The organism is Pseudomonas soli (assembly GCF_021283165.2).
Taxonomy (GTDB): Bacteria; Pseudomonadota; Gammaproteobacteria; order Pseudomonadales; family Pseudomonadaceae; genus Aquipseudomonas; species Aquipseudomonas soli.
The window spans coordinates 3,559,835-3,675,177 of record NZ_CP128543.1 but is presented as its reverse complement, the minus strand read 5'-3'; the positions used below and the strand labels follow the sequence as shown (position 1 = coordinate 3,675,177).

Below are 115,343 nucleotides of genomic sequence, written 5' to 3'. Positions count from 1 at the left end.
CTTGCTTGCGGTGCTCAAGGCCGGCGCGGCCTATGTGCCGGTGGACCCGGCGCACCCGAGCGAGCGCCTGCAGTACCTGATCGATGACTGCGCACCGACGGTGGTGCTGACCCTCTCAAACCTGCGTGACCGCCTGCCGGTCACCAACGTGCCGGTTATCGAGCTGGACCGCCTGCCATCGGCCACGGCTGGGCTGGCCAACCCCCAGGTAGAGCGGCTGTCCGGCGCCAACCTGGTCTACGTGATCTACACCTCCGGTTCCACCGGCCAACCCAAGGGCGTGATGGTCGAGCACCGCATGCTGGCCAACCTGGTCGACTGGCACTGCGCCGCCTTCGATCTGCGCCCTAACAGCCATACCTCCAGCCTGGCCGGTTTCGGCTTCGATGCCATGGCCTGGGAAGTCTGGCCAGCCCTGTGCGCCGGCGCGACGCTGCACCTGGCGCCGGTGGGCGAGGGGGGCGAGGATATCGATGCGCTGCTGCGCTGGTGGCGCGCCCAGCCGCTGCAGGTCAGCTTCCTGCCCACGCCCGTGGCCGAACACGCCTTCGCCCAGGGCGAGCCACACCCGACCTTGCAGACCTTGCTGGTCGGCGGCGACCGCCTGCGGCGCCTGGCGCGGGAGCGAGGTTGCCGGATCATCAACAACTACGGCCCGACCGAGGCCACGGTGGTCGCCAGCGCTGGCGAGGTATGCCCGGGGCAGGTGCTGCATATCGGCGCGCCGGTGGCCAATGCGCGGCTATACGTGCTGGACGCCCAGGGGCGGCAACTGCCGGTGGGCGCCGTCGGCGAATTGTACATTGGTGGCGCGGGGGTCGCCCGTGGCTACCTGAACCGCCCGGATCTTACCGCCGAACGCTTCCTCGACGACCCCTTCACCCAGCAGCCCGGGGCGCGGATGTACCGCACAGGAGACCTGGTGCGCTGGTTGCCCGAGGGCACTCTGGAATACCTGGGCCGTAGTGACGACCAGGTGAAGATTCGTGGGGTGCGAGTGGAGTTGGGCGAGATCGAGAGCGCGCTGGGCTGCCATGAGAATGTGCGCGAGGCCGTGGTGCTGCTGCGTGACGGGCAACTGGTGGCCTGGTATGTAGCAGGGCAGGTGCTTGACCCGCTGGACCTGCACGAGCACCTGCGCAAGCGCTTGCCTGCGGCCTTGCTGCCGACGGCCTATGTGGCGATGGCGGCCTGGCCGCTCACCACCAATGGCAAGCTCGACCGGCGCGCCTTGCCGGCACCGAACCGTGAAGCCTTGGTACGGCGCAGCCACGAACCGCCGCAGGGCGACCTCGAACAGCGCTTGGCTGCGCTGTGGGCCGAATTGCTGGAGGTGGAGCAGATCGGGCGGCATGATCACTTCTTCGAACTGGGGGGCCATTCGCTGCTGGCGGTACGCCTGATCGAGCGCATGCGCCAGGCAGGGCTGCACGCCGATGCCCAGGTGCTGTTCGGCCAGCCGACCCTGGCCAGCCTCGCCGCGTCGCTGGGCAGCGCCCCCGCACAAGCGGTACCGGCCAATCGTGTTCCGCCGGGTTGCCAGCGCATCACCCCCGAGATGCTGGCCTTGACCCACCTCGACCAGGCCAGCATCGACCAGATCGTCGGCACGGTTCCGGGCGGCGCGGCCAATGTGCAGGAGATCTACCCCCTGGCACCATTGCAGGAAGGATTGCTGTACCACCATCTCACCGACGAGCGCGATCCCTACCTGCAACAGGCGCTGTTCGCCTTCGACAGCAGGGCGGCGCTGGAGGCGTTCAACCAGGCCCTGGCCGGGGTCATCGAACGTCACGATATCCTGCGCACCAGCCTGGCCTGGGAAGGCCTGGCGCAGCCCCAGCAGGTGGTGTGGCGCCAGGCCGGGCTGCAAGTGAACGTCCTCGGGCCCGGACCTGGCGAAGCGGCCGTGCGGCTGCGCGAACAGGGGCTGCGATTGGACTTGCGCCAGGCGCCGATGATGGCCTTGAGCTGTGTGGAGGACAGTACCCAGGCGCGATGGTTGGGCCTGCTGTATTTCCACCACCTGGTTAACGACGCGGTCTCGGTACAGGTGCTGTTTGCTGAATTGGCGACGCTGATGGCAGGCGAAGGTCATGCACTGCCTGTCCCGGTGGCTTACCGCAACTATGTGGCGTTGAGCCGCGATGAGAGCCGGCAGGCGAGCCATGAACGCTACCTGCGCGAGTCCTTGGCCGGGGCAGAGGCGCCGCCGCGGTTGGCCGGCATGGCTGAGGGGCCGGCTGTGATGGCGCATGTCGAAACCTGCGTCGTCGACTTGCCTGAGGCCCTGGCCGCCACCCTGCGCCAGAGCACGCGCCAGCATGACGTTGGCCTCGGCAGCTTGATGCATCTGGCCTGGGCGCAGGTGCTGGGGGCGTTGGGCGGCCGTGACGAAGTGGTATTCGGCACCGTGTTGCTGGGCCGGATGATGGCCGGCGAGGGCGCCGACCGAGCGCTGGGCATGTTCATCAACAGCCTGCCGCTGCGGGTGTCACTGGTGGAACGCAACGTGGCCCAGGCCTTGGCTGGAATCCACGGCCAGCTGGCGGAGTTGCTTGCGCATGAGGACGCGCCATTGGTCCTGGCCCAACGCTGCAGCGGCCTGCCGGCCGGCGTGGCGCTGTTCGACAGCCTGCTCAATTATCGGCATGGCGCGGCGCAGACTGCATCGTTGCCGGGCGTGACGCTGCTTGAGGCCAGCGAGGTGCACAGCCATGCCCTGGTGCTGACTGTGGACGAGCAGGGCGATACCTTGCGCCTGGGCGTGCGCGCACCCCGTGAGCTGGGCGCCGAGCGCGTGCTCGGGCATGTGTCGTGCGCGCTGCGGGTCTTGGCCGAGGCACTGGCCAGCGAAGCCCCGGTGGCGCTGGAATCGCTGTCGACCTTGCCGGAGGACGAGCGCCGCTACCTGCTGGAAATCGTCAACGCCACCGAGCTGGCGCTGGACCCTGGGTACCCGCATCTGCCTGCCCTGTTCGCCGCCCAGGTGAGGCGCGCGCCGGATGCCGTGGCGCTGCAGACCGAACAGACGCAACTGACCTACCGCGAGCTCGACGCCCAGGCCAATCGCCTGGCGCACCACTTGATCGGCCTTGGCGTGCGGCCCGACACCCGGGTCGGCGTATGCCTCGAGCGCGGCGTGGCGCTGATCGTCGGCCTGCTGGGCGTGCTCAAGGCCGGTGGCGCCTATGTGCCGCTGGACCCCGACCACCCCGACGAGCGCCTGCACTACCTGCTCGCCGACAGCGCCCCGCTGGCACTGCTGGTACAGGGCGCCACCCGCGGCCTGTTCGATGGCCAGCCAACACCGCTGGTGGACCTGGACCAGGGCGCCTGGCAGGCGCACAGCGACCAGGCGCCCGCGCTGGCGGAGCTTGGTGGCGGGCACCTGGCCTATGTCATGTATACCTCGGGCACCACCGGCACGCCGAAGGGCGTGATGGTCGAGCACCGCGGGCTGTGCAACCTGATGCGCTGGGGCAGCGACCTGTGCCCGCCGCAGGCCGATGATGCGTTGCTGCAACGGGCGCCGTTCAGTTTCGACGGTTCGGTGTGGGAGCTGTTCTGGCCGTTGTGCGCGGGGCTGCGTCTGGTGCTGGCGCGTCCCGACGGTCACCGTGATCCGGCCTACCTGGCGCAACTGATCGAGGCCCGCAGGGTGACCACCGTGAAGTTCGTGCCGGCCTTGTTGCATGCATTCCTCGACACCCCGGGCGTGGAGCGCTGCACCAGCCTGCGCGATCTGTTCTGCGGTGGCGGCGAACTGACCCTGGCACTGGCGCAGCGGGTGCGCGAGCGACTGCCCCAGGTGCGCCTGCACAATGTCTATGGCCCCACCGAGGCCACCGTCGACAGTACCGTCTGGACGCTGGAGCCGGGGCAACCACTGCCCATCAACGCTCCCCCGATCGGGCGGGCGATCGCCAACACGCGCCTGTATGTGCTCGATGAGCATGACCGGCCTGTACCCGTGGGCTGCCCTGGCGAATTACACATCGGCGGCATAGGCGTGGCGCGTGGCTACCTGGGCTTGCCGGTCCTGCAGGCCGAACGCTTCATTCCCAGCCCGTTCGTGGCCGGTGACCGGCTGTATCGCACCGGCGACCTGGTGCGTTACCGCGCCGATGGCGAGCTGGAGTTCCTGGGCCGCAACGATTTCCAGGTCAAGCTCAATGGTTTGCGTATCGAACCGGGCGAAATCGAGGCGCTACTTGCTAGCCACCCGGCCCTGGGCCAGGCCGTTGTGCTGGTGCGCGATGATCGGCTGGTGGCATATGCCAGCTGCCGCGATGGCCACGCCGCGCCCGCGCTGGAAGCGTTGCGGGCCTACCTGCTGGCGCGCCTGCCGGCCTACATGGTGCCGTCGGCCTACGTGCTGCTGGCCGAGCTGCCGCTGAGCGCCAATGGCAAGGTCGATCGCAACGCCTTGCCGGTGCCGGGCGCTGCGGCGGTAATCAGCCGGGCCTACCAGGCACCGCGCGATGAGCTAGAGCAGACGCTGGCGCAGATCTGGACCGAAGTGCTGAAGATCGAGCAGGTCGGTCGCGACGACAATTTCTTCGAGTTGGGCGGGCATTCGCTGCTGGCGGTCAGCCTGGTGGCGCGCATGCGCCAGGCCGGCTTGCACGCCGATGCGAGGTTGCTGTTCAGCCAGCCGACGCTGGCGGAACTGGCGGCCAATACGCGGCGCGATCAGGTACAGGTGGAGATCGCCCAGACCACCGTCCCGGTGCTGAAGGGCAGGCGGCGGATCTGATGGAGTAGCGTGACGAGCACTGCGTGGGGGACTACTTCGGCGAAATGCGATAGACGCAGCGCCGGTCCCCCGAGATCAGGTGCTCGCAGCGTTCCACCAGCCCTTGCTCGCCGATCGCCGCCTGGAACACCTGCAGCTCGCTGCGGCAGAAACCTTGGCAACGGGTGGCTGCGATGCAGATGGGGCAGTGATTCTCGACGATCAGCCAGTTGTCGCCGTCGGCCTGGATCTCGGCCATGTAGCCTGCGCGCTCACGCAATTGCACAAGGATGCGCACCTTGTCTTCCAGGCTTTCGGCACCTGCGCAGGCTTGCTGGTACTCGCGGCTGTTGCTGTCTTCCATGCGGCTGATCAGGCGGTCGACGCCGTCGCTGCCGAACACTTGCTCGACGCTCTCGATCAGTTGCAGGGTCAACACGCTGTGGGAATCAGGGAAGCGGCGCTGGGCGGCGGCGGTCAACGCCCATTTCTGCGAAGGCCGCCCGGCGCCCTTGGCCGGCACGCTGATGCCGCTGATCAGTTCGGCCGCTTGCAGTTTCTGCACCTGCTGGCGGGTGGCTTCGAAGGTGATGGCGAGCAATTGGGCAAGGTCGGCGGTCTTGAGCGGCCCGCGGGTCTTGAGCAGGAACAGGATGCGGTCGGCGGTGCAGTTCGAATCTACGGTGGTCGAGGTCATGGAGCGCTGGAAACCGGGCGTGAATGAGCGGATCGGGCACTCTCCTGGGCCATCCTTTGCGCAGGCAAGTGGACGAAGGATAGCCCGGATTCGCGGTGATTTGTGCAAGGGGGAACAATTATCGATAAGAAAATTTATATGCGATAAAAATATAAAAGGTATTAGTTGTATTTATTTGATCCGCGTCTAGGCTGATCTGCGGAGCCTGTGCTTGCCGGTCCCAGGGAGGGGTGCGTGCAAGTGCGTCAACACCTTGCTGGCAAATGCCGGGCATGGGCCCATCAACAACAACTCGACAGGGATGTGAGTGCATGAATGCCCAGAAACCCGTGACCATCTATGAACACGCCGATGAAGTGAGCAGCCTGCAGAGCGTGGTCGACCTGGTGAAGCTCTCCGACCAGTACCGCCAGTCCGCCATCCTGCATTCGGCGCTGGCCCAGCGCGTGTTCGACCACACCCGCCAGCCAGTCGGTGCCGAGGCTTTGAGCGATGCGCTGGGTTGGGTGCCGAACAAGGGCCGGATCTTCCTCAACGCGCTGGTGGCCATGGGCCTGCTCAAGCGCACCGCACAAGGCTTCGAGAACCTGCCGCTGAGCCAGCGTTTCCTGGTCAGCGACAGCGTCGAGTTCATCGGCCCTATCATCGACCACCAGCGCCTGCAGTGGCACAACTGGCCACGCCTGGACGAAGTCCTGCGCAGCCGTGCCTCGCTGGACTTCCAGCAGGAGAACCGCTTCAAGCACGACCTGGCGGCCCGCGATGCCTTCAACGACGCCATGGTCCGTTTCAGCCAGCCCATGGTGGATGTGCTGCGTGACCTGCCGCTGTTCGACAAGGCCCGTCGGGTGATCGACCTCGCCGGCGGCCACGGCACCTACCTCGCCGAGATCGCCAGCCGACATCCGCAGGTCAAAGGCGAGGTCTGGGACCTGGAGCCCACCCGCGAGGCGGCCGCGGCCACCTTCGCCAAGTACCGGCTCGACGACCGTCTTGGCTTCCATGCCCGCAACCTGCTGGACCTGGCCCAGTACCAGGGCGAGCGCGCCGATGTGGTGATGCTCAACGACTGCCTGCACTATTTCACCCGTGAGCAGGTGCGCACCCTGATCGCCGGCGCCGCCGGCATGGTCGAGGGCGACGGCGCGCTGCTGGTGCTGAGCATGGCCCTGGAAGACGATGAGATTCATCCGGCCCTGTCGGCCGACTTCTCCCTGCACATGATGCTCAACACGGTCAACGGTGAACTGCACCCCAGCCGTTACCTGATCGACAGCATGGCAGCGGCGGGGCTCACGGTGGAGCAGGAGCCGATCGGCCGCTATACCCTGCTGATCGGGCGGAGGGCTGCCTGATGTTGCGTCTATTGGCATTGCACGCCGCGCCGCTCGGTGACGCGGCTGCCCAGGCCCTTGACAGCCTGGGCAGCGCTGCGGCGGCAGCGGGTTTCAGCCTGCAGGTCAGCCAGAAGCCGGCCGGCCAGGGGCCGGTGGACGCGGTCTGCCTGCTGCTCGACAGCGCCACGCCCCCGGGGGCGCTGAACACCTTGCTCAGCGAGGCCGCCGGGCTGTGCCGCAATACCGCGCTGGTGCTGGTGCGGGTGCAAGGTACGCTGGCGCAGTTGCCGTCCGCCACGGGGGTGATCGCCCAGTGGCAGCAGGCCAGCCATGGCTTCCTCTATCCGTACCCGCTGGATATCGCCAGCGGGCAGGTGCCCGGGGTGGTGATCAAGGACTGGCTGGCGGGCTTCGCCAAGTTCGCCGCGGCAACCAAGCTGTGGCGCTCCCTCGACGGCCTGGGGCTGGACGAGGCGGCGCGGGCCAGGCAGCGCCCGGAAATGAACCACGTGAACATCCTGACCCGCGACCTGGAGGCGTCCAAGGCCTTCTACAGCGACATACTCGGCGCGAACTACTGCTACAACCTCGGCCCGCGCAAGGCAGTCATGGAGCTCAACGGCTTCGACTTCTTCATCGAGCAGAGCGAGTCGTTCAGCTACCCGGCCGGCTACCACATCGGCATCCGGGCACTGCCCGAGGATGTAAGGCGCATTGCCGACCAGGTCACCGCCGCCGGCACCATCAAGCTGGTCAAGGGCAACGGCCCGGCTCCGGGTTATCACCATGGGCCGGACAACGTGCGCAGCGCCGTGTACTTCGAAGACCCCGATGGCCTGGTGATCGAGGTGTACAGCGCCGAAGTGGAGATGATCGAAAGCAACCCGCGGTTGCTCCTCGACCGTCTCTGATCCCACGTCGTCACACGTCTGCCGCGCCTTTGCGCGTGCAGGCCTGTGCCCAGGCAGGTATTCGCATGAACAGCTACAAACAGTGGCATTGGCCACGGCTGCCCAGCCCGCTGCCCAAGGATGTCAGCGACCGGGCATTGATGGGCTATCCCGAGCAGTACCAGGAGCATCCCCTGCAGGCCAAGGTCAGCGAGGCGTTCGCCGATCTGCTCCAGGCTCCGCTGGATGTCCTGCTCGCCATCCTGGAACAGCCGCGCCAGCCTTTGGCGCGTCGCATCGGCGCCGGCGAGGTGTTGGCGCTGCGCGGTGATCCACGCATCGACACCTTCGCCCCGGACATGATCGACATTCCCGCGGCGCGGGTGCACATCGGCCTGGATCCAGGCGCGGTGACGCAGGTGATGGAGCAGTTCGACGGGCTGGGCCTGGACCGCAGCTGGATCGACAAGGAGACCCCGCGCCACGCGGTCGAGCTGGCGGCGTTCCGCATCGCCCGCTTCCCGGTCACGCACCAGGAGTATCGCCAGTTCCTGCTCGACAGCGGTCATACCGGCATCCCCGACGGCTGGGCCTTCGGCCGCTACCCACGGCACCATGCCAACCACCCGGTGTACAGCGTCTCGGCCAGTGATGCCGATGCCTATGCCCGCTGGCTCAGCGAGCGTACCGGCCGGCGCTTTGCCCTGCCCACCGAGGCGCAGTGGGAGTATGCCGCCGCCGGCCCCGAAGGGCGGCAGTTCCCCTGGGGTGACGCCTACCAGGTCGAGCATGCCAACACCGCCGAGCTGGGTTATCTGGATAGCACGCCGGTGGGCGTGTTCATCGACGCCGCCTCGCCGTTCGGGGTGCTGGACATGGCCGGCAACGTCGAGGAGTACGTTGCCGAGGACTACCAGCCTTACCCCGGTGGCCCGCGCATCGAGGACGACCTGGTGCTCGATGTCGGCACCCACCGCGTTGCCCGCGGTGGCAGCTTCACCCGTTTCCGCGACCTGGCGCGCACCGCGCGCCGCCACGGGCGTTACCCGCGACCGATCTACGTCATGGGTTTGCGCCTGGTTGAAAACCATAACTGAGTTTTTCCGTCTTCCGTGCAAGAGGTCTGATTCCATGAACAAGGATGTTTCGCTTCACACCATCGTGCCGATTTCCATCCTCGGCGGCGATGTCGATGCCCATTTCTTCGGCTTCAACGGCTTCGCGCGCGACCAGGAGCATTTCGCCGTGGGCATCGGGCGCGATCAGTGCGACGTGCCCCTGGTGCGGGTGCATTCCGAGTGCATCACCGGCGATGTGTTCGGCTCGCAGCGCTGCGATTGCGGCCCGCAGCTGCAGGAGGCCCTGCGTACCCTCAAGGAGGTCGGCGGCTACCTGATCTACCTGCGCCAGGAAGGGCGCGGCATCGGCCTGTATTCCAAGTTCGAGGCCTACCTGCTGCAGGACTCGGGCCTGGACACCTACGAAGCCAACCTGCGCCTCAACCACCTGGCCGACTCGCGTTCCTTCGACCCTGCCGTGCAGATCCTGCGCGCCCTGGGCGTGGACCAGTGCCGCCTGCTGACCAACAACCCGGAGAAGGTCGCCCAGTTGCGCGCCGGCGGCATCGATGTGATCGAGCAGGTACCCACCGGGGTGTTCCTGACCAACCACAACCGCAACTACCTGCAGGCGAAGGCCGTCAAGTCCGCCCATTCGATCAAGCTCTGACCTCCAGCGAAAAAGGATCTTTCGATGAAACACATTGGCCCTATCAGCGGTATAGCCGCCCATGCCGCGCATTTCGTCGCCACCGCCGGCTACGACAACCAGGTGATCCTGTGGAACGCCACCACCGGCGAGCCTATCCACCGCGTGCACCATGACCACCTGGCCAACCAGTGCGCCTTCAGCAGCGACGGCAAGCACCTGGTCAGCGCCAGCAGCGACTACACCGCGCGTATCTGGGAAGTGCCGAGCATGCGTCTGAAGGCCGTGCTGCAGGGGCACAACGACGACGTCGAGATGGCGGTGTTCTCGCCCGACAGCCAGCGCGTGGCGACCTGCTCGCGTGACCACGTGCTGCGCATCTTCGACCTCGATGGCGTGCAACTGCAGGCATTCCATGGCCACCAGGCCGACGTGATCTCGGTGGTCTGGTCGCCGGATGGCCAGCGCCTGATCTCCAGCAGCGATGACGGCACCGTGCGCCAGTGGGACACCCGCAGCGGCCAGCAATGCGATGAGGTGGACATCGGTGGCGTGGAAACCGACACCATCGCCATCACCCGCGAAGGTGTGGTGTTCGCCGGCGATGACGAGGGGCGCATCTCGATCATCGCCGATGGCCAAGTGCAGACCGTGCCGGCCCATGCCGCAGGGATCAAGCGCATCGTCTGGAACGACGACAAACGCCTGCTGGTTAGCCTGAGCTATGACCGCTCGGCGATCCTCTGGACGTTTGATGCCGGGCGCAACCTGGTCAAACGCCGCAGCACCGCGCTGCCGAGCATCGTCTGGCCACGCAGCTGCGCCTTCGTTGGCGACGAGCAGCTGGTGTTCGCCACCTTCGGCTCGCGCTACGCCACCTGGAACTACGAGCAGGACCAGTGGCAGGTGTCGGGCATCGAGCCGGCGGTGAGCATCAATGCCGTGGTGCGCAGCGAAGAGCGCCAGTACAGCATCGGCGACGCTGGCATCCTGCACCGTGACGACCAGCCGGTGACTTGTGTCGGCAGCCTGTGCAACTTCCTCCTGCCGTTCGGCCCGTTGCTGCTGACTGGTGGCCAGATGGGCCAGGTGTTCGATGGCCTGTCCGGGCGCATGCTCTACCAGCACCGTTCACCGCTCAACTGTGGCGCCACCTTCGTCAAGCAGGGCGAGGACCTGGCGCTGATCGGCACCTACACCGGCGAAGGCCTGGTGTTCGGCCATGACGGCAAGGGCGGCTTGCGCCTGGTGGCATCGATCCCGATGCACGACAACGCGATCAAGGGCGTGGCCGCCGACGAGCGCCACCTGTTCAGCGTCTGCGCTTCGGCCGACGCCGCGTTGCACAGCATCGCCGACTTCAGCTGCGTGCGGCATATCGAGGCGGCGCATACGCGCATTTCCAACGGCTGCTGCCCGATCACCGGCGGTTTCGCCAGTATCGGCCGCGACCTCAAGTTGCGCCTGTGGCTGGAGACCGGCGACGAGGTGTTCGACTCGCCGCACCAGCACTCGATCAAGTGCATCGCCGCCTCCAGCGATGGCCGGGTGATCGCCACCGCCGCCTACAACGGCACCGTGGCGTTGTTCGACCTGGCCTCGCGGCGCTGGCTGCCGGTGCAGCGGCCCACCGCCAGCGGCATTTCCTGCCTGACCCATGACGCGGCCAGCGATGCGTTCCTGGCCAGTTCCTATGATGGGCGCATCTACGGCATCGACGCCCGCCTGGCATCCTGAAGGAGCAGCACGATGAGCAAGCAAGCAAGCGACTTCATGCCCCAGGGCGACTACCGCAAGGCCCTCGACACCTCGTTCGTGCACCGCTACAGCCACGGCGAGGACGAGTGGTCGTGGGATGTCGGCATGATCCAGGCGGCCCAGGCCTTCCTGGAACGGCTCGACCCGCACGGTGACCAGCATGTGCTGGATATCGGCGTGGGCCGTGGCCGCGATGCCTCCACCTTTATCCTCGCCGGGCACCGCGTCACCGGGCTGGATATCGTCGAGAACTCCAGCTGGCCGTTGTTGCGCAAGCGCTGGGGTGATCGTCTCGACCTGGTGAACAAGGCCATGCAGGACTGGCAGCCGGCGCCGGGGACGGTGTTCGACGCGGCCCTGGACAACGGCTGCTTCCACCATCAGCACCCGGACGAGTGGGGCCCTTACCTGGCCCACGTGCGCCGCCTGCTGCGCCCTGGCGCGCTGGTCGGGCTGAACGTGTTCGGGGTCGATGATGCCCACCCCGAGGCGGGGTGGCGGGAAATGGACAACCAGCGCCAGGGCTATTTCTTCACCGACGCTGGCATCCGCCAGACACTGGAGGCCCATGGCTTCACCTGGCAGGGCCTGGAGGTGATCGAGCGTCAGCATGGCGAGGCCCGCTATCTGCTGGCGCTGGTCCGCACGTGAGTGCGCTCGACCGCCATTACCTGGACATGGCCCTGGCGCTCGCCAGCCAGGGCCTGTACAGCACCATGCCCAACCCGCGGGTCGGCTGCGTGATCGTCAACGACGGCCAGGTGGTGGGGCGCGGCTGGCACCAGCGCGCCGGCCACGCCCATGCCGAGGTGCACGCCTTGCAGGAGGCAGGCCCGGCGGCGCGCGGGGCCACCGCCTATGTGACGCTCGAGCCTTGTGGTCACCATGGGCGGACCCCGCCGTGCGCCGATGCCCTGGTGGCCGCCGGGGTGCGCCGGGTGGTCACGGCCAGTGCCGATGCGTCGCAGAGCATCGGTGCGCTTCGGCTGCGCGAAGCGGGCATCGCGGTCGAGGCCATGCCCTGTCCCACGGCGCGAGCCCTCAATCGCGGGTTTTTCTCGCGTATCGAGCGCCAGCGCCCCTGGGTGCGGGTATTGCGGCCGGCGGCGCTGGCCATTGGCGCGATGGGTGAGGGCGCAATGCTCAGCCATTGCGACGAGCAAGCGCCGCTGGAGCACTGGCGGGGCAGGGCCTCGGCGTTATTGACCACCAGCGACTGGGTCAAGGCCTGCGACCCGTCGCTGCTGGCGCAGGTTCCGGCACAGCGAGTCGAGCCGGTGACTCCGTTGCGGGTGGTGGTTGATCAGCGGCTCGATTGCCCGGCCTCGGCCAAGGTGCTGGATGGCCTTGCTCCGACGCTGGTGCTGCATACGGCGCAGGCGATGCGTGACGGGCGCTATGCCCGGGCGCGCTGCCAGGTGATCGAGGAGGTTGATGCTCAGCGGGTGTTGCAGGCGTTGTACGCGCTCGACTGCAATGAAGTCCAGGTCGAGGCGCAGCCTGCGTGGTGCGAGGTTCTGGCGCGCCAAGGGCTGGTGGATGAGTGGCTGGTACAGGTCTGAGCGGGGACGCCTTGTGCATCCCATCGCTGGCAAGCCGGTTCCTACGGGATGGCGCATGGCTTGAGGTTGGACGCGATCGGTGTGGGAGCCGGCTTGCCGGCGATGCGCCGCGTTGGCGGCGCCAGCGATCTCAGCGGCTGCAGATCAACCCGACTTGCAGGCTGTTCTGTTCGAACAGGTCCCAATACCCCGGCGGATGTGCCTTCTTGCGGATGCCGCTGATCAGCGGGGCGATCCAGCGCACATTGCGCAGGCCCACGTCATGGGCGGCCTGCTCGTAGACCGCCTTGTGCCAGCGGTAGTAGGTGAAGTCCGCCGGCGGCGTGCTCATGAACTGTCCCTGGCAGCGGAAGCCGCCCTCGACCGGCTGTTCGTCCAGTACGCGGATGCCGTACTCGGTGAAGTTGCCACGGGCCAGGTCGAAGGTCGGGTTGGCGGTGTAGGCAATCAATCGACCGGACGGCTTGAGATTGAGGGCGACGCTTTCGAACATGCGCCGCAGCTCCTCGACGCTGCCGGCGTAGTTGAACAACCATGCCGCAGTGACCTTGTCGAACTGGCCGATCTGGCCCATCTGCGCCACGTCGCGCACCTCGTAGGCGATGCCGTCGTTGGCCTGGCGCGCCTGGTAGATCATGCTCGGCGAGATGTCCACGCCATGCACCTTCGCCGCGCCCCAGTCCTTCAGGCGGCGGCTGAAGAAACCGTGGCCGCAGGCCAGGTCGAGGATCTCTTCGCCGATCACTTCGCCGGCCATGTAGCGAAAGGTGTCGACCTCGACCCCGCGCTGGCTGGCGTGGCTGGTGAAGTCCTCGAACTGCTCGCTGATGCGCTCGTAGACTTCCTTGGATTCCTTCATGGGCACTCCTTGCGTTCAGAGGTGAGGCGCAACGCCAATGGCAGGGCCAACAGCGGTGCGCAGGCGAATACGGCGAACAGCCACAGCGCCGCACTGCGTGCGCCTTCCACGCCACCGGGCTCGACCAGCCCGGCGCTGTTGGCCACCAGGCCGGCCAGGGCCGCGGCCAGCGCGGTGGCATACAGCTGCACGGTGGTGATCGAGGCTGAAGCGAGGTTTTCCTCGCCGGGGCGCGCCGCCTGCAGCACGCGGGTAAGCAAGTGTGGCCAGCCCAGGCCGATGCCCAGGCCGACGCCGGCCAGGGCCAGGGCAAACAGGGCCAGGCCCGGCGTGCTGGCGACCCACGCCAAGGCGGGTGTCAGCAGTGCCAGGGCCAGCAGCGCCAGGGCCACCAGCAGCGGGCCGCAGCGGATCTGCCAGGCTCCGCCATTGCGGTCACGCCCGGCGCTGGCCAGGGCGCCGACCGTCCAGCCGGCGGCCATCACGGCCGTCAGGTAGCCCGCGGCCAGGGGGCCGAAGCCATGGATGCGCTGCAGGAAGTAGGGCACATAGATCTCGGTGGTGATGGCCGCGACCAGCAGGCACATCATGGCGAACAGTGCGCCCATCGGTTGCCTGAGGCTGTAGGCGCCGGTGGGCAGCAGGTGGTGGCGGGCGCGGGGATCGAGGCGGGCGATCAGCGCGGCGATGGCCAGGCCGGCGACGATCCCGCCCAGGTTGACCCACAGTGAGTCGGCCAGGCTGGCCGCGCAGATCGCCAGCACCGAGGCCACCAGGCAGGCGATCAGGCCATAGGCCGGGCGGGCGCCATTGTCGTCCAGCGCCTGGCGCGCCGGCAGGCGCAGGCAGACGATCAGCGCCAGGGCGGCGGCCACCGGCAGTAGCGACCAGAATGCCCAGCGCCAGTGCCCACCCTCGGCGAATACGCCGCCCACGGCCGGGCCGCACAGCGTGGCCACCCCCCACATCGCCGAGACCAGGGCCATGGCGCGGGGCCACAGGCGGCTCTCGAACACCAGGTGGATCAGCGCATAGCTCAGGGCGAACAGGATGCCGCCGCCCAGGCCCTGCACGCTGCGCCCGACCAGCAGCAGCGGCATGCTGGTGGCCATTGCGCACACTGCCGAACCGAGGGTGAACACCAGCAGTGCCAGCAGGTAGGCGACCCGTGGCCCACCGCGGGCCAGCAGGCGGGTGGAAAGGGTGGAGCCGATGATCGAGGCCACCACGAACAAGGTGGTGTTCCAGGCATAGAAGGCCAACCCGCCGATTTCGTCGATCACCGTGGGCAGCAGCGTGGTGACGATATAGACATTGACGGCGTGCAGGGCGACACCGCCGGCCAGGGCGATCGAGCGCAGCGCATTGCCACCGCTGAGCAATTCGCTCCAGCGTGCGGGGGGCTGTTCGGGGATGGCGGTCATGAAGGCTCCTTGCGTGATCCTGCGCTGGGAGTCTAGGAGCCGGAAAATCATTATTCAAGAAGTTGCTTGTGTAATTTGGCCGCAGAGGATTTGTTAGGATCGTGCTCTTTGTTCCAGGAGCTTCACCCATGATCATCAGCACCACCAGCCAGCTCGAAGGCCGCCCCGTTGCCGAATACCTCGGAGTGGTCAGCGCCGAATCGGTGCAGGGGATCAACTTCGTGCGCGATTTCTTCGCACGCTTTCGCGACTTCTTCGGTGGCCGTTCGCAGACCCTGGAGAGTGCGCTGAAGCTGGCCCGTGAGCAGGCCACCGAGGAGCTTGTGGCGCGGGCACGGCAGTTGCAAGCCGATGCAGTGGTGGGCGTGGACTTCGAGATCAGCATGCCGTCGGTGCAGGGCGGCATGGTCGTGGTGTTCGCCACCGGTACGGCGGTGCGCTTGAAGTAAGGCCAGTTGCCACTGGTCGGGCAAGGAGTTTTTGTCCGACTGGTCTGCAAATGACCGGCTAGTCTCACTTCAACGGGCCGCTGCTTCACTAGGCAGGTGCATTGCCTGCCGGCACGGTCGCCATTGGAGGGAGTCAGGGCATGAGCGAATCTTTTTTTGAAGACCTGAACGATGCGTTTCCGATCAACAGCCAGGTGCGCTGCGGGCAAGCGGCCTTGCGCCTGGGCTTTGCCAACATGACCTTGGACGAGTCGGAGCAACTGCAGCCGGCACACCTGCAACGGGCCAAGAAGGGGCGGTTCACGCCGCGTGTCCCGTCGAAAAAGTGAAACAGCACATTAGCGGGGCAAGCCCGCCCCACAGGCAAACAAGGTCTGTGGGGCGGGCTTGCCCCGCGATCATGTTTGTCCGATCTGTGCAAAACCGCCCAATGGCACGCATTTCCCGTCATTTCTTGATCCCGCTCATGGTATCGGCGGGTCCCCCTCGCCGTCGGCTCGAAGCTGTGCTTTTCTTGCGCGGCATTTCAGACACGGAGTATCGACTTCAATGCGAATCAGGGAAGAGACCTACTGGCAATGGGCCGATGCACAGTTGCACAGCCGTTGTCATGACGAGGAGTTGAGCGACGGCACCAGCATCGATGTGCAGGTGCGCCTGTCCAGGGTTGGCGCCACGCAGCTGTTTCTTGGGCTGTACGCCCGCGACGGCAAGGCATTGCTGGAGGAGTATTACCCCTCGCGCCCGGGCGAGACCATGACCCGCGCCCTGGTGTGGGGCGTTGACCGCGCCCGTGCCCTGGCCACGGGCGCCTTGCCGCTGCCCGAAGCCATGCCGCGCAGGCGCCAGGCATGAAAAAGCCCGGCCTTTGTCGGGCCGGGCTCAAGAAACGGTGTTAAGCCGCGGGATCAATTCAACGCGTCGATCACCTTGATTGCCTGCCGCTCACGGGCGGTCGGCCATTCTTGTTGCAGGGTCTCGAGCACACGACCGACGAAAGAGGTGTCGGCGGCGGCCTTCTTGCCGACGTAGCCCTGGCCACGGCGGTAGACCTTGAAACGGGCGCGCATGCTGGGCATGTGCGATTCGAACTCGTCTTCGACCGTGTTCGGCGGCAGGCGATCCAGGCGGACCTCGCCGGACTGGCTGACCCACAGCAGGTGGTCGTCGAGGCTGTCCTTGCGCGCGGCAAACAGTTGGGCCAGTTGGTCGATGGTTGGATTGTTGTTCAAGTTCATCATAAAGCCCCCATTACTCACATTCGTTGGTGAAGTTCGTCCGAAGTTCACATTTGGCGCCACAACATGTAGCGCGCTAACCAAGGCTGCTACAGCAGCTTCGCAACAGGGGCTTTCTCACGCTGCCTTCTGGGCAGATTCCCTCTCCACGGACGGCCTGCGTTACCGCGCAGGCCGTCTGGAACACCCTTGCCACCGCTCCCGATCAGGGAGACGGCCTCATCATGCACAAGGCGCGGGAAGGGCGTCAACCGTTTTGTAGTGATTATTTTTTGTCACTACATCTTGTCGGACAATCCTGGTCGTTCTGTCTGCCGAGTCCGTTAGCCGGCGCCAGGAATCGGCCGTTTCATGGCTCCAGGCTCGAGAGGATACGTTGTGCGGCGCGTACCCGCTCCTCGTTAGGATAGTTGCGGTTGGCCAGCAGCACGATGCCCATCTGTTTCGACGGCACGAATGCCACGTAGGCGCCAAAACCGCTGGTTGCGCCGGTCTTGTTGTACCAGGCGGCGGGTTCGGCGGGCAGTGCCGGGGACAGTGCGCGGGTGGGGTTGGGCTCGCGGACCAGCCTGGCGCCGTTGTAGTCCAGCAAGGTGTCGAGGGCGACGGGATAGGGGTAGCGCTCCCAGCCCAGGCCCTGGGTCATGGCGCCAACCTGGAAGTAACCGGACTGGGTAATGGCGATGGCCTGGCGCAGGGCGGGGTCGAGTACGGTCGGTTGCAGTTGCAGCTGGACATAGCGCAACAGATCGCTGGCGCTGGTCTTGATACCGTAGGCCTGCTCGGCGTAGGGGCCCGGGCTGACCCGTACCGGCTGGTCCTTGGCGTCGTAGCCCTGGGCATAGAGGCCACGGGCGTTGGCCGGTACTTCCAGGTAGGTGTGCTTGAGGCCCAACCGGGGCAGCAGCCCCTGGGTCATCAGCTCGGCAAATGGCCGCTTTTGCGCGCGGGCTGCCAGGTCACCGAACAGGCCCAGGCTGGGGTTCGAGTAGCAGCGCTGGGTGCCGGGTTGGGCGCGGCGTTGCCAGTGCTGGAACCAGGCCAGGGTTTGCTCCTTCGTCTGCACCTCGTCAGGGAACTGCAGCGGCAGGCAGTCGCCGCTGTAGGCGCCCAGCTCAAGCACCGTGGCGCTACCGATCGGCGCCTTGGCCAGGGCGGGCTGGTAGCGGCTGGCGGGCGCCGCGAGGTCGAGCTTGCCTTCGGCGCTGGCCAGGGCGGCGAGGGTGGCGGTGTAGGTCTTGCTCACCGAGCCGACCTCGAACAGGGTGTCGCGAGTCACTGCCTGGCCGCTGGCCTTGTCGGCCAGGCCATAGTTGAAATAGTGCGCCTGGCCATTGGCATACACTGCCACGGCCATGCCGGCGATGCCGTGCTCGCGCATCAGAGGCTGGATGACGCCATCGACGCTGTGCTGCAGGTCATCGGCCAACAGCGGTGGCGCCGCCAGCGTCAGGGCAGTGGCCAGCAGCAGGTGTGGGGGACGTTTCATGGTGCAAGGTTCCTTTTCGTGTTTCAGCCGCCAGGTTGTCCGTTGGGCGACACCGGCGGGGGTTCCGGCGTTAGCGGCATGAGGGCCGAGACCTTATCGTCCAGGCTTGCACAAAGACAAGACGGAACCTGTGATGAGATATTTGCGCATGCTGTTCGACAATTTCACCCTGGCCCTGCTCGGGGTGGTGTTCATCGCCACCGTGCTGCCGTGTTCAGGCGATGGCGCGGTGCTGTTCGGCTGGCTGACCAACCTGGCCATCGGCCTGCTGTTCTTCCTGCACGGCGCCAAGCTGTCGCGCGAGGCGATCATCGCCGGTGCCGGCCACTGGCGCCTGCACCTGCTGGTGTTCTCCTGCACCTTCGTGCTGTTCCCGCTGCTGGGGCTGGCGTTCAAGCCGCTGTTCGTGCCGCTGGTGGGCAACGAGTTGTACCTGGGCGTGCTCTACCTGTGCGCCTTGCCGGCCACGGTGCAGTCGGCCATCGCCTTTACCTCGCTGGCCCGTGGCAACGTGCCGGCGGCGATCTGCAGCGCGGCGGCCTCGAGCCTGCTGGGGATCTTCCTCACGCCGCTGCTGGTGGTGATGCTGCTGGGCGCCTCGGGCGACACCGGCTCCGGGCTGGACGCGGTGCTGAAGATCACCCTGCAGTTGCTGGTGCCCTTCGTCGCCGGGCAGATCGCCCGCCGCTGGATCGGTGCCTGGGTCAAGCGCAATGCGCGCTGGCTGAAACTGGTGGACCAGGGCTCGATCCTGCTGGTGGTGTACACCGCCTTCAGCGAGGCAGTGGTGACCGGGTTGTGGCACACGGTGTCGCCGCAGCACCTGGCAGGCCTGTTTGCCGTGTGCGGAATCCTGCTGGCAATGGTGCTGCTCGGCACGCGGCTGCTCGGGCGGCTGCTGGGCTTCAATGTCGAGGACCGCATCACCATCCTTTTCGCGGGGTCCAAGAAGAGCCTGGCGACAGGCGTGCCCATGGCCCAGGTGCTGTTCGTCGGCGGTGGCATCGGCGCGATGATCCTGCCGTTGATGCTGTTCCACCAGATCCAGCTGATGGTCTGCGCGGTGCTGGCACAACGTTATGCGGCGCGGGCCGAGGAGGGCGAGCAGGCGACGACGGCTTCCTGAGACGGATGCCTTGCCGCAGGCCCGCGCCAGCGACCTACCAGGCCAGCGGCCGGTCGAAGCCTTTCCAGCACAACCAGCGCCGCACCTCGCCATGCGCCCCCGTTCCGATCTGCCACTGCGGTCGGCCACGGTCCAGGGCGATCTGCGAAATGAACCCGGCATGGCTGGCCGCCACCAGCGTGCGGCCGTCGGCGCTGATGTCCATGGCGCTGATGGTCGAACCAAGATAGTGCTGCCAGTGCTCGTGGCCGTCCTCGCCGAAGGCGCGCAGGTAGCCATGGGCGTCACCGACGATGTACTCGCCGTCACGGGCCACCCCGGCGTAGACCCTTGCGCCGCACTGCAGTTGTGGCGTGCGTGGGTCTTGACTGTAGAAACCGGTATCCAGTCCCGGCAGGTCGGCCACCCGCACGCCGAGTGTGCCGCCCTGATAGAAGTGGCAGGCATTGAGAATCAACTGGTCGCCCCGGCGGTTGAACAGCGCGAAGTGCGGGTATTCGCTGGCCGGGCCGACCTCTGCGATGCGCCTGAACTGCTCGTCGAGCACCAGGTGACGGCCGCATTGTTCGCCCAGGGCAACCAGCCTGCCGTCCGGTGACAGCGCGGCATGTGCCATGGTCAGGCCCAAGGCGATGTCGTCCGGGTCGGTGCCCTGGCGCAGTTCCTCGAGAATGTCGTCCTCGCGTGGCAGCAGACGTGTGGCGCCGGCGGCGGCAAGCACGAAGATGCCGTCGCTGCTGACCAGCAGCACCCGCTGGCCGTCGGGGAAGGGCAGCAGCGCGGTGGGCGTCGGCGGCAGGTCGAAGGGATCGAACGGGTAGCCCGCCGGCAAACCTTCCAGGCCATGGGGCCAGGCCAGTCGGGCCACCTGCGGGCCGCCCCAGCCATCGGTCACACGGACCCCCTCGGCGTTGGCCAGGGCATAGTAGCGCCGTCCTGGGCAGCGCCCGAAGTGCTCGACACCGATCACCGGGGTGACGCCCTGGCCATCAAGGCGCAGTACCTGGCCGCATTCGAACGGCATGCCGATGCGAACCAGCACGCTGCCGTCATCGAGCAGCAGCAGGTTGCCGATGCCTCGGGCCTGTTCGTCGAGCAATGGCAGCAGCGGCAGGTGAGCCGGGGGCCAGGCTTCGCGGAACAGCTGGCGTTGCTGCTCGTCGGTGCCCGGGCGGTTGATGGCCAGCAGGGCTGCCTGCCAGGCCTCGAGCAGGTGCTCGGTGGCCGGTGCCTGTGGTTCCTCCAGATTGTCCCAGCCTTGCGCGCGGCCATGCGCGACATAGCGGTTGATGGCCTCGGCATAGGCGATGACCGCCTCGCGCCATTGCTGCTGGGGGTGCTGCTTGTCCATGGGCGGATCGAACTCCTTGTTCCGCAGGGTAGGTGATGTGCGACAAAAAGGTGCACGCAGGCGCGCATGGTACTCGGTCCGCACCTGCGGTTGTGAGGCCCCGCCTTGATGCGTACCATGCCGGACATCCTTCCAATAAAAAACGTGCGTCACCGGCCTGGCATCCGGGCAGGCGATGCGCGTCCTGTTGCCTTGTCCGCGGAGAAAAACGTCTACACATGAATGGTCCCGTCCCCACCTCCATGCCTCCGACCGCCGGCAGCGGCAGTTGGCTGAGCGTCATCGCCCTGGCGCTGGCGGCGTTCATCTTCAATACCACCGAGTTTGTCCCTGTGGCGCTGCTCAGCGATATCGGCCGCAGCTTCGAGATGAGCACCGCGCAGGTCGGCCTGATGCTGACCATCTACGCCTGGGTGGTGGCGCTGGCCTCGCTGCCGATGATGCTGGTGACCCGCAACATCGAGCGCCGCCGCCTGCTGCTGCTGGTGTTCCTGGTGTTCATCCTCAGCCACCTGATGTCGTGGCTGTCGCAGAGTTTCGCCATGCTGCTGGTCAGCCGCATCGGCATCGCCCTGGCCCATGCCGTGTTCTGGGCCATCACCGCGTCGCTGGCGGTGCGCGTGGCGCCGCCCGGCCAGCAGGCCAAGGCGCTGGGCCTGCTGGCCACCGGCACTACCCTGGCGATGGTCATGGGCATCCCGTTGGGGCGGGTGGTGGGTGAGGCGCTGGGCTGGCGCATCACCTTCCTGTGTATCGCCGGGGTGGCACTGGCGACCATGCTCTGCCTGATGAAGTCGCTGCCGCTGCTGCCGAGCCAGAACTCCGGCTCGCTGCGCAGCCTGCCGGTGCTGTTCAAGCGTCCGGCGCTGGTGATCACCTACATGCTGGTGACCCTGGTGATCACCGCGCAGTTCACCGCCTACAGCTACATCGAACCCTTCGCCCTGCACGTGGCACGGATCAGTGGCGAACACACCACGTTGCTGCTGTTGCTGTATGGCGGTGCCGGGGTGTTTGGCTCGGTGCTGTTCAGCCGCTACAGCGAGCGTTTCCCCCATGGTTTCCTGGTGGGTGCCATCGGCGCCCTGGCCGCGTGCCTGCTGCTGCTGTTGCCGCTGTCGGGCAATTTCCAGGTGTTCGCCGCCCTGAGCATGGTCTGGGGCGTGGCGATCCTGAGCTTCAGCCTGGCCTTGCAGTCCAAGACCCTCAAGCTTGCCTCGGATGCCACCGACGTGGCCATGGCGTTGTTCTCCGGTATCTACAACATCGGTATTGGTGGCGGTGCGTTGCTTGGCAGCATTGTCAGCAGCCAGGTGGGCGTGGCGCATATCGGCCTGGTGGGGGGCGGCGTGGCGGTTGTCGGCCTGGTGCTGGCGCTGGCCAGTACCCAGCGCTTTCGCGAAGCCCTGACTCGGGTGCCTGGGCAGGCGTGAACCACGCCTTCTGCAGGAGCGGTCAAAGCCGCTCCTGCAGGAATTCCATTGACCAAGAATCCCGGTTCCTGGCACCTCCTGCCCGGCAAATGTCTCCCGACTGATCCGCATCAACTTCCCTGGCAACACGCGCCCCTGTAATAGGGGCGCTTGTGTATCGGCTAGGCTGCCTCTAATATCCAAGCGTTTTCTTGTGTAATTGCCTGGCCTCCCGCCCAGGCCATCAATACGGACGTTGATATGGATTTGCACACCTCCCTGTGGCTGTTCCAGGCCATCCAGGCCGTGGGCCTGGCGTTGTGGCTGAGCATCGCGGTATTGAACAACCTGCAGGCTTTCGCCAGCTCCGTCGGCGCCATTGGCGCCACCTTGGCCATGGCCCCCCTGCGCCAGCCGCCGGCCATCGAATTCCCCTTGCTGCGCAGGGCCTGTCATTCGGCGGGTCTGGCCCGTGCCGCGCTGGTGGTGATCCTGCTGCTGCAGATCGTCGCCAGCCTGGCGGCCTGGGTAGGCAGCTATGGGCTGATCGTCGTGCAGGACCCGCTCATGGCCCGCACCTGGTTGAACCTGGCGCTTGGCGCCTTCCTTGCCTTCACCTTCGCCATGCTGCTCGGGGGCCTGTGGTTCGGCTACTGGATACGCCAGGAAGGCCTGCAGCTCACCCACCTGGTGCTGGTGCTGTGGGCGACCCTGGCGTTCTTCCTGTTCAACCTGGATTGGGCCTGAGGCGAGGACGCGCAATGAATAGCAAGGCAATACTTGGCAGTGCCCTGGTGCTGGCCCTGATTACCGCCGGTGGCCTGGCCTGGCGCCACGCCGGGGAGGCCCAGGCCACGGCATCCGCGCCGCGGCACTTGGTCAAGGTGGCCCTGGCCACGGTACAGAAAGCACCGCAGAAGCGCGCCTTCGCAGGCGTCGGCGAGCTGGAGGCGGTGCACCAGGTGCTGGTGTCGGCCGAGATCGGCGGGCGGGTGACGGCGATCAACTTCAGCTCCGGCCAGCAGGTGCGCAAGGGTGATGTGCTGGTCACCCTCAACGATGCCCCGGAGCAGGCCGAGCGCCTGCGCCTGAAGGCCCAGCTGGACAATGCACGGACCAACTACCGGCGGGTCAAGGACCTGCTGCGCGAGAACGCCGCCACCCAGGAACAGCTGGACAACGCCCTGGCGGCCCGCGACATGGCCCAGGGCGAGCTGGCCCGTACCGAGGCGGTGATCGCCCAGAAGGCGGTGCGCGCACCCTTCGACGGGCGCCTGGGTATCCGCCGGGTGAACCAGGGCCAGTATCTCAATGTCGGCGACCCGGTGGTCAGCCTGATCGACACCCGCAGCCTTTATGTCAACTTCTCCCTCGAGGAGCAGCTCAGCGCCCAGCTGCGCACCGGCCAGCCGGTCGAGGTGCGCCTGGATGCGTTCCCCGATACGGCCTTCACCGCGCATATCACCGCCATCGATCCCCTGATTGGCCGTTCGCGCACGGTGCAGGTGCAGGCCACCCTGGCAAAGCCCGATGCGCGCCTGTCGGCCGGCATGTATGCCAGCGTGCAGGTAGCCAGCCCCGATGACGGCCAGGTGCTGACCGTGCCGGAAACCGCCGTGGCCTACACCGCCTACGGCGACACGGTGTTCGTCGCCCGCCACGATGCCGCCGCCAATGCCTTGGTGGTACAGCGTGTGTCGGTGCGTACCGGTGAACGCCAGGCCGGCCGGGTAGTGATCGAGCAGGGCCTGCGCGAAGACGACCAGGTGGTGGTGTCCGGGCAGTTGCGCCTGAGCGACGGCACCGCCGTGCAAGCCACCGTAGACACCCTGCAGGCTCCGGCCAGCGGCGCCTGACCCCAGCGAGAACACGCCATGACATTTACCGACCTGTTCGTGCGCCGGCCTGTGCTGGCGCTGGTGGTCAGCACCTTGATCCTGCTGCTGGGGCTGCTGTCGCTGCTGCAGTTGCCGATCCGCCAGTACCCCTTGCTGGAAAGCTCGACCATTACCGTGACCACCGAATACCCCGGCGCCCCCGCCGAGCTGATGCAGGGCTTCGTCACCCAGCCGATCGCCCAGGCAGTGTCGTCGGTGGAGGGCATCGACTACCTGTCGTCCTCGTCGGTGCAGGGCCGTAGCCTGGTGACCGTGCGCATGGAGCTGAACCGCGACTCGACCCAGGCCCTCACCGAGGTGATGGCCAAGGTCAACCAGGTACGCTTCCGCCTGCCGGAACGGGCCTACGATCCGGTGATCGAGCGCTCTGCGGGCGAGTCCACGGCGGTGGCCTACATCGGTTTCTCCAGTGCGAGCCTGCCTATCCCGGCCATGACCGACTACCTCACCCGAGTGGTCGAGCCGCTGCTCAGCACCATCGAGGGCGTGGCCAAGGTCCAGGTGTTCGGCGGCCAGACCTTGTCCATGCGCCTGTGGATCGACCCGTCGCGCCTGGCCGCCCGTGGCCTGACCGCGGCCGACGTGGCAGAGGCGGTGCGCCGCAACAACTACCAGGCGGCGCCGGGCAAGGTGAAAGGGCAGTATGTGATCGCCAACATCCGCGTCGACACCGACCTGACCTCGGTCGGCGACTTCCGCGAGCTGGTGATTCGCAACGACGGCAACGGCCTGGTGCGTATCCGCGACATCGGCACCGTCGAGTTGGGCGCGGCCTCGGCGGAGACCAGCGCCAGCATGGACGGCGTGCCGGCTGTGCACCTGGGGCTGTTCGCCACCCCGGGCGGCAACCCGCTGGTGATCGTCGATGGCATCCGCCAATTGCTGCCGCAGATTCGCCAGACCCTGCCGCCGGACGTCAAGGCGGAGCTGGCCTTCGAGACGGCGCGCTTCATCCAGGCCTCCATCGACGAGGTCACCAAGACCTTGCTCGAGGCCCTGGCAATCGTCGTGGTGGTGATCTACCTGTGCCTGGGCTCGCTGCGCACGGTGCTGATCCCGGTGGTGACCATCCCGCTGTCGATGCTCGGCGCCGCGGCGCTGATGCTGGCGTTCGGCTTCAGCGTCAACCTGCTCACCCTGTTGGCCATGGTGTTGGCGGTGGGGCTGGTGGTGGACGACGCCATCGTCGTGGTGGAGAACGTCCACCGCCATATCGAGGAAGGGCGCACCCCAGTGGCGGCGGCGTTGATCGGCGCCCGCGAGGTGGCCGGGCCGGTGATCGCCATGACCATCACCCTGGCGGCGGTGTACGCGCCGATCGGCATGATGGGCGGGCTGACCGGCGCGCTGTTCCGCGAGTTCGCCCTGACCCTGGCCGGGGCGGTGGTGGTCTCCGGCGTGGTGGCCCTGACCCTGTCGCCGGTGATGAGCTCGTTCCTGCTCGACGCGCGCCAGTCCGAGGGGCGCATGGCCCATGCGGCCAACCGTTTCTTCGACTGGCTGGCCGAGCGCTACGCCCATGTGCTGGGCTTCTCGCTGAAACACCGCTGGATCAGCGTCGGTTTCGCCTTGCTGGTGCTGGTCAGCCTGCCGCTGCTGTATGCCTTGCCGCAGCGTGAGCTGGCGCCAACCGAGGACCAAGCCGGGCTGCTCACGGCGATCAAGGCGCCACAGCATGCCAACCTGGCCTATGTGGAGCGCTTCGCCGACAAGCTCGACTCGGTCTACCGGACCCTGCCAGAGACCGTCAGCACCTGGATCATCAACGGTAGCGACGGCATCGCCTCAGGTATTGGCGGCATCAACCTGCAACCGTGGAACGAGCGCGAACGCAATGCCTCGCAGATCCAGCTCGACCTGCAGGCAGCGGTGAATGATGTCGAGGGCACCAGCATCTTCGCCTTCCAGCTGCCCGCGCTGCCGGGCTCCACTGGCGGCCTGCCGGTGCAGATGGTGCTGCGTAGCTCCCAGGACTACCGGGTGCTGTTCGACACCATGGAGCAGGTCAAGGCCAAGGCGCGGCAGAGCGGCTTGTTCGCCGTGGTCGACAGCGACCTGGACTACAACAACCCGGTGGTGCAGGTGCGGGTCGACCGGGCCAAGGCCAACAGCATGGGTATCCGCATGCAGGACATCGGCGAGTCGCTGGCGGTGCTGGTGGGCGAGAACTACCTCAACCGTTTCGGCCTGGATGGCCGCTCCTATGATGTGATCGCGCAGAGCCCGCGTGACCAGCGCCTGACGCCGCAGGCCCTGACCCGGCAGTACGTGCGCAGTGAGGAGGGCAGGCTGGTGCCGCTGTCCACCGTGGTGCAGGTCAGCGAGCAGGTCGAGCCCAACCGCCTTACCCAGTTCAACCAGCAGAACGCCGCGACCTTCCAGGGTATTCCGGCGGCCGGCGTCACCCTGGGCGACACCGTGGCCTTCCTCGAGCAGGTCGCCGCCGAATTGCCGGCGGGCTTCAGCATCGACTGGCAGTCCGACGCACGCCAGTACCAGCAGGAAGGCAATGCCCTGATGCTGGCCTTCCTCGCCGCCGTAGTGGTGATCTACCTGGTGCTGGCGGCGCAGTACGAGAGCCTGGTCGATCCGCTGATCATCCTGATCACCGTACCGCTGTCGATCAGTGGGGCGCTGCTGCCGCTGGCACTGGGGGTGGCCACGGTGAACATCTACACACAGATCGGCCTGGTGACGCTGATCGGTCTGATCAGCAAGCACGGCATCCTCATGGTCGAGTTCGCCAACACCTTGCAGGCCGAGCAGCACCTGGACCGGCGCACGGCCATCGGCAAGGCGGCGCAGATCCGCCTGCGACCGATCCTGATGACCACGGCGGCCATGGTGGTGGGCCTGATCCCGCTGTTGTTCGCCTCCGGAGCCGGCGCCGCCAGCCGCTTCGGGCTCGGCGTGGTGATCGTCACCGGGATGCTGGTCGGCACCTTGTTCACCTTGTTCGTGCTGCCGACCATCTACAGCCTGCTGGCCCGTGACCATGCCAGCACGGCGCGTTCGGCGCGGGCCCGCTCGTTGGCCGAAACCCTGGAGAGCCAGCCATGAAGCCGGTATTCGTCGTATCCCTGGTGGCCCTGGCCTTGTCGGCCTGCAGCGTCGGCCCCGACTACCGCAAGCCCGAGGCACCTGCCAGTGGCCTGCACAGCCCGCAGCGCGCCGCCTTCGCCGCCCGTGGCGAGATGCCGGAGCAGTGGTGGCGGTTCTTCGACGATCCGCAACTGGTGCGCCTGGTCGACCAGGCCCTGGCCAATAACCACGATATCCGCCAGGCCCATGCCAACCTGCTGGCGGCGCGGGCGCTGTTCGACGACCGCAGCCTAGACCGCTACCCCTGGGTCACCGCCCGCGCCGGCTACAACCAGAGCCTGGAGCAGCAGCAACCGGCCGATGGCAGCGACCCGCGACGCATGCGCACCGAGCAGTACCGCGCCGGGTTCGACGTGCAGTGGGAGATCGACCTGTTTGGGCGCCTGCAACGCCTGACCGACGCCGCCGAGGCGCGTGCCGACGCGGCGGCGGCGGACCTGCGCCAGGTGCGGCTGAGCATCGCCGCCGAGGTGGCGCGCAACTACTATCTCAAGCTCGGCCTCAAGCGCAGCCTCGTCGTGGCCGAGGACCAGGTCGAGGCCTGGCGCGAGACCCTGCAACTGACCAGCGCCCAGGTGCGTGCCGGCAGTGGCCAGTACGAGGATCAGCAGAACGCCCATGCCAACCTGCTGCTCAGCGAGGCGGCGGTGCCGCCGCTGCAGGCGGCCATCGAGCAGGCCAGCTATCGCCTCGATGTGCTGACTGGGCAGGTGCCGGGCAGCCAGGAGCAGGGCGCCGCGCCATTCCTGCCGCCGTTGGCGCGCCAGTTGCCGCTGGGTGACGTCGATGCGCTGATTGGCCAGCGACCCGACGTGGTCAGTGCCGAGCGTGAGCTGGCGGCCAGCACCGAGGACGTCGGTGCGGCCACTGCCGAGCTGTATCCGCGCCTGGACCTGGGCGGGTTCATTGGTTTCTTCGCCTTGCGCAGCGGCGACCTGGGCAGCGCGGCCCGTGCTTATGAACTGGCGCCGATGGTCACCTGGCCGGCCTTGCGCCTGGGCAATGCCCGTGCGCGCCTGCGGGTGCGCGAGGCGCTGGCCGAGGGTAGCCAGGCGCGCTACCAGCAGGCGGTGCTGCTGGCCCGCGAGGAAGTGGAGAACGCCGTCACGCAGCTGGTGCGCAACCAGGCACGGTTGCAAAGCCTGGTGGCTTCTGCCGGGCACGGCAGCGAGGCCATCGACATCGCCAACAAGCGCTATCGGCGCGGGGCCGGCACCTACCTGGCGGTGCTCGAGAACCAGCGTGCGCTGTTCTCGATCAAGCGCGAGGTGGCGGAGGCAGAGACGGCCTCGTACCTGGATGCGATTGCGCTGTACAAGGCCTTGGGCTGGGGGAGTGAAGCCCAGTAGCACCAGACCTGTCGTGCAACCAAGGCTGGCAAACGTAGGAGCGGATTCATCCGCCATGCGCCGCGCGGGCGGCGCTCGATCTTGAGCGCGCCGCAAGGCTATCGTCGAGCGCCCCTAATTTTCCGCGCGCTCTTTTCGTTTTCATGGAAGCCGCCCTGCGCCCGGCGCGTTCGGCCCTCATCATTCAAGGAGACAGGCAATGACTTCCGTTTTCGACCGCGACGATATCCAGTTCCAGGTAGTGGTCAACCACGAAGAGCAGTATTCCATCTGGCCCGACTACAAGGCGATCCCCAATGGCTGGCGCGCGGTGGGCAAGAGCGGCCTGAAGAAGGACTGCCTGGCCTACATCGACGAAGTCTGGACCGACATGCGCCCGCTGAGCCTGCGCCAGAAGATGGCCGAAGTCGCGGCGCAATAAGGCGGTGTCGACCCTGAATCTGCTGTGCCTGCCGTATTCCGGTGCCAGTGCGATGGTCTACAGCCGCTGGCGGCGCAAGCTGCCGGCCTGGCTGCAGGTGCGCCCGGTGGAGCTGCCCGGGCGCGGTGCGCGCATGGCTGACCCGCTGCATACCGACTTGCGGGCATTGGCCCGGCAGTTGGCCCATGAGCAGCGCGCCGTCACCCATGCGCCTTACGCCGTGCTCGGGCACAGCCTGGGGGCGCTGGTTGCCTTCGAGCTGGCCCATGAACTGCGTGCACTCGGCTGCCCGCCGCCGGTGGCCTTGTTCGCCTGCGGCACTGCGGCGCCGACCCGGCGCGAGGATTACGCCGGTGGCAAATGGACCGAGCCGCGTGGCGATGCCGAATTGATCGCCGAATTGCGCAAGCTCGGTGGTACCTCCGAGGAAGTGCTGGCCAACGACGAGCTCATGAGCCTGACCTTGCCGATCGTGCAGGCGGATTTCCTGCTTTGTGGCCGTTATGCGTACGAGCAGCGCCTGCCGCTGCAATGTCCCTTGCATGTATTCGCTGGCGAGAACGATCGCGCCAATGACGAGCAGTTGCAGGCCTGGGGGCGGGAGACGGTTGGTGAGTATTCGCTGGCTAAGTTTCCGGGAGGGCATTTCTTTATTCATGAGCATGAAGATCGTGTGCTTGATGCGCTTTGTAGGACATTGGAGCCATTGCGGCTTTGTGCGTGATAGACAGGGCGGATTATAGAATTCGTCTAACAGTTTTATGATTCTGCAGAGGCCTCATGCCTGGTTGTCGGTGAGAGGCCTGACTGCAATAAGAACTTCCAACTCCAAATCTCAAACTTATTTTATTGCTCTTGCTCTTGCTCTTGCTCTTGCTCTTGCTCTTGCTCTTGCTCTTGCTCTTGCTCTTGCTTTTGCTTCTAAGTGCGCGATAGTTCAGGCGCCACAAATTGCGACTTCAGGAGGCCGAACGTAGGTCTTGCGGAGGGAGGTGACGGGCATGGATGCCCGTCAAGCGCTGCGCCCCAGGATGGGGCGTTCAGCGCGGTCCTCCCGGGAGCAAGGCCGGAGTGAGGGGACCCCGGAGCGAAGCGTAGGGGCCGGATGATGGAGCGATGTACGGATCACCCACATGGGTTACACAAAAGTTCACTCACATAGGTGACAACACCTTGAGTGTTACATAACCATCAGTGGCATCCCGCACATCGACTCTGCCAAGGATGATGGGACCGAAAATAACATCCCAGACGCCATCCCCAACCTGCTCCAGTCCAATGGTCTGGTGCTTGAGCACATAACCTACGTAGATCCTCAAGCCCCGGCGATTGATGATGCCGGAGCTATCAGCCGGCAAGCTCTCGATATGACTGGGATAGGTCATTTCGGGGAGCTTTTCAGGGAATGGGCGTGGAGATGGCTGGTAGCAAGACGCCGGTGTTTTCTGCTTCAGCGCTTCATGCAAGCGCTCGTGATTGTAGTGCTGCCGAAAGCGATCAAAGTGCCGTTGTTGAGCCTCCCAGGCCACTGCCGGCGGCGATGGGAGCGTGCTTTTGAGCGTTCGATGCATGCGCTCGTGGCGGCCATTTTGTTCAGGCCGACCAGGCGCAATGCGCTCGGGAATGATGCCTAGACGCAGCCACCAGATCGACAGCTGAGAAAGTCCCGCACGCCCCTTACTGGCAAACGGCACACCGTTATCGGTACGAATCCGCTCAGGCAAACCATTCTCTCGGAACACTTGGGTGAAAACGGCCTGGGTTTCCAGCAGGTTGGTATTGGGCATGCTGTGGCAGGCGAGCAGGAAACGACTGGCGTGATCCATGATCGTCAGCGGATAGCACCAGACGCCTGCACCTGTCAGAAATTGACCTTTGTAGTCCGCACTGAACAGCTGGTTAGGCGACTCGGCCTTCTCCAGGGGCTTGGGATAGACCGCTACACGCTGACGTAAGCGGCGTGGTTTGACCAATTGGGCTTTCTTGAGGATGTTGTAGATCGCTGTCTTCGAGGGCGGCGCCTGATCAGGGAAACGCTCCTGCAGCGCAGCCTGGATCTTTTTCGGCCCCGGTTCCGTTTCGCCTCGACTGCGCAATTCGATGATGGCTTCGCGAACTGCGGCGGGTACGACCCAATCCTGGTTCAACCGGCGGCGGCTGCGTTCTTCCAGCCCCGAAGGCCCCTCTTTCTCATATCGCTCGACCCATTTGTAGCCGGTCTTTCGGCTGATCTCGTAGGCCTGGCACAGGGCGCTGAAGCTGGGCGGCCCCTGCAGGTAATCCGCAATGAAAAGCATTTTAAGGTCCATAGGTTTCAGCTCTCGCCAAGGCATGGTCAGATCCTCGAAAACCGACCCTGCCAGTTAAAGACTGTTACCTATGTGCGTGAACTGATTTGTAACCCATGTGGGTGAGTCATACCCTTACTTTGGTCGTGGCCAAAGTAAGCAAAGCCGTGGCGCTCCATTCATCCGGCCCTCCGCTTCGCTCCGGGTCCCCTCACTCCGGCCTTGCTCCCGGGAGGACCGCGCTGAACGCCCCATCCTGGGGCGCAGCGCTTGACGGGCATCCATGCCCGTCACCTCCCTCCGCAAGACCTCCGTTCGGCCTCCTGAAGTCGCGAAGTTACGGGCGGCGCCTGGGCTGACGCAGCTGTCGCTAGCTGGGTAGGGCGCTAGACTCCTGATCGGCAACGGCAACGGCAACGGCAACGGCAACGGCAACGGCAACGGCAACGGCAACGGCAACGGCAACGGCAACGGCAACGGCAACTTGCCCAGGTGCTGCTTTGATTGACGTAATCCCGCGCCTGGGTAAGGCTAGCCCTTTTCCAGGCATGAGGCTGACAATGCTGATCGATCCTCGCAAGGCCACGCTGTTGGTCGTCGATATCCAGGAAAAGCTCATCGGTGCCATGAGCGACCCCGAGGGCACTGCGGCCCGCGCCCGCTGGCTGCTGGCGGCAACCGCCGAACTCGAACTGCCCACCGTGATCTCCGAGCAGTATCCCAAGGGCCTGGGCCACACCCTGTCCGCCCTCAAGGCCGCGGCGCCAGCCGCTGAGGTCGTCGAGAAAATGCACTTCTCCTGTGTCGCCGCCGAGTGCCTGCCGCCCAGCCTGCTGGCGCGCGAGCAGGTGATCGTCTGTGGCATGGAGACCCATGTCTGCGTGCTGCAGACCGTGCTCGGCCTGCTGGCCCTGGGCAAGCAGGTGTTCGTGGTCGAGGATGCCTGCGACAGCCGCACTCCGGCCAGCAAGGCGGCGGGCCTGGCGCGCATGCGCGATGCCGGGGCGCAGGTGGTCACCCGCGAGATGGTGCTGTTCGAATTGCTGGGCAGCTCCAGCCATCCGCTGTTCCGCCAGATCAGCAAGACCTACCTGGTGGGGGAGCAACCCTGAACGGGCGTCTGTGGGCCTTCGGGCTGCTGGCGCTCGGTCTGCTGCAGGGCTGCGCCGGGCGCCGCGAAGAGGCACCGGAGGCCGATCCGGCCAAGGTCCGCGCCCAGCTCATGCGCCTGCTGCCGGCCCAGGTCAAGGACCGTCAGGGTTGGGCCGAGGATATCCAGGTGGCGTTCCAGGCTCAGGGCATCAGCCCGAGCAAGAGCAACCTGTGCGCCGTGCTGGCGGTGGCCGAGCAGGAGTCCACCTTCAACGCCGACCCTCAAGTGCCAAACCTGGGGCGCATCGCCCGGGAGGAGATCGACCGCCGGGCGGCTCGGCTGCATGTGCCTCGGCTGCTGGTCGATGGCGCCCTGAGCACGCCTTCGGCCAACGGCAAGACCTACCAGCAACGCCTGCTCGCCGTACGCAGTGAAAAGCAACTGAGCGCCCTCTACGACGAGGTGATCGGTGGCCTGCCGCTGGGGCGTTCGCTGCTGGGCGGGCTTAATCCGGTGCGCACCGGCGGGCCGATGCAGGTCAGCGTGGATTTTGCCGAACAGCACGCCAAGGGCTATCCCTACGACCACCCTGGCAGCATTCGCCAGGAGGTGTTCAGCCGCCGTGGCGGGATGTACTTCGGCATCACTCACCTGTTGGGTTATCCCACCCATTACCAACGCCAGCTTTACCGCTTCGCTGACTTCAACGCCGGTTGGTACGCCAGCCGCAACGCGGCGTTCCAGGCGGCGCTGAGCCGGGCCAGCGGGGTGCCGCTGGCGCTCGACGGCGACCTGATTGCCCCTGGTGCGATCATGCCCGGCACCACCGAGCAGGCGGCGCGCAAGCTGGGAGCGAAGCTGGGGTTGCGTAATCCGCAGATCAGGGCGCAGTTGGAGAAAGAGAATGACCTGGCGCTGGAGGAGACCGAGCTCTACCGCAAGGTCTTCGCCCTGGCCGAAGCCAAGGCCGGCAAGCCCTTGCCAAGGGCGGTGCTGCCTGGGATCGAGCTGAAAAGTCCGAAGATCACTCGCAAGCTGACCACGGCGTGGTTTGCCGGCAGGGTGGATGAGCGTTATCAGCGTTGCATGAAGCGCTGAAGCGGTCGCGGCGTGGGAGAGGGCTTGCCCCGCGACAGGGCCGGCATTGCAATCGCGGGTGCAATCCCGCCCCCATGTCGATCAGCCCTGACCGAGCGCCTTGACCACCTGCTCGACACTGGCCTTGAGCCCGGCTACGGTATCGTCCGCATCGCTCTCTACCACCAGCAGCTTGGCCCCGGTGGCGGCGATCACTTCGGCTACCTTGGCATCCGGCTGGCGATGGTGCAGCACCAGCGCCACGTCCTGCGCCTTGAGGTTGTCTCCAAGCGCCTTGAGCGCCGCTTCATCCCACTTGTCGTCGGCTGGCAGCGCCTGCTCGACCACGTCCAGGTTCAGCCCGCTGGCCAGGTAGCCCAGGCGTTCGGACAGGCTGACCACGGTCAGGTTGTCGACCTCGGCCAGGCGCGTCTGGCTGTTGGCGGTCAGCTCCAGCATCTGCCGCTTGATGTTGGCCAGGTTGGCCTGGATCTTCGCTTTGTCCGCTGGCGAGAGGCGTTCCAGGTCATTGGCCACGACATCGGCCATGCGCCCCAGGTTGGTCGGGTTGAGCCAGGGGTAGGCGGCGAAGGCTTCGTCGCCCTTGACCGCGATACCGGGCAGGGCGCCGTCCACCGGGCGCGCGGCGTCGATCTCGACGATGCGGATGTTGCTGCGCCGGGCCATGGGGTAGAGCGGGTCGTCGCGCCAGATCGAGCGCACGCCGATCACCGCGTCGGCCTGTTGCGCCAGCTTGTGCAGGCTGGCGCCGCCACGGCCGCTGAAATACGAAGGTTGGCGGCTGGCCGGCAGGTTGGCCGGGGCGGCGCGCTTGAGCTGCACCGAGGTGCCGTCGAGCAAGGCGCTGGCCAGGCTGTGGGTCACCGGCAGGGTGGTCAGTACTTCGGTGGCGCCCGCCAGCAGCGGCATGCCGCTCAGGGCCAGGGCCAGGGTGAGTTTCTTCAGGGTCATGCCGGGTTTCCTTGCAGGCGTGGGACGAGGGCGCGGGCCAGGGCGCAGAGGGCGAAGCAGATCCCGGCGACCAGGATGATCGCCGCGCCCGAGGGCACCGGCAGGTCGAAGACGATCGGCAGCAGGATGCCGAGCAACGTGCTGAGGGTGGCGATGATCACCGAGACGAAGAAGAAGCCCTTGAGCGACTGGCTGACCAGCCGCGCCGCCGCCGCCGGGATCACCAGCAGGGCGCCGACCAGGATCGCGCCGATCACCTTGACCGAGGCCACGGTGACCAGGGTCACCAGCACCACGAACAGGTAGTCGAGGGTCTTCACCGCCACCCCGCGCACCGCCGCCAGCTGCGGGTTGAAACTGGCCAGCATGATGCGGTTGTACAGCGGCAGGGCCAGGGCCAGCACCAGCACCGCGACGATGCCCAGCACCAGCAGGTCGTGGGCGCTGACGGTGAGCACCGAGCCGAACAGCACGTTTTCGAGGATGTGCACGTTGATCTTGCCGGCCAGCATCAGCAACAGGCTCGCGCCCAGGGCCAGCGACACCGAGAGGAACACGCCGATCAGGGTGTCCGGCGACAGGCCGGTGCGGTTGCGCAGGAAGTTGAGCAGGATGCCGAACAGCAGGCAGTAGCCGAACAGGCTGCCGTACGGGCCGGTGTAGGGCTCGCCAAGCAGGATGCCGATGGCCACCCCGGTGAGCGCCGCGTGGCCGACCGCCTCGGAGAAGAAGGCAAAGCGCTTGACCACCACCAGGGTGCCCAGGCCGCCGAGTACCGGGCCGATCATCAAGCCCGCCAGCAGGGCGTTGACCACGAAGCCGTAGGCCAGGGCCTCCGGCAGATAGCCAGCCGTGGCCCAGTCCTGGACCAGCTGGCGCAAGGTTTCGAAACTCATCAGGCAAGGCTCTCGCTGCGCGGGTGAACGGAGAACAGCCCGAGCAGGCGCTCGGGAGTCAAGGCCTGGGCTGGCGGGGCGTCGAACAGCACCTGGCGGCTCAGCCCGGTGACGCGGTCGGCCAGGCGCAGCACCGCTTCGAGGTCGTGCTCGATCCACAGCACGGTGGTGCCGGCCCGGCGCCAGCCGTGCAGCAGTTGCTCGAACACCTGGATACCGGCCTCGTCGAGGGCCGACATCGGCTCGTCCAGCACCAGCAGCTGCGGCTCGGGGATCAGCCCCTGGGCCAGCAGCACGCGCTGGCGCTCGCCGCCGGAGAGGGCGCCCATGCGCCGCTTGCGCTTGTCGAGCATGCCCACCCGTTGCAGCGCCGCGTCGATTTGCGGGCGCACGCGCCGCGACAGGCCGAGGAACGCCGGGCGGCGCTGGCACATGGCGGCCATGAAGTCGTCCACGGTCATCGGCAGGCCGCGGTCGAACTCCAGGGCCTGGGGCACGTAGCCGATCACCTCGCGCTCGCCGGGCCAGTGCAGGGTCAACTGGCCCTGGTGCGGCATCTGCCCGAGCAAGGTCTTGATCAGCGAGCTCTTGCCGCCGCCGTTGGGGCCGACAATGGCGTGCACGCTGCCTGGGGCGACACTGAAACGCACATTTTCGAGGATGCGCGTGCGGCCGAGGGTGAGGTCGATGCCGTCGAACTCGATGCGCGGCCCGCAGGCGCTGGTGAGGTTGGCGGCGGCGGTCATGTGCGGTTTTCCTGGATGGCCTGGACCACGGTGTCGAGGTTGCGCTTCATCTCGACCTCGTATTTTTCCTTGGTGTAGTCGCCGTAGGAAATGTGGGTGAGCGGGTAGATGCGCACGCCGGACTCGCGGTGGATGGTGTCGACATAGGCCGAGGGGAAGTCCATCTCCGAGAAGATCACCTTCACGTCCAGCGCCTTGAGCTGGTCGATGGTCTTCTTCAACTGCGCCGGGCTCGGCTCGATGCCGTGGGCAGGCTCCACCACGGCGGTGACCTCCAGGCCGAAGTCACGCACCAGGTAGTCGTAGGCGGCGTGGATGGTGGCCACGCGGAAGGTCGCGTCCGGCGCCTGGGTGACCTTGGCCAGGGCCTCGGCACGCAAGCCACGCAGGCGCTTGGCGTAGGCACGGGCATTCTGCGTATAGAACTTGGCGTTGTCGGGGTCGAGCTTGCCCAGTTCGCGGGCGATGTTGTTGACCTGGGCGATGGTCGCGCTGATCGACAGGAAGGTGTGCGGGTTGACCACCTTGCCGGCGCCGCGGGCGGCGATGCCGGTGGCTGCCAGCAGCGGCACGTTGGCGTTGGACTCGATGGTCCTGATGTCGGGCTTTTCGCTTGCGGCGATCATGCGGTCGGCGAAGTCGTCGTGGCCGACGCCGTTGAGCACGATCACGTCGAGACTGCCGATGCGCTTGATGTCCTCGGCGCGCGGCTCGTAGGCATGCGGGTTGAAACCGGCCGGGATCAGCGGCACCACTTCGGCCTTGTCGCCGACAATATTGCTCACGTAGCTGTAGTAGGGGTGCAGGGTGATGCCGATGCGCAGGGGCTTGCCGTTGTCGGCGAGGGCCAGGGCGGGCAGGGCGCAGGCCAGGAGCAGCGCCAGGGTGCGGCGGGCGAAGCGGAGCATGGGCAGGTCCTTAGTGACGGTGTTGGCGGGTGACCCCGGCGTCGTAGTGGGTGACGATCTGCTGCCAGCCGGCGGCGATCAGTGCATCGCTGTCCAGCGCGTCCGGGGGCAGGGCGGTGCTGTCGCGGCGCAGCCAGACATCAGGCTGGGCATCGCTGGCGGCTGGCAGGATCACCAGGAAGCTGCCGGCCACCTGGGCGTCCTGGCTGCGTCCCAGGTAGGCACCGTTGGCCAGCAACGACCACTGGTGGCTGCCGCGGCTCTGGCTGCTTGCGTCGCTGACGAAAGGTGGCAGACCCTCGGCGGCCAGGGCCTGGGCGTCCGGGGCGACGCCATTGTCCTCGCGCAGTGCGCGGATCTCCTCGACGGCCACCCACAGGTCGGTGTGGATGCCCTGTTCGGCGGCATTGAGGTCGCGGCGGGCGTCGAGCTGGTGGGCGGCGATGGCCTGTTCATCCTCGCGCTCGCCGCGCACGGCCACCACGCTTGCGGCCAGCACCACGATCAGCACGGCGGCCAGCAGCACGTAGAGGGTCTCGTGCCCGGCGCCGGCCGGGCGCACCACCTGGGCGCGGCTCATGGCGCACCGATGTCGGCGTGGTCGACTTCCACCACGTGGCCGGGGCCGGCGTCGAACAGCACGTAGAACTCGCCGTCGGGGCGCTTGAAGGTCAGGGTCGAGTCGTCGCCGAGCTTGCTCGCCACCAGCACCTGTTCGTCGTAGCCGATCACGTCCAGGGTCACCCCCGGAGCGCCGCTGCCGTCGGAGAAACCGCCCTTGCAGGTGATCTGCTCGCCGTGCTCGGTGCACTCGCACATGGGATTGTGCGCCAGCGCCGGGGTGGCGGCCAGGGCCAAGAGGGGCAGGGCCAGCCTGCGCATCAGCTGTTTCATTTGTTGCCTCCTTGTTTTTCAAGCCAGGCCGCGGTGGCGGGGGATGCCTTGGCCAGCGGCACCGAGGCCTGGTACATCTTGCCGTCCCAGCCTTCGATGGTGATCCAGATGTCGGCGTCGGGACGGGTGCGTGGCGGGATCGGCAGCGAGGTGCCCATGCGCGCCGGCGCGCCGAAGAAGATCGTGCCGGCGGCGCGCAGGCTGCGCGGCTTGCCGACCCGCAGGTAAATGGCCTTGGCGCCGTCGTTGCAGTTGCCGCAGGCGGCATTGAAGGCCTTGAAGTAGCCGGCCGGGCCTTCGGCACGCGGGGCTTCGTCGCGCAGCTCGGCCAGGTCCAGGGTCCAGCGCCCGACCTGGACGTCCTGGATGATGTTGGCGCCCAGGCCGCTGTCGCCGCGGAACAGGCTGGCGTCGGCGAAGTACTTGGGCATGAAGCCCAGCGGCACGAGAATCAGCAGGATGTTCAGGTGGAAGCGCCATTTCAGCCACAGCTGCTTCAGGCCGCTCGGCGGCAGGGTGTCGGTCTGGCTCAAAAGTGGGCCTCCAGGGTGATTGGGCGCGCCGGGCGTTCGCCGCGCTTGAGGGCGGCGCGGGTGGCCTGGGTGGTGCGTTTGGTCCAGATCAGCAGGCCGCTGAACACCATCAGGGTCAGCACCAGGCCGAAGAAGAACCAGATCAGCTTGATCGCCAGGCCACCGAAGTCACCTGTGTGCAGCGGGCGCATGGATTCGGTGACGAACTCCAGGGCCGAGCGGTCGCCGAGCAGGAACTGGGCGTCGACGTTGCGCGTGTAGGGGTTGACCTCGGCGGTCTGGAACATCAGCGGGTACCAGCCACGGCCGCCCATGCTGTAGTGGCTGTAGGCGGTGGCGGGCAGCGAGATGAAACTGACGTCCAGGCCCGGGACCGCCTGGGTGGCGATGCGCGCCGCTTCGTCCAGGTCGATGCGTGGCGCCGGGCTGCCATCGGGGGTTTGTGGGACCTGCTGGCGGGCGATCACCGGAGTGACGGGCTCGCTGGAAATGGTCACGTGGTTGTCGCCGAGGATCGCCTGGATCAGGAACCAGGTGCCGGTGATGGAGATCACCGCGATGAACCAGATCGACCACACGCCGGCCAGGCGGTGCAGGTCGCCCCAGAAGATCCGCCGGCCATGGCCGGTGCGCACGGGCTTGAAGAAGCCGCGCCAGAATTTCTTGTACACCACCAGCCCGGTGACCAGCGAGGCGAGCATCGGCAGCCCGAGCAGCGACACCAGGTACCAGCCCCAGCTGTAGCCGTTGGTGAAGGGCACCAGCCACCAGCCGTGCAGGGCGCGGGTGAAGGCCTCGAAGTCGAAGTCCGGGCGCTGGCCCTGGATGGCCCCGCTGTACGGGTTGACGTAGAGCAGCGCGTTGGTGCCGTCGGCGCGGGTAACCGAGGCCTGCAGGGCGAAGTGCGAACCGTCCGGCTGGCTGAAGAAACGCACCGCCAGGTCCGGTTCGGCCTTGTGCATGGCGTCGAGCACCTGCTGGTAGCTAAGGCGCTGGCTGTCGTCGTCGGGCTTGCTGGCGCGCACGTCGGCATTGGCCAGCCAGACGATTTCCTGGCTGACCACCGCGAACATGCCGGTGAAGCAGACGATCAGGACGAAGAACCAGATCGGCAGGGCAAGCCAGCTGTGCACCAGAAACCACAGCTTGGAATTGGATTTCTTTCTCGATTGTCGGGCCATCGGTCGGTCTTCTGCATAAAAAAATACGGTCGAGTCTGTGCTCAACCTGGAGGGCTGCATAAGTAAGGACGAATGAGAATCAGAAAGCTGCCAAAGCAAATGAAAGAAAATGTTTCAAGAACTGGACGTAACCTCCGTTGCAACCGGCTGCTTGGCCGTGCGCGCCTGCTTTTGGCTGCGCTTGAGCGCGTTGGCGGTGGCCAGGGCGGTACGTTTGCTCCAGATCAGCAGGCCGCTGAGCACCATCATGCTCAGCAGCAGGCCGAAGAAGAACCAGATCAGCTTGGTGGTCAGGCCGGCGAACTCGCCGGTGTGCAACGGGCGCATGGACTCGGTGACGATTTCAACCGCCTTGCGATCGCCCAGCAGGCGGCTGGCTTCCATCTTGCCGGTATAGGGGTTGATCTCGGCTTTCTGGTACACCAGTGGATACCAGCTCATGCCGCCGATGCTCAGATGGGCATAGGCGTTGCTGGGGAAGCCGACGTAGTCGACGGTGAAACCCGGAATTTCGCGCTGGGTGATCCTGACGGCCTCGTCCGGGCTGATCATCGGCGTCGGGCTGCCGTCGGCGGTTAGCGGCACCGTCTCCCTTGCCACCACCGGCACGATGGGTTGGCTGGAGATGGCGATATGGTTGTCGGCGAGCAGGGCCTTGACCAGGAACCAGGTGCCGGTGATGGAAATCACCGCGATGAACCAGATCGACCAGATGCCGCTCAGGCGGTGGAAATCGCCCCAGAAGATTCGCGCGCCCTGGTTGAAGCGCAGGGTCGGCTTGAAGAAACCTTTCCAGAAGCGTTTATAGATCACCAGGCCGGTGACCAGCGAAGCGAGCATCGGTAGTCCGAGCAGTGACACCAGGTACCAGCCCCAGCTGTAGCCATTGGTGTGCGGCACCAGCCACCAGCCGTGCAGGGCGCGGGTGAATTCCTCGAAGTTGAACTGCGGGGGAACGCCCTGGATGTGCCCGGTGTAGGGGTTGACGTAGACCCTCAGCGTGCGGCCGTCAGGGTAGGTGACATCCGACAGCATGGCGAAGTGCGACTCGCTCAGGGTCATCAGGCTGGCCACGGCGATGCCGGGCTCGTCGCGCTGCATGGCCACCAGCAACTCGTCATAGGATAACCGCCGGGCGTCATCCGAAGGCGGATTGGCGCGGGTTTCCGGATTGGCCAGCCAGACGATCTCCTTGCTGATCACCGCCAGGGTGCCGGTGACGCAGACGATGAGCACGAAGAACCAGATGGGCAGCGCCAGCCAGCTGTGCACGAGGAACCAGATTTTCGAGCGTGACTTTTTCGACATGGGGTACGCAGTGTCAATGGCGAATTCAGGGGCGGATTGCCCGGCCGTATCAGAAAGAGACGCATGAGCAGGGCAAAACCTGATGGGTCAATTGCAAGCAAGTGTTTCCAGGTTGCCCTGCCTGTTGCTGAAGGTTCCTGCGCCGGGACTAATTTGCCTGCGTCCCGAAACGTCCCCCTATCACCGGATGCGAGCGTGCCCCTGGGCCGTCGCTCCCTTTTTCTTAGGTGTGTACAGGAGGCCCGTCATGGGTGTTGCTGTGGGATTTACAGTGCGTCCGCTATTGCCGGAGCAGGGACGTTTGCCATTGCTGGTGGAGGCCGGTGACCACGACACCAGCCTGCTGGACGTGTTCGATGAGCTCAAGGCGCTGGTGGACGAGCACCTGTTACGCGATGGCGGCATCCTGTTCCGCGGTTTCCGCCTGGAGGGCGCTGAACAGTTCCGTCAGTTCGCCGCCAGTTTCGGCCATCCGCTGCTCAACTACGAATTCGGCTCCACGCCGCGCACCAACGTCACCCAGGGTGTCTACACCTCCACCGAGTATCCGGCGCACCAGCACATTCCGTTGCACAACGAGCAGGCCTACTCCCGCGACTGGCCGATGAAGATCTGGTTCTACAGCATGATCGCGGCGAAGTCCGGTGGCCAGACGCCGATTGCCGACAGTCGCGAGGTTTACCGCAAGGTGCCGGCGCACATTCGCGAGCGCTTTGTCAGCAAGGGCCTGATGTACGTGCGTAACTTCGGCAATGGCCTGGATGTGTCCTGGGAAGATGTATTCAATACCGAGGATCCGCAGGAGGTCGAAGCCTATTGCAAGGCCCACGGCATCACCTGTGAATGGAAGGACGACGGTGAACTGCGCACCCGCCAGGTATGCCAGGCGGTGGCTGAGCACCCGGTCACCGGCGACAAGGTCTGGTTCAACCAGGCGCACCTGTTCCATATTTCCAACCTGCCGCCCGAGGTGCGGGAAAGCCTGCTGGATATCGTCGACGAGGAAGACCTGCCGCGTAACGTCTACTACGGTGACGGTTCGCCCATCGAGGATGACGTGCTCGACGAGATCCGTGCGGTGCTCGAGGACTGCAAGATCAGCTTCCTCTGGCAGGAAGGCGACGTGATGATGCTCGACAACATGCTCGCCGCCCATGCCCGCGCGCCGTTCGAGGGCCCGCGCAAGGTGATCGTGGCGATGGCCGAGGGGCACTCGCTGGACCAGGCCTGACCTGTCGACGCCGGGGCTGCCGCGCAGCCCCAGGCTTTTCAGGCTCGATACCCGCTAAATCATCCCCCCTTCCATTCGTTCTTGTTGATGCGCCCGGACCTTCCGGTCGCGCCGCCGATCAGCAAGGACCCCACACATGAATGCCGCAGACGCCCAGAAACTTTCCCGCCGTTTCATCGAGTTGCCCCTGGACAAGCGTCGCTTGTTCCTCGAAGGGATGCGACGCGAGGGTATCGATTTCGCGCAGTTGCCCATGTCGTCCTGTGTCGGCCTGAGCGAGCGCGACGGCCTGTCCTACGCCCAGCTGCGCATGTGGTTCCTCTGGCAGCTGGAACCCTACAGTGCCGCCTACAACCTGCCGATGGCCGTGCGCCTGGAAGGCGAGCTGCAGGTCCAGGCGCTGGAGCGGGCCTTCACCTTGCTGGTCGGCCGCCACGAATGCCTGCGCACCACCTTCGCCCAGGACGGCGAGTGCGCCGTGCAGCGGGTGGCCGAGCCAACGCCGGTAGGCATCCAGCTGTTCGACCTAGCTGATCTGCCCGAAGCCACGCGCTGGGAGCGCGCCCACCAGCAGATGGCGGCCCAGGCCACCCAGGCCTTCGACCTCGAGCGCGGCCCGCTGTTCGGCATCGCCCTGCTGCGCCTGGCGCCCCAGGAGCATGTGCTGCTGCTGACCCTGCATCACATCATCGCCGACGGCTGGTCGATGAACGTCCTGATCGACGAATTCATGCGCAGCTACGACGCCCTGGTGGCGGGGCGCGAGCCTGCGCTGGCGGAAATCAAGGTGCACTACCGCGACTACGCGCTGTGGCAGCGCAGCTGGCTGGAGGCCGGTGAGCGCGAGCGCCAGCTGGACTACTGGCGCGAGCAACTGGGCGACGAGCACCCGTTGCTGGAGCTGCCGACCGACCGGCCTTATCCGGCCCAGCCCAGCCACCTGGGCGAGCGCCTGGAACTGGTGCTCGACGCTGGCCTGCGCGAAGATCTCAAGCAACTGGCCCAGCAGTACGGCGTGACCCTTTCCACCGTGCTGCTGGCGGTGTTCAAGACCCTGCTGCACCGCTACAGCGGGCAGGCCGACATCCGCGTCGGCGGCCTGATCGCCAACCGTAACCGCAGCGAAACCGAGGGGCTGGTCGGCTTCTTCGTCAACACCCAGGTGCTGCGCAGCCAGTTCAGCGCGCAGACGCCATTCAGCGACCTGCTGCGCAGCCTGCACCAGGCTTCGGTCGGCGCCCAGGCGCATCAGGACCTGCCGTTCGACGCGCTGATCGAGGCCTTGCAACCCCAGCGCAGCCAGAGCCACACGCCGCTGTTCCAGGTGATGTTCAACCACCAACCGCTGGTCACCGACCTCAAGGACGTGCGCCTGGACTGCGGCCTGCGCGTGGGCTACCTGAGCGCCGAGCAACTGGCCGGCAGCCGCCGCCAGCATGCGGCCACCAGTGACCTGATGCTCGATACCCGGGAGGAGGGCGAGCAGGTGTTTGCCGCCTTCACCTATGCCACCGATATCTTCGATGAAACCACCATCAGTGCCCTGGCCGGGCACTGGCGCAACCTGCTGCGCGCGGTGTGCAACGATCCGCGCCAGCGCCTGGGCGAGCTGCCGATGCTGGCCGAGGCCGAACGCCAGGCGTTGCTGTGCCCGGTGGCCGATGTGGCGCCGTGGGAGCCGGTGCAGCGCCTGTTCGAAACCCAGGCCGCGCGCAGCGGCGAGGCGCTGGCGCTGATCCTGGCCAATGGCGCCGAGGCGCCGTCGATGCGCTATGCCGAGCTCAACGCCCGGAGTAATCGCCTGGCCCATTACCTGCGCCGCCAGGGCGTTGGCCCCGACAGCCTGGTTGGCGTGGCCCTGGATCGTTCGCTGGACCTGGCCGTGGCCCTGCTGGCCGTGCTCAAGGCCGGTGGCGCCTATGTGCCGCTGGACCTACAGGCACCGACCGAGCGCCTCGGCCATGTGCTCGAGGACAGCGGCCTGCAGTGGCTGTTAACCACTTCCGTGCAGCTGCCTGGCCTGCCGGCGCGGGAGGCAGTGCGCTGCCTGTGCCTGGACCAGCTGAAACTGGAAGACGAGCCTGCCTCTGACCTGCCGCTGACCGTCGTGCCCGACAACCTGGCCTATGTGATCTACACCTCAGGCTCCACCGGCCGGCCCAAGGGCGTGGCGATTAGCCACGGCGCCCTGAGCGAGTTCATTGCCCGCGCCATCGACTACAGCGACCTGCGCGAAGGCGACCGGGTGCTGCAGTTTGCTACCAGCAGCTTCGATGGTTTCGTCGAGCAGTTCTTCCCGCCGCTGTGCCATGGCGCTTGCGTGGTGCTGCGCGATACCCGCCTGTGGGACAGCGCCGCCCTGCACGAAGTGCTGATCGAGCACGGTGTGACCCTCGCCGACCTGCCGGCCGCCTACTGGTACTGGCTGGTGCAGGACTTCGCCGCGCGTCCGCCGGCCAGCTACGGCGCGCTGCGCCAGATCCACGTCGGTGGCGAGGCGATGGCGGTGGACGGGCTGCGCCTGTGGCAACTGGCCGGGCTCGGCCATGTGCGCCTGCTCAACACCTATGGCCCGACCGAGGCCACGGTGGTCTCGACCATTCACGACTGCACCGGGCTTGGCCATGAGGCAGTGTCCTGGCGTGGCATCCCCATTGGCCAGGGCCTGGCGCAGCGTCGCCTGTATATCCTCGACGATGACCTCGAACTGCTGCCCCAGGGCGCGGTGGGCGAGCTCTACATCGGCGGCCCGGGCCTGGCCCGCGGCTACCACGGCCAGCCATCACTGACTGCCCAGCGCTTCGTCGCCGATCCGTTCGCCAGGGGCGAACGCCTGTACCGCACCGGCGACCGCGCGCGCCTGGGCGCCGATGGCGCCATCGAATACATCGGCCGCGTCGATCACCAGGTCAAGGTGCGCGGTTTCCGCATCGAGCTCGGCGAGATCGAGGCGCGCCTGCAGCAGTGCCCGGGGGTTCGCGAAGCGGTGGTGCTGGCCCTGCCGATGACTGGCGGCCTGCAACTGGTGGCCTACGTGGTGCCTGACGCCCCCGAACAGGACGCTGCCGAGCAGACGCGCTTGCGCCAGCAGGTGCGCAGCCTGCTCAAGGCCCGCCTGCCCGAGTACATGGTGCCCGGCCACCTGCTGCTGTTGCCGCGCCTGCCCCTCACGCCCAGCGGCAAGCTCGACCGCAAGGCCCTGCCAGCACCGGACCCGAGTGCGTTGCAGGCCGAGTACCGGGCGCCGCAGAGCGCGGTCGAGCAACAACTGGCGCAGATCTGGATGGACGTGCTGAACGTGCCGAAGGTCGGCCTGGACGATCACTTCTTCGAACTCGGCGGGCACTCGTTGCTGGCTGCCCAGGTGCTGGCGCGGATCAAGGACCAGCTGGGCCTGGTGCTGCCATTGCGCAGCCTGTTCGAACAACCGGCGCTGGGTGACCTGGCCGCCGAGCTGGCCCGGCTGCAGGGCGGCGATACGGATGACGACTGGTCGGATATGGACGCGTTCCTGGGTTCCTTGGAAGGGGTTGAGGCATGAGTGGCAACATGGCGGTACGCATTGCGAAACGGTTCGTCAGCCTGCCCCTGGAGCAGCGCCGGCAGTTCCTCGCCAAGCTGCGTGAGGACGGCAAGGACTTCAGCCTGTTGCCGGTGGTCGAGTCGCGGCACGACTTCGCCAGCATCCCCTTGTCCTTCGCCCAGCAGCGCCTGCTGTTCCTCTGGCAGCTGGAGCCGCACAGCGCGGCCTACAACATGGCTGCTGGCCTGCGCCTGAACGGTCGGCTCGACGTGTCGGCGCTGCAGCGCTCATTCGACTACCTGGCGATGCGCCACGAGGCGCTGCGCACGGTGTTCCAGGTCGAGGGCGAACAGCCGCGCCAGGTGATCCTCGATCATCTGGCCGTGCCCCTGGAACAGGTCGACCTCACCGCCATCGCCACTGACCAGCGTGAGGCCGAGCTGGCCACGCGAGTGCGCGAGGCCAGTCACCAGCCGTTCGACCTGCTGCACGGCCCGCTGCTGCGCGCCACCCTGTACCGGCTGGCGGCCGAGGACTATGTGCTGCTGGTGTGCATGCACCACATCGTCTCCGACGGCTGGTCGATGGACGTGATGGTCAAGGAGTTCGTGCACAGCTACCAGGCGTTCACCCAGGGCCAGGCGCCGCGGTTGCCGGCGCTGGCGGTGCAGTACGCCGACTACGCCATCTGGCAGCGCAGCTGGCTGGAGGCCGGCGAGGGCGCGCGCCAGCTCGACTACTGGCGTCAGCAGTTGGGCGATGAGCAACCGCTGCTGGAGGTCGCCGCGGACTACCCGCGTCCACTGACCCAGAGCTTCGACGGCCAGACCCTGGGCTTCGACTTCGGCGTCGAGCTGTCCCGACGCCTGGGCGGCTACGCCCGCGCCCAGGGCATGACCCTGTTCATGCTGGTGCTGACCGGTTTCTCGCTGTTTCTGTCACGCCAGGCCGGGCAGCGCGATATCCGCATCGGCGTGCCCAACGCTAACCGCGGCCGTGCCGAGGTCGAGGGGCTGATCGGCTTCTTCGTCAACACCCAGGTGCTGCGCTGCCAGGTGGACGAACGCCTGAGCTTCGATGACCTGCTGGCCCAGGTGCGCGAAGCGGTGCTCGGCGCCCAGGCGCACCAGGAGCTGCCGTTCGAGCAACTGGTGGACGCGCTGGTGCCGGAGCGCAACCTCGGCCACAACCCGCTGTTCCAGGTCAAGTTCAACCAGAACGTCGGCATGCAGCGCCAGCGCTCGCTGGCCTTGCCGGGCCTGAGTGTCGCCGAGTACTCGCTGGACAAGGTCGGCACCCACTTCGACCTGGCGTTGGACATCACCGACGACGGTCAGCTGATCCATGGCGAAATGACCTTCGCCAGCGACCTTTACCAGCGTTCGACCGTCGAAGCCTTCATTCCGGCCTTCATCGAGCTGCTGGGCCAGCTGCTCGACGCTCCGCAACTGCCGCTGCACCGCCTGGCCGCGCCGCTGCGCAGCGAGCAGGCGCCGCAGCGTGAAGTGCCGGCGCTGGTGCTGGAACAGTGGCAGCAGCAGGTGTACCGGCAGCCCGAGGCGCTTGCCGCTTGCAGCCTGGAGCACAGCCTGAGTTTCGCCGCTCTGGACCAGGCCGCCAACCGCCTGGCCCATCACCTGCAACAGCAGGGTGTGGTCAGCGGCCAACCGGTTGCGGTGCTAATGGAGCGTTCGCTGGACTGGCTGACCTGCATGCTCGGTATCCTCAAGGCTGGCGCCGTGTACATGCCGCTGGACACCAAGGCGCCTGAAACGCGCCTGCGGCAGATGCTCGACGCCGCGCAAGCCAAGGTGCTGCTGTGCGCCGCCGACGATGCACGACTGACCAGCCTGGCCGCCGCCGATCGCCTGACCTTGGCGTATGTCCCCGAACAATGGCAGGACCTGCCGGCCAAGGCGCCGGCGCTCACGTTGTGGGCCGAATCGCCGGCCTACGTGATCCACACCTCCGGCTCCACCGGCCAGCCCAAGGGCGTGCTGGTCAGCCATGGCGCCCTGGCCAGCTACGTCGCCGGCCTGCTCGAACGCCTGGCGCTTGCGCCGGGGGCGAGCATGGCGCTGGTCTCGACCATCGCCGCCGACCTCGGCCACACCGTGCTGTTCGGTGCCCTGTGTGCCGGGCGCCTGCTGCATGTACTGCCCGAGGCGCTGGGCTTCGACCCGGACGCCTTCGCCCGCTACATGGCCGAACACCAGGTCGGCGTGCTGAAGATCGTCCCCGGCCACCTGGCGGCGTTGCTGCAAGCCGGCAACCCCGTCGATGTGCTGCCCCGGCATGCGCTGATCGTCGGTGGCGAGGCCTGCACGCCAGCCCTGGTGGAGCAGGTACGCCGGCTCAAGCCGGGCTGCCGCCTGATCAACCACTATGGCCCGAGCGAGACCACGGTCGGCGTGCTGACCCATGAAGTGGCCGCGCTCGCCGAGGGCGCCCGCGCCGTGCCGGTGGGCGAGCCCTTGCGGGGCGCCCATGTGCTGTTGCTCGACGATGTGCTCAATCCGGTGGCCGACCAGGTCGCCGGTGAGCTGTACATCGGTGGCGCCAGCGTGGCCCAGGGTTACCTGGGCCAGCCGGGCCTGACCGCCGAACGCTTCCTGCCGGACCCGACGCGGTTGGGCCAGCGCCTGTACCGCAGCGGCGATCGGGTGCGGCGCAATCGTTCGGGCCAAGTGGAATTCATCGGCCGCGCCGACGACCAGGTCAAGGTGCGCGGTTATCGCGTCGAGCCGGCCGAGGTGGCGCGGGTGCTGCGGGGGCTGGACGGGGTCGCCGAAGCGGTGGTCCTGGCGCAGCCGGTGGAAGGCGACGAAAGCCGTCTGCAACTGGTCGGTTGGTGCGTGGGGCAGGGGCTGCAGGGTGAAGCCTTGCGCCAGCAACTGCAGTATCGGCTGCCGGACTACATGGTGCCGGCGCAGGTTCTGGTCCTTGACCGCCTGCCGCTGACCGCCAACGGCAAGCTGGACAAGCGCGCCTTGCCGGCGCCGGGTGTTGCCCGGCGTCAGTACACGGCGCCGGTCGGCGAGATCGAAGAGACCCTGGCCGCGATCTGGGCCGAGGTGCTCAAGCTCGACCAGGTCGGCAGCACCGACAACTTCTTCGAGCTGGGCGGCGACTCGATTCTCAGCCTGCAGATCATCGCCCGGGCCAAGCGCCAGGGCATCAAGCTCAGCCCCAAGCAACTGTTCGAGAAGCAGACCATCGGCCAGCTGGCGGCGGTGGCCAAGCGCATCGAGAAAAAGGCGGTGGCGGCCGAGCAGGTCAGTGGTTCCATGCCATTGCTGCCGATCCAGGCACGTTTCTTCGAAACCGCTATCCCCGAGCGTCAACACTGGAACCAGGCCCTGCTGCTCAAGCCGACCCAGGCCCTTGGCGCTGACCACCTGCAAGGCGCATTGCAGGCGCTGGTCGCTCAGCACGACGCCTTGCGCCTGCGCTTCGCCCAGGGCGAGGCCTGGCAGGCCGAATTCCAGCCTGCCAAGGCCGACGATATTCTGTGGGTTCGTCAACTGAGTGACCTGGCCGAGCTGCCGGTGTTGGCCGAGCAGGCCCAGCGCAGCCTCGACCTGGCCCAGGGGCCGCTGCTGCGGGCGTTGCTGGTAGAACTGCCTGAAGGCCAGCAGCGCTTGCTGCTGGTGATCCACCACCTGGTGGTCGACGGCGTGTCCTGGCGGGTACTGCTGGAAGACCTGCAACTGGCCTACACGGCCCTGGCCGCCGGCAAGGCGGTGACACTGGCAGCCAAGAGCAGCTCGCTCAAGGCCTGGGCCGAGCGCCTTGGCGCCTATGCCCGCAGCCCGGAGCTGCTGGCCGAGGCCGACCACTGGCTGCGCGATTTTGAAGCCGCTGGCGGCGAGTTGCCCCGCGATAACCCGACGGGCGCCCAGACCAATCGTTATGTCGCCCATGCCTCGTCACGCCTGGACGCCACGCTGACCCGCAAACTACTGCAAGTGGCGCCCGCCGCCTACCGCACCCAGGTCAACGACCTGCTGCTGGCGGCCCTGGCGCGGGTGCTGTGCGACTGGACCCGAGAGGATTCGGTACTGGTCCAGCTCGAAGGCCACGGCCGTGAAGACCTGTTCCCGGAACTGGACCTCAGCCGCACCCTCGGCTGGTTCAGCAGCCTGTTCCCGGTACACCTGACGCCGGCCCAAGGGCTTGGCGCGGGGCTGTGCGCAATCAAGGAACAACTGCGAGCGGTGCCGAACAAAGGCATCGGCTATGGCGTGCTGCGCTATCTCGGCGAGCCTGACCTGCGCGAGCGCCTGCAGGCGCTGCCACGGCCACGGGTGACCTTCAACTACCTCGGCCAGTTCGACGGCAGCTTCGCCCAGGCCGAGGGCGCCTTGTTCACTCCGGCCAGCGAGGCCAGCGGCGCCACCCAGGACCTGGACAGCCCGCTGGGCAACTGGCTCGGCATCAACGGCCAGGTCTACCAGGGCGAGCTGGAGCTGGACTGGAGCTTCAGCCGCGAGGTCTTCCATCCAGGGACCATCGAGGCCCTGGCGCGCCGCTACGAGCAGGTGCTGGCCGAGCTGGTTGAGCATTGCGCCCAGGCGCCGCACCAGGGCGTCACGCCATCGGACTTCCCACTGGCCGAGCTGACCCAGGCGCAACTGGACAGCTTGCCGCTGGCTGCGGGGGACATCGAAGACCTCTATCCGCTGTCGCCGATGCAGCAGGGCATGCTGTTCCATAGCCTCTACGAGCAGGACGCGGGCAACTACATCAACCAACTGCGCGTGAACGTGCAGGGGCTGGATGTGGCACGCTTCCGCGCGGCCTGGCAGGCGGTGGTGGACAATCACGAAGTGCTGCGCAGCTGCTTCCCGCAGGACCTGCCGTTGCCTGTGCAGGTGGTGCGGCGCCAGGTGCAGGTGCCGTTCGTCGAACTCGGCCAGGCCCAGGACCTGGACGCCGTGGCCCAGGCCGAGCGCCAGGCCGGCTTCGACCTGGCCAGCGGCCCGCTGCTGCGCCTGACACTGATCCGCACGGCTGACGGCGGCCATCACCTGATCTACACCAGCCACCATATCCTGATGGACGGCTGGAGCAACTCGCGCCTGCTCGGCGAGGTGCTGCAGCGTTACAGCGGCGTCGCCCCGAGCGCCAGGACCAGCCGCTACCGCGACTATATCCAGTGGCTGCAAGGCCAGGACCAGCAGGCCAGCGAAACCTTCTGGCGCGCCCAGGTGGCCGAGCTGGACGAGCCAACGCGACTGGTACAGGCGTTCAAGTCCTCGGCCCAGGGGCGAGGCCATGGCAGCCTGGCGCTGCGCTTCGAACCGCAACAGACCCAGCAATTGGCGGACTTCGCCCGGGAACAGCGGGTCACCCTCAACACCCTGGTCCAGGCCGCGTGGCTGTTGCTGTTGCAACGCTACACCGGCCAGGCCAGCGTGGCCTTCGGCGCCACCGTGGCCGGCCGTCCGGCGGAGCTCGCGGGCGTCGAGGAGCAGCTGGGGCTGTTCATCAACACCTTGCCGGTGGTCGCCAGCCCACGCCCGGAACAGACCGTGGGCGACTGGGTGCAGCAGGTGCAGGCGCTGAACCTGGCCTTGCGCGAGCACGAGCACACGCCGTTGTACGAGATCCAGCGCTGGGCCGGCTGGAGTGGCGAGGCGCTGTTCGACAACATTCTGGTATTCGAGAACTACCCGGTCGCCGAGGCGCTGCAACAGGGCGCGCCGCAAGGCCTGCAGTTCGGCGAGGTGCAGAACCAGGAACAGACGAACTACCCGCTGACCCTGGTGGTGCAGGTGGGCGAGCGCCTGGAGGCGAGCTTCAGTTTCGATCGCCAGTGCTTCAGCGAGCTGGCCATCGACCAGCTGGCGGGGCACTTCCGGCACCTGCTCGCGCAGTTGGCGGCTGATGGTCAGCGTGCCCTGGGTGCGCTCAGCCTGCCGGTGGAAGACCAGCAGGTGGTTGCCAGCTATCCAAGTACGGCTTGCACCCAGGAACTGATCGAAGCGCAGGCGGCGCGCACGCCTGAAGCGATCGCCGTGACTTTCGCCGGGCAGGCGTTGAGCTATGACCAGCTCAACCGCCGTGCCAACCGCCTGGCGCACAAGCTGCGCGCACAGGGCGTGGGGCCGGATGTGCTGGTGGGCATCGCGGTGGAGCGTGGTTTCGAGATGATTGTCGGCCTGCTGGCGATCCTCAAGGCCGGGGGCGCCTATGTGCCGCTGGATCCGGAGTACCCGCAGGATCGCCTGAGCTACATGATGGAAGACAGCGGCATTCAGTTGCTGCTGACTCAAGGCCATCTGCTGGCCGGGCTGCCGGTGCCGGCGCACGTGCGCAGCCTGTCTCTCGAAGATGATCTGACCGACTATAGCGACGAAAACCCCGAGCACCTGACCCAGCCGGACAACCTGGCCTATGTGATCTACACCTCGGGCTCGACCGGCAAGCCAAAAGGCACCTTGCTGCCACACCACAACCTGCTGCGCCTGTTCAAGGCCACCGATGCCTGGTTCGGCTTCGGCCCGCAGGATGTGTGGACACTGTTCCACTCGTACGCCTTCGACTTCTCGGTGTGGGAGATCTTCGGTGCGCTGCTGCACGGCGGCCGTCTTGTCATCGTCCCGCGGGAAGTAACCCGTTCGCCGGAAGACTTCCACCAGTTGCTGGTGGAGCAGGGTGTGACCGTGCTGAACCAGACCCCGTCGGCGTTCAAGCCGCTGATGCGCGTGGCTTGTGACAGCACTGCCGACCTTGCGTTGCGCTACGTGATCTTCGGTGGCGAAGCCCTGGATGTGGCCGCTTTGCAGCCGTGGTTCGAGCGCTTCGGCGAAGAGTGCGACAACCTGATCAATATGTACGGCATCACCGAGACCACGGTGCACGTGACCTACCGGCCGATCCGCTTTGCCGACACGCAACAGGCGGGCAGCCCGATCGGCGCGGCAATTCCGGACCTGTCGATGTATGTGCTGGACGCTGACTTCAATCCGGTGGCCAAGGGCTGCACGGGCGAGCTGCATGTCGGCCACGCCGGCTTGGCACGGGGTTATCACAACCGCGCCTCGCTGACCGCCGAACGCTTCGTGCCGGACCCGTTCTCCAGCGAGGGCGGACGCCTGTACCGCACCGGCGACCTGGCGCGTTACCGCGAGCAGGGCGTGATCGAGTACGTGGGGCGGATCGACCACCAGGTGAAGATCCGCGGTTTCCGTATCGAACTGGGCGAGATCGAAGCGCGCCTGCAAGAGCATGCGGCGGTGCGCGAAGTGCTGGTGCTGGATATCGACGGGGCAGGGGGCAAGCAACTGGCGGCCTACCTGATCGCTCAAGATCCAGCTGCCGATCACGCAACCCTGCGCGACACGCTGAAACAGCACCTCAAAGCCAACCTGCCGGACTACATGGTGCCGACGCACTTCCTGGTCTTGGACCAGTGGCCACTGACCGCCAACGGCAAGCTGGACCGCAAGGCGTTGCCGAAGCCGGACGCCAGCCAGCTGCAACAGGGCTACGTGGCCCCGCGCACGGCGCTGGAGCAGCAACTGGCGGCGATCTGGGCGGAGGTGCTCAAGGTCGAGCAAGTGGGCCTGCACGACAACTTCTTCGAACTCGGCGGCCACTCGTTGCTGGCCACCCAGGTGACCTCGCGGATCCGCCAGCGCCTGAATGTGGAAGTCCCGCTGCGCAGCCTGTTCGAATCCGCCGACCTGCAAGCCTTCGCCCAGACCACCGGCCAAGGTGCGGCCAGCCAGGCACCGGCGTTCAGCGTCGTGGATCGCAACCAGCCGTTGGCCTTGTCCTACGCCCAGCAACGCCAGTGGTTCCTCTGGCAGCTGGAACCGGCCAGCGCTGCCTACAACATCCCTTCGGCCCTGCGCCTGCAAGGCGAGCTGGATATCGAGGCGCTGCGCAGCAGCTTCGCCGCGCTGATCGCCCGTCACGAAACCCTGCGTACTACCTTCCGCCAGCAGGGCGACAGTGCCGAGCAGGTGGTACATGCGCGGCTGGAAACGCCGCTGGACATCACCACGGCGGCCCTGGACCAAGCCGGCGTGCAGGCCTGGGTCGAGAAGCAGGTACGCCAGCCGTTCGACCTGGAACACGGCCCGCTGCTGCGCGCCGGCCTGCTGCGCCTGGCCGCCGACGAGCATGTGCTGGTACTGGTCCTGCACCATATCGTTGCCGACGGCTGGTCGATGCCGATCCTGGTCGACGAACTGGTGCGCGGCTATGAAAGCCATCTGCACGGTCAGGCCCCGCAACTGCCGGCGCTGGCCTTCCAGTACGCCGACTACGCGGCCTGGCAGCGCCAGTGGATGGAAGCCGGTGAGCAACAGCGTCAGCTCGACTACTGGCAGGCGCGCCTGGGCAGCACACAGCCGATCCTCGAGCTGGCCACCGATCGCCCGCGCCCTGTGGTGCAGCAGTATGAGGGCGCGCGCCTGCCGGTGGACCTCGAGCCAAGCCTGGTTGCCCAGCTCAAGACGCTCGCCGGGCAGCATGACGTGACCCTGTTCATGCTCCTGCTGGCCTCGTTCCAGGCCTTGCTGCATCGCCACAGCGGCCAGTCGGACATCCGTGTCGGCGTGCCGGTGGCCAACCGCACCCGGGCCGAGACCGAAGGCCTGATCGGCTTCTTCGTCAACACCCAGGTGCTGGATGCGCGCTTCGAACCGCAGATTCGTTTCGACGAGCTGCTGCAACAGGTCAAGCACACCGCCCTGGGCGCCCAGGCGCACCAGGAGCTGCCCTTCGAGCAACTGGTCGAAGCCCTGCAGCCCGAGCGCAGCCTGAGCCACAGCCCGCTGTTCCAGGTGATGTTCAACCACCAGACCCAGGTGCTGGGTGAATCCCGCGTACTTGCGGGCCTCAGCCTGCAGGGGCTGGTTTCGGACAAGCAGACCGCACAGTTCGACCTGACCCTGGACACCGCCGAACACGAAGGCGGCCTGAGCGCGACCCTGACCTACGCCACCAGCCTGTTCGAGCCGGCGACCGTGGCGCGCATGGCCGAGCACTGGCGCAACCTGTTGCAGGGCATCTGCCAGGACGCCGGGCTGCGCGTCGCCGAACTGCCGCTGCTGAGCCGCGAGGAGCGCGAGCGCACCCTGTACGCCTGGAACGACAGCGCCGCCGACTACCCGCGCGGGCAGACCGTCCAGCAGCTGATCGAGGCACAGGCTGCCCGCGCGCCGCAGGCCGTCGCCGCGGTGCTGGGCGAGGAGTCGCTGAGCTACGCGCAACTGAACCAGCGCGCCAACGCCTTGGCCCACCACCTGCGCAGCCTGGGCGTCGGCCCCGATGTGCTGGTGGGGATCGCGGTGGAGCGCAGCCTGGACATGCTCGTCGGCCTGCTGGCGGTGCTCAAGGCCGGCGGCGCCTACGTGCCGCTGGATCCGCAGTTCCCCGAGGATCGCCTGGCCTACATGATGGAAGACAGCGGCATCGCGCTGCTGCTGACCCAGTCCAGCCTGGTGCAACGCCTGCCGATCCCGCCGCAGGTGCGCAGCCTGTGCCTCGACCAGGCGCTGCCGGGCGAATACGGCGAGGACAATCCGCGCCCGCTGGCACAGCCGGAAAACCTTGCCTATGTGATCTACACCTCCGGTTCCACCGGCAAGCCCAAGGGCGTGACCATCCGCCACGATGCGCTGGTCAACTTCCTCTGCAGCATGGCGCGCCAGCCGGGTATCGATGCTCATGACAAGGTGCTGTCGCTGACCTCGCTGTCGTTCGATATCGCCGGCCTCGAGCTGTACCTGCCGTTGCTGCGCGGTGCCTGCGTGGTGCTGCTGGGCGAGCAGGTGAACAAGGACCCGCAGGCGTTGCTGGCGGTGATCCAGGCCCAGGCGGTCAGCGTCGTCCAGGCCACCCCGTCGACCTGGCGCATGCTGCTGGACGCCGCGGCGCCCGGAGCCTTCGCCGGCAAGAAGGTACTGTGCGGCGGCGAGGCGCTGAGCGCCGAGCTGGCCCAACGCCTGATCGCCCAGGCCGGGCATGTGTGGAACGTCTACGGCCCGACCGAGACCACCATCTGGTCGGCCTGCCATTACCTGACCGACAGCGACGACGTGTGGCTGGGGCGGCCATTGGCCAACACCCGCCTGCACGTGGTCAGCGACGAGCTCGACGTGCTGCCGCAAGGCGCGCGTGGCGAGTTGCTGATCGGCGGCGACGGCCTGGCGCGGGGCTACCACAACCGCCCGAGCCTGACCGCCGAGCGTTTCGTGCCGGACCCGTTCGCCAGCGAGCCGGGCGCGCGCCTGTATCGCACCGGCGACCTGACCCGCTACCGTGAGGACGGGGCGGTCGAGTACGTCGGGCGCCTGGACCACCAGGTGAAGATCCGTGGCTTCCGTATCGAGCTGGGCGAGATCGAGGAGCGCCTGCTGTTGCATCCGGCGATCCGCGAGGCCGCGGTGATCGATATCGATGGCCCGGTCGGCAAGCAATTGGCGGCCTACCTGGTGCTGCACGATGCGCAGCAAAGCGTGGAAGCGCTGCGCGGCGAGCTGCGTGCACACCTTAAGGCCGGCCTGCCGGACTACATGGTGCCGAGCCATCTGGTCGGCCTGGCGCGCATGCCGCAGACCCCCAACGGCAAGCTCGACCGCAAGGCCCTGCCGCTGCCGGATGCCAGCCAGCTGCAGGCAACCCACGTGGCACCGGTCACGGAGCTGGAGCGCAAGCTGGCGGCGATCTGGGCCGAGGTGCTGCAGGTCGAGCGGGTGGGCCTGCAGGACAACTTCTTCGACCTCGGCGGGCACTCGCTGCTGATCGTCCAGGTGATCGGCCGGGTGCGCGAGCAACTGGGCGTCGACCTGAGTCTCAACGAGCTGTTCGAGCAGGCCACGCTGGCCGACTTCAGCCAGGTGGTGGAGCGCAAGTCGGGGCAGGTCGCCAACGCCCATGACGAGCTGACTAAATCCTTGGAGGCCTTGAAACGTCTTACTGCACAGGAAATAGATAATCTGATCGCTTAGCGGGAGACATTCAAAGTGCAAGAGCTGCTCGACTCCGTAAAGTCGCTGTCCACCAGGGAGCGCAAGGCATTGGCAGCCTTGCTCAAGCGCCAGGGTGTCAACCTCTACGGGGTCACCCCGATCTTCAGAAGGGACTCGGCGGACGGGGCAGCGCTTTCCTATGCACAGCAGCGCCAGTGGTTCCTCTGGCAGCTCGACCCGCACAGCGCCGCCTACAACATCCCGGCGGCGCTGCGGCTCAAGGGCGCGCTGGATGTCGAGGCGTTGCAGCGCAGCTTCGACAGCCTGGTGGCGCGCCACGAAACCCTGCGCACCACCTTCCGCCAGGAAGGTGACGGGGCGGTGCAGATCGTCCATCCGCCAATGCCCGTGGCGCTGGCGGTGGAGCCCTTCGTGCCTGCGGATTCGACGGATCTGCAGGCAGCCATCCGCGCGCGGGTAGAGGCCGAGGTGCAGCAGCCGTTCGACCTGGAGCATGGTCCGTTGCTGCGGGTCAGGCTGCTGGTGCTGGGGCCTGAAGAGCATGTGCTGATCCTGACCGTGCACCATATCGTTTCCGATGGCTGGTCCACGCCGATCCTGGTGGACGAGCTGATCCGCCTGTACGAGGGCTTGCGCCTGGGCTCGCCGGTGACCCTGGTCGAGCTGCCGATCCAGTACGCCGACTACGCCCTGTGGCAGCGCGACTGGATGGAGGCGGGCGAGCAGGAGCGCCAGCTCGGTTACTGGCGCGAGCAACTGGCGGGCGAGCAGCCGTTGCTGGAGCTGCCTGTCGACCGCCCGCGGCCGTCGGTGCAGAGCTTCCAGGGCGCACGTCTGGGCATCGATATCGATGCCTCCCTGGCGCAGGGACTCAAGGCCCTGGCGCGCCAGCAGGGGGTGACCCTGTTCATGCTGTTGCTGGCCTCCTTCCAGACCCTGCTGCATCGCTACAGCGGGCAGGCCGACATCCGTGTCGGCGTGCCGGTGGCCAACCGTACCCGTGCCGAAACCCAGGGGCTGATCGGCTTCTTCGTCAACACCCAGGTGCTCAAGGCCGAGTTCGCGCCGCAGACCACCTTTGCCGCGTTGCTGCAGCAGGTGCGTGAAACCTCGCTGCAGGCCCAGGCGCACCAGGACCTGCCGTTCGAGCAACTGGTCGAGGCGCTGCAGCCCGAACGCAGCATGAGCCACAACCCGCTGTTCCAGGTGCTGTTCAACCACCAGGCCGAGAGCCCGGGCATGGTCCGTGAGCTGGGCGGGTTGCAGGTCGAGGGCTTGAGCTGGGAAGCGCAGACCACCCAGTTCGACCTGATCCTCAACACGGCCGAGCACGAGGGTGGGCTGATTGCGGCGTTCACCTATGCCACCTCGCTGTTCGATGCGGCCACGGTCGAGCGCATCGGCCGGCATTGGCGCAACTTGTTGCAGGGCATCTGTGCGGATCACGCCCAGCGTGTGGCGCAGTTGCCGTTGCTCGATGCGGCAGAGCTGGGGGCGTGGACGGCTGATGTGCAGCGTTACCCGAGTACCGAATGCACCCATGCGCTGATCGAGCAGCAGGCGGCGCGCACGCCTGAAGCGATCGCCGTGACCTTCGCCGGGCAGGCGCTGAGCTATGACCAGCTCAACCGCCGCGCCAACCGCCTGGCACACAAGCTGCGCGCACAGGGCGTGGGGCCGGATGTGCTGGTGGGCATCGCCGTGGAGCGCGGGTTCGAGATGATCGTCGGCCTGCTGGCGATCCTCAAGGGCGGGGGCGCCTATGTGCCGCTGGATCCGGAGTACCCGCAGGATCGCCTGAGCTACATGATGGAGGACAGCGGCATTCAGTTGCTGCTGACTCAAGGCCATCTGCTGGCCGGGCTGCCGGTGCCGGCGCACGTGCGCAGCCTGTCTCTCGAAGATGATCTGACCGGCTATAGCGACGAAAACCCCGAGCACCTGACCCAGCCAGACAACCTGGCCTATGTGATCTACACCTCGGGCTCGACCGGCAAGCCAAAAGGCACGCTGCTGCCGCACCACAACCTGCTGCGCCTGTTCAAGGCGACGGACGCCTGGTTTGGCTTTGATGCGCAGGATGTGTGGACGCTGTTCCACTCGTACGCCTTCGACTTCTCGGTGTGGGAGATCTTCGGTGCGCTGCTGCATGGCGGTCGTCTGGTGATCGTGCCGCGTGAGGTGACCCGCTCGCCGGAGGACTTCCACCAGTTGCTGGTGGAGCAGGGCGTGACCGTGCTGAACCAGACCCCGTCGGCGTTCAAGCCGCTGATGCGCGTGGCCTGTGACAGTACTGCTGATCTGGCGCTGCGCTACGTGATCTTCGGCGGCGAAGCCCTGGATGTGGCCGCTTTGCAGCCATGGTTCGAGCGCTTCGGCGAAGAGTGCGACAACCTGATCAACATGTACGGCATCACCGAGACCACGGTGCACGTGACCTACCGGCCGATCCGCTTTGCCGACACGCAACAGGCGGGCAGCCCGATCGGCGCGGCAATTCCGGACCTGTCGATGTATGTGCTGGACGCTGACTTCAATCCGGTGGCCAAGGGCTGCACGGGCGAGCTGCATGTCGGCCACGCCGGCTTGGCACGGGGTTATCACAGCCGCGCCTCGCTGACCGCCGAACGCTTCGTGCCGGACCCGTTCTCCAGCGAAGGCGGACGCCTGTACCGCACCGGCGACCTGGCGCGTTACCGCGAGCAGGGCGTGATCGAGTACGTGGGCCGGATCGACCACCAGGTGAAGATCCGTGGCTTCCGTATCGAACTGGGCGAGATCGAAGCGCGCCTGCAAGAGCATGCGGCGGTGCGCGAAGTGCTGGTGCTGGATATCGACGGGGCAGGGGGCAAGCAACTGGCGGCCTACCTGATCGCTCAAGATCCAGCTGCCGATCACGCAACCCTGCGCGACACGCTGAAACAGCACCTCAAAGCCAACCTGCCGGACTACATGGTGCCGACGCACTTCCTGGTCTTGGACCAGTGGCCATTGACCGCCAACGGCAAGCTGGACCGCAAGGCCCTGCCCAAGCCGGACGCCAGCCAACTGCAACAGGGCTACGTGGCCCCGCGCACGGCGCTGGAGCAGCAACTGGCGGCGATCTGGAGCGAGGTGCTCAAGGTCGAGCAAGTGGGCCTGCACGATAACTTCTTCGAACTCGGCGGCCATTCATTGCTGGCCACCCAGGTCACCTCGCGCATCCGCCAGCGCCTGGACCTGGAAGTCCCGCTGCGCAGCCTGTTCGAGTCCGCCGACCTGCAAGCCTTCGCCCAGGCCGGCGGCCAAGGCGCGGCCAGCCAGGCGCCGGTGTTCAGCGTCGTGGATCGCAACCAGCCGCTGGCCTTGTCCTACGCCCAGCAACGCCAGTGGTTCCTCTGGCAGCTGGAGCCGGCCAGCGCCGCCTACAACATCCCATCGGCCCTGCGCCTGAAGGGCGAGCTGGATATCGAGGCGCTGCGCAGCAGCTTCGCCGCGCTGATCGCCCGCCACGAAACCCTGCGTACTACGTTCCATCAGGAAGGTGAACAGGCCTGGCAACGCATCCATGCCGCAGGTGACTTCGACTTGCCGGTCGAGACGGTGGCGAGCGAGGCGCTGCAGGCGCGAATCGCGCAGGAGACCGCGCAGCCGTTCGACCTGGAACACGGCCCGTTGCTGCGCGCCCGCCTGCTGCGCCTGGCCGCCGACGAGCATGTGCTGGTACTGACCCTGCACCATATCGTCGCCGATGGTTGGTCGATGCCGATCATGGTCGATGAAGTGGTGCGTCTGTATGCCGGGTACCGTCAGGGCGCCGAGGCGCAACTGCCGGCCCTGGCGTTCCAGTACGCCGATTATGCCGCCTGGCAGCGCCAGTGGATGGCGGCGGGCGAGCAGGCGCGCCAGCTCGACTACTGGCGCCAGCAACTGGGCGACGAGCAACCGGTGCTGGAGTTGCCTGCCGACCGCCCACGCCCATTGCAGCTGAGTCATGCCGGGGCACGCCTGGATATCCACCTGGAGCCGGAACTCGCCGAGGCGCTGAAAGCCACCGCACGGCAACAGGGCGTGACCCTGTTCATGCTGTTGCTGGCCTCGTTCCAGGTGCTGCTGCACCGCCTCAGTGGTCAATCGCAGGTGCGCGTCGGCGTCCCGGTCGCCAACCGCAACCGGGCCGAGACCGAGGGCCTGATCGGCTTCTTCGTCAACACCCAGGTGCTCAAGGCTGAGTTCGCGCCGCAAACCACCTTCGCCGGGTTGCTGCAACAGGTCCGGCACACCGCCGTGCAGGCCCAGGCGCACCAGGACCTGCCGTTCGAGCAACTGGTCGAGGCGCTGCAGCCCGAGCGCAGCCTGAGCCACAGCCCACTGTTCCAGGTGCTGTTCAACCACAAGGCGGAAAACCCCGGCATGGCCCAGGAACTGGCCGGGCTGCGGATCGAGGGGCTGGGTTGGGAAGACCGCAGCACCCAGTTCGACCTGGTCCTGAACACGGTCGAGCACGACGCGGGGTTGAGCGCCATCCTGACCTACGCCACTGCATTGTTCGATCCGGCCACTGCCGAGCGTCTGGGTGGGTACTGGCGCAATCTGTTGCAGGGCATCTGCCAGGACAGCGCCCAACGCGTGGCGCAGTTGCCGTTGCTCGATGCGCTCGAGTTGGATGAGCGGCAAGCGCATGTACAACGTTACCCAAGCTCCGAGTGCGCTCACGCGCTGATCGAGCAGCAGGCGGTGCGTACACCGGAAGCGATCGCCGTGACCTTCGCCGGGCAGATATTGAGCTATGACCAGCTCAACCGCCGCGCCAACCGCCTGGCGCACAAGCTGCGCGCGCAGGGCGTGGGGCCGGATGTGCTGGTGGGCATCGCGGTGGAGCGCGGGTTCGAGATGATCGTCGGCCTGCTGGCGATCCTCAAGGCCGGGGGCGCCTATGTGCCGCTGGACCCGGAATACCCGCAGGATCGCCTGAGCTACATGATGGAAGACAGCGGCATTCAGTTGCTGCTGACTCAAGGCCATCTGCTGGCCGGGCTGCCGGTGCCGGCGCACGTGCGCAGCCTGTCTCTCGAAGATGATCTGACCGACTATAGCGACGAAAACCCCGAGCACCTGACCCAGCCAGACAACCTGGCCTATGTGATCTACACCTCGGGCTCGACCGGCAAGCCAAAAGGCACGCTGCTGCCGCACCACAACCTGCTGCGCCTGTTCAAGGCGACGGACGCCTGGTTTGGCTTTGATGCGCAGGATGTGTGGACGCTGTTCCACTCGTACGCCTTCGACTTCTCGGTGTGGGAGATCTTCGGTGCGCTGCTGCATGGCGGTCGTCTGGTGATCGTGCCGCGTGAGGTGACCCGCTCGCCGGAGGACTTCCACCAGTTGCTGGTGGAGCAGGGCGTGACCGTGCTGAACCAGACCCCGTCGGCGTTCAAGCCGCTGATGCGCGTGGCCTGTGACAGCACTGCCGATCTGGCGCTGCGCTACGTGATCTTCGGCGGCGAAGCCCTGGATCTGGCCGCTTTGCAGCCATGGTTCGAGCGCTTCGGCGAAGAGTGCGACAACCTGATCAACATGTACGGCATCACCGAGACCACGGTGCACGTGACCTACCGGCCGATCCGTTTTGCCGACACGCAACAGGCGGGCAGCCCGATCGGTGCGGCGATTCCGGACCTGTCGATGTACGTGCTGGACGCAGATTTCAATCCGGTGGCCAAGGGCTGCACGGGCGAGCTGCATGTCGGCCACGCTGGCCTGGCACGGGGTTACCACAACCGCGCCTCGCTGACTGCCGAACGCTTCGTGCCGGACCCGTTCTCCAGCGAAGGCGGACGCCTGTACCGCACCGGCGACCTGGCGCGTTACCGCGAACAGGGCGTGATCGAGTACGTGGGCCGGATCGACCACCAGGTGAAGATCCGTGGCTTCCGTATCGAACTGGGCGAGATCGAAGCGCGCCTGCAAGAGCATGCGGCGGTGCGTGAAGTGCTGGTGCTGGATATCGACGGGGCAGGGGGCAAGCAACTGGCGGCCTACCTGATCGCTCAAGATCCAGCTGCCGATCACGCAACCCTGCGCGACACGCTGAAACAGCACCTCAAAGCCAACCTGCCGGACTACATGGTGCCGACGCACTTCCTGGTCTTGAACCAGTGGCCGCTGACCGCCAACGGCAAGCTGGACCGCAAGGCCCTGCCGAAGCCGGATGCCAGCCAGCTGCAACAGGGCTACGTGGCCCCGAGCACGGCGCTGGAGCAGCAACTGGCGGCGATCTGGAGCGAGGTGCTGAAGGTCGAGCAGGTCGGCCTGCACGACAACTTCTTCGAACTCGGCGGCCACTCGTTGCTGGCCACCCAGGTCACCTCGCGCATCCGCCAGCGCCTGAATGTGGAAGTGTCGCTGCGTAGCCTGTTCGAATCCGCCGACCTGCAGGCCTTCGCCCAGGCCGCAGGCGAGGGTGCGGCCAGCCAGGCCCCCGCCATTACCGTGGCGGACCGCAACCAGCCGCTGGTGCTGTCGTACGCCCAGCAACGCCAGTGGTTCCTCTGGCAACTGGAGCCGGATAGCGCCGCCTACCACATCCCTGCAGCCCTGCAACTGAAGGGGCGACTGAACCCCGAGGCGTTGCGTCAGGCCTTCGAGACCCTGATCGCTCGCCATGAGAGCCTGCGCACCACCTTCGATCAGCAAGGTGGCGAAGCGCAGCAGTGTATCCACGCGCCCACGACGTTCACCCTGGTCATGGAATCGCTGCAGGACACCTCCACCGAGGCGGTCCGCGAGCGCGTGGCTCGGGAGATCCAGCGCCCGTTCGACCTGACCCAGGGGCCGCTGTTGCGAGTACGCCTGCTGCGCCTGGCCGAGGACGATCACGTGCTGGTGCTGACCCTGCATCATATCGTCGCCGATGGCTGGTCGATGCCGATCATGGTCGATGAAGTGGTCGACGCCTACCTGGCCTTGAGCCAGGGCCGGCAACCCGAACAGCCGGCCTTGCCGGTGCAGTACGCCGACTATGCCGTCTGGCAGCGCCAGTGGATGGAGGCCGGCGAGCAGGCCCGCCAGCTGGACTACTGGCTGGCGCAGCTGGGCGGCGAGCACTATGTGCTGCAACTGCCCACCGATCATCCACGGCCCACTGTGCAAAGCCACGCCGGTCGCAGCCTCGCCATCGAGGTACCGGCGCCGCTGGTCCAGGCTTTGAAGGCGCAGGCGCGCCAGCAAGGGGTGACGCTGTTCATGCTGCTGCTGGCTTCGTTCCAGAGCTTGCTGCACCGGCAGACCGGGCAGGCCGACATCCGTGTCGGCGTGCCGATCGCCAACCGCACCCGGGCCGAGACCGAAGGCTTGATCGGCTTCTTCGTCAACACCCAGGTGCTCAAGGCGCAGTTCGAGCTGCACACGACCTTCAGCGCGTTGCTGCAACAGGTCAAGCACGCCGCCTTGCAGGCCCAGGCGCACCAGGACCTGCCCTTCGAGCAACTGGTCGAAGCGCTGCAGCCGGAGCGCAGCCTGAGCCACAACCCGCTGTTCCAGGTGATGTTCAACCACCAGGCCCAACGCTCGGACCAGGGGCGCGAACTGCCTGGGCTGAGCATCGAAGGCCTGAGCTGGGGCAATCCCACGGCGCACCTCGACCTGGCCCTGGATACTTTCGAAAGCGAGGACGGCCTCGGCGCGACCCTGACCTATGTCAGCGACCTGTTCGAGCACGCCACCATCGAGCGCATGGCCGCGCACTGGCTCAACCTGTTGCAGGCAGTCAGCACCCAGCCTGCCCAGCGGATCGTCGAGCTGCCGCTGCTCGATGAGGCACAGCGCCAGGTCATCCTCGGGCAGTGGAGCCGCCACGAGGCGATCTACCCTGACCAGCGCACCGTGCAGCAGCTGATCGCCGACCAGGCCGCGCGTACCCCGCACGCCACGGCGCTGATCTGCGAAGGGCAGCAGCTCACCTACCAGGCCCTGGACCTGCGCGCCAACCAGCTGGCCCATCGCCTGCGCGAGGCGGGCATCGGCCCGGACGTGCGCGTGGGCATCGCCCTGCCGCGCAGCCTGGACATGGTGGTCGGCCTGCTGGGCGTGCTCAAGGCCGGCGGCGCCTATGTGCCGCTGGATCCCGACTACCCGCACGAGCGCCTGGCCTACATGATGGAGGACAGCGGCATCGCCCTGTTGCTCGGCCACAGCGCCCAACTGCAAGACCTGGCCATGGCACCGCAGGTGCGCAGCCTGTGCCTGGACAGCGAGTCGCTCGATGCCTGGCCGAGCCATGCGCTGCCGGCGCTGGGCGACCCCGACAACCTGGCGTACATCATGTACACCTCCGGTTCCACCGGGCGCCCCAAGGGCGTCGGCATCAGCGCTGCGGCCCTGAGCCGCCATGCCCATGTCGCCCAGGGTTTCTGCGGCCTGTCGGCGGCCGACCGGGTGCTGCAGTTCTCCACCTTCAACTTCGACGCCTTCGTCGAGCAGCTCTACCCGGCGCTGATCTGCGGCGCCAGCGTGGTGCTGCGCGGCCCGACGCTGTGGGACAGCGAGACCTTCTACCGTGAAGTGGTGACCCAGGGCATCACCTTCGCCGACCTGCCAACCGCCTACTGGTACCTGTTGGCCAAGGACTTCGCGGCCAAAGGCCCGCGCGACTATGGTTCGCTGCGGCGCATCCACATGGGCGGCGAGGCCATGGCCGCCGATGGCGTGCTGGCCTGGCAACAGGCCGGGCTCGGCCATGTGCGCCTGCTCAATACCTACGGGCCGACCGAGGCCACCGTCAGCGTCATGAGCCACGACTGCAGCGCCTATGTCACCGGCGAGCAACCCCTGCCGGTGCAGATCCCGATCGGCAAGGCCCTGGGCGGTCGCTCGATCCACCTGGTGGACGCCGATGCCGACCTGGCCCTGCCGGGCGCCATCGGTGAACTGCTGGTCGGTGGCGAGCTGCTCGCCCGCGGCTATCACAATCGTCCGGGGCTGACCGCCGAACGCTTCATCCCCGACCCGTTCGCGACGACGCCGGGCGGGCGCCTGTACCGCACCGGCGACCTGGCGCGCTATCGCGAGCACGGCGTGGTCGAGTACGCCGGGCGTATCGACCATCAGGTGAAGATCCGCGGCTTCCGTATCGAGCTGGGCGAGATCGAGGCGCGCCTGCGCGAGCACCCGGCGGTGCGCGAAGTGCTGGTGGTCGATATCGATGGCCCGGGCGGCAAGCAACTGGCGGCCTACCTGGTGCCCAACGCCATGCCCGAGGCCGAGGACGGCCTGCGCGCCGAGCTGAAGGCGCACCTGGGCGCCAGCCTGCCGGACTACATGGTGCCGATGTACCTGGTGCTGCTCGAACGCATGCCGCTGCTGCCCAACGGCAAGCTCGACCGCAAGGCGCTGCCGGCCCCCGATACCCGCCAGTCGCAGCCGGCCTACGTGGCCCCGGTCAGTGAACTGGAGCAACAGCTGGCGGCGCTCTGGGCCGAGGTGCTGCAGGTCGAGCGTGTGGGCCTGGGCGATGACTTCTTCGAGCTGGGCGGGCACTCGCTGCTGGCGGCCCAGCTGATTTCCAAGATCAACTCGGGCCTGGGCATCGACATCCCCCTGCGCCTGCTATTCGAGAAACCGCAATTGAATGATTTTGCCCAGGCTTGTGCCAGCACCGGCTTGTCGTTGAGCGAGGACGGCTTGTCCGATATCGAAAGAATGATGAATGAAATGGCGGGCGTCTGAGATGGACAAGAGCACAGCAGAACGTATCGCCAAGCGCTTTGTCGGCCTTGCCCTGGAGCAGCGTCGGCAGATCCTCGACAAGATGCGCGAGACCGGGCAGAGCTTCCGCTTGCTGCCCATCGCCGTGACCCGTCACGACAGCCCGCGCATCCCGCTGTCCTATGCCCAGCAGCGCATGCTGTTCCTCTGGCAGCTGGAGCCGCACAGCAGCTTCTACAACGTGCCGATGGCGGTGCGCCTGAGCGGTTCGCTGAACCAGCAGGCCTTGGCCCAGGCCCTGGATGCGCTGGTGCGGCGCCATGAGAGCCTGCGCACGCGCTTTGTCTCCGAGCAGGGCGAGTTCCACCAGCAGGTCCTCGAGCAGCCGGGCGTTGGCCTGGAGGTGCGCGAGGTGCAGGCCGGGCCGGGCGAGGATATCGAGCAGTGCCTGCGTACTGCGGTGCGCGAGGCGCTGGATGCGCCGTTCGACCTGCTCGAAGGCCCGCTGCTGCGGGTCCGGCTGTTGCGCCTGGCACCGACCGAGCACGTGCTGACGGTGTGCATGCACCATATCGTCTCCGACGGCTGGTCGGGCGAGCTGATGGTGCAGGAGTTCGTGCACCTGTACGAGGCGCTGTCGCAAGGCCGTGACGCCAACCTGCCGCCGCTGGAGGTGCAATACGCCGACTACGCGATCTGGCAACGCGCCTGGCTGGAGGCCGGCGAGGGCGAGCGCCAGTTGCAGTATTGGAAGCAGCAGCTGGGCGATGAACACCCGGTACTGGACCTGCCACTGGACCACGAGCGTCCGGCGCACCCCAGCTACCGTGGCGCGACGCTGCGCAGCGATGTGCCGGCGGCGCTGTCGGCGCAGCTCAAGGCCCAGGCGCGCAGCCAGGGCCAGACCGTGTTCATGCTGACCCTGGCGGCGCTGGCCGTGACCCTGTCGCGCTACAGCGGCCAGGCCGACATCCGCATCGGCGCGCCCAACGCCGGGCGCAACCGCAAGGAAGTCGAAGGCCTGATCGGCTTCTTCATCAACACCCAGGTGCTGCGGGTGCAGGTGGACGAGCGCCAGAGTGGCGCGGCGCTGCTGGAACAGGTGAAGCAGGTGGTCAGTGGCGCGCAATCGCACCAGGAACTGCCGTTCGAGCACCTGGTCGACGCCCTGGCGCCGGAGCGCAACCTGGGCCACAACCCGCTGTTCCAGGTGAAGATCAACCAGAACATGGCCGATACCGAGGCCGGCGCCCAGGCCCGGCAGACGCTGGGTGAGCTGAGTGTCAGCGGTTTTTCGGTCGAGGGCAGCGATGCGCGCTTCGACCTGGCCTACGACTTCACCGAAACCCCCGACGGCCTGCAAGGCTACTTCACCTACAGCACCGATCTGTTCGAAGCCGCGACCATCGAGCGCATGGCCGCTTCGTTCCAGGCCGTGTTGCGTACGCTTGTCGAGCACCCCGACGCGGCATTGCTCGATCACCCGGACGCCCAGGCTGAGCAGGTCGAAACCGCTGCCCAAGGCTGGCCGCAGCAGGACTTCCTCGCCCTGTGGCGTCAGGGCCTGCAAGCCGGGGGTGGGCAGCCGGCATTGCGAGCTGGGGATCGCACGCTCACCTACGCCGAGCTGGAGCAGCAGGCCAACCGTTTCGCGCATTACCTCAAGGCGCAGGGTATCGCCCCGGGCATGACCGTGGCGCTGTGCCAGGAGCGCTCCATCGAGTGGGTGACCAGCCTGCTGGCGGTGCTAAAGCTGGGCGCGGTGTACCTGCCGCTGGACAGCCGCCAGCCGGCCGAGCGTCTGCAGCAGTTGCTGCAGGCCAGCGCCGCGCAGCTTCTGGTGCATGCCCAGGGCGACGCCCAGGCGGCGGGGCTGGGCGTGTGCCGCGCCGTGGCCTATGACGCTTCGTTGTATGGCGACTGCGACGACCAGCCTCCGGCGGTGCGTGTCTTGCCGCAGCAGGCGGCCTACATCATCTATACCTCGGGTTCCACCGGGCAACCCAAGGGCGTGGTGGTCAGCCACGGGGCGCTGGCCAACTACCTGCAGGGCGTGCTGCAACGCCTGGACTTGCAGCCCGGCGCCAGCCTGGCGATGGTCTCCACCGTGGCCGCCGACCTCGGCCACACCGTGCTCTTTGGCGCGCTGGCCTCGGGCCGGCTGCTGCACCTGCTGGGCCACGACCAGGGTTTCGATCCGGATGCCTTCGCCAGCTACATGGCCGAGCACCGCGTCGATGTGCTGAAGATCGTGCCGAGCCACCTGCAGGGCCTGTTGCAGGCCGCGCAGCCGGAGCGGGTGTTGCCCGAGCAACTGCTGATCCTTGGTGGCGAGGCCAGTTCCTGGGCGCTGATCGAGCAGATCCGCCGCCTGAAGCCCGGCTGCCGGATCATCAACCACTACGGCCCGACCGAGACCACCGTGGGCATCCTCACCCACGAAGTCGGCAAGCGCCTGCCCGGCTGGCGCAGCGTGCCGGTCGGCCGACCGCTGGACAACGGCCAGGCGCGGGTGCTGGACGCCTACCTCAATCCGCTGTCCGAGCGCGTGGCCGGCGAGCTGTACCTGGGCGGCCAGGGCCTGGCCCAGGGTTATGTCGGCCAGCCGGGGTTGACCGCCGAGCGTTTCGTCCCCGATCCGTTCGGTGACAACGGCCAGCGGCTGTACCGTGCCGGTGACCGCGCACGCCTGGACCAGGGTGTGCTGGAGTACCTGGGCCGTGGCGACGACCAGGTGAAGATCCGTGGTTACCGGGTCGAGCCGGGCGAGGTCGGCCAGGTACTGCAAGGCCTTCCCGGCGTGGCCGAGGCCGTGGTGCTGGCACTGCCCCTGGACAGCGACCCTACGCGCCTGCAACTGGTGGCCTGGGCCGTACCGGCGGCGGGTGTCGAGCTGCAGGCCGAGGCCCTGCGTCAGGCCTTGCTGGAGCGCCTGCCAGAGTACCTGGTGCCGGCGCAGGTGCTGCTGCTCGAACGCCTGCCGCTGACCGCCAATGGCAAGCTGGACAAGCGTGCCCTGCCCAGACCCGGGGTGGTGGCCAAGCAGCGCTTTGTCGCGCCGGTGGGTGAAATCGAAGAGAAACTCGCGGCGATCTGGTGCGAGGTGCTCAAGCGTGAGCAAGTGGGCAGCACCGACAACTTCTTCGAGATGGGCGGCGACTCGATCCTCAGCCTGCAGATCATTGCCCGCGCCAAGCGCCAGGGCATCAAGCTGAGCCCCAAGCAGTTGTTCGAGAAACAGACCATCGGCCAACTGGCGGCGGTGGCCAAGCTGATCGAGAAGAAGCCGGCGGCCGAGGTGGTCGAGCAGGTCAGCGGCAACCTGCCGCTGCTACCGATCCAGGCGCGGTTCTTCGACAGCGCGATTCCCCAGCGCCACCACTGGAACCAGGCGGTGCTGCTGACCCCGCGCCAGCCGTTGACGGTGGCCTTGCTGCAACCTGCGCTCAAGCTGCTGGTGGAACAGCACGACGCCCTGCGCCTGCGGTTCAGCGAGGACCAGGGCCAGTGGCAAGGCCAGTTCGCGCCGGTCGACGCGCAGCAGTTGCTGTGGGTACATCAGCTGGACGATGCCGCGCGCCTGCCGGAACTGGCCGACGAGGCCCAGCGTAGCCTGGACCTGAAGAATGGCCCGCTGCTGCGCGTGGTGCTGATCGACCTGCCCGAGGGGCAACAGCGCCTGCTGGTGGTGATCCACCACCTGGTGGTCGATGGCGTGTCCTGGCGCGTCCTGCTCGAAGACCTGCAGCTGGCCTGCCAGGCACTGCTGGCCGGCAAGGCGCCGGTGCTGCCGGCCAAGAGCAGTTCGCTCAAGGCCTGGGCCGAGCACCTGCGCGAGCACGCCCGCAGCCCCGCGATGGTGGCCGAGCTGGCCTACTGGCAAGCGCAGTTACAGGGTGTCAGCGACGTCCTGCCTGGGGCGAACCCGCAGGGTGGCCAGCAGCGCAAGCATGAAATCTCGGTGCGCACCCACCTGAACGCCGAACTGACCCGGCAACTGCTGCAGGAGGCGCCGGCCGCCTACCGCACCCAGGTCAACGACCTGCTGCTGACGGCGCTGGCGCGGGTCATCCGCCGCTGGACCGGCGAGGCGCACGCGCTGATCCGCCTGGAAGGCCATGGCCGCGAAGACCTGTTCGATGACCTCGACATCACCCGCACGGTCGGCTGGTTCAGCAGCCTCTACCCGTTGAAGCTGACCCCCGCCGATGACCTGGGCGCGTCGCTGATGGCGGTCAAGGAGCAACTGCGCGCCGTGCCGGCCAAGGGCATCGGTTACGATGTGCTGCGTTACCTGGGTGACGCGCAGGCCCGCGAAACCCTCGGCGCCCTGGCCCAGGGCAGCATCGTGTTCAACTACCTGGGGCAATTCGACGGCAGCTTCGATAGCGAACAAGGGTTGTTCACCCCGGCGCCGGAAGGCGCGGGGCAGGGGCAAAGCCCGGAGGCGCCGCTGGGCAGCCTGCTCAGCATCGATGGCCAGGTCTACTCCGGTGAACTGGCGCTGGACTGGAGCTTCAGCAGCGCCGTGTTCGAACGTGGGCAGATCCAGCGCCTGGCCGACGAGTACGCTGAGGAGTTGCGCCTGTTGATCGGCCACTGCACCACTCCGGGCGTGGCGGGTGTGACGCCTTCGGACTTCCCGCTGGCCAACCTCGACCAGCGTCAGCTGGCGGCGCTGCCGGTGGCGGCGGACAACATCGAAGACATCTACCCGCTGTCGCCGATGCAGCAGGGCATGCTGTTCCACAGCCTGTACCAGCAGGAGGCGGGCAACTACATCAACCAGACTCGCGTCGAGGTGCAGGGTCTGGACGTACCGCGCTTCATCGCGGCCTTGCAGGCCACCGTGGACAACCACGAAGTGCTGCGCAGCAGTTTCTTCAGTGGCTACGACCAGTCACTGCAAGTGGTGCAGCGCCAGGCGCGGCTGCCGCTGGTCGAGCTCGACTGGCGTGACCAGGCCGACCTGCCGCGGGCGTTGCAGGAATGGACCGAGGCCGACCTGCGTGCCGGTTTCGACCTGGCCAGCGGTCCGCTGCTGCGCCTGGCGGTGATCCGCAGCGCCGAACAGCAGTACCAGCTGGTGCTGACCAACCACCATATCCTGCTCGATGGCTGGAGCAGCTCGCGCCTGTTCGGCGAGGTGCTGCAGCGTTACGCCGGTGTCACCCCGGCAGGCAAGAACAGCCGTTACCGCGACTATATCCAATGGCTGCAGCGCCAGGACCAGGCCGCCAGCGAGCGCTTCTGGCGCGAGCGTACGGCGGAACTGGACGAGCCTACGCGGCTGGCCCAGGCCTTCAGGGCCGAAGCCCAGGGCCACGGGCAGGCCGAGCATCAGATCAGCCTGGATGCACAGCGTACCCAGCGCCTGGGCGAGTTTGCCCGGGACCAGCGGATCACCCTCAACACCCTGGTCCAGGCCGCGTGGCTGTTGCTGTTGCAGCGCTACACCGGGCAGGCCTGCGTGACCTTCGGCGCCACCGTGGCCGGCCGCCCGGCGGAGCTCGCGGGCGTCGAGGAGCAGCTGGGGCTGTTCATCAATACCTTGCCGGTGGTTGCCAGCCCACGTCCGGAGCAGACCGTGGGCGACTGGGTACAGCACGTGCAAGGGTTGAACCTGGCCCTGCGCGAGCACGAGCACACGCCCCTGTACGAGATCCAGCGCTGGGCCGGCTGGAGCGGTGAGGCACTGTTCGACAATATCCTGGTGTTCGAGAACTACCCGGTGTCGGAGGCGCTGCAGCAAGGCGCTCCCCAGGGGCTGGTGTTCGGCGAGGTGGCCAGCCTGGAGCAGACCAACTATCCGCTGACGCTGGTGGCCCAGGTGGGCGAAAAACTGTCGGCCAGCTTCAAGTTCGACCGCGCCAGCTATGCCGAATCGGCTGTCGGGCAGATCGCGGCACATTTCGTCGAGCTCCTGGAAGGGTTGGCGGACTCGTCGCAGCGGGCGTTGGGTGAGCTGGTGCTGAGCACCGCGCCGCTACAAGTGATCGATAGCTATCCAAGCTCGGCCTGCGCCCATGCGCTGATCGAGCAGCAGGCGGCGCGCACGCCTGAAGCGATCGCCGTGACCTTCGCCGGGCAGGCGTTGAGCTACGACCAGCTCAACCGCCGCGCCAACCGCCTGGCGCACAAGCTGCGCGCGCAGGGCGTGGGGCCGGATGTGCTGGTGGGCATCGCCGTGGAGCGTGGTTTCGAGATGATCGTCGGCCTGCTGGCGATCCTCAAGGCCGGGGGCGCCTATGTGCCGCTGGATCCGGAATACCCGCAGGATCGCCTGAGCTACATGATGGAAGACAGCGGTATTCAGTTGCTGCTTACTCAAGACCATCTGCTGGCCGGGCTGCCGGTGCCGGCGCACGTTCGCAGCCTGCAGCTGGAGGATGATCTGGCCGGTTACAGCGACGAAAACCCCGAGCACCTGACCCAGCCAGACAACCTGGCCTATGTGATCTACACGTCCGGTTCCACCGGCAAACCGAAAGGCACGCTGCTGCCGCACCACAACCTGCTGCGCCTGTTCAAGGCCACCGATGCCTGGTTCGGCTTCGGCCCGCAGGATGTGTGGACGCTGTTCCACTCCTATGCGTTCGACTTCTCCGTGTGGGAGATCTTCGGCGCGCTGCTGCACGGCGGTCGCCTGGTGATCGTGCCGCGTGAAGTGACCCGTTCGCCGGAAGACTTCCACCAGTTGCTGGTGGAGCAGGGCGTGACCGTGCTGAACCAGACCCCATCGGCGTTCAAGCCGCTGATGCGGGTGGCCTGTGACAGTGCATCCGACCTTTCGCTGCGTTACGTGATTTTCGGCGGCGAAGCCCTGGACGTGGCTGCGTTGCAACCGTGGTTCGAGCGCTTCGGCGAGGACTGCGACAACCTGATCAACATGTACGGCATCACCGAGACCACGGTCCACGTGACCTACCGGCCGATCCGTTTTGTCGACACGCAACAAGCGGGCAGCCCGATCGGTGCGGCGATCCCCGATTTGTCGATGTACGTGCTGGACGCAGACTTCAACCCGGTGGCCAAGGGCTGCACCGGCGAGCTGCATGTCGGCCATGCCGGCCTGGCGCGGGGTTACCACAACCGTGCCTCGCTGACTGCCGAACGCTTTGTGCCGGACCCGTTCTCCAGCGAAGGCGGACGCCTGTACCGCACCGGCGACCTGGCGCGTTACCGCGAGCAGGGTGTGATCGAGTACGTGGGCCGGATCGACCACCAGGTGAAGATCCGCGGCTTCCGTATCGAACTGGGCGAGATCGAAGCGCGCCTGCAAGAACATGCGGCGGTGCGCGAAGTGCTGGTGCTGGATATCGACGGGGCAGGGGGCAAGCAACTGGCGGCCTACCTGATCGCTCAAGATTCATCAGCCGACCATGCAACCCTGCGTGACGCGCTGAAACAGCACCTCAAAGCCAACCTGCCGGACTACATGGTGCCGACGCACTTCCTGGTCTTGGCGCAGTGGCCATTGACCGCCAACGGCAAGCTGGACCGCAAGGCCCTGCCCAAGCCGGACGCCAGCCAGCTGCAACAGGGCTACGTGGCCCCGCGCACGGCACTGGAGCAGCAACTGGCGGCGATCTGGGCCGAGGTGCTGAAGGTCGAGCAGGTCGGCCTGCACGACAACTTCTTCGAACTCGGCGGCCACTCGCTGCTGGTGATCACCCTGGTGAACAAGGTGCGCGAAGCCTTCGCCATCAATATCAGCCTGCATGAGTTCATGCTGATGGCCAGCTTCGAGGAACTGGCCAACTTCATCGGTGGCGGCAAGGATCGCCTGAAATCGCCGGTAATCAACCTCAACGGCTGCCAGCGCCAGCGCCCGGCGCTGTTCTGCCTGCCGCCGGGTGGCGGCGGTGCCTACGCCTACTACCCGCTGGCCAGCCGCCTGGCCGATGAGCGCCCGGTGTATGGCCTGGTCAACCGCTGCTATGCCGAGCCGGGCTGGGTGGACGAATCCTGGGCGGCGATGGTCGGCTATTACGTCGAGCAGATTCGCCGTACCCAGGCCAGCGGCCCGTACCATCTGCTGGGTTGGTCCATGGGTGGCGCCCTGGCGCTGGAGGTGGCTTACTCCCTGGAGCAGGCCGGCCAGCAGGTCGGTTTCGTCGGCCTGGTCGACACCCAGCTGCCGCAGGAAGTATCCGGTCTCGACGCCGAGTCTGTCGAGGTGGTGCAGGTGGCGCGGGCGGACGAGAGCCTGCTGCGTGGCCTGCTGGCCTTTGCGCCGGGCGTCGGCGAGGCGCGGATCGCTGGCTTCATCGACGAGGCCGAGCGTCTGCCGGCCGAGGTCGACAGGACCGAGTGGGTCATCGCGCAGGTGGCCGCCGCGGGGAATGTCAGCGCCGAACGTCTGCGCAGCATTCACGAGGATGTGCACTTGCAGCGGGAGATCGTCGACGGCTTCGCCGTGCTCGACCGCAACGCCGAACTGAGCCAGGCATTCCGCCTGCGCCCGCTGGTGGTTCAGGTGGACTGCTGGTGGGCCAGTGAAAGCCGCAGCGCCGAGCGGGTACGCCTGGGCGAGGCGGGGCTGCTGGCCCAGGCTTCGGTCAACGGGCTGGCCAGTTCGACGGTGATCGCCGATGGGCATGAGGGTGTGATCAACGCCGTCGCGTTCATCGACGGGCTGGTGCAGCGGCTTGCCGACAAGGCGTAAGGGTTGCTGTCGCAGCGAGCCGGGGACCGCAATGTGGTCCCGGCATTGCTGCCCATCAAACCGTGCGCAAGCGCGCCTTCTCCACCTGTTGCATCTCCACTCCATCGAGCAATGCCTCGACCACTGCCTTGGCCGCATCCAGCCCATGATCATTGCCCAGCAACAGGTCATGGCAGGTGCCGGTCGCCAGTTCCATTGCCTTGAGGTTGGTGGCGAACGCGCCCTTGAGCAGAGTGGACAGGTGCACCAATGCATCTTCGAAGTCCACGCCTTCGCGCACGGCGAACAGGGAAGGGTGGCTGCATTCGCAGTTGCCGAAGCTGGAGTGCGCCGTGGTGGCGCGGGAAGGGGGATCGGGTAAGCCTTTTGTCATTGTGTCGCTCCTTGATTCAATGGAGCCGCCACAGATCGCTACCAAACGAAGTGGTGACGGCTGTACGCAGGTTGGTAGACCGGGAATCAAGGAAACCGGCGCGCACGAGTGCGCCCTACGCACAGCCGCCATAAAACGAAATAGCGGGCACAGAAAAAGCGCCGACTCTATCGCAATGGGGGCGCTTGTGCGCCTTGATTGATCGCGGGCTACCAAACCCGGCTGCTGGACTTACAGCAGCGCGCAAAGGTTACCGGGCTCAGGCAACCGTTTCAAGGCGCGTTCATATGCGGATACACTCGCCGATTCACCACCACAAGGATGTGCCTGATGCCCGAACCCTCCAACCTGTTGGCCTTCGCCCTGATCAGCCTGGGCATGGTGCTGACCCCCGGCCCCAACATGATCTACCTGATCTCCCGCTCCATCTGCCAGGGGCGCGGCGCTGGGCTGATCTCCCTGGCCGGAGTGGCCATGGGCTTTGTCTTCTACATGCTCTGCGCAGCGCTCGGGATCACCGCGTTGGTCATGGCCGTGCCGTTCGCCTACGACGCCCTGCGCATCGGCGGTGCGCTGTACCTGCTGTACCTGGCCTGGCAGGCGCTGCGCCCGGGCGGGCGCTCGCCGTTCCAGGTGCGCGAGCTGCCGGCGGACAGCCCCAGGCGGTTGTTCATGATGGGCTTTGTGACCAACCTGCTGAACCCCAAGATCGCGGTCATGTACCTGTCGCTGATGCCGCAGTTCATCGAGCCGGGCCATGGCAGCGTCTTGCTGCAGTCGCTGGTACTGGGCGGCACGCAGATCGCCATCAGCGTCACGGTCAACGCGTTGATCGCGGTCATGGCGGGGTCGATCGCCGTGTTCCTGGCCGGTCGGCCGGTGTGGCAGCAGGTGCAGCGCTGGCTGATGGGCACGGTGCTGGCCGCCCTGGCCGTGCGCATGCTAGCTGAAGGGCGCCGTTGATCGCCAACAGCGATCAGATGGAACGTTTTGCCACCGGCCGACTTCTTACCCTCAGAGGAAAGACAACGTGCCCGGGATTACCGCGACATGAAAGCCCGCCAGGAGAGCAAATCAGTCAACTTGCAACCATTACCGGGTTTCATGCGCGGTGGTGGCGAAGTCAGCTGCCTGTTGCAGGCCATGGATTGGGGACGTTCGCCACTGGGCCCGCCGGACGCTTGGTCGCCAGCATTGAAGGGCGTGGTCGCCACGCTCCTCAGCGCCGAGGCACAAATCGTGCTGTTCTGGGGGCCGCAGTACGCCGCGCTGTACAACGATGCTTACTGGCCGACCATTGGTGACAAGCACCCCGCGGCGCTAGGGCAACCCGCCCAGGTTCACTGGCGCGAACTGTGGGACGACCTGGAACCTTTGTTGCGCGGAGTGCGTGAAACCGGCGTGAGCTTTTCCGCCAAGGACCGGCCGTTCTACATCGAACGCCATGGCCCCGGTGAAACGGCATACTTCGACGTCTCCTACTCCGCCGTTCGCGAGGCCGATGGCGCCGTAGGCGGCGTGCTTTGCATCGTCACCGAGACATCCGAACGCGTGTATTTCCAGCACCGTCAGGCATTTCTCCAGGAACTGCGCCAGGCCTTGCCCGGCCTCGGCCAGGCCGAACGCATCGAAGCCCATGCGGTAAGGCGCCTGGCCAAGGAGCTGGGGGCCGCAAGAGTCTGCTTCGGCGAAGACCTGGGCGATGGACGCTACCGGGTAGGACAGGAATGGGCCGCACACGTGCCGCCAATCACCGGCATCAACCAGTACGCGGCCTTGGACCCGGCATTGCGCGAGGCGCTGCTGGCCGGTCAGGTCGTGCAGCGTAACTATGAAGCGAACAGTGCTACGCCCGGTTTCCAAGGGCTGTGTGCCACGTTGCACGCCCCTGTGCTGCGCGCCGAGCGGCTGGAGGCTATGCTCGCGGTGCACTTCCACACCCCCCATGCATGGACACCCAACGAGTGCGTGCTGGTCCAGGAGACCGCCAGCCAGGTGTGGGCGGCCATCACCCATGCCCGCGCCGAGCGCGCGCTGCATGCCTTGAACGAAGACCTCGAGGAAAGAGTGGTAAACATGCTCGCCCAGCGCGAGGCCTCACTGGTGCACCTGCACGAGGCGCGCAAGGCGGAGATCATCGGCCAGCTGTCCGGCGGTATCGCCCACGACCTGAACAACATGCTCACGCCGATCATTGCTTCGTTCGAGTTGCTGCGCCGCCATCCGCAACAGGAGCGTGCCGAACGCCTGATCGACGGCGGCCTGCAGGCGGCGGAGCGGGCGCGCAATCTTGTCGGGCGCCTGCTCAGTTTCGCCCGGCGCCAGACCCTCAAGCCCGTCACGGTGTCGCTGGCCGCGCTGGTGGCGGACATGCACGAACTGATGGCGCGCTCCCTGGGGCCGGCCATTGTGTTGCAGGTCGACATCGACACGGCGCTGCCAGGTGTATTGGTGGATCCGCACCAGTTGGAACTCGCACTGCTGAACCTTGTGGTAAACGCCCGGGACGCCATGAGTGAGGGTGGCCAACTGATCATACGCGCGGGAGCCAATGAGGGCAGCGTGCCTAGGCCGCAAGGGCTGGAGGGCGGTCGCCAGTTGTGGCTGCAGGTCAGTGACAACGGCTGTGGCATGAGTGACGAAGTGCTGGAGCATTGCATCGAGCCGTTCTACTCGACCAAGGGGGTGGGTCGGGGCACCGGCCTTGGTCTGCCGATGGTGCAGGGCCTGGCGTTGCAGTCTGGCGGCGGCTTCAGCATTCGCTCATGGGTCGGTCGAGGCACGGAAGCGACCTTGTGGCTGCCAGCCAGCGAGGCTGAGGTGGTCGAGCGCTTCGTCGAAACGGACGCGCCGCAGCAGGCGCAACGGCCGACTCGGGTGCTGCTGGTCGATGACGAGCCGCTGGTGCGCCAGGCCACGTTGATGCAGTTGCGCGCTCTCGGTTACGAGGTGACCGAAGCGCAAGGGCCCGCCGAGGCCCTGGGGTTGCTGGACCAGGGGCTGGTGCCCGATGCGCTGCTGACCGACCATGTCATGGCCGAGATGACCGGGGCGCGACTGGCCCAGCAGGTACGTGAACGCCTGGGCCAACTGCCGGTGTTGATCATTACCGGTTACACCAACCTCACGCCACGCGAGTTGCATGGCTTCGACGTGCTGCGCAAGCCGTTTCGCCAGGATGAGCTAGGACGCAGCCTGGCGCGTTTGCTGACGGCACGAGGGTAGGTCACGAACCGTTCCTGTGCCACACAGCGCTCACTGCCGCCGCAGCACCTCCTCCAGCATTCGGCACACCTGCTCGGCCGAATAGGGCTTGGCGAGAAAGGCGAAACCCTGGTGGCCACCTTCGGCAATCGCCTCGCTGTAGCCGGAGGTGAGGATCACCGGCAACTGCGGCTGGCTGCGCTGTAACTCCAAGGCCAGGGCCAGTCCCCCCATGCCCGGCATCATCACGTCGGAGAACACCACGTCGAACCCGCCTTGTGTCGAGGCGATCTGTATCAGCGCATCCTCGGCCGAGACCGCCCAACTGACCCGATAGCCATGATCGCGCAGGATCTGCGCGATGAAACTGCCGACATCCGGGTTGTCCTCCACCACCATGATATGTCGGGACTCGCCAGAGGGCTCTAGCGCTGGCATCGTGGCGATGTCCTCGACCGCTGCCTGAGGTACCTGGGGCAGATACAGGGTAAAGGTAGTGCCTTTGCCTTGGCCGCTGCTGACCTGGACATCGCCGCCCGACTGCTTGACGAAGCCGAACACCTGGGACAAGCCGAGCCCGGTACCCTGGCCCGCGCCCTTGGTGGTGAAGAATGGATCGAAGATCCGCTCCTGCAGGTGCGGGGCGATACCCACGCCACTGTCGATCACCGAGATCGCGGCGAATGGCCCGGCCTGGGCGGCCTGGCCGCGCAGCGCCGGCATGGGCTGGTCGGCTTCCAGGCGCAAGCGCAGGGTGCCCGCGCCCGCCATGGCATCGCGGCCGTTGATCATCAGGTTGATCACCGCGGTTTCCAGCTGGCCGAGGTCGGCGTGCACGTGGCAGGGCGTGTCGGGCAGTTCCAGGCTCACCTGGATGCGCGCGCCGGTGGCGGTATCGAGCATCTCGGCCATTGCTTCGAGCCTCGGGCCTGCGTCGAACACCTGGGGGCTGAGCGCCTGGCGCCGAGCGAAGGCGAGCAGTTGCCCGGTCAGCTTGGCGCCGCGGTCGACGGTGTCGGAGACGGTCTTGAAGTAGCGGCTGCGCCGGTTGTCGTCGAGGTCCGGCCGCTGCAGGAAATGGATGGAGGAGCGGATGATGGTCAGCAGGTTGTTGAAGTCGTGGGCCACGCCACCGGTCAGCTGACCGATGGCCTCGAGCTTTTGGGTCTGGCGCAGGACCGCTTCGGTGTGCAGCAACTGGCAGGTACGTTCTTCGACACGCTGCTCGAGGGTCGCGTTGAGCGCCTCCAATGCCGTCATCGCCTCGCGCACCTCGGCGTTGGCCTGGACCCGCTGGATATGCGCCCAGCAGCGTTCGGTCACTTCGCCAAGCAGGGTCTGTTCGTAGCGGGTCCAGGCCCTGGGCCGCTTGTCGTGGATGGCCATCAGCGCCGTCAGGCGGCCCTCCTTGATCAGCGGCATACAGATGGTCGCGGTGATGCCGATGGCCTGAAAGGTCGCCGACTCGGCGGCCGGCAACTGGCTGAGGTTGTCATCGATCACCAGCGCCTGGCCTGCGCGCAGGCGGCTGACGGCCAGTTCGCCGAAGGGGGCCAGGCGATACTGGCCGACCAGCCGTGGCGAGCCCGGTGCAACCCAGTCGCCACAGATGGTGAAACCGTCCTCGTCGGACGCCATCACGGCATAGGCGCAGCTGGACAATTTCAGGTGCTCGCCCAGCAGGCGGGTGGTGGTTGCCATGATCCGTTCGGGATCGGTGGCGTGCGCGGTGGCCCGGCCGAGGCTGTCGAGGAAGTTCAGGCGGCGGTTGGCCACCACGCTCGCGGTGGTTTCGGTGACCGTGTCGAGCATGCCCACAACGTTGCCGTCGTGGTCGCGTACGGGGCTGTAGCAGAAGGTGAAATAGGCGCGCTCCGGGCTGCCGTGGCGCTCGATCGTCAGCGGGAAGTCTTCGATGTACACCGCTTCGCCGTCGAGGGCGCGCCGGGCCATGCGGCCGATATCGCTCCAGGCTTCCTGCCACACTTGGCTGAAGGGGCGCCCGAGGGCCGTGGGCTTGTTGCCGAGGATTTCGCTGAAGGCGTCGTTGTGCAGGGTCAGCAGCGCATCGCCCCAGAGCACGGCCTGGGGGAAGCGCGAGGCCAGACACAGGGCGACGCTGGTCTTGAGCACGTCGGGCCAGCCGTCCAGAGGCCCAAGGGGCGTAGCCGCCCAGTCGTGGTTGCGGATGCGCGCGGCCATCAGCCCGCCGCCGTCTAGCCATTTCGCCATGAACGCTTGCCGGTCCTTTTGTGTGGGATCATCAGGTTGCACCGAGACGCGACGCTTGGCGAGGGATTTGTATGCGCTGTCGCCTCAGCGGATGAAATGCACCTTGCCGGTATCGTCGTTGCCCATGTAGATGCCGTACACCCCGGCCTGGCGCTCGAGGATGTAGCGTTCGAGGATCTGCCGGATCGCCGGGTAGTAGATCTCGTCCCAGGGGATCTGGTCCGGCTCGAAGAAGCGGTAGTCCAAGGTCTCGGGCCCGTACTGGCCGGTCTCCTCGGTGACCACGGCGCGGAAGATGATGTACACCTCGCTGATCTGCGGCACGCTGAAGATCGAGTAGGGCGAGACGATGTCGGCGCGCACGCCGCTCTCTTCCCACACCTCGCGCAGCGCCGCCTGCTCGGTGGTCTCGCCGGCCTCCATGAAACCGGCTGGCAGGGTCCAGGTCCCGGGGCGCGGCGGGATGGCGCGCTGGCACAGCAGGTACTTGCCGTCGCGCTCGATGATGCAGCCGGCGATGATCTTCGGATTGATGTAGTGGATGTAGCCGCAACCGGCGCAGTGAAGACGTTCGTGGGTGTCGCCGTTGGGGACGCCCCGGGCCAGTTCCGTGGTGCAGTGCGGGCAGTAGCGCGGGGCGGTGGGCATGGTCAGTGGCCTATGCGAGGGTCCTTGAGGGGCAGGGGGGCGACGATATCGCGGACCTTGGCGTTGTCGTCCTGCTTCTGGCGCAGGTAGTCGAGGGCGACCTTGGCGGCGGCGCGCACATGGTCGACCGAGGCCTGGTGGGCGGCCAGGGGGTCGCCGCCCTTGATCGCCTCGACGATCTTTTCCATCTCGCGGTTGCTCGCGCCCCGGCGGTTCTCCTGGGACACCGAGGTGGCGCGCAGGTAACTGATGCGCGCCTGCAGCTGGCGCAACTGCTGGGCGGCGACCTGGTTGCCCGAGCCTTCGAGCAGCACGTCGTAGAAGCCTTGCACCGAGTCGAGCACCTGCTGCAGCTCGCCGTCTTCCAGCGCCTCGCGGTTGACCTCCAGGGCGCGCTCCAGGGCGCGGATGTCCTTGGCCTTGGCGTTGAGGGTGAACAGTTGCACGATCAGGCCTTCGAGCACGCAACGCAGCTCGTAGATATCACGGGCGTCTTCCAGGGTGATGATCGCCACCCGAGGACCCTTGGCGTCGGCGAACTCCACCAGGCCTTCGGACTCCAGGTGCCGCAGGGCCTCGCGCACGGAGGTGCGGCTGACGCCCAGGCGCTCGCAGAGGTCGCGCTCGACCAGGCGATCGCCTGGTAGCAGGTGGAAGTTCATGATCGCGCCGCGCAGCTTGTCGAGCACGATTTCACGCAGGGTGACGGGGTTGCGGTTGACCTTGAAGCTGTCGTCGAGGGGCTGGCGTTTCATCAGGGGCGCTCTTCTATGCGGCTGTTGCGCCAACATCGCGGAATGCCTTGAACCGGGGCATTCCTTGCAGTGGTTCACACAGCCCGCTGTTAACGGGTGGATTGCGCATCGGCTTCGGCGAACGCTTCGCGGGCCAGGCGGAAACTGTCCACCGCCGCGGGCACGCCGCAGTAAATGCCGACTTGAAGCAGGATCTCGCGAATCTGTTCGCGGCTCAGTCCATTACGCAGCGCGCCGCGGATGTGCAGCTTGAGCTCGTGGGGCCGGTTGAGCGCGGAAATCATCGCCAAGTTTATCATGCTGCGCTCTTTGAGCGACAAGCCATCGCGGCCCCAGACATGGCCCCAGCAGTACTCGGTGACCAGCTCCTGGAGTGGCTGGGTGAACTCGTCGGCGTTTTCGATCGAGCGGTTGACGTAGTCTTCGCCGAGCACTTGTGTGCGGATCTGCAGGCCTTTCTCGTACTTTTCGTTACTCATCTGCCGAGGTCCTTGAACGTTGAATAAAAATGGGGGCCGCAACCGAGGGTGAAGGGGTATGCGCGGCCCCCGGAAACTGTGGGGCGCACAGCGCCCCCGCGAGTGTCAGCCCAGCGGCGGCAGCGCGCCGAGCTTGCCCTTGTGGTAGACCATCGGGGTGACCGGCTGCTCGGGCAGCACCAGGTTCTTCACCTGGCCGACGATGATCGCGTGGTCGCCGCCGTCGTACTCGCGCCAAAACTCGCACTCGATGATCGCCGTGGCCTTGGTCAGCAGCGGGTTGCCCAGCTCGCTCAACTGCCAGTCGATGCCCTTGGCCTTGTCCTTGCCCTTGCCGGCGAAGGCATAGGCCTCGGCGGTCTGGTCGGCGGACAGCAGGTGGATGGCGAACTGCTTGCTGTCACGCAGGATCGGGTAAGTGTCGGAGGCGTAGTTGGGGCAGAACAGCACCAGCGCCGGCTTGATCGACAGCGCGCTGAACGCGCTGGCGGTGATGCCGACGATGCCGCCGTCGGCGTCCAGGGTGGTAACCACGGTGACGCCGGACGGGAACGAGCCCATCACGTCTTTGTAGATGCCAGGTTCGATCATGGTGGCGTTCTCCTAGCGCATCACGAAGGGGTCGGGCATGGGCGCGGTGGACAGGTTGATCCACACCGTCTTCAACTCGGTGTAGGCCAGCACCGAGTCGATGCCGCTCTCGCGGCCGTAACCGCTGTTCTTGAAGCCGCCGATGGGGGCCATGGCCGATACGGCGCGGTAGGTATTGACCCAGATGATCCCCGAGCGCACGTCACGGGCCAGGCGGTGGGCGCGGCCCAGGTCGCGGGTCCATATGCCGGCGGCCAGGCCGAACTGCGAGTCGTTGGCCATTGCCAGGGCCTGTTCCTCGGTCTTGAAGCGGATCACCGCGGCGACCGGGCCGAACACTTCTTCCTGCATGATGGTCATCGAGTTGCTGTCGCACTCGAACAGGGTCGGCTCGTAGAACCAGCCATCGCCTTCGACCTCGGCGCGCTTGCCACCCATGCGCAAGGTGGCGCCCTCGGCCTTGGCCGCGGCCACCAGGCCTTCGATCACCGCCAGTTGCTGGGCGGTGGCGATCGGGCCCATCTCGCTGCTGTCGTCCTGCGGGTTGCCGATGCGGATGCTTTTGGCGCGGGCGATCAGGCGTTCGACGAACTCGTCGAAGATATCGTCCTGCACCAGCAGGCGCGAACCTGCCACGCAGCTTTGCCCGGAGGCGGCATAGATGCCGGCCACGGCGCCGTTGATGGCGCTGTCCAGGTCGGCGTCGGCGAAGATGATGTTCGGCGACTTGCCGCCCAGTTCCAGCGACAGCTTGGCGAAGTTCTCGGCGCTGCTGCGCACCACGTGGCGGGCGGTGGCAGCGCCGCCGGTGAAGGCGATCTTGCGCACCAGCGGGTGGCGGGTCAGCGCCGCGCCGGTGCTTGGGCCGTAACCTGTGACCACGTTGACCACGCCAGCCGGGAAGCCGGCTTCCAGGGCCAGGCGGGCCAGCTCGAGGAGGGTGGCGGAGGCGTGCTCCGAGGGTTTGAGCACGATGGTGTTGCCGGCGGCCAGGGCCGGGGCCAGCTTGATCGCGGTGAGGTACAGCGGGCTGTTCCACGGGATGATCCCGGCCACCACGCCGATCGGCTCGTGCACCGTGTAGGCGAACAGGTCGGGCTTGTCCAGCGGCAGGGTGCCGCCTTCGAGCTTGTCGGCCAGGCCCGCGGTGTAGTGGAAGAACTCCGGCAGGTAGCCGACCTGGCCGCGGGTCTCGCGGATCAACTTGCCGTTGTCGCGGCTTTCCAACTGGGCCAGGTGTTCCTTGTTCTCGGCAATCAGGTCGCCGAGGCGGCGCAGCAGCTTGCCCCGGGCGGTGGCAGTGAGGCCGCGCCAGGCCTTGCCTTCGAAGGCGCGCTGGGCGGCCTGTACGGCGAGCTCGACATCGGCTTCGCCGGCATCTGGCAGTTGCGCCCAGGCCTTGGCGGTGGCCGGGTCAAGGCTGTCGAAGGTCTTGCCGCTCTGGGCATCGCGCCATTGGCCATCGATGCACATCTGGAAACGAACGAGGGTCATGCAACTATCCCCTTGGCGGATTCGGTGAGGGTGCGGGCCTGCCTGAGGAAGTCCAGCAGCATCTTGTTGACTTCGCGCGGTGCTTCCACCGGCATCATATGCCGTTGCTCGGCCAGGACCACACTCTGCGCGCCGGGAATTCGCGCGGCGAGTTGGCGGGTCATGGCCGGGGTGGAACCGCTGTCGAGCTCGCCGGTAGCGATCAGCGTCGGTACCTGGATGCTGCTCAGGTCGGCTTCGCGGTACATGTCCTGAGTGGCGAACAGCGAGTAAGTGGTGTGGTAGCCCTGCGGGTCGTTGCTTGCCAGGATCTGGCGGATGGCGGCGACCTGGGCCGGGTTGGCGGCCTTGTACTCGCGGCTGAACCAACGCTCGAGGGCGGCATCGACGTTGGCGTCTGGACCCTGTTCGTAGGCTTGCGCGGCGCGTGCGATCACCCCGGCGCTCTGCTCGGGAGTACGGTTGAAGACGCTGTTGAGTATTACCAGCGCGGCCAGGCGTTGCGGGTAGTCCAGGGCGAACGCGCGTGCCACCAGGCCGCCCATGGAAAAGCCGATCACGCAGGCCTGAGCGACCTGCAGGTGGTCGAGCAGTTCGGCGAGCTGCTCGGCATAGCCTTCCAGCGGCGTATCGGCGCTGGGCACGCGGCTCTGGCCATGGCCGAGCATGTCGTAGGCGATGACGCGATAGTCGTTGGCCAGGCCGACGATCTGCCCGCCCCACATTTCCTTGTTCAGGCCCACGCCGTGGATCAGTACCACGGGCTGGCCCTGGCCCAGGTCCAGGTAACTGGTCCCGGCCGGTGTACGTTCAGCGACAGGCTGAATCATGGAGGGCGCTCCTTGAAGGTCGGGCGCGGCGGGTATGCACGCCACGCCCAGGCCCGGCTTGGTTGTTGTTATTGAGCGTTGGCCTTTTCGGCAGCCAGTTCTTCCAGGTCGATGTAGCGGTTGCCAATGCGTGGGTGCAGGCGGCCACCGTCGGCGGCGCCCAGTACCACGACGATCTCGTCGGCACGTGGCGCATCTTCGATCTGCATTTCCAGGGTGATGTAGTGCGAGCGCAGGCCTTCGTCGTCCTTCTGCATCATCGGGATCTGGATCGAGGTGCCGGGGCCGCCGCGCTTGTTGGTGAAGCTCAGGTAGCTCTTGGCCTGCACGGCTTCGCGGTAGTGGTTGCCGAAGCGCAGGGTGTGGATCACCGCCGAGGCGTGCTCGATCTCGCCGTCGGCGCCGACCACGGCGGCCTTGCCGTAGGCCTCGATCTTGTCGGCTCCGCCGATGGCGGCGGTCAGGCGCTCGACCATCAGCGCGCCCAGTGCGGAGCAGTTGGCGCGGATCTCCGGCTTGAGGTCTTCGACGAAGCCGCGACCAGCCCATGGGTTCTTGATCACCACGGCCAGGCCGACCATGGTCACCGGCTTGTCGGTGGCCTTGCCGCCTTCGATGCGGGTCTCTTCGGAGTAGGTGACGATCTTGCGGATTTCGAAACTCATGGGGGGCTCCTGGTTAGGGTTATCAGCTCTTGTTGTCTGATGGTATACCATAATATTCGATGTGCAAGAGCCGGTCGAAAATTTCTCTCACCGGAGGACGAAAGGCTGTGTGCCTGGCTTGGATTCGGAGGCGATGCATCTATCGAGCGCCCCCCGCGCGGCGCTCGATCTCACAGGTGCAGAACCTGCCCCGACGAACATTTCAAGGCGACCCGCAAAAAAAGCCCGCTCGCGCCGGCCACGGGGGCCAACGCGAGCGGGCTGGTCCCCGCAATCAATCAGGCAAAGGGAATTCAGGCGAACGCCGGGACCACTTCCTTGATGAACAGCTCCAGCGACTTGCGTTTCTCGGCATGGGGCAGGCTGTTGTCGCACCAGAAGCTGAACTCGTCGACGCCTAGCTCCTGGTAGTACTTGATGCGCGCGATGATTTCTTCAGGGGTGCCGATCATGGTGTTCTTGCGGATGTTCTCCAGCGCGAAGGCTGGCACCTCGGCGAACTTCGATTCAGGGCTTGGCTCGAGGAAGCCGTTGACCGGCACGCTCTTGTTGCCGAACCAGGCATCGAAGGTGCGGTAGAAGCGTGAAATTGCCTGGGCGCCGACCTTCCAGCCGTCCGGCTCGGCAGGGCTATGCACGTGGGTGTGGCGCAGCACCATCAATTGTGGGCGCGGCACGTCCGGGTTGTTGTCCAGCGCGGCCTGGAACTTGTTCTTCAGGTCCAGCACCTCTTCGTCGCCCTTCATCAGCGGGGTGACCATGACGTTGCAACCATTGGCCACGGCGAAGTTGTGCGAGTCCGGGTCGCGGGCGGCGATCCACATCGGCGGCATGCCCTGCTGGACCGGCTTTGGCACGCTGGTGGAGGTGGGGAAGTTGTAGATCTCGCCTTCATGGGCATAGTCGCCTTGCCACAGCTGGCGCACCGCCGGGACCATTTCGCGCAGGGCCTTGCCGCCGTCGGTGGCCGGCATGCCGCCGGCCATCCGGTCGAACTCGAACTGGTAGGCGCCACGGGCCAGGCCCACTTCCATGCGGCCATTGCTGATCACGTCGAGCAGGGCGCATTCGCCGGCGACGCGGATCGGGTTCCAGAAGGGCGCGATGATGGTGCCGGCGCCCAGGCGGATTTTCTCGGTGCGCGCGGCCAGGTAGGCCAGCAGCGGCATCGGGCTCGGCGAGATGGTGTACTCCATGGCGTGGTGTTCGCCGATCCACACGGTGCTGAAACCGCCGTCTTCGGCCATCAGGGTCAGTTCGGTGAGGTCTTCGAACAGCTGGCGGTGGCTGACCTGCTCATCCCAACGTTCCATGTGCACGAACAGCGAAAATTTCATGGGGCTTTTCCTCGGAGCTTTGTTGTTGTCGCCCGCCGGGGCAGGCGCTCTAAGTGGAATCGGTCGTCAGGGTTCAGGCGAAGGCCGGCAGGCTGGCCATCTTGCCGCGGCAATAGACCATCGGGCGGGGCGCCTCCTGGGGGACGATCAGGTTGTGTACCTTGCCGACCATGATGGCGTGGTCGCCGCCTTCGTATTCACGCCACAGTTCGCATTCGATCACGGCGGTGGCGCCGGCCAGGATCGGGTTGCCCAGTTCGCTCAGGGTCCACTCGATGCCGACGGCCTTGTCCTTGCCTTTTTTCGCGAACGCATACGCCTCGGCCTGCTGTTCACCGGAGAGCAGGTGAATGGCGAAGCGCTTGTTCTTCATCAGGACAGGGTAGGAGTCGGAGCTGTAGTTGGGGCAGAACAGCACCAGCGGCGGGTCCATGGACAGGGAGGAGAAGGCGCTGGCGGTGAGGCCGACGATCGAGCCGTCGTCGTCCAGGGTGGTGATGACGGTTACGCCGGAGGGGAAGGAACCCAGGACGTGCTTGTAGACGGTTGCGTCGATCATCTCGTGTACCTCTGAAAAGGCTGCGGTGGTCCGCGGTTTTTATCGTTGATGTGTCTGATGGTATACCGTAATACCTATATTGCAAGCGGAATTTTCTGTGGCCTGGAGTTCACGATAAACGGTGCAAACCCCGTAATTACTGGCCTTGGTGTAGACATTCGTGCTGCGTGACGGTGCAAGGAGCGGATCAGTTGCGCTGAAAATGAGCAGTGCAGTGTTGTCAAACTGTTGGAATACCATAATATGGTCTGCAGCTGAGAGGCCGCCCCGAGCGGTTTCCATACAACGATAAAAACGACCTTTCGAGCTGAATCCTATGTCCCAACCGTCGTCGCAACACCATCTCGTCGAGCAACACACGGTCGATTACGTGCCACCGTCCGAGCGCCATGGGAAGGCGCGCGACCTTTTCACCCTGTGGTTCAGCACCAACATCGCGCCGCTGCCGATTGTCACTGGTGCCATGGTGGTCCAGGTGTTCCATCTGAACTTGCTGTGGGGGCTGCTGGCCATCGTGCTGGGGCATCTGCTGGGTGGGGTGGTGATCGCCCTGGCCTCGGCGCAGGGGCCGCAGCTGGGCATTCCGCAGATGGTGCAGAGCCGCGGCCAGTTCGGGCGCTATGGCGCACTGCTGATCGTGTTCTTCACCGCACTGATCTACGTCGGTTTCTTCATTTCCAACATCGTCCTGGCCGGCAAGTCGATCCACGGCATCGCCCCCGGCGTGCCGATGCCCGCCGCCATCGTCATCGGCGCCCTGAGCGCCACCGCCATCGGGGTGATCGGCTACCGCTTCATCCATACGCTGAACCGCGTCGGCACCTGGGTGATGGGCTCGGCGCTGCTGGCCGGCTTCATCATGATGTTCGCCCAGGAACTGCCGGGCGATTTCTTCAGCCGCGGCGCGTTCAACCTGTCCGGCTTCGTTGCCACGGTGTCGCTGGGCATCATCTGGCAGATCAGCTTCTCGCCCTACACCTCGGACTACTCGCGCTACCTGCCCCGTGAAGTCGGCATCGCCAAGCCGTTCTGGGCCACCTACCTCGGTGCCACCCTGGGCACCATCCTGTGCTTCAGTTTCGGTGCGGTGGCGGTGCTGTGCGTGCCGGAAGGCACCGACGCCATGGTGGCGGTCAAGCAGGCCACCGGCTGGCTGGGCCCGGTGCTGATGGTGCTGTTCCTGCTCAACATCATCAGCCACAACGCCCTCAACCTCTACGGTGCGGTGCTGTCAATCGTCACCGCGATCCAGACCTTCGCCGCCCATTGGACGCCGAGCATCAAGCTGCGGGTGGTGCTGGCGGGGGTAATCCTGGTGGGTTGCGGTCTCGTGGCGCTGAACGCCTCGGCCGACTTCATCGGCCAGTTCATCGGGCTGATCCTGGCGCTGTTGCTGGTGCTGGTGCCGTGGGCGTCGATCAACCTGGTGGACTTCTACCTGATCAAGCGCGGCGAGTACGACATCGCCTCGATCTTCCGCGCCGATGGCGGCATCTACGGGCGCTTCAACCACCACGCGATCATCGCCTATGCCTGCGGCATCCTGGTGCAGCTGCCGTTCGCCAATACGTCGCTGTATGTCGGGCCGTATTCGAACATTGTCGAAGGAGCCGACCTATCGTGGCTGTTCGGGCTGCTGGTGACAGTGCCGCTGTACTACTGCCTGGCAACGCGGGCACAGCCGGAAATGGCGCAGCGGGTGGTCGGCGTCAAATCCTGAAATTTGCGACAAACTCATCGCCGGGCACGCCTACTCCCGCACAGCCGGCAGGAGCAGGCGTGTCCCGCGATAGTCGTAAGGCCGTTCAGACCTTGAACTGCGCGACCAGCCCGTTGAGTTCCAGCGCCAGCTGTGACAAGTCCTGGGCCGATACGCTGGTTTGATTGGCCCCGGTGGTTGTCTGCATCGCCAGGTCGCGGATATTCATCAGGTTGCGGTCCACTTCCCGTGCCACCTGCGCCTGTTCCTCAGTGGCGCTGGCGATCACCAGGTTGCGCTGGTTGATCGAGGCGATGGTCCGGGCGATCAGCTCCAGAGCCCGGCCGGCCGATTGCGCCACCTCCAAGGTGCCGCTGGCGCGGCCCTGGCTGCTGTGCATGGCACTGACTGCGCGCTCGGTGCCGATCTGGATGGCGCCGATCATCTGCTCGATCTCCGCCGTGGATTGCTGCGTGCGGTGGGCCAATGCGCGCACTTCGTCGGCGACCACGGCGAAGCCACGGCCTGCCTCCCCAGCTCGGGCGGCCTCGATGGCGGCATTGAGCGCCAGCAGGTTGGTCTGGCCGGCAATCGCGCCGATCACATCCAGCACGCGGGTAATTTCGTTGGCGCTGTTGGCCAACCGTTCGATCTCTGTGGCGGTACCGGTGACGTCGTCGACCAGGTGCTGAATCGAAGCGAGTGCCTGGTTAACCTGGTCTTGACCATCACGGGTGGTCTGGTCCGCGTCTTGCGAGGCTTCGGCGGTGCTCACGGCGTTGCTGGCCACTTCCTCGACGGCACTGGTCATCTGGTTGACCGCGGTGGCGGCCTGGTCGATCTCGGTGCTCTGCAGCAGCAGGTCACGGCTGGTGTCCTCGGTGACGCCGTGCAACTGCTCCGAGGCCGAGGCCAGGCGGTTGGAGGAGGTGGCGATCTTGCCAATGGTCTCGCGCAGGCTTTGCTGCATGCGGCGCAGAGCGTGCAGCAGCAGCGCGGGTTCGTCCTGGCCAGCCACTACGATCTCGCGAGTCAGGTCGCCAATGGCAATACGTTCGGCCACCATGACGGCCTCCGCCAGCGGCGTGACGACACTGTTGGTGAACAACAAGGCGACGGCGACCAGCACCAGAATGATCAGCAACAGCGCAATGACGATTGCCCGCAAGGCATCGTCCCCAACATCGCTGCTGTGCTGCGAGGCGGTGTGCGCACCTTTGTAGTTGAAATCAACCAGTGTCGACAACGCGTCCATCATATGGTCCGCCCGCTGGATCAGCGGGCCGCTGATCTGTTGCTTGGCTTGCGTCATGCGGCCTTCGTTGATGTTCGCGAGTACCTGAAGCTGCAGGTCGGTGTATTGCTTGCGCGCCTCGAGAAAGGCACTGAACAGGTTGCGATCTTGCGGACCATCGATGGTCGACTCGTAGCTGTTCAGGCTGTTGCGCAACGTATCTTCAATGCTGCCAAGCAAGTGCAGGCTCGTTCCCTCGCCGCTGCTGTCCTCAAGGGCAGCACGCAGTGTGGCCGCACGCTCCTTGGCGAGGCTGGAGCTAATGCCGTTGAGCGCAATCATGGCCGGTAGCCAGTTAACCCGGATTTCATCCGTGGCACTGTCCATTCGTTGGGTTTCGTACACTGCGACCCCACCCATGGACAGAATGAGAACAGCCAGGGTGGTGAAAAAACAGCCAGCCCTTTTGCCGATTTTCATGTTTCTAAGCAGCATGGATATTCCTTGACGTGAGATAAATTTACACGTCAAGAGCATGGTGGCGCGGCGACTTACGGAGTAGTCGGCGAAGACCACACGCTACTGCGAGTTTTTCTGACTTTTTATCTGCGTGAATTGTGATGGGAAGGGGGCGCACGGCTGCGCCCCACACTGCTGCGAATGGTCAGACCTTGAATTGCGCCACCATCGCGTTCAGCTCCACCGCCAGGCGTGAAAGGTCCTGGGCCGCAGCGCTGGTCTGGTTGGCGCCTGCCGAAGTCTGCATCGCCAGGTCGCGGATGTTCACCAGATTGCGGTCGACCTCCCGCGCCACCTGGGCCTGCTGTTCAGAGGCCGTGGCGATCACCAGGTTGCGCTGGTTGATCGTGGCGATCGCCTCGGCGATCAGTTCCAGGGCCCGGCCGGCCGATTGCGCCACTTCCAGGGTGCCGCCGGCGCGGCCCTGGCTGCTGTGCATGGCGTTGACCGCGCGCTCGGTGCCGGTCTGGATGCCGCCGATCATCTGCTCGATCTCCGCCGTCGACTGCTGGGTGCGGTGGGCAAGGGCGCGTACCTCGTCGGCGACGACGGCAAAACCACGGCCCGCCTCGCCGGCACGGGCGGCCTCGATGGCGGCGTTGAGGGCCAGCAGGTTGGTCTGGCCGGCGATCGAACCGATCACGTCGAGCACCTGGCTGATCTGGTTGGCGTGGCTGGCAAGTTGCTCAATTTCCTCGGCGGTGCCGGTCACGTCATCGACCAGGTGCTGGATCGAGGCCAGTGCCTGGTTGACCTGGTCGCGGCCGTCGCGAGTTGTGCGGTCGGCGCCTTGGGAAGCATCGGCGGTGCTCACGGCGTTGCTGGCCACTTCTTCGACAGCGGCGGTCATCTGGTTGACCGCGGTGGCAGCCTGGTCGATCTCGGCACTCTGCTGGTGCAGGCCGCGGCTGGTGTCTTCTGTAACGCTGTGCAATTCCTCGGAGGCCGAGGCCAGCTGGTCGGAGGAGGCGGCGATCCGCCGCAAGGTATCGCGCAGGCTGTGCTGCATGCGGTTCAGGGCGCGCAGCAGCAAGGCCGGCTCGTCGCGGCCGAGCACGGTGATCTCGCGGGTCAGGTCGCCGGTGGCGACGCGCTCGGCCACGGCGACGGCGTCGGCCAGCGGCACGATGATGCTGCGGGTGAGGAGGGTGGCGATGGCGACCAGCGCGAGCAGGATCACGGTGATGGCGCCGATGATCAGGGCAAAGGCTTCGTCCGAGGCCGCACTGCTGCGCTGCGAGGCCTGCTCGGCGCCCTGGGTGTTGTAGGCGATCAGTTCGCCCAGAGCCTTCATCATGCTGTCGGCGTATTCGGCCAGCGGGCCGTTGACCAGGCGGCGGGCTTCGTCGAGCTGATCGTTGCCGGCGGCGCTGCGAATGGCCTTCTGCAGGCCGTGGTAACGCTCGCTGAGGCCGATGAAGGCATCGAACAGGGCGCGGTCGTCGGCTTTGATGATGGTGCGCTCGTAGGCCTTGAGGTCGCTTTCGAGCTGCTGGTTGACCTGGACGATCTTGTCCAGGGTAGTGTGACGTGCGCTGCTGCTGTCCTCCAGGACACTGCGCAAGGTGAGGGCGCGGGCTCGGCCCAGGTTGCTGCTGACTTCGCCCAGGGCGATTACCGCGGGCATCCAGGTGATGCGGATCTCGTCGGTGGCGCTGTCCATTCTGCGGGTTTCGTACAGGGCGACCAGGCCCATGACCAGGACCAGGACCCCGAGCAGGGTGAACATTCCTGCTGCCCGAATGCCAATCTTAACGTTCCGTAACTGCATGCGACGCTCCTTGACGGTGGCTGGCAGGCGTCAAGAGCGCGGACTGACCGGGCTCGGCTGGAAGGGCTCTCGATGCACTGCGAAAGGGGATATATCCTCACGGTTCATGTTGTTTTTTTCTGGATGATGACACAGTGCCACTATTATTGACCAGTCGTTCAATGAAAGCTCGTTCCCTCGGGTATGTCGTCACTTGCTGACCGTTAGTCTTCATTGCGTCGCAAAAAGGGCCGCAGAGCGGCCCTTTCTTATCATGCAACGATTGGAATGGCGGGGTCGGCAGCTGCTAGCGCCTGGGCGCGATCAGCTGCGGGGGGGTAGATCCATACCGTGTTGATCTGGCGCTTGAGACTCTTGCCTTCCAGGCCCTGCAGGTGCAGTTCGCGTTCCCAGCCTTCGCTGTAGGCCGCGCCCCACCCTCCAAGGTCCAGGCAGGTGACGTACTTGGGCTGGCGATAGATCACCGGCTCCACGCCCAGCAGCTCGGCCATGGCGTTGTTGCCCGAATGGCGGCCCATGGGAATGGCGTGCTGGCAGCTCATCAGCGCTAGGTTGCCCTTGTCGTCGACGGCGGCGCAGGCGACATCGCCAGTGGCGAAGATGTAGTCCTGCCCAATGACTTTCAGGTGATCATCAACTTTCAGGCGTCCCAAGCCGTCACGCTCGCCTGCGACCTGGGCGGTCAACGGGCTGGCCTTGACCCCAACGGTCCATATCACAGTCTTGCTGGCGATGTATTCGCCGTTATCCAGGGTCACGCCCCCCGCATCCACCGCCACCACCGAGGTGCCAGTCAGCCATTGCACCCCGGCCTGCTCGCTGGCGCTGACAATGGCCGGGGTGATGCCGGCGCCGAGCGCGGCACCGATGCTGGTACCTCGGTCGATCAGCACCACACGGGCCTGGCCTTCGCCGAGGATGGCGCGCAGCCGGGATGGCAGCTCGGTGGCCGTTTCGATACCGGTGAAGCCACCGCCGCACACCACCAGGGTGTTGCGCGCCGGTGAGGCGGGCAGGCTGGCCAGGCTGTGCAGGTGCTGCTCCAGGCGAGTGGCCGACTCCATCTGGTCGACATCGAAGGTGTGCTCGGTCAGGCCCGGGACGGCGGGGCGGGCCACCTGGCTGCCGGCGGCGAGGATCAGACGATCGTAGGCGAGCTGGTGCGTGTGCCCGTTGGTATCGCGGTAGCCGACCAGGCGGGCGTCGCTGTCGATGGTGTCGGCGGTGCCGTGGATGAACTCCACGCCCACCACGTCGAACAGGGCCTCCAAGGGCGCCTGCAAGCTGTGCACGTCGGCTTCATAGAAGCGTGGGCGGATCCGCAGTTGCGGCTGCGGCGCCAGCACACTGATGCGCACGTCGCCGCGCTGGGCCTGGTCGAGCAGGCGGGCGGCGCTCAGGGCGCTCCAGACACCGGCAAAGCCGGCACCGATGATCAGGATACGAGAGGTCATGAAGGTGCTCCGCAAGGTAGGAAAGGGCTTCGACGAAGCATGTGCTACTTGTCGAATAACTACGACTGTATTGATCGTAGTTTAATTCGGCAAGTGTTTTTTACGCATCGGGTTGTGCGTCAACCGCCACAAAATGCGCGGATGCCGCGTATTGAATGACGTAAAGCGGGGTCTTGACCGGCCAGCCCGACGACAGGCGGCTACGCCCGGCTTTGCTTTCCAGCACTGACGGGCGTACAATTTACGACTAAATCAGTCGGAGATTTATATGTCCCTCTACAGTGCAGGCGTCGAGTACGGCATCCACTGCCTGCTGTTCCTGGTGGACGAGCGTGGCGACAGTCGCGAGTCCAGCGTGCGTGACCTGGCCGAGCTGCAGGGGGTGCCCCAGGAATACCTGGCCAAGGTCTTCACCAAGCTCGCCCGGGCCGGGCTGGTTGCCGCGACCGAAGGCGTGCGCGGCGGGTTTCGCCTGGCGCGGCCTTCCGACGAAATCACCGTGCTGGATATCGTCACGGCCATCGATGGACCGAAGAAGCTCTTCGATTGCCGGGAGATCCGCGAGCGCTGCGCGGTGTTCGAGGGTTCGGCGCCGGGCTGGGCGACCGAGGGCACCTGTGCCATTCACGCGGTGATGCTGGGGGCACAGAAACGCATGGAAGAGGCGTTGGCCCAGCAGACCATCCTCGACCTGGTACGGCGGTTCGGGCGCAAGGCGCCGGCTGAGTTCGGGCAGAAGGTCAATGACTGGATGAGCGAGCGACGCGACGGCAAAGGCAGCGCTGGCGATATTCCGTTGCAGGTGGTCTGACTGGGCCTGGGCCACCACGGAAAATGCTGCTCAACCCCCAGGTAAATCCTTGCCTGGGTGATCCGCCCGCGCGCCTCAAGGCGCGGTAAGCTGACAGGAATATCCCGCGCGCCGCCCACGGCGCCAGAGAGGTCAGCGTGGCTTCCTACACCTTGCGTCAACTGAAGTACTTCGTCACCACCGTGGAGGCCGGCAGCGTCGCCGAAGCCTCGCGCCAGTTGTACATCGCCCAGCCGTCGATCTCCACGGCGATCAAGAGCCTGGAAGAAAGCTTCGGCGTGCAGCTGTTCATTCGCCATCACGCCCAGGGCGTGTCGCTGACGCCCAGCGGCAAGCGCTTCTACGCCAAGACCCGGTCCCTGCTGCAGATGGCCCACGAGTTCGAGCAGAACGCCCTGGCCGACAACGACACGGTGGCCGGGCAGATCGACATCGGCTGTTTCGAGACCGTGGCACCGCTGTATCTGCCGCGGCTGATCGCCGGCTTCCGCGAGCGCTACCCCGGGGTGGACATCCGCCTGCGCGACGGTGAGCAACAGGACCTGATCCAGGGGCTGACGGCCGGTACCTTCGACCTGGCGTTCCTCTATGACCATGACCTGGACGGCACCATCGAGACCGAGCCGCTGATGCCCCCACAGAAGCCCTATGTGCTGCTGCCGGAAAAGCACCGTTTCGCAGGCCAAGCCCAGGTGTCGCTGCGTGACCTGTGTCCCGAGCCGATGATCCTGCTCGACGTGGCCCCAAGCCGCACCTATTTCGTCAGCCTGTTCAACGAACTGGGGCTGACGCCGAACATCGTCTTCAGCTCCCCGTCGATCGAGATGGTCCGGGGCATGGTCGGGCAGGGCTTTGGTTTCTCGCTGCTGGTGACCCGGCCGCACTCGGAATTCACCTACGACGGGCAGCGGCTGGTGACGCTGGCGATCGCCGAGCCGGTGACGCTGTCGGGGTTGGCGGCGGCGCACCTCAGGCGTGTGCAACTGACCAAGCCGGCGCAGCTATTCGTGGAGTTCTGCCGTGAAGAGCTGGCACGGATGTAGGTGCTGACCGCCCGTCGCCTGTAGGGCGAAGACGACCGAACGTTGCCCGGTCAGTGGTTTCTTCCACTAAGGTGCATGAGACACTTCGGCGTTGTCATTACCGGGGCGAATGGACCTGCGCCCGGTGATGCTCAACTTCGACTGACAACCTTGCCGGTCGAGGGCGTAGCACATCTGACAGGCCATCCACTACAGAGAGGGTCGTACCATGTCTTTGATTGGCGTTTCTATGCTTGAGATGCGGCAGATGATCGAGCAGGCTTGCCTGCCCGACCACTGCGAGGTGAGCTGCGCCGATGGCGAGAACCTCACCATTCGCTTGGGTCAGGGCTCGAGTCCGGACGATTGCCTTACCGTGGCAGTGGTGCCAATTGCCAACCTCAACAACTGTCGAGATCTGGTGAACCTTGTGAGTCGGGTCAAGGCGCAACGTGATGCCCCGCCGGGGGCCCGTAAAGCGATTGCCTGAGGTCATTGCAACTCGAGCAACATATTGATGCCGCCGTCGCCGCACTTGACGTGTTCACGGACAACGCCCCGATAATTGCGTCCCTCCCAGGCGAAGGCGACGCTGTGCGCCTTCTCCACCTTGGCAGGTAACGGTGGCTCGATATGCAGGCGCAGTGCGGGACGGCCCTGCAGGCTAAGTGCCGCCAACTGGACCTGGCACATGGCACGCTGGGCCATTGGACCGAATAATGTATCGCGGACGAAATCCAGTTCCAGGCAAGCGCAGGGGGCACGACAAGGCATCTTCATGGTGGCTTTCCGACTCAAAGAGGCATAGCTCGAAGTTGGAAGCGTAAAGGCGCCAGACGTTCAAATTATTTCAGTAGGCTGAAGCAGCTCATTCGGCCTGGCATGCGCGGCACCCGCTAAGCCAGTTGCTAACAGGCGGCTCAGGGGGGGCCGAGAATCTCCAGCACCTTGTCGCGCAACTGGTCGATGCTGAACGGCTTGCCTATGAGGTGCATGCCTGGGGGCACGTTGAAGCTCTCGGCGTAGCCACTGGCGAACAGCACGGGCAGATTCGGCCGGCTTTCGCGGGCCTTGGCCGCCAATTCCTCGCCGCGCAGGTCGGGCAACCCGACGTCGGTCATCAACAGCGCCAGCGGTTGCGTCGGATCCTCGATGATCTTGAGGGCCGCGGCAGCGCTGTCGGCCTCGATGGCGGCATAGCCCAGTTCGTCGAGCACTTCGACTATCAGCATACGAACGATGTCGTCGTCTTCGACTACCAGAAGGTGCATTTCATGGGTCCTGTTTCGATGGATTGTCTCTACTCTGTGCGCGGGGCCATGGCAGAAGTTCCCAAGCTTAACGGCATGCGCAAATAGATGGAACGTTTGCTGCAAGCAGGCTTCAAATACTGGCTAAATGCCCTGCCAGATCTGCCAAAGCTGGTTAGACTCGCGGTATTGGCGGTCGGTCTGGCGCAGGGCATCACTTACACGACGTTGACGCCGGTCTGTTCAATGGATTTTTTTCGCTCGGGCACTTTCACATGATTCAAGCAGCCTCGATGGACCAACGCAGTTTTCGCAAACTGCTGAGCCGCAACGTCGGCCTGCCCCTGGGAGTGGGGCTACTGGGCGCCGTGGCCTTTGTCGCGGTGATCTACTACCTGCTTTCGGCCATGCAGTGGGTCGAGCACACCGATCGGGTGATCGGCAATGCCAACGAGACGATCAAGCTGTCGATCGACATGGAAACCGGCATGCGCGGCTATCTGCTGACCGGCGAAGAGCGTTTCCTCGACCCCTACGAGGTGGCCAAGCCGCGCATCTTCGGCAGCCTGGACAGCCTGCGGGCAATGGTGGCCGACAACCCTCAGCAAGTTGACCGCATCGACCGCATCGCGGCGCTGCAGCGCGAGTGGAACACCTTCGGCAACGAAGTCATCAGCCAGCGGCGCACCCAACAGGGTGATGTGGCGTCGTCGATTGGCCGTGGCCGCGGCAAGCGCCTGACCGACGAGATCCGCAAGGAGTTCGACACTTTCATCAACACCGAGCAGCAACTGCGTACGGCGCGCAACGAGACGGTCAGCACGGTCACCATGACCGCGATCTCGGCGTTCGTGCTGTTCATCGTTGCCCTGAGTGCGTTGCTTGCTTACCTCGGACGGCGTGACTTGCTGGCCTTGTCCTCAAGCTATGTCGAAAACCTGGAAGCCCAGCAACGCGCCGCCGAGCGCCTGGAGCAACAGGCCTGGGTGCGTGCCGGACAGACCCAGCTGGCCGAACAGGTGCTGGGCCAGCTGACGCTGCCGATGCTTGGCGACAATATCCTGCGCTTTTTCGCCGGTTACCTGGGCAGCGTGGTCGGTGCGCTGTATGTGCGCGATGAGCATGGCCAGTTGGTGCGGGTCGCCGCCTATGGTCTGGATGCCGAACAGAAGGCCAGCGAACCGCGCGTCGGCGATCATGCCGGCCTGCTGGGCGAGGCGGTGGCCCAGGGGCGGCTGTTGCGCCTGGATGAGCTGCCGGAGGATTACTACCGCCTGAGTTCCGGGCTGGGCCGTGGCTTGCCTCGCAGCGGTGTGCTGGTGCCGGCGCAGGACGACGCGCGGGTCAACGGCGTACTGGAGCTGGGATTCCTACGCACGCTGCAAGATCGTGACTTGGAGCTGCTGCAGCGCGTCGCCGAAAACCTGGGTATCTCCATCGAAAGCGCCCGCTATCGCCAGCGCCTGCAGGAAGTGCTCGCTGAAACCCAGCAGCTCAACGAAGAACTGCAGGTGCAGCAGGAGGAACTCAAGACCGCCAACGAAGAGCTCGAGGAACAGTCGCGGGTGCTCAAGGAGTCCCAGGCCCACCTCGAGACCCAGCAGGCCGAACTCGAGCAGACCAACGAACAACTGGCCGAGCGCACCGAGGCGCTGGACCGCAAGAACGGCGAGCTGAACCAGGCCCAGGTCGAGTTGCAGGCCCGCGCCGATGACCTGCAGCGCTCGAGCAAGTACAAGTCCGAGTTCCTCGCCAACATGTCCCATGAGCTGCGCACTCCACTCAACAGCTCACTGATCCTGGCCAAGCTGCTGGCCGAGAACGCCGAAGGCAACCTCAGCAAGGAGCAGGTGAAGTTCGCCGAGTCCATCTATTCGGCCGGCAACGACCTGCTCAACCTGATCAACGATATTCTCGACATCGCCAAGGTCGAGGCCGGCAAGCTGGAGGTACGCGCCGAAAACACTCCGCTGGAGCGGCTGGTCGAAGGCTTGAAGGGTATGTTCCAACCGTTGGCGCAGGACAAGGGGCTGTCCTTCGCCGTGCAACTGGAGCAACCGTTGCCGGCTTCCCTGTTCACCGACCGTCAGCGCCTTGAGCAGATTCTCAAGAACCTGTTGTCCAACGCCATCAAGTTCACCGAGCGTGGCCAGGTCAGCCTGCGCATCAGCCATCAAGCGGGACGGGGGATCGTCTTCGCGGTGCGCGACACCGGCATCGGCATCGCCGCCGACCAGCAGCAGGCGATCTTCGGCGCCTTCCACCAGGTCGATGGCACCAGCAACCGGCGCTATGGCGGCACGGGCCTGGGCTTGTCCATCTCGCGTGACCTGGCGCACCTGCTGGGTGGGCAGATCGATGTCGATAGCACCCCGGGGCAGGGCAGCGTTTTCAGCCTGGTCCTTCCCGAGCATTTCGAGCCTGATACCCAGCAGATCGAGGTGCACAGCCTGCGCCCGGCGGTCGACGAACTGCCTCCGGCACCGCCGATGGCGACAACCGTACGCAGCGAGCGCCCGACGCCGGCCTTCGCCGACGATCGCGAGCAGGCGCCATTCGGCAACCGCTGCATCCTGGTGATCGAGGATGAGCCGAATTTCGCTCGTATCCTCTTCGACCTCGCCCACGAACTGGGCTACAGCTGCCTGGTCGCCCATTCCGCCGACGAGGGCTTCGAGCTGGCGGCCCAGTACCTGCCCGATGCCATCCTGCTGGACATGCGCCTGCCTGACCATTCCGGGCTTACCGTGCTGCAGCGCCTGAAAGAGCAGGCCGGCACCCGGCATATTCCGGTGCATATCATTTCGGTGGAGGACCGAGTCGAGGCGGCCATGCACATGGGGGCGGTGGGCTACGCAGTCAAGCCCACCAGCCGCGAGGAACTCAAGGCGGTGTTCGGTCGGCTGGAGGCGAAGCTCACGCAGAAGCTCAAGCACATCCTGCTGGTGGAAGACGATGACCTGCAGCGCGAGAGCATTGCCCGCCTGATCGGCGACGACGATATCGAAATCACTGCCGTGGCAATGGCTCAGGATGCCCTGGCGCTGCTGCGCGAGAATATCTACGACTGCATGATCATCGACCTCAAGTTGCCCGACATGCTCGGCAACGAGCTGCTCAAACGCATGACCGCCGAAGATATCCGCAGCTTCCCGCCAGTGATCGTCTACACCGGCCGTAATCTCACCCGCGAGGAGGAGGCCGACCTGCTCAAATATTCGCGCTCGATCATCATCAAGGGCGCGCGCTCGCCCGAGCGCCTGCTCGATGAAGTGACACTGTTCTTGCACAAGGTCGAGTCGCAGCTGTCCAACGAACGCCAGCGCATGCTCAAGACCGCTCGCAGCCGCGACAAGGTGTTCGAGGGGCGCAAGATCCTGCTGGTGGACGATGATGTGCGTAATATCTTCGCCCTGACCAGCGCCCTGGAACACAAGGGTGCCATCGTCGAGATCGGCCGCAACGGGCGCGAGGCCATAGAGTGCCTCGAAGCCAACGACGACATCGACCTGGTGCTGATGGACGTGATGATGCCGGAAATGGATGGCTACGAGGCGACGCGCCTGATCCGTCAGCAACCGCGCTGGCGCAAGCTGCCGATTATCGCCGTGACCGCCAAGGCGATGAAGGACGACCAGCAGCGTTGCCTGCAGGCCGGGGCCAATGACTACCTGGCCAAACCGATCGAGCTGGACCGCCTGTTCTCGCTGATCCGAGTCTGGCTGCCGCAATTGGAGCGAATCTGAAATCTTGACCAGTGAACGCAATACCGATATCGAAATCCGGCTGCTGATCGAGGCGATCTACCTCAAGTACAGCTACGATTTTCGCGATTACTCCGGCGCCTCGATCAAGCGCCGGATCCTCCATGCCATGCGCCAGTTCGACTGCCGCACGGTATCGTCGCTGCAGGAGCGAGTGCTGCATGACCCGGGCATGTTCCTCGAGTTGCTGCAGTACCTGACGATCCCGGTCAGCGAGATGTTCCGCGACCCTGGGCACTTCCTGGCACTGCGCACCGAAGTGGTGCCGCTGCTGCGCACCTGGCCCTCGCTGAAGATCTGGATCGCCGGTTGCAGCACCGGCGAGGAGGTGTACTCCATGGCCATCCTGCTGCGCGAGGAGGGCCTGCTCGAACGCACCATCATTTATGCCACCGATATCAATCCGCACTCGCTGGAGCGTGCCAAGCAGGGCATCTACTCCATGCAGGTCATGCATGAGTACGAAGATAACTATCGCAAGGCAGGTGGTCGGCGGGACTTTTCCGAGTACTACACCAGCGCCTACGGCAACGCCATCATGGATGCCAGTCTGCGCGACAACGTGACCTTCGCCGATCACAGCCTGGCCACCGACAGCGTGTTCTCCGAGACACAACTGGTGTCGTGCCGCAATGTGCTGATCTACTTCAACAAGGGGCTGCAAGACCGTGCCCTGGGGCTGTTCCACGAGTCGCTGTGCCACCGCGGCTTTCTGGTGCTGGGCAGCAAGGAGTCGGTGGACTTCTCAGCCTACGGCGAGCGTTTCGAGCCGCTGGTGCGGCCCGAGCGGATCTACCGCAAGACATGAACAGCGTGCGAGCGATTGTGATTGGCGCCTCGGCGGGGGGCGTGTCGGCGCTGTTCAGCGTGCTCGGCGCGCTGCCCGGCGATTTCGCCATCCCGGTATTATGCGTGCTGCATCTGCCCGATGATCGGCACAGCCAGCTGGCCGAGGTGCTGCAACGCCGCTTGCGTCGACCGGTTCGCGAGGCCCTCGACAAGGCGCGAATAGAGCCCGGCCTGATCTATGTAGCGGGGCCGGGCTACCACCTGTCGGTGGAGCGTGATTTCAGCCTGTCGCTGAGCCAGGAAGAACCGGTGCATTTCTCACGACCGGCAATCGATTTTCTCTTCGAGTCGGCCGCCGACGCCTACGGCTCGGAGCTGCTAGGCGTATTGCTCACCGGGGCCAATGAAGACGGCGCCCAAGGGCTTTTACGCATCAAACAAAGCGGAGGCCGGACGGTAGTCCAGGACCCTCGCGAAGCACAGGTCGCGTTGATGCCGGAGGCCGCACTGGCCCTGCACGACCCGGACCACATTCTTTCCCTGAGCGGTATCGGGCAGTTGCTCGCTACCCTGGAACCCAGCGCATGCTAAGCCACATCACCGCGAAACTGCTGATCGTCGACGACCTGCCGGAAAACCTGCTGGCCCTGGCCGCCCTGATCCAGGGCGATGACCGCGAGGTGTATCAGGCACAGTCCGCCGACGAGGCGTTGTCGCTCCTGCTCGAGCACGAGTTCGGCCTGGCCATTCTCGATGTGCAGATGCCTGGCATGAACGGATTCGAGCTGGCCGAGCTGATGCGCGGCATGGAGAAGACCCGCAATATTCCCATCGTCTTTGTCAGCGCCGCCGGGCGCGAGATGAACTATGCCTTCAAGGGGTATGAGAGCGGAGCGGTGGATTTTCTGCACAAGCCCCTGGAACCCTTGGCTGTGAAGAGCAAGGTGTCGGTATTCGTCGACCTGTTCCGCCAACGCAAGGCGCTGGACCGCCAACTGCAGGCCCTGGAACACAGCCGGCAGGAGCAGGAGCTGCTCCTCAACCAGTTGCAGCTGGCTCGTGGCGAGCTGGAGCGAGCAGTGCGCATGCGCGATGACTTCATGTCGATCGTCTCCCATGAGGTGCGCACGCCACTCAACGGGCTGATCCTGGAAACCCAGTTGCGTCGCATGCATCTTGCGCGTGGCAACCTGGCGGCGTTCAGCGAAGACAAGCTCAAGGCCATGGTCGAGCGCGACGAACGCCAGATCAACAGCCTGATCCGCCTGGTCGAAGACATGCTCGACGTGTCGCGGATTCGCACCGGCAAGCTTTCGATCCGGCCGCGCACCTTCGACCTTGGACAACTGGTGCGGGGGCTGGTGGAGAACTTCACCGCCCAGGCCAACGCGGTGGACACCTTTATCGAGCTGCAGCGCTGCGATGCCTTGCAGGGCGAGTGGGACGAGTTCCGGATTGAACAGGTGGTGGCCAACCTGTTGTCCAATGCCTTGCGCTATGGCAATCGCAAGCCTGTGCAAGTGCGGGTGTTCGAAGAGGACGCAATGGCCTGTGTACAGGTGCAGGACCAAGGTATCGGCATCGATGTACAGAACCAGCAGCGGATCTTCCAGCAGTTCGAGCGTGTCGCTGCGCAGCAGGCCAGTGGTGGCCTGGGCTTGGGCCTGTACATTTCCGAGCAGATCATCCTGGCCCATGGCGGGCGGATCCGGGTCGACAGTCAGGTTGGAACTGGGTCGACGTTCACCGTCCAGCTGCCGCTATCGGTATTGCCGCATGCCTGTGATCAGCCCCGGGCAACCTCTGCATAAAGCTGCGGTCTGATAGCCAACTTATTGAATTCGAAGGCGTTGTCATGAGTGAAGATGCACAAGACGTGGTACTGGTGGTCGAGGACGAGCCGGCGATCCGTATGATCCTGCGTGATTACCTGGCAGGCGAGGGCTACCACGTGCTGGTGGCCGAGGATGGCGAGCAGGCGTTCGCGATCCTGGCCAGCAAGCCGCACCTGGACCTGATGGTCACCGATTTCCGCCTGCCGGGCGGGATTTCCGGGGTGGAGATCGCAGAGCCTGCGGTGAAACTGCGGCCTGACCTGAAAGTGATCTTCATCAGCGGCTATCCGGCGGAGATTCTCGAGTCGGGTAGCCCGATCGCGCGCAAGGCGCCGATCTTGGCCAAGCCGTTCGACCTGGATACCCTCCACGAGCAGATCCAGGCGTTGCTGCGCTAGGCCATCGCTGGCAAGTCGTTGCGGCGAACCGTAGCTCCCACAGAGGCGGCGCTTGGCTTGAGGGCGGCGCGGTCGGGGTGGCAGCCGGCTCGCCGGCGAATGGGCTGCACCGCAGCCCCGGTATGGATGGCGTTACCTCAACCGATCTGCGTACGCAGCAATGCCATGGCCCGGTCAACCTGCTGTTCATCGTTGAGCAGGCTCGGCGCAAAGCGGATCACCGGCCCTGCGTCGCGGTCCACGGCATCGACCATGACCTTGTTGGCGTTCAGGTAGGCGGCCACGGCATCGGGATCGCGATCCTTGATGCGGAAGAAGGTGAAGCCTGCGGAGAACTCGCGGCTGACCGGCGTCACCAGCTCCACGGCGCGGTGTTCAGCCAGGCGCGCCTTGAGGTAGTCGTTGAGCTGGTGGATACGTGCCTGGACATCGGCCTTGCCCAGCTCCAGGTGCAGCTTGAAGGCCTCGCCCAGCGCCCAGCGGTGCTCGAAGGCGTGGTACCCGCCCGGGGTCATGATGGTGCCGAAGTCCTCGTTGCGTGAAAAGGTGGCGAAGGTCGGTGTCAGGTGCTGCATCTGCTCGGACGCCGAGCAGATGATCCCGGTCCCGCGTGGACCGAACATCCACTTGTGGGTGCCAGCGATGAAGTAGTCGCAGTTGAAGTCGGCGAAGCGGGCGTTTTCCACGCCGAAGCCATGCACGCCATCGACCACGTAGACAATCCGTTCGGCCTCGTCGCGGTTGCGGTTGTGCTGGCGCACCAGCTCGCCGATGGCGCCCACCGGCAGCTTGACGCCGCTGCCCGAGTGCACCCAGGTCATGCCCAGCACACGGGTTTCAGGGCGAATGCTGCGGTCGATCACGCTCAGCACCCGGTCGGTGGACACGTCGCCCGGTTTGTCGAACAGGCGCAGCTTGCGCACCTGGGTGCCATGCTGGCGCAGACGGAAGGCCAGGCAGTTGTGGGTCGAGTAGTGCTCGTGCTCGGTGGTCAGGATCTCCTGGTGCGACGCCACATGCAGGCCGCCGTAGATCATGCCCAGACCCTCGGTGGTGCTGCCGGTGAGGGCGACCTGGCGGGGGCGCACGTCCAGATAACGGCCAGCCCACTCGCGGACCTCATCCTCGCGCTGCCATTCGTACTGGCTCTCCCAGTCCATGCACACCGCGGGGTTGTGGTCGAGGGTGGCGCGGTGGCGGTCGATCGCATCCTGTACCGGCCGTGGGTGGGCGGTGATCAGGAAGTTGGCGAAGTGCGCGACATCCGGCGCCAGGGGAAACAGCTGGCGCAACTGGCGCCATTTGTCCGGGCCCTGCAATGACGGCGGGGTGGCGGTGGCGGCCAGGGCGCTTGGCAGCAACGGCAGGCTGGCCGCCAGGGCGGCGGCCTGCTTGAGGAAGGCGCGCCGATCAGTCATGGCGGGTTTCCTGGGCGGTATTGGCGAGCTGGGCCACGGGGTTGGCGGCTTTCTGCACCTGCCCCCAGACGCGCAGGAAGTTGCCTGCCCAGAGCTTGGCGATATCGGTTTCGGAATAGCCGCGGGTCAGCAGTTCGGCGGTCACGTTGCGGATCTCGCCGACGTTCATGAAACCGGTGACGCCGCCGCCATCGTTGAAGTCGGAACTGATGCCGACATGGTCGATGCCCATCTTCTTCACCGCGTAGTCAATGGCGTCGACATACTCCTTGAGGCCGGCGCGGGGCTCTTCGTCGACGATTGCATACAGGCTGCTGGCGTATTCGCCGAAGCGCGCCTCTGGCCAGATGGCGATGATCGGGTCGCCCGGCATCAGTGCGTTGGTCAGGCCTTGCAACGGTTGCAGGTCGAAGCGTGCGCGCAGGGCTTCGAGCTTCTCCAGGGTCGGCTTGCTCAGGGGCTTGAGGTAAGTGGTGAAGGCCACCACCTGAAGCACGCCGCCGCTGTCCTTGATCAGTTGCATCTCTTTGTCGGACAGGTTGCGCGGAATGTCCACCAGCGCCCGTGGCGCCGAATGCGAGGCCACGAACGGCGCGCGGCTCAGGCGGGCGACGTCTTCCAGGGCCAGGGTGGACATCTGCGAGACATCGATGATCACGCCCAGGTCGTTGAGCCGCTTGACCGCCTGCTCGCCCAGTGGCGACAGGCCGCCGAAGGCGTCGGGGGTGTCGTTGAAGAATGGCAGTGGCCGCGAGGAATCGGCCCAGGCGTTGTTGCCGGTGTAGCTGAAGCCGAACATGCGCATGCCGCGCTTGGTCCACAAATCGAGCTGCGACAGGTCGCTGCCCAGTGGGTAGGCGTTGAGCATGCTGATGAAGATGGCGAACTTGCCTTCGCCGTTCAGGCGCCGGAAGTCGTCCGGTGTGTAGGCGATGCCGACCTGGTTGGGGAAGTCGCGCACGATGCCGCTGATGATCTTGTAGCGCACTTCCTGCTGGTTGCGGGCCTCGTCGATGAAGCCAGGGGTAGGGCGGTGCGGCGCGTTCGGGCCGTTCCACAGCTCCGGCCAGCCGAAGACGGTCAGCGCCGCGCCGGACAGCCGGCCCTTGGCCGCCTTGGCCAGGTCGAACTGGCCACGGCCGTCCTTGTCTGCTTCGTAACCGGTGCTGCCGTAGCCCAACGGCACGGTGACATGGCTGTCGAAGGAGAGCATGTGCTCATGCAGGTCGTTGGCCTGCTGCACGATCGCACGGGGGTAGCCGCCGTCCTGTTTCCAGAAGTAATAGCCGGCGGCTCCACCCAGGGCGGCCACCAGGGCCAGGGGCAGGCCGATGTACAAGGCTTTGCGGGAGCGGGTCTTGGTCATTGCCATCTCGTTGCAGGGCTGATCGGTTCCGGCCTGGCCGCGCGGTGGGCGCTAGGGCAGGGCTCGGGTATCAGGTGGACGAATGGCGGGCGGGTAAATTTATCGGTGGGCGAGAATCAAGTTTGCACGCGTGGTGCCGATACCCCAGTCATTGAAAGGACCCACCGTGGAGGATTAAGGAATGGTAGGCATCAACAACGTCAGCAGCATCGCCACGCAACTGGTCAAAGGGCAGGCCAAAGAAGACGAGAAGTCGCCGGCTACTGTCGCGGTAGACCTCAAAGGCACCAGCGAACCAGGCAAGCCTGCCGGCGCAAAGAAGGCCGAGGATGACGAGGGTAGCGGCGAGCCGTCGTACATTCAGCAAATGCGCGAGATGATCAGGCAATTGCAGAAGCAGATGGCCGAAGAACAGCGTCAGCTGGCGAAGATCGCCGCGCAGGAAATGGACGACACCACGAAAGCGACGATGATTCTCGCCAAGCAGTCGAGCATTGCCACCTTGAGCGGGCAAATACAGGCAGCGACCGCGAAGCTGCTTGATGCACTGACCAAGACCGGCGGCAACAGTGCCGGTGGCATGGTATCCACCCAGGCCTGAAAACGCCCGGTTTCAGCCCACAACGCCCCGCTTGCGCGGGGCGTTGTCGTTTCAGTCCTGCGCCAGGCGCGCGCGCTGCCTTTCACTCTTGTACTGCATGGCGACTGCCGGCGCCGGCTTGGCGCTGCCGGTTTCCAGCCACTGGCGCATGCGGCTGGCGTCGGCGAAGTGGGTGTACTTGCCGAAGGCGTCGAGGATCACCATGGCCACTGGACGGTTGTCCATTTTGGTCAGCAGCACCAGGCAATGCCCCGCTTCGTTGGTGAAGCCGGTCTTGGTCAGCTTGATGTCCCAGTTGCTCTTGTTCACCAGGTGGTCGGTGTTACGGAAACCCAGGGTGTAGTTGGGCTTGCGGAACGCCACGGTCTTTTCGCGGGTGACCGACAACTCGCTGAGCATCGGGTACTTGCGCGAGGCCATCAGCAGCTTGGCCAGGTCCTGGGCGGTGGAGACGTTCAAGGTCGACAGGCCGGTCGGCTCGACGTAGCGGGTGTGGCTCATGCCCAGGCTGCGGGCCTTGGCGTTCATCGCCTTGATGAACGCGCCGTAGCCACCGGGGTAGTGGTTGGCCAGTGAGTTGGCCGCACGGTTTTCCGACGACATCAGGGTGATCAGCAACGTCTCGCGACGGTTAAGCTCGCTGCCCAGCCGCACCCGGGAATACACGCCTTTCATCTCCGGGTTGTTGGCGATGGTCATGGTGAGCATCTCGTCCATGGGCAGCTTGGCGTCGAGCACGACCATCGCGGTCATCAACTTGGTGACCGAGGCGATGGGGCGCACGCGATCGGCGTGGCTGGAATACAGCTCCTTGTTGGTGTTGAGGTCGATCAACAGGGCGCTGCCGGACGCCAGGTGCAGTTTGCTCGGGTCACGCTGGACCTGGGCCGGGGGTTGTGCAGCAGCGGTCGACGGTAGGGTCGCGGTTCCTGTGAGCAACAGCAGCAGGCTGAGGATGGACAGGGAAGTTTTCACGTTGAGGCTCACTAAATGTTGGTATGTCGTTGGCTGTGCAAGGGTTTCCCCCAAAAACCGTTGCATTCTGGAGTATGGTCGAACGGCTGTCGAATGCCTTATATCCAAAGGGCGTAACGTGAACGAAATTTAATCCTGTACCAATTCCGTACCAATTACTGCCAATTCCAGCTTGGCAAGTTCTGACCAGTCGTTGGCTGAATTCAACCACTTGGCGTAGGTGGTGAGCAGCACCTGAACGGAGTGGCCAAGCTGCCCGGCAATGAACGCTGGGTTCATCCCTGACATGAGGCACATCGTGGCATATGTGTGCCTGCAGTTGTACTGTGGCCTCGCTCTGATCGAGGTTGCCTCGATCGCTTCGTTGAAGTGCCCGCCAGGCGTGCTTGATCCTTTCATGTGGGGCGACCTTCCGGCCGGCTGGAAGACGAATGGAGATTCTGCTGAGACCCGTCTGCCGTTGCGCTTCCTGGCGTCGGCGATCTGCCTTGCTCGTTCGAGGGCTCCCAGGGCCCGGCTGTTGAGCATGATCGTTCTGGTGTACTTGGTCTTCGTCCGCTCCACCACTTGGTTCTCTACGACGATCCGGCATACGTGGGCCGTCTTCTTATCGAAATCGATCTCGTCCCAGCGCAGTGCCATGATCTCACCGGTGCGCATCCCGGTGTAGAAGGCGAACTCATAGAAGGCTGCGAACACCTGGTTACACCGCGAAAAGTTCTTGTACATCCACTTGATCAAGTCCTCCGCTTCTTCCACGGTGAATGGATCGACCTGCTTCTTGATCTTCTGCGGAAGCTGGATCGATGCCGCAGGGTTCCTGTCTACCACCTCGTCATACACCGCTGCGCGGAACATTGCCTTGACCCGGGCGATGGCAGCGCGTTTGACTGTCGAGCTCTTCCACTCGGTCCTTGCGACCACCTCCCTCAGCACCATTGGCGTTACCGCCTTGATCGGCAGTGTCGCCAGGTGGGGCATCCAGTAGTTGTTCATCAATCCCTTGTAGTTGACTCGAGTGTCGTGCACCACCTCCAGGCTGTTCAGCCAGCTCTGCGCATATTCGCCGAACATCAGTTCGTTGGCTGGCGCCGTGTAGCTTGAGGCTGGGAACAGCTCGGCGTACCTTTTTTCGTCCAGCACGCCATGCCTGGCCAGGCTGACTACTTGAGCGCGTAGATCGGCTGCCGCCTTGATCCCCTTGGCGGTTTGGGGATATGCGAGCGTTTCGGATCGACGCTCACCGTTCCAAGTAAAACGGATCCGAATTGACTTGCCGATGAACTCGACTCCAGTGGGTAGCCCCAGCTTCCTTCCAGCCACGCTTCGTATCTCCTGATGCTGTAAAAAATCCGGCCGTCGATCTTCTTCCAAACCCCCTCAGGGATCACGCCGCGGCTTCGCTTTCCTTCCAGGGCCCGCTTGGTCGTTCCGATCAGCTCGGCCATTTTTTCCTCTGGGACCTTGTCGGATACATAGGCCACCGGCTGGCGTTCTTCGTCTTGCATGTTGGTCTCCACGCCGCCGGTGGCGGCAGGTTGGGGGTCAGGCCAGTAGCACTTCGCGCACGACTTCCCAGAGCCGGGCTGCGGGCCATTGGTAGCGGGCGAAGTTCGTGTCCGGCTGGATGCCGAAGCGGCAGGTGGAATGCGCGCCCGCTGGATGCTCATCCGTCTTGCGCATGATCGTCGCGACCCGGCCGTCGCCACCTGGCTCGGTCCGGTGATAGTCGTAGGCGAGAGACACGTACTCGCTGCCTGCGTCGATGAACTCGGTGTACTGGTGCTCCATGTCGGCGCGGCCATCTGGCGTCCATGGACGCCCGCCGCCGGCCTGGCGCTTGCCCTCATGCAGGTACAGCACGAACTCACCTTCTGCGCTGGCGTGCGCCTTGTAGCAGTGGTTGACCTGGGTGCCGACCAGTACCCGGGATACGAAGCTGAACCGGTGGTCATGGATGGCCGAGTGCTCGAAGCAATCCCTGCGCGGCAACTCCGGGTGCCACACATGCAGGCGCTGGTCGCCCTGCAGCTGGACCTGGACGAAGCCCAGGCCGTGGAGCGTGATTTTGTCCGTCATGACGTCGTCGATGATCATGGCAATAGCTCTCCATGCCCGCGCATGTCGGCGGGCTTGAGTAGTTGGGGGAGTGGTTACTTGCTGTACTGGTTGCGGATGCGGCGGGCTATGGCGCGTAGGTCGCCGTCCATCTCGAACATCTCGTTGTTGTCACGGCGCGAGACGACCCCGGACCTGGTGACGTTGCGGCCGCCCAGGATCCAGGCGGCCAGCAGGATCAGCGCCGACTCGAGCTGGCGCCGTAGCCAGCCTGTATGCGGGATCATCGCGGTGCTCGATAGATCAGGTAGGCCATGTAGGCGAGGGCGATCATGCCGTCAGCTCCTTCGGTACTTGGACGGTGGAGCCAATCTTGGCTGCAACATACGCACGGCTGGCGGCGATCAGGCGTGTATCACCCGAGCCGTACCCGGCGCGGGCGTCGCCGTTGTCGAGTTCAATCCATACCTCAGCACCACGACCACCACCCAAGACTTTCGGGACTCGCCGCTCCTCTGGATCGACTCGGTCAATCAGAGGGCCGCCCAATGCCCAGTTTTCCCAAGGGTTGTAGCGCTTGGTGTGCTCGATAGCCATGGCCTGGTACCGGGCGAAAACGCGCCACGGGTTGCCGTACTCCGGAGGCGCCAGGATCAGGTCCAGACCTTCAGCAATCCCGACCGCCCAGCCCAGGGCCTCGCCGGCTAGGTCTGCCGTCTTCACTTCGATCAGGTCGGTCATGGCGTCACCTGCTTGCTGTACCCGGCGTCGATCATCGCCTCGATCACCTGCCGGGAAACGGCCTCTGCTGGGATATCTCCCCGGAAACACTCAAGTGTTCTTGCGATGGCAGTGTGAGCGTTGCGGAGCTTGTGCAGGCGTTCATCTGCAGCGATTTGCTCTGGCGTTCTGATTGGGCGGAACCGTTCGACTGCCTTGTGTGGCAGTCGCTCTTCAACAAGAGGGCGGCCGTTCTGATACGACGGACGGGTAAATACGATTCCCAGGTCAGTAACCGCGGTAATGGTCGCCTCGACCCAACCGAGAACGTTGGCCTTAAACTCGCACTTTGTACCAACTGCAGGTAGGCCTTCACCATCCCAGCGCGCCGGCCGTGGCGTGATGTACTGGACCTGGCCCCGGGTGAAGTTGTGTCGGTGATCGCCGGTGCCGCCGCCATACGGATAGGCGCGATCCTCGGCGCCGACCACGGCGTACTGGTCCATGTTGATCCACACCTCGGTAATGCCGTGGTGGGCGACAAGGCCGTGGCCGTCTGCCCACTCAGGCGCCTTGCTCCAATCGATCTTGCTCACAGCTGATACCTCTCATCATTCCAGGCCGCCGGCGCGGCAGCAGGTGTAGGTTCGGGTTGGGTTTCGTGCGGGGAGAGCTGGCGCTCGTTGCCGGCCTGGCTCTGGCCTCGAAGCATCCAGTCGGGCAAGCAGCTGAGGCCTGCCGAGGTCGACCAGCAGGTAACGGACCTCTGATCGTCGTGGTACACATAGAACCCGGTGCGCATAGGCAGCAGTTCAAGTTGGCTTGCGCTGGACTCGGCTTTGCATTGGCCGGGATCGCTACTCCAGCAGTCAGGCTGACAACCGGTCAGGGTGGCCAGCAGCAGGAGGCAGAGGGCGAGGCGGGTCATGCGGTGAGCTCCAGTTGTGGGTCTGCTTTGGCCGCCAGCTCAGCGACGACGATGGCGTAGGCCTCGGGGTGCTGCTTGTCGAATGGCGGCATGTTCTCGGTTTCGACCCAGGTACCACGCGCTGACCCGCGAGCGAGCCAGCCAGGGTCGATGCCCTTTGGTCGCGTCCAGGCGGTCGGGCTGATGCCGAGTTCCTGTATCTGCTTCGCTGCGATGTAGCCCTGGGCTCGCATCAGGGCGATCACCCGCAGCGCGGCTTCTTTCCAGGGGGTTAGGCTGATCGGTGATGGAACGCCAGCCTGATGAGCCCCGACCACCATCGGTACCCGGCATCGTTCAGTCGGGTTCCAGTCGAACAGGTGCAGGTACTCTTCGTTGGCGAAGAACGCCCAGCTGCTACGGCTTTCCTCGCACCGCAACTCGAACTCCCATCCCGACTTGTCGCCGCCGCGGTGCATCCAGCGGGGAAGCAGCACCGGCACGCCAAGCAGCGCGAGCATTCGGCAAATGCCGTGGCTGGCATCGCTGGCCTTGCCGGCGATCACCAGGCGATGGTCCGGGCCCGGCCTGCCGTAAAAGTTCTCGTAGTCCTTCGGCAGGATCTGGTCGGCCACCTTGGCGTTCAGGCTCATCTTCGCCTCGACTCCGATCTGTCGACCGCTGGTGTGCACGGCCAGGATGTCGAAGCCCGCAGCTTCGGGGTAGCAGGTCCAATCGGCCTGCTTGTTCATCGACTGGATGAAGGCCGCGCACAACTCGGCCTCCGTCTTGATCGGTGTCCTTTCGAGCATGTCGATTCCTTGGCCGCCATATCGCGGCAGTGAATAGAGGGGATAGGGGTTACAGCGGCAGTGTTTCGGGGTACTTTTCCGTTTTTCAGGAGAGCCCAGCGTGATAGTTCATGGAATCGAATACAGCTTCTGCAGAGCCTCAAGCGTCACCCTTGGCCACGATGGCTTGGGTCTTGAGTGCCTTCGCGGCGACCAAATAATTTTCGAAATTTTCCGTAACGACGAGACGCTCAGGTTCGAGGTAACGCTTTTTGAGCGTGACGTACCGCTGGAGCTGCTTGAGTATGCAGTGCCTGCTGCCCGTGAATTACTTGGGGATTTTGACCCTTACATTCCAAGCTAGGCGCGGCTTTGCGGGATCGGTTTTCTGTGGGCATGGGGATACCTCGTGGCAACTCCATTGGAGCCGACTTTTTTGGTCTAGTCTTAAGGGGTTAGGCCGTTGCCAACGGCCATTTTTATTTCGGGGGTGATCTCATGGGTCAACAAAAGCACGCGATGATGAAGGCGGAGGACCAGGAGGCAACCGCACTTGGAATCGCAAGGCGAGCGGGTGTGGTGGATTACTGCGAGCATCACGCTGTGTACTCTCATGACGGGGAGGATATTCAGCCTGCCTACATGCTAGGCAATTCGATGTTCTCAAGCGGCGAGCTCGATGGCATTTTTGACGATCGCCGGGAGATGACGGACGCCATCAAGGCCGCTGTTGAGTCGTGCATGCCAGAATGCTATTCCTGCCAACGTCTCGAAGACGACTAAGCAGCTTTTGACTGGCCAGCAGTCGATTTCCATGGATCGTTAGCCCGCGCCAGAGCAGCCATCGGCGGCGGGCTGACGCTGTTGCCGCACATGTGCACCTGCTCGGTCTTGGTGAATGGCTTGCCGTCGGCGCCCTTGTCGATGATGTAGCTTGCCGGGAAGCCTTGGGCGCGGTAGAGCTCGTGCGGCTGGAGCATGCGCAGGCAGATGTCGACGATCACGTACGGGGTACCTTTCACGTACACGGTGACCAGGCCCAGGCGATCCTTGGTGGTTACCGTAGGTGCAGGTGAGTCGCAGCCGCTGATGTTCTCCGTGCCGTAGTAGCTGATCAGGAACGCGGCAACGCGCAGGGCGCCGGCCTCATGCTCAGGCGAGAGCTTGTACTCGACCAGGCCGTGGTGGGTGCCGCCAGCGCTGACGGTATGCGGCTCGTCGACAGCACGGGCATCGCAGTTGCCGCGAAGGTGAAGGAGGTTCGCTCCAACCAGCGCGTGGTGCTCGCCGGCAGTAACAGTGCTCAGTGGATCATCGGTATGTTGCCCGGTACTGCCGTTGCGCAGGGTTGCCAGGTGAGCCGTCACCAGGCGCTGCTGGCTGCCGGTGTTGGTGACCGTGGTCATTGGCTCGTCCGCTCCTTTGGCCGGGGTGGTGTTGAAGCCGCCGTTGGCCTGCTCGATAAACGCAGTGCAGATGCCCATGGCGTGGGCGGCGCCGGCCGGACGCTGGTAGTTTCCGCCGCTGGTGATGGTTGGCATCGGGTCGGTGATGGCTGCGCCTTCGCTGTTGAACCTGAACTTGACCAGGTGCGCGGTAGCGAGTGCGGTATCAGCCTTGGCAGTGATCGTGTACATCGGGTCATCGCCCGGACGCGGTTCCGTCTGCCCAGCGCGACCGCCCACGCCGACCATGACCGGACTCGCCATCATGAGCTCGCCGCGGTTGGCGGCCGTGACCGTGGGCAGCGGCTCGCTTGGATCGTTCACGCGGTCAGCACCCTGGTGCGTGGCCGGCAGGATGACCGCGCTCGACAACGCGTGCTTCGCGCCGGCGGCGACGATCGTCCCGAGTGGCTTGTCCAGGCCTGGAACTCGCGGTTGCTGCCCGGCGCGCTCGCCGTAGCCGGTTTGAACCAGGGTAGGGCTCGCCATAGCGAACGAGCCGCCCCGTGGCCAGGATGTGACGGTGCGCAGTGGCTCGTCAGCTGACTGGGCCAGTTCGCCAGACCAGTTCGCGATCGGCACGATGAAGGG

Annotated in this window: 84 protein-coding genes (2 of these 84 running past the window's edge); 40 read left to right on the top strand and 44 right to left on the bottom strand. The window is 65.7% G+C overall.

The window, feature by feature from the left end; translation table 11 throughout:
• Positions 1-4,759, top strand: partial view of a non-ribosomal peptide synthetase gene (locus LU688_RS16970; RefSeq protein ID WP_160291347.1) — the 3' portion only. The gene continues 1,583 nt to the left of window position 1, outside the view; 4,759 of the gene's 6,342 nt are visible here — the last part of the coding sequence; its start codon lies beyond the left edge, outside the window; its stop codon occupies positions 4,757-4,759.
• Positions 4,760-4,790: 31 nt separating this feature from the next.
• On the opposite strand, the gene LU688_RS16965 is transcribed toward LU688_RS16970, so the two are convergent.
• Positions 4,791-5,435, bottom strand: a complete 645-nt coding sequence (locus tag LU688_RS16965; RefSeq protein WP_038706343.1) for a helix-turn-helix transcriptional regulator — start codon at positions 5,433-5,435, stop codon at positions 4,791-4,793.
• Positions 5,436-5,746: 311 nt separating this feature from the next.
• Between LU688_RS16965 and LU688_RS16960 the strand changes: the two genes are divergently transcribed.
• The 7 genes from LU688_RS16960 to ribD all read left to right on the top strand — a co-directional run bounded on the left by LU688_RS16960 (position 5,747) and on the right by ribD (position 12,689).
• The gene (locus tag LU688_RS16960; protein ID WP_110604484.1) at positions 5,747-6,790 is read left to right on the top strand and encodes a methyltransferase; all 1,044 of its coding nucleotides are present in this window, start codon (positions 5,747-5,749) and stop codon (positions 6,788-6,790) included.
• A complete protein-coding gene (locus tag LU688_RS16955) occupies positions 6,790-7,683 on the top strand; it encodes a VOC family protein (protein WP_094011433.1) in 894 nt (297 codons plus the stop codon). Before LU688_RS16960 ends, LU688_RS16955 begins: the two co-directional genes overlap by 1 nt.
• 65 nt (positions 7,684-7,748) lie before the next feature.
• Positions 7,749-8,759: a formylglycine-generating enzyme family protein gene (locus LU688_RS16950; RefSeq protein ID WP_104445202.1), complete on the top strand. Its 1,011-nt coding sequence runs from the start codon at positions 7,749-7,751 to the stop codon at positions 8,757-8,759.
• Positions 8,760-8,793: 34 nt separating this feature from the next.
• On the top strand, positions 8,794-9,390 hold the full coding sequence (gene ribA, locus LU688_RS16945) for a GTP cyclohydrolase II RibA (protein ID WP_023630993.1): 597 nt from the start codon (positions 8,794-8,796) through the stop codon (positions 9,388-9,390).
• Between the two features lie 24 nt (positions 9,391-9,414).
• The gene (locus tag LU688_RS16940; RefSeq protein ID WP_023630994.1) at positions 9,415-11,106 is read left to right on the top strand and encodes a WD40 repeat domain-containing protein; all 1,692 of its coding nucleotides are present in this window, start codon (positions 9,415-9,417) and stop codon (positions 11,104-11,106) included.
• A 12-nt stretch (positions 11,107-11,118) separates the two neighbouring features.
• Positions 11,119-11,778 (top strand): SAM-dependent methyltransferase, encoded by a 660-nt coding sequence (locus LU688_RS16935; RefSeq protein ID WP_023630995.1) that lies wholly within the window; start codon positions 11,119-11,121, stop codon positions 11,776-11,778.
• The gene (ribD, locus tag LU688_RS16930; RefSeq protein ID WP_160291349.1) at positions 11,775-12,689 is read left to right on the top strand and encodes a bifunctional diaminohydroxyphosphoribosylaminopyrimidine deaminase/5-amino-6-(5-phosphoribosylamino)uracil reductase RibD; all 915 of its coding nucleotides are present in this window, start codon (positions 11,775-11,777) and stop codon (positions 12,687-12,689) included. Before LU688_RS16935 ends, ribD begins: the two co-directional genes overlap by 4 nt.
• Positions 12,690-12,819: 130 nt before the next feature.
• On the opposite strand, the gene LU688_RS16925 is transcribed toward ribD, so the two are convergent.
• Positions 12,820-13,548, bottom strand: a complete 729-nt coding sequence (locus LU688_RS16925; protein ID WP_023632689.1) for a class I SAM-dependent methyltransferase — start codon at positions 13,546-13,548, stop codon at positions 12,820-12,822.
• Positions 13,545-14,972, bottom strand: a complete 1,428-nt coding sequence (locus tag LU688_RS16920) for an MFS transporter (RefSeq protein WP_160291351.1) — start codon at positions 14,970-14,972, stop codon at positions 13,545-13,547. Before LU688_RS16920 ends, LU688_RS16925 begins: the two co-directional genes overlap by 4 nt.
• A gap of 128 nt (positions 14,973-15,100) precedes the next feature.
• Between LU688_RS16920 and LU688_RS16915 the strand changes: the two genes are divergently transcribed.
• From LU688_RS16915 to LU688_RS16905, 3 genes are all read left to right on the top strand, one after another.
• Entirely contained in the window at positions 15,101-15,421 is a 321-nt protein-coding gene (locus LU688_RS16915; protein WP_023632483.1) for a YbjQ family protein, read from the top strand.
• Between the two features lie 140 nt (positions 15,422-15,561).
• Positions 15,562-15,750, top strand: a complete 189-nt coding sequence (locus LU688_RS16910; RefSeq protein WP_023632482.1) for a hypothetical protein — start codon at positions 15,562-15,564, stop codon at positions 15,748-15,750.
• Between the two features lie 220 nt (positions 15,751-15,970).
• Positions 15,971-16,276, top strand: a complete 306-nt coding sequence (locus LU688_RS16905; protein ID WP_038706341.1) for a hypothetical protein — start codon at positions 15,971-15,973, stop codon at positions 16,274-16,276.
• A 53-nt stretch (positions 16,277-16,329) separates the two neighbouring features.
• On the opposite strand, the gene LU688_RS16900 is transcribed toward LU688_RS16905, so the two are convergent.
• Positions 16,330-16,662: a hypothetical protein gene (locus LU688_RS16900; RefSeq protein WP_046855208.1), complete on the bottom strand. Its 333-nt coding sequence runs from the start codon at positions 16,660-16,662 to the stop codon at positions 16,330-16,332.
• 346 nt (positions 16,663-17,008) lie between these two features.
• Positions 17,009-18,148 carry a class C beta-lactamase gene (ampC, locus tag LU688_RS16895; RefSeq protein WP_160290889.1) on the bottom strand — a complete coding sequence of 380 codons (1,140 nt, stop codon included), beginning with the start codon at positions 18,146-18,148 and terminating at the stop codon, positions 17,009-17,011.
• Between the two features lie 133 nt (positions 18,149-18,281).
• Here ampC and LU688_RS16890 point away from each other — a divergent pair, with 133 nt between their 5' ends.
• On the top strand, positions 18,282-19,274 hold the full coding sequence (locus LU688_RS16890) for a bile acid:sodium symporter family protein (RefSeq protein ID WP_160290888.1): 993 nt from the start codon (positions 18,282-18,284) through the stop codon (positions 19,272-19,274).
• A gap of 34 nt (positions 19,275-19,308) precedes the next feature.
• Here LU688_RS16890 and LU688_RS16885 read toward each other — a convergent pair whose 3' ends face one another.
• Complete coding sequence (locus LU688_RS16885) at positions 19,309-20,625, bottom strand: hypothetical protein (RefSeq protein WP_038706338.1); 1,317 nt, start codon at positions 20,623-20,625, stop codon at positions 19,309-19,311.
• Positions 20,626-20,843: 218 nt separating this feature from the next.
• On the opposite strand from LU688_RS16885, the gene LU688_RS16880 reads away from it, so the two are divergent.
• The 7 genes from LU688_RS16880 to LU688_RS16850 all read left to right on the top strand — a co-directional run bounded on the left by LU688_RS16880 (position 20,844) and on the right by LU688_RS16850 (position 29,531).
• On the top strand, positions 20,844-22,058 hold the full coding sequence (locus LU688_RS16880; protein WP_104445207.1) for a sugar transporter: 1,215 nt from the start codon (positions 20,844-20,846) through the stop codon (positions 22,056-22,058).
• A 240-nt stretch (positions 22,059-22,298) separates the two neighbouring features.
• Positions 22,299-22,784 (top strand): DUF2165 family protein, encoded by a 486-nt coding sequence (locus LU688_RS16875; RefSeq protein WP_160290887.1) that lies wholly within the window; start codon positions 22,299-22,301, stop codon positions 22,782-22,784.
• A gap of 14 nt (positions 22,785-22,798) precedes the next feature.
• Entirely contained in the window at positions 22,799-23,893 is a 1,095-nt protein-coding gene (locus tag LU688_RS16870; RefSeq protein ID WP_104445208.1) for an efflux RND transporter periplasmic adaptor subunit, read from the top strand.
• Between the two features lie 18 nt (positions 23,894-23,911).
• Positions 23,912-26,995, top strand: a complete 3,084-nt coding sequence (locus LU688_RS16865) for a MexW/MexI family multidrug efflux RND transporter permease subunit (RefSeq protein WP_038706334.1) — start codon at positions 23,912-23,914, stop codon at positions 26,993-26,995.
• The gene (locus LU688_RS16860) at positions 26,992-28,386 is read left to right on the top strand and encodes an efflux transporter outer membrane subunit (RefSeq protein ID WP_038706333.1); all 1,395 of its coding nucleotides are present in this window, start codon (positions 26,992-26,994) and stop codon (positions 28,384-28,386) included. Before LU688_RS16865 ends, LU688_RS16860 begins: the two co-directional genes overlap by 4 nt.
• A 199-nt stretch (positions 28,387-28,585) precedes the next feature.
• The gene (locus LU688_RS16855; protein WP_023632740.1) at positions 28,586-28,807 is read left to right on the top strand and encodes an MbtH family protein; all 222 of its coding nucleotides are present in this window, start codon (positions 28,586-28,588) and stop codon (positions 28,805-28,807) included.
• A 4-nt stretch (positions 28,808-28,811) separates the two neighbouring features.
• On the top strand, positions 28,812-29,531 hold the full coding sequence (locus LU688_RS16850; RefSeq protein ID WP_104445211.1) for a thioesterase II family protein: 720 nt from the start codon (positions 28,812-28,814) through the stop codon (positions 29,529-29,531).
• A gap of 430 nt (positions 29,532-29,961) precedes the next feature.
• Here the strand turns inward: LU688_RS16850 and LU688_RS16845 are convergent, their stop codons facing one another.
• Entirely contained in the window at positions 29,962-31,140 is a 1,179-nt protein-coding gene (locus LU688_RS16845; RefSeq protein ID WP_104444790.1) for an integrase core domain-containing protein, read from the bottom strand.
• A 515-nt stretch (positions 31,141-31,655) separates the two neighbouring features.
• On the opposite strand from LU688_RS16845, the gene LU688_RS16840 reads away from it, so the two are divergent.
• Together LU688_RS16840 and LU688_RS16835 are read left to right on the top strand one after the other, a co-directional pair.
• Positions 31,656-32,207 carry an isochorismatase family protein gene (locus tag LU688_RS16840; RefSeq protein WP_046855219.1) on the top strand — a complete coding sequence of 184 codons (552 nt, stop codon included), beginning with the start codon at positions 31,656-31,658 and terminating at the stop codon, positions 32,205-32,207.
• A gap of 110 nt (positions 32,208-32,317) precedes the next feature.
• Positions 32,318-33,286: a DUF1615 domain-containing protein gene (locus tag LU688_RS16835; RefSeq protein ID WP_289678194.1), complete on the top strand. Its 969-nt coding sequence runs from the start codon at positions 32,318-32,320 to the stop codon at positions 33,284-33,286.
• 81 nt (positions 33,287-33,367) lie between these two features.
• Here the strand turns inward: LU688_RS16835 and LU688_RS16830 are convergent, their stop codons facing one another.
• The 9 genes from LU688_RS16830 to LU688_RS16790 all read right to left on the bottom strand — a co-directional run bounded on the left by LU688_RS16830 (position 33,368) and on the right by LU688_RS16790 (position 40,703).
• The gene (locus tag LU688_RS16830) at positions 33,368-34,237 is read right to left on the bottom strand and encodes a metal ABC transporter substrate-binding protein (RefSeq protein WP_094012603.1); all 870 of its coding nucleotides are present in this window, start codon (positions 34,235-34,237) and stop codon (positions 33,368-33,370) included.
• Complete coding sequence (locus LU688_RS16825) at positions 34,234-35,133, bottom strand: metal ABC transporter permease (RefSeq protein WP_023633107.1); 900 nt, start codon at positions 35,131-35,133, stop codon at positions 34,234-34,236. Before LU688_RS16825 ends, LU688_RS16830 begins: the two co-directional genes overlap by 4 nt.
• The gene (locus LU688_RS16820) at positions 35,133-35,879 is read right to left on the bottom strand and encodes a metal ABC transporter ATP-binding protein (protein ID WP_094012604.1); all 747 of its coding nucleotides are present in this window, start codon (positions 35,877-35,879) and stop codon (positions 35,133-35,135) included. Before LU688_RS16820 ends, LU688_RS16825 begins: the two co-directional genes overlap by 1 nt.
• On the bottom strand, positions 35,876-36,787 hold the full coding sequence (locus LU688_RS16815; RefSeq protein WP_038706328.1) for a metal ABC transporter substrate-binding protein: 912 nt from the start codon (positions 36,785-36,787) through the stop codon (positions 35,876-35,878). The genes LU688_RS16820 and LU688_RS16815 overlap by 4 nt, the downstream gene beginning before the upstream one ends.
• A 10-nt stretch (positions 36,788-36,797) precedes the next feature.
• The gene (locus LU688_RS16810; protein ID WP_094012605.1) at positions 36,798-37,367 is read right to left on the bottom strand and encodes a DUF6162 family protein; all 570 of its coding nucleotides are present in this window, start codon (positions 37,365-37,367) and stop codon (positions 36,798-36,800) included.
• The gene (locus tag LU688_RS16805) at positions 37,364-37,681 is read right to left on the bottom strand and encodes a hypothetical protein (RefSeq protein ID WP_028692195.1); all 318 of its coding nucleotides are present in this window, start codon (positions 37,679-37,681) and stop codon (positions 37,364-37,366) included. Before LU688_RS16805 ends, LU688_RS16810 begins: the two co-directional genes overlap by 4 nt.
• Positions 37,678-38,214 (bottom strand): PA2404 family protein, encoded by a 537-nt coding sequence (locus LU688_RS16800; protein WP_094012606.1) that lies wholly within the window; start codon positions 38,212-38,214, stop codon positions 37,678-37,680. The genes LU688_RS16805 and LU688_RS16800 overlap by 4 nt, the downstream gene beginning before the upstream one ends.
• Entirely contained in the window at positions 38,211-39,395 is a 1,185-nt protein-coding gene (locus tag LU688_RS16795) for a PepSY-associated TM helix domain-containing protein (RefSeq protein WP_094012607.1), read from the bottom strand. The genes LU688_RS16800 and LU688_RS16795 overlap by 4 nt, the downstream gene beginning before the upstream one ends.
• 114 nt (positions 39,396-39,509) lie before the next feature.
• Complete coding sequence (locus LU688_RS16790) at positions 39,510-40,703, bottom strand: PepSY-associated TM helix domain-containing protein (RefSeq protein ID WP_023630533.1); 1,194 nt, start codon at positions 40,701-40,703, stop codon at positions 39,510-39,512.
• A gap of 247 nt (positions 40,704-40,950) precedes the next feature.
• Here LU688_RS16790 and LU688_RS16785 point away from each other — a divergent pair, with 247 nt between their 5' ends.
• The 5 genes from LU688_RS16785 (at position 40,951) to LU688_RS16765 (ending at position 74,758) form a co-directional block, all read left to right on the top strand.
• Entirely contained in the window at positions 40,951-41,934 is a 984-nt protein-coding gene (locus LU688_RS16785; protein WP_094012608.1) for a TauD/TfdA family dioxygenase, read from the top strand.
• Between the two features lie 136 nt (positions 41,935-42,070).
• Entirely contained in the window at positions 42,071-45,475 is a 3,405-nt protein-coding gene (locus tag LU688_RS16780; RefSeq protein WP_094012609.1) for a non-ribosomal peptide synthetase, read from the top strand.
• A complete protein-coding gene (locus tag LU688_RS16775; protein ID WP_289678192.1) occupies positions 45,472-56,424 on the top strand; it encodes a non-ribosomal peptide synthetase in 10,953 nt (3,650 codons plus the stop codon). Before LU688_RS16780 ends, LU688_RS16775 begins: the two co-directional genes overlap by 4 nt.
• A gap of 15 nt (positions 56,425-56,439) precedes the next feature.
• The gene (locus LU688_RS16770) at positions 56,440-66,111 is read left to right on the top strand and encodes a non-ribosomal peptide synthetase (RefSeq protein ID WP_289678191.1); all 9,672 of its coding nucleotides are present in this window, start codon (positions 56,440-56,442) and stop codon (positions 66,109-66,111) included.
• A gap of 1 nt (position 66,112) precedes the next feature.
• Positions 66,113-74,758, top strand: a complete 8,646-nt coding sequence (locus LU688_RS16765) for a non-ribosomal peptide synthetase (RefSeq protein WP_232888161.1) — start codon at positions 66,113-66,115, stop codon at positions 74,756-74,758.
• A 55-nt stretch (positions 74,759-74,813) separates the two neighbouring features.
• Here LU688_RS16765 and LU688_RS16760 read toward each other — a convergent pair whose 3' ends face one another.
• Positions 74,814-75,047 (bottom strand): hypothetical protein, encoded by a 234-nt coding sequence (locus tag LU688_RS16760; RefSeq protein ID WP_028689390.1) that lies wholly within the window; start codon positions 75,045-75,047, stop codon positions 74,814-74,816.
• Positions 75,048-75,461: 414 nt separating this feature from the next.
• On the opposite strand from LU688_RS16760, the gene LU688_RS16755 reads away from it, so the two are divergent.
• Positions 75,462-76,094 carry a LysE family translocator gene (locus LU688_RS16755; RefSeq protein ID WP_046855231.1) on the top strand — a complete coding sequence of 211 codons (633 nt, stop codon included), beginning with the start codon at positions 75,462-75,464 and terminating at the stop codon, positions 76,092-76,094.
• 87 nt (positions 76,095-76,181) lie between these two features.
• Positions 76,182-78,356: an ATP-binding protein gene (locus LU688_RS16750; RefSeq protein ID WP_094011890.1), complete on the top strand. Its 2,175-nt coding sequence runs from the start codon at positions 76,182-76,184 to the stop codon at positions 78,354-78,356.
• Positions 78,357-78,386: 30 nt separating this feature from the next.
• Here LU688_RS16750 and LU688_RS16745 read toward each other — a convergent pair whose 3' ends face one another.
• The 10 genes from LU688_RS16745 to LU688_RS16700 form a co-directional block, all read right to left on the bottom strand.
• On the bottom strand, positions 78,387-80,567 hold the full coding sequence (locus LU688_RS16745; protein WP_094011891.1) for an ATP-binding protein: 2,181 nt from the start codon (positions 80,565-80,567) through the stop codon (positions 78,387-78,389).
• 84 nt (positions 80,568-80,651) lie between these two features.
• Positions 80,652-81,215, bottom strand: a complete 564-nt coding sequence (locus LU688_RS16740; protein WP_094011892.1) for an NUDIX hydrolase — start codon at positions 81,213-81,215, stop codon at positions 80,652-80,654.
• A 2-nt stretch (positions 81,216-81,217) separates the two neighbouring features.
• Positions 81,218-81,970: a GntR family transcriptional regulator gene (locus LU688_RS16735; protein WP_038706317.1), complete on the bottom strand. Its 753-nt coding sequence runs from the start codon at positions 81,968-81,970 to the stop codon at positions 81,218-81,220.
• An 89-nt stretch (positions 81,971-82,059) separates the two neighbouring features.
• Positions 82,060-82,449, bottom strand: coding sequence for a carboxymuconolactone decarboxylase family protein (locus tag LU688_RS16730; RefSeq protein WP_023632816.1), 390 nt, complete (start codon positions 82,447-82,449; stop codon positions 82,060-82,062).
• A gap of 105 nt (positions 82,450-82,554) precedes the next feature.
• Positions 82,555-83,040, bottom strand: a complete 486-nt coding sequence (locus LU688_RS16725) for a flavin reductase family protein (RefSeq protein WP_232888162.1) — start codon at positions 83,038-83,040, stop codon at positions 82,555-82,557.
• 12 nt (positions 83,041-83,052) lie between these two features.
• Positions 83,053-84,534 (bottom strand): aldehyde dehydrogenase, encoded by a 1,482-nt coding sequence (locus LU688_RS16720; protein WP_094011894.1) that lies wholly within the window; start codon positions 84,532-84,534, stop codon positions 83,053-83,055.
• Positions 84,531-85,364: an alpha/beta fold hydrolase gene (locus LU688_RS16715; protein ID WP_094011895.1), complete on the bottom strand. Its 834-nt coding sequence runs from the start codon at positions 85,362-85,364 to the stop codon at positions 84,531-84,533. Before LU688_RS16715 ends, LU688_RS16720 begins: the two co-directional genes overlap by 4 nt.
• A gap of 68 nt (positions 85,365-85,432) precedes the next feature.
• Complete coding sequence (locus LU688_RS16710; RefSeq protein WP_023632164.1) at positions 85,433-86,029, bottom strand: amino acid synthesis family protein; 597 nt, start codon at positions 86,027-86,029, stop codon at positions 85,433-85,435.
• A gap of 293 nt (positions 86,030-86,322) precedes the next feature.
• A complete protein-coding gene (locus LU688_RS16705) occupies positions 86,323-87,366 on the bottom strand; it encodes an LLM class flavin-dependent oxidoreductase (protein ID WP_038706314.1) in 1,044 nt (347 codons plus the stop codon).
• 73 nt (positions 87,367-87,439) lie between these two features.
• Complete coding sequence (locus tag LU688_RS16700; RefSeq protein ID WP_023630914.1) at positions 87,440-87,925, bottom strand: flavin reductase family protein; 486 nt, start codon at positions 87,923-87,925, stop codon at positions 87,440-87,442.
• 316 nt (positions 87,926-88,241) lie between these two features.
• Between LU688_RS16700 and LU688_RS16695 the strand changes: the two genes are divergently transcribed.
• Positions 88,242-89,645: a purine-cytosine permease family protein gene (locus tag LU688_RS16695; protein WP_094011896.1), complete on the top strand. Its 1,404-nt coding sequence runs from the start codon at positions 88,242-88,244 to the stop codon at positions 89,643-89,645.
• An 85-nt stretch (positions 89,646-89,730) separates the two neighbouring features.
• Here LU688_RS16695 and LU688_RS16690 read toward each other — a convergent pair whose 3' ends face one another.
• From LU688_RS16690 to LU688_RS16680, 3 genes are all read right to left on the bottom strand, one after another.
• Positions 89,731-91,353, bottom strand: a complete 1,623-nt coding sequence (locus LU688_RS16690) for a methyl-accepting chemotaxis protein (RefSeq protein ID WP_094011897.1) — start codon at positions 91,351-91,353, stop codon at positions 89,731-89,733.
• Positions 91,354-91,522: 169 nt separating this feature from the next.
• The gene (locus tag LU688_RS16685) at positions 91,523-93,106 is read right to left on the bottom strand and encodes a methyl-accepting chemotaxis protein (protein WP_371041605.1); all 1,584 of its coding nucleotides are present in this window, start codon (positions 93,104-93,106) and stop codon (positions 91,523-91,525) included.
• A 293-nt stretch (positions 93,107-93,399) separates the two neighbouring features.
• The gene (locus tag LU688_RS16680; protein WP_094011898.1) at positions 93,400-94,602 is read right to left on the bottom strand and encodes an NAD(P)/FAD-dependent oxidoreductase; all 1,203 of its coding nucleotides are present in this window, start codon (positions 94,600-94,602) and stop codon (positions 93,400-93,402) included.
• A 268-nt stretch (positions 94,603-94,870) separates the two neighbouring features.
• On the opposite strand from LU688_RS16680, the gene LU688_RS16675 reads away from it, so the two are divergent.
• The 3 genes from LU688_RS16675 (at position 94,871) to LU688_RS16665 (ending at position 96,925) form a co-directional block, all read left to right on the top strand.
• Positions 94,871-95,413 (top strand): RrF2 family transcriptional regulator, encoded by a 543-nt coding sequence (locus LU688_RS16675; protein ID WP_094011899.1) that lies wholly within the window; start codon positions 94,871-94,873, stop codon positions 95,411-95,413.
• 137 nt (positions 95,414-95,550) lie between these two features.
• Complete coding sequence (locus LU688_RS16670; RefSeq protein WP_031314708.1) at positions 95,551-96,456, top strand: LysR family transcriptional regulator; 906 nt, start codon at positions 95,551-95,553, stop codon at positions 96,454-96,456.
• A 208-nt stretch (positions 96,457-96,664) separates the two neighbouring features.
• Positions 96,665-96,925, top strand: coding sequence for a DUF1652 domain-containing protein (locus tag LU688_RS16665; RefSeq protein ID WP_023629516.1), 261 nt, complete (start codon positions 96,665-96,667; stop codon positions 96,923-96,925).
• 2 nt (positions 96,926-96,927) lie between these two features.
• Here the strand turns inward: LU688_RS16665 and LU688_RS16660 are convergent, their stop codons facing one another.
• Together LU688_RS16660 and LU688_RS16655 are read right to left on the bottom strand one after the other, a co-directional pair.
• A complete protein-coding gene (locus LU688_RS16660) occupies positions 96,928-97,215 on the bottom strand; it encodes a hypothetical protein (RefSeq protein WP_160290787.1) in 288 nt (95 codons plus the stop codon).
• Positions 97,216-97,355: 140 nt separating this feature from the next.
• Positions 97,356-97,706, bottom strand: a complete 351-nt coding sequence (locus LU688_RS16655; RefSeq protein ID WP_023629514.1) for a response regulator — start codon at positions 97,704-97,706, stop codon at positions 97,356-97,358.
• An 87-nt stretch (positions 97,707-97,793) separates the two neighbouring features.
• On the opposite strand from LU688_RS16655, the gene LU688_RS16650 reads away from it, so the two are divergent.
• The 6 genes from LU688_RS16650 to LU688_RS16625 are packed head-to-tail and all read left to right on the top strand — an operon-like array spanning position 97,794 to position 104,471.
• Positions 97,794-97,964, top strand: coding sequence for a hypothetical protein (locus tag LU688_RS16650; RefSeq protein WP_160290786.1), 171 nt, complete (start codon positions 97,794-97,796; stop codon positions 97,962-97,964).
• Positions 97,961-101,431 (top strand): response regulator, encoded by a 3,471-nt coding sequence (locus tag LU688_RS16645; RefSeq protein WP_038706310.1) that lies wholly within the window; start codon positions 97,961-97,963, stop codon positions 101,429-101,431. Before LU688_RS16650 ends, LU688_RS16645 begins: the two co-directional genes overlap by 4 nt.
• Before the next feature lie 4 nt (positions 101,432-101,435).
• Positions 101,436-102,257 (top strand): CheR family methyltransferase, encoded by an 822-nt coding sequence (locus LU688_RS16640; protein WP_094011900.1) that lies wholly within the window; start codon positions 101,436-101,438, stop codon positions 102,255-102,257.
• Positions 102,254-102,829 (top strand): chemotaxis protein CheB, encoded by a 576-nt coding sequence (locus LU688_RS16635; RefSeq protein WP_023629511.1) that lies wholly within the window; start codon positions 102,254-102,256, stop codon positions 102,827-102,829. Before LU688_RS16640 ends, LU688_RS16635 begins: the two co-directional genes overlap by 4 nt.
• On the top strand, positions 102,823-104,049 hold the full coding sequence (locus LU688_RS16630; protein ID WP_094011901.1) for a hybrid sensor histidine kinase/response regulator: 1,227 nt from the start codon (positions 102,823-102,825) through the stop codon (positions 104,047-104,049). The genes LU688_RS16635 and LU688_RS16630 overlap by 7 nt, the downstream gene beginning before the upstream one ends.
• A 44-nt stretch (positions 104,050-104,093) precedes the next feature.
• Positions 104,094-104,471 carry a response regulator gene (locus tag LU688_RS16625; RefSeq protein ID WP_023629509.1) on the top strand — a complete coding sequence of 126 codons (378 nt, stop codon included), beginning with the start codon at positions 104,094-104,096 and terminating at the stop codon, positions 104,469-104,471.
• Positions 104,472-104,608: 137 nt separating this feature from the next.
• On the opposite strand, the gene pvdN is transcribed toward LU688_RS16625, so the two are convergent.
• Both pvdN and pvdM read right to left on the bottom strand, forming a co-directional pair.
• Entirely contained in the window at positions 104,609-105,889 is a 1,281-nt protein-coding gene (gene pvdN, locus LU688_RS16620) for a pyoverdine-tailoring periplasmic protein PvdN (RefSeq protein WP_160290785.1), read from the bottom strand.
• Positions 105,882-107,255 carry a pyoverdine-tailoring dipeptidase-like protein PvdM gene (gene pvdM, locus LU688_RS16615; RefSeq protein WP_046855255.1) on the bottom strand — a complete coding sequence of 458 codons (1,374 nt, stop codon included), beginning with the start codon at positions 107,253-107,255 and terminating at the stop codon, positions 105,882-105,884. Before pvdM ends, pvdN begins: the two co-directional genes overlap by 8 nt.
• A gap of 181 nt (positions 107,256-107,436) precedes the next feature.
• On the opposite strand from pvdM, the gene LU688_RS16610 reads away from it, so the two are divergent.
• Positions 107,437-107,856, top strand: a complete 420-nt coding sequence (locus LU688_RS16610; RefSeq protein WP_160290784.1) for a hypothetical protein — start codon at positions 107,437-107,439, stop codon at positions 107,854-107,856.
• 51 nt (positions 107,857-107,907) lie between these two features.
• On the opposite strand, the gene pbpG is transcribed toward LU688_RS16610, so the two are convergent.
• The 9 genes from pbpG to LU688_RS16565 form a co-directional block, all read right to left on the bottom strand.
• Complete coding sequence (gene pbpG / locus LU688_RS16605) at positions 107,908-108,831, bottom strand: D-alanyl-D-alanine endopeptidase (RefSeq protein WP_046857753.1); 924 nt, start codon at positions 108,829-108,831, stop codon at positions 107,908-107,910.
• A 129-nt stretch (positions 108,832-108,960) separates the two neighbouring features.
• A complete protein-coding gene (locus tag LU688_RS16600) occupies positions 108,961-110,094 on the bottom strand; it encodes a tyrosine-type recombinase/integrase (RefSeq protein WP_330873217.1) in 1,134 nt (377 codons plus the stop codon).
• The gene (locus tag LU688_RS16595; protein ID WP_232888163.1) at positions 109,995-110,339 is read right to left on the bottom strand and encodes a hypothetical protein; all 345 of its coding nucleotides are present in this window, start codon (positions 110,337-110,339) and stop codon (positions 109,995-109,997) included. Before LU688_RS16595 ends, LU688_RS16600 begins: the two co-directional genes overlap by 100 nt.
• 37 nt (positions 110,340-110,376) lie before the next feature.
• Entirely contained in the window at positions 110,377-110,928 is a 552-nt protein-coding gene (locus tag LU688_RS16590) for a hypothetical protein (protein ID WP_160290782.1), read from the bottom strand.
• Positions 110,929-110,984: 56 nt separating this feature from the next.
• Positions 110,985-111,176, bottom strand: coding sequence for a hypothetical protein (locus LU688_RS16585; protein ID WP_160290781.1), 192 nt, complete (start codon positions 111,174-111,176; stop codon positions 110,985-110,987).
• A 43-nt stretch (positions 111,177-111,219) separates the two neighbouring features.
• The gene (locus LU688_RS16580; RefSeq protein WP_160290780.1) at positions 111,220-111,630 is read right to left on the bottom strand and encodes a phage protein NinX family protein; all 411 of its coding nucleotides are present in this window, start codon (positions 111,628-111,630) and stop codon (positions 111,220-111,222) included.
• Complete coding sequence (locus LU688_RS16575) at positions 111,627-112,205, bottom strand: hypothetical protein (protein ID WP_160290779.1); 579 nt, start codon at positions 112,203-112,205, stop codon at positions 111,627-111,629. Before LU688_RS16575 ends, LU688_RS16580 begins: the two co-directional genes overlap by 4 nt.
• Entirely contained in the window at positions 112,202-112,537 is a 336-nt protein-coding gene (locus LU688_RS16570) for a hypothetical protein (protein ID WP_160290778.1), read from the bottom strand. Before LU688_RS16570 ends, LU688_RS16575 begins: the two co-directional genes overlap by 4 nt.
• Complete coding sequence (locus tag LU688_RS16565; RefSeq protein WP_160290777.1) at positions 112,534-113,328, bottom strand: hypothetical protein; 795 nt, start codon at positions 113,326-113,328, stop codon at positions 112,534-112,536. The genes LU688_RS16570 and LU688_RS16565 overlap by 4 nt, the downstream gene beginning before the upstream one ends.
• Positions 113,329-113,805: 477 nt before the next feature.
• Here LU688_RS16565 and LU688_RS16560 point away from each other — a divergent pair, with 477 nt between their 5' ends.
• Positions 113,806-114,090 carry a hypothetical protein gene (locus LU688_RS16560; RefSeq protein WP_160290776.1) on the top strand — a complete coding sequence of 95 codons (285 nt, stop codon included), beginning with the start codon at positions 113,806-113,808 and terminating at the stop codon, positions 114,088-114,090.
• Here LU688_RS16560 and LU688_RS16555 read toward each other — a convergent pair.
• Positions 114,087-115,343, bottom strand: the 3' portion of a protein-coding gene (locus tag LU688_RS16555; RefSeq protein WP_160290775.1) for a DNA cytosine methyltransferase. 897 nt of this gene lie beyond the right edge of the window; 1,257 of the gene's 2,154 nt are visible here — the last part of the coding sequence; its start codon lies beyond the right edge, outside the window; it ends in the stop codon at positions 114,087-114,089. The two genes, LU688_RS16560 and LU688_RS16555, sit on opposite strands and share 4 nt — an antisense overlap.

Bases quoted from the DNA above. Each gene is read 5' to 3' on its own strand.
- LU688_RS16565 (WP_160290777.1), bottom strand. From the start codon at position 113,328: ATGCTCGAAAGGACACCGATCAAGACGGAGGCCGAGTTGTGCGCGGCC.
- LU688_RS16595 (WP_232888163.1), bottom strand. From the start codon at position 110,339: ATGCAAGACGAAGAACGCCAGCCGGTGGCCTATGTATCCGACAAGGTC.
- LU688_RS16745 (WP_094011891.1), bottom strand. From the start codon at position 80,567: ATGGCGAAATGGCTAGACGGCGGCGGGCTGATGGCCGCGCGCATCCGC.
- LU688_RS16740 (WP_094011892.1), bottom strand. From the start codon at position 81,215: ATGCCCACCGCCCCGCGCTACTGCCCGCACTGCACCACGGAACTGGCC.
- LU688_RS16710 (WP_023632164.1), bottom strand. From the start codon at position 86,029: ATGAGTTTCGAAATCCGCAAGATCGTCACCTACTCCGAAGAGACCCGC.
- LU688_RS16695 (WP_094011896.1), top strand. From the start codon at position 88,242: ATGTCCCAACCGTCGTCGCAACACCATCTCGTCGAGCAACACACGGTC.
- LU688_RS16810 (WP_094012605.1), bottom strand. From the start codon at position 37,367: ATGAGCCGCGCCCAGGTGGTGCGCCCGGCCGGCGCCGGGCACGAGACC.
- LU688_RS16690 (WP_094011897.1), bottom strand. From the start codon at position 91,353: ATGCTGCTTAGAAACATGAAAATCGGCAAAAGGGCTGGCTGTTTTTTC.
- LU688_RS16900 (WP_046855208.1), bottom strand. From the start codon at position 16,662: ATGATGAACTTGAACAACAATCCAACCATCGACCAACTGGCCCAACTG.
- LU688_RS16765 (WP_232888161.1), top strand. From the start codon at position 66,113: ATGGACAAGAGCACAGCAGAACGTATCGCCAAGCGCTTTGTCGGCCTT.
- LU688_RS16885 (WP_038706338.1), bottom strand. From the start codon at position 20,625: ATGGACAAGCAGCACCCCCAGCAGCAATGGCGCGAGGCGGTCATCGCC.
- LU688_RS16755 (WP_046855231.1), top strand. From the start codon at position 75,462: ATGCCCGAACCCTCCAACCTGTTGGCCTTCGCCCTGATCAGCCTGGGC.
- LU688_RS16840 (WP_046855219.1), top strand. From the start codon at position 31,656: ATGCTGATCGATCCTCGCAAGGCCACGCTGTTGGTCGTCGATATCCAG.
- LU688_RS16685 (WP_371041605.1), bottom strand. From the start codon at position 93,106: ATGTTCACCCTGCTCGGGGTCCTGGTCCTGGTCATGGGCCTGGTCGCC.
- LU688_RS16870 (WP_104445208.1), top strand. From the start codon at position 22,799: ATGAATAGCAAGGCAATACTTGGCAGTGCCCTGGTGCTGGCCCTGATT.
- LU688_RS16955 (WP_094011433.1), top strand. From the start codon at position 6,790: ATGTTGCGTCTATTGGCATTGCACGCCGCGCCGCTCGGTGACGCGGCT.
- LU688_RS16820 (WP_094012604.1), bottom strand. From the start codon at position 35,879: ATGACCGCCGCCGCCAACCTCACCAGCGCCTGCGGGCCGCGCATCGAG.
- LU688_RS16935 (WP_023630995.1), top strand. From the start codon at position 11,119: ATGAGCAAGCAAGCAAGCGACTTCATGCCCCAGGGCGACTACCGCAAG.
- LU688_RS16610 (WP_160290784.1), top strand. From the start codon at position 107,437: ATGGTAGGCATCAACAACGTCAGCAGCATCGCCACGCAACTGGTCAAA.
- LU688_RS16560 (WP_160290776.1), top strand. From the start codon at position 113,806: ATGGGTCAACAAAAGCACGCGATGATGAAGGCGGAGGACCAGGAGGCA.
- LU688_RS16665 (WP_023629516.1), top strand. From the start codon at position 96,665: ATGTCTTTGATTGGCGTTTCTATGCTTGAGATGCGGCAGATGATCGAG.
- LU688_RS16825 (WP_023633107.1), bottom strand. From the start codon at position 35,133: ATGAGTTTCGAAACCTTGCGCCAGCTGGTCCAGGACTGGGCCACGGCT.
- LU688_RS16965 (WP_038706343.1), bottom strand. From the start codon at position 5,435: ATGACCTCGACCACCGTAGATTCGAACTGCACCGCCGACCGCATCCTG.
- LU688_RS16855 (WP_023632740.1), top strand. From the start codon at position 28,586: ATGACTTCCGTTTTCGACCGCGACGATATCCAGTTCCAGGTAGTGGTC.
- LU688_RS16950 (WP_104445202.1), top strand. From the start codon at position 7,749: ATGAACAGCTACAAACAGTGGCATTGGCCACGGCTGCCCAGCCCGCTG.
- LU688_RS16915 (WP_023632483.1), top strand. From the start codon at position 15,101: ATGATCATCAGCACCACCAGCCAGCTCGAAGGCCGCCCCGTTGCCGAA.
- LU688_RS16725 (WP_232888162.1), bottom strand. From the start codon at position 83,040: ATGATCGAACCTGGCATCTACAAAGACGTGATGGGCTCGTTCCCGTCC.
- LU688_RS16875 (WP_160290887.1), top strand. From the start codon at position 22,299: ATGGATTTGCACACCTCCCTGTGGCTGTTCCAGGCCATCCAGGCCGTG.
- LU688_RS16785 (WP_094012608.1), top strand. From the start codon at position 40,951: ATGGGTGTTGCTGTGGGATTTACAGTGCGTCCGCTATTGCCGGAGCAG.
- ampC (WP_160290889.1), bottom strand. From the start codon at position 18,148: ATGAAACGTCCCCCACACCTGCTGCTGGCCACTGCCCTGACGCTGGCG.
- LU688_RS16845 (WP_104444790.1), bottom strand. From the start codon at position 31,140: ATGCCTTGGCGAGAGCTGAAACCTATGGACCTTAAAATGCTTTTCATT.
- pvdM (WP_046855255.1), bottom strand. From the start codon at position 107,255: ATGACCAAGACCCGCTCCCGCAAAGCCTTGTACATCGGCCTGCCCCTG.
- LU688_RS16920 (WP_160291351.1), bottom strand. From the start codon at position 14,972: ATGACCGCCATCCCCGAACAGCCCCCCGCACGCTGGAGCGAATTGCTC.
- LU688_RS16865 (WP_038706334.1), top strand. From the start codon at position 23,912: ATGACATTTACCGACCTGTTCGTGCGCCGGCCTGTGCTGGCGCTGGTG.
- LU688_RS16780 (WP_094012609.1), top strand. From the start codon at position 42,071: ATGAATGCCGCAGACGCCCAGAAACTTTCCCGCCGTTTCATCGAGTTG.
- LU688_RS16905 (WP_038706341.1), top strand. From the start codon at position 15,971: ATGCGAATCAGGGAAGAGACCTACTGGCAATGGGCCGATGCACAGTTG.
- LU688_RS16680 (WP_094011898.1), bottom strand. From the start codon at position 94,602: ATGACCTCTCGTATCCTGATCATCGGTGCCGGCTTTGCCGGTGTCTGG.
- LU688_RS16580 (WP_160290780.1), bottom strand. From the start codon at position 111,630: ATGACCGACCTGATCGAAGTGAAGACGGCAGACCTAGCCGGCGAGGCC.
- LU688_RS16750 (WP_094011890.1), top strand. From the start codon at position 76,182: ATGAAAGCCCGCCAGGAGAGCAAATCAGTCAACTTGCAACCATTACCG.
- LU688_RS16880 (WP_104445207.1), top strand. From the start codon at position 20,844: ATGAATGGTCCCGTCCCCACCTCCATGCCTCCGACCGCCGGCAGCGGC.
- LU688_RS16835 (WP_289678194.1), top strand. From the start codon at position 32,318: ATGCGCCTGCTGCCGGCCCAGGTCAAGGACCGTCAGGGTTGGGCCGAG.
- LU688_RS16720 (WP_094011894.1), bottom strand. From the start codon at position 84,534: ATGACCCTCGTTCGTTTCCAGATGTGCATCGATGGCCAATGGCGCGAT.
- LU688_RS16960 (WP_110604484.1), top strand. From the start codon at position 5,747: ATGAATGCCCAGAAACCCGTGACCATCTATGAACACGCCGATGAAGTG.
- LU688_RS16735 (WP_038706317.1), bottom strand. From the start codon at position 81,970: ATGAAACGCCAGCCCCTCGACGACAGCTTCAAGGTCAACCGCAACCCC.
- LU688_RS16940 (WP_023630994.1), top strand. From the start codon at position 9,415: ATGAAACACATTGGCCCTATCAGCGGTATAGCCGCCCATGCCGCGCAT.
- LU688_RS16625 (WP_023629509.1), top strand. From the start codon at position 104,094: ATGAGTGAAGATGCACAAGACGTGGTACTGGTGGTCGAGGACGAGCCG.
- pvdN (WP_160290785.1), bottom strand. From the start codon at position 105,889: ATGACTGATCGGCGCGCCTTCCTCAAGCAGGCCGCCGCCCTGGCGGCC.
- LU688_RS16925 (WP_023632689.1), bottom strand. From the start codon at position 13,548: ATGAAGGAATCCAAGGAAGTCTACGAGCGCATCAGCGAGCAGTTCGAG.
- LU688_RS16790 (WP_023630533.1), bottom strand. From the start codon at position 40,703: ATGTCGAAAAAGTCACGCTCGAAAATCTGGTTCCTCGTGCACAGCTGG.
- LU688_RS16795 (WP_094012607.1), bottom strand. From the start codon at position 39,395: ATGGCCCGACAATCGAGAAAGAAATCCAATTCCAAGCTGTGGTTTCTG.
- LU688_RS16650 (WP_160290786.1), top strand. From the start codon at position 97,794: ATGGAACGTTTGCTGCAAGCAGGCTTCAAATACTGGCTAAATGCCCTG.
- LU688_RS16775 (WP_289678192.1), top strand. From the start codon at position 45,472: ATGAGTGGCAACATGGCGGTACGCATTGCGAAACGGTTCGTCAGCCTG.
- LU688_RS16805 (WP_028692195.1), bottom strand. From the start codon at position 37,681: ATGAAACAGCTGATGCGCAGGCTGGCCCTGCCCCTCTTGGCCCTGGCC.
- LU688_RS16585 (WP_160290781.1), bottom strand. From the start codon at position 111,176: ATGATCCCGCATACAGGCTGGCTACGGCGCCAGCTCGAGTCGGCGCTG.
- LU688_RS16815 (WP_038706328.1), bottom strand. From the start codon at position 36,787: ATGCTCCGCTTCGCCCGCCGCACCCTGGCGCTGCTCCTGGCCTGCGCC.
- LU688_RS16705 (WP_038706314.1), bottom strand. From the start codon at position 87,366: ATGAAATTTTCGCTGTTCGTGCACATGGAACGTTGGGATGAGCAGGTC.
- ribA (WP_023630993.1), top strand. From the start codon at position 8,794: ATGAACAAGGATGTTTCGCTTCACACCATCGTGCCGATTTCCATCCTC.
- LU688_RS16655 (WP_023629514.1), bottom strand. From the start codon at position 97,706: ATGCACCTTCTGGTAGTCGAAGACGACGACATCGTTCGTATGCTGATA.
- LU688_RS16830 (WP_094012603.1), bottom strand. From the start codon at position 34,237: ATGACCCTGAAGAAACTCACCCTGGCCCTGGCCCTGAGCGGCATGCCG.
- LU688_RS16730 (WP_023632816.1), bottom strand. From the start codon at position 82,449: ATGAGTAACGAAAAGTACGAGAAAGGCCTGCAGATCCGCACACAAGTG.
- LU688_RS16660 (WP_160290787.1), bottom strand. From the start codon at position 97,215: ATGAAGATGCCTTGTCGTGCCCCCTGCGCTTGCCTGGAACTGGATTTC.
- LU688_RS16590 (WP_160290782.1), bottom strand. From the start codon at position 110,928: ATGATCATCGACGACGTCATGACGGACAAAATCACGCTCCACGGCCTG.
- LU688_RS16715 (WP_094011895.1), bottom strand. From the start codon at position 85,364: ATGATTCAGCCTGTCGCTGAACGTACACCGGCCGGGACCAGTTACCTG.
- LU688_RS16700 (WP_023630914.1), bottom strand. From the start codon at position 87,925: ATGATCGACGCAACCGTCTACAAGCACGTCCTGGGTTCCTTCCCCTCC.
- LU688_RS16860 (WP_038706333.1), top strand. From the start codon at position 26,992: ATGAAGCCGGTATTCGTCGTATCCCTGGTGGCCCTGGCCTTGTCGGCC.
- LU688_RS16570 (WP_160290778.1), bottom strand. From the start codon at position 112,537: ATGACCCGCCTCGCCCTCTGCCTCCTGCTGCTGGCCACCCTGACCGGT.
- LU688_RS16630 (WP_094011901.1), top strand. From the start codon at position 102,823: ATGCTAAGCCACATCACCGCGAAACTGCTGATCGTCGACGACCTGCCG.
- LU688_RS16645 (WP_038706310.1), top strand. From the start codon at position 97,961: ATGATTCAAGCAGCCTCGATGGACCAACGCAGTTTTCGCAAACTGCTG.
- LU688_RS16910 (WP_023632482.1), top strand. From the start codon at position 15,562: ATGAGCGAATCTTTTTTTGAAGACCTGAACGATGCGTTTCCGATCAAC.
- LU688_RS16675 (WP_094011899.1), top strand. From the start codon at position 94,871: ATGTCCCTCTACAGTGCAGGCGTCGAGTACGGCATCCACTGCCTGCTG.
- LU688_RS16635 (WP_023629511.1), top strand. From the start codon at position 102,254: ATGAACAGCGTGCGAGCGATTGTGATTGGCGCCTCGGCGGGGGGCGTG.
- LU688_RS16890 (WP_160290888.1), top strand. From the start codon at position 18,282: ATGAGATATTTGCGCATGCTGTTCGACAATTTCACCCTGGCCCTGCTC.